Consider the following 111839-nt stretch of genomic DNA (forward strand, 5'->3'; position numbering starts at 1 on the left):
CTCGTTCTTCTCCTTCGCCTCCGCCAGGAGCCGGGCGGCCTCTGCGCGCGCGGTACGGGCGGTCCGTTCCGCGTCCTCGGCCGACGTCGCCCGCAGCCGCGCCACGTCCTCCTCGGCGAGCTTGCGCGCCCGCGCTGCGTCTGCGGTTGCGGTCTCCCGCTCCCGGCTGGCGTCCTCGCGCAGCTGGGCGGCCTCCGACCGTGCCGCACGCAGTTGCTGCTCGGCCCCGGCCACCGCCTCAGCGCGCACCTTCTCCGCCTCCTCGGCCGCGCGGATCCGGGTCTCGGCTGCGGTGCGCTCCGCCGCGGCCAGCAGTTCCGTGCGCTGGCCCTCCGCGTCGGCGAGGACCTGGTCGGCCTGCGCCTGCACCGTGTCGGCCTGCGCGGCCGCTGTGGTGGTGACGTCCTGCGCCTGGTGGCGTGCGGCGGCGAGCAGTTGCTCGGCATCCTCCTCGGCGGCGGCGAGGACCTGGTCGGCCTCGCCGGACGCTGTCGCCGTGACGGTGTCGGCCGCCGTGCGGGCGTCGGCGAGCAGCTGCTTGGCCTTCGCGTCGGCGTCGGCCAGGACCTGGTCGGCGCCGACGGCCGCGGTGGTCGCGGCGTCCGTGCGGACCCGGTCGGCGTCGGCCTGCGCGTCGGCCAGGACGCGGGCCTGCTCGGTGGTGGCCGCCTTGGTGATCGTGGCGGCCACCGAGCGGGCGCCCTCCAGAAGTTCGGCGGCTCTGGCCTCGCTGTCGGCGAGGATGCGCGCGGCGTCGTCGGCGGCCAGGTCCCGGAGGTCGGCCGCGCGGTCGGCGGCGTCGGCCAGGACCGGGGCGGCCTCCTCGAACAGCCGGGGCACGCTGCCCTCGGGGACGGCGGCCGGGGGGGTGGTCGTCTTGGTGCGCCCCGCGCCTCGGGGCTTCGGAGCCGGGGCGGGCTTCCGCCTGCGCCGGGTGGTGGTGTTGGCCACGGGGTGTCCTCTCTTACTCCGGCGCCTCGTGCAAGAGGCCACCGCAGGTCGGCGTCGGTCGGTAGGGTGGTAACCAGGCCCTCCGAAACCCCGGCAGCTCTAATGCCGAGGTCTCGGAGGGCCGCCTGCGTGACAGGCCGTAGGTGGTGTGGGTGGTGGGGACCGGCCTGTCGGCTCGGCCGGGCCCGTGGGAGGGGGTGCGGTCAGAAAACGCGCGGTTCGTAGGCGGTGCGGCCGCTGCCCTCGCGCTCGATCTCGCGGCGCACCTCGTCACGTGCCGCTTCTCGTGTGGGGGCCTCGACCTCTCCAGACGCCGTTCCGACGCGGCGCGTGCCGCTCTTCTCTTCGACGACGGTTGCGTTCCAGTTCCACTTCGCCATGGTGTTTCGACTTTCTTTGTGGGGTTGGGCTGGTCAGTTGGGGTGGTGGGGCCCGGCTGTTGTCGGCGTCAGCGCGGGCCCCGCCGGAGGGTGGTCAGTCGCGGCGCCGGTTGCGTATCCGGATCACCGCTGGTCAGGGGCGGGCGGGCAGCGCGCTGCTGTCCTGCCCGAGTTGCTGGCGCAGCCAGGCGACGGCGGCCGGGGTCATCGCGCCGGTGTCCGGCTCGCTGAGCGGCGCGGTGTCGATGTCGTGCATCGCTTCGGTGGCCGGGAGCAGCCGCATGTAGGCGGGGTCGATCCCGGCGCGGGCCCGGTTGCTGCTCAGCTCGGTCAGGTCGTAGAAGACCTTGCGGGTGTCGGCGTGCCGCCAGGACCGCTCCACCCGGCCGACGAAGGTGTTGCCGGGCTGCCCGAGCCAGAACTTCTCGGCGTCGCGGAACAGGACGATGTCGCCCTGGGTGTAGGTGACCTGCGGGCGGGTGGTGGCCTGCGTCTGGGGCTGGGTCATGTGCTCTCCTCACATCGCGTGCACCGGCCGGGGCCGGCGGGTCCGGACTGCCCGGCTCCCAGTCACCGCCCGTCCCGACCGCCTGGGTTCGGCGATCGATGCGGGCGGATCAGGCAGCCGTCAGGCCAGAGCGGCGACGGGACGGTGCGGGTCGATGACCCGGCCGTCGGGGAGCAGCCCCCCGGTGTCCTCAAACAGCAGTACGGAGTTGCACAACAGGCTCCAGCCCTGCTCCGGATGGGCGGCCACGACATGTGCGGCCTCCCGGTCGGGGCTGTCGGCCGTCGGGCACTTCGGGGTGTGCGTGCACAGCGAGTCCGGCAGCCTGCCGGTGGTCGTCGCGGTGTTGAGCTGGGTCCTGCTACGCATGGGCTCTCCTGCAGGTGAGGAAGCGATCCCGGGATTTCCCGGGGCTGGGAGCGCGAGTGGGCCGGCTGCCCGTCGTGCGGACAGCCGGTCCTGGGGGTGTTGCGGGGCGGGCCGGAAGTCGCGCGCCGCTCCCGCGGGGCGGGAGTCAGGCGGAGCGCTTGCGGGCGGCGCGGCGCTTCATCCGGCGCCGGTCGTCCTCGTCGGTGCCGCCCCACACGCCGTGCTCCTGGCCGCTCTCCAGCGCCCACTGCCGGCAGCGCTCCATGACCGGGCAGCGACGGCACACGGCCTTCGCCTCCTTGATCTGGAGCAGCGCCGGACCGGTGTTGCCGATCGGGAAGAACAACTCGGGGTCTTCGTCCTTGCACGCCGAGCGGGCCCGCCAGTCGGTGTTGACCGGCAGGTCGGCGGAGGATGTGTAGGGCGTGCGTACGATGGAGCGGTTCATCAGGGCCTCCCAGAAGGTCCGTTCGGCAGCCCCGGGGGCGCAATCCCCGGGGCTGTGCGCGTGGTGGCGGCCGGATGGCCGGAGCGGGGGTGATCTCCCGGCGCTCTCCGCCGGCCCCGCCCGGTGAGGGTCGGGACCGACGGGCAATGCCGGGCCGATCAGAGCTCGTTGCGCTCGAGGGCGAAGAAGATGACGTTGGCGCCCTTCAGCGCGGGGTCCTGGTAGGTGACCGCTTCGAGAAGGTCGGCGTAGACATCGGCGCGAGTCTGGCCCGGCTGCGGGGTGCAGCCGTTGGCGAAGGTCGCCAACGCGATGGCTCCGCCGGGGGTCTGCTGCTGGAGGGTGAGAACGAAGTGGTGGGTGCCCTGCTGCATTGCTCTCTCCTTGATTGGGTGGTGCGGGTTGGGGAGGCCGGCGGTTCTTATTGCGGGTGGAGTTGAGGCTTCGCTGCTCTTCGAGATGCTGCTGGTGGGTGGATGTCGGGGACGGCCCCGCCGGCCTCCCACACAGCTCTGGCCGCGCGAGCGGCGGCGGCGAGCGACGCGAGGGCCTGCGGGTGCGCGAGTCCGTAGTGGGTGATGGCCCGTGCTGCGCGCTGCTGAGCGGCGGCGGCACGGGCCCGGCGTATGCCGGAGGGGCTGTTGCTCACGGGCTCCTGCCGGACGGTGAGTTCGACCGGGCGGGCGCAGTGGCCTCGGCCGCGAATGGCGTGCGGCTGGCCTTCTGGCCCGCCAGGCCCGGTCAGTGGCGGTGGTTACTGGCGGCCGGTTCCGTTGCAGGCACCGCAGGCTTCCCGGTGGCTGCCAGTGCCGGTGTAGACGGTCTGGCCCTGGCCGGACCCCTGGCAGCTGCTGCAGCGGGCGGGAGCCGGCGTACTCACTGGGCCACCCCCGATCCGTTGCAGGCGGTGCAGGTCTGCCAGGACTGGCGGGTTACACCTCCGCCGCTGCTGTCGATCACCGTTCCGCCCGCGCCGCTGCAGCGGGAGCATGCCTGGTTCATCGCGATGTTGATGCGGGCGCGCATCTCTGCGACCGTGCGCGGCGCCCGGTGGCCTGCGGGGATGTGGGAATCGGCTTGGCGCACGGCGTGCAGCAGATGAGCGCCGAGGCGGTGGTTCGCGTCCTTGGTCCCGCAGCTGCGGTCGTAACCGCGTGTCGTCGGCGACGGCGCGAGTGTCATGATGTTGCTCATCAGGTCCTCCCATAAGGCCCTGGTACTGACAGCCCCGGAGCTCTGACCTTCCGGGGCTGTCGCCGTTGACTGCCCGGTCGAGCAGCCACGGTCCCGGTAATCCGCGGTGAGTGCGGATGACCGGGACCGTGGTCGTTCGTGGGCGGGCGCAGGTTGGTCAGGCCGCGAGCGGGGTGGGCTCCGTGGTGCGGGGCTGTCGGACGGCGGCGACGACGTAGGCGACCGCGATGCCGACGGGGTCACCGACGCAGTGCGCGACGGCGGTCAGCTCGTGGACGGTGGCGTCGACCGCGGCGACCACCGCGCGGGCGGTCTCCGGCAGGTCCTTGTCGTCGGGTCGGCAGGAGATCCCGAGCATGCCGGCGAGCTGGGCTCCGCGGCGCATGCGGTAGGCGTCAGCGCGGTTAGCCGGGTCGTACAGCATCGGCTGGCCGTACCCCATCGGCAGGCGGTGGCGGTCGATCTGGGACAGGTACTCCTCCGCGCACGTGCGGATCAGGCGGCGCCGCGCAGGGGTGGTGCGGGCGAGCGCAGTGAGCGCGTGCCGGGTCTGCCGGGAATGGCCCGGCGCGGTGGCCGCGGTGGCGGCGCTGGTCGGCTCGCTGACCGCGATGACGTACTCAGGGTGCGGCTTAACCGGCATGCCCTGCGGCCGCAGACCAGCCGGCTCCTCCCGGATGGCACGCTGCTCGCTGAGGAATTCGTCGACCGCCCGGTCGGCAATGCGGATCAGGTCCCGGCCGTCGGGGACGTGGAGCTGGCGGCAGACCTGCAGCCAGACCTCCTGGGTCACGTCATCGGATGCGTCGGTCGAGTCGACGCCGGCCTCGGCGAGGCGGTCAGCGACGTGCGCGGCCACAGCCGCGGAGTAGCGGGCGTGAAGGTCGGCGACCTCGGTGCTCGTCATGGTGGTGCTCCTCTCGGTACCGGCTGGCGGCACGACGGGGGTGGATGAGGGCATGGCGAAGTCGGCGCCGGACGGCGCCTGGTGGGGTCAGTGCGGGCTGGTCAGCCGGAGCCGAATGCGCTCATCGGCGCGGACTGCAGAGAAACAGCCCGGCTACCCGCGTGCAGCAGGTAGCCGGGGCGCCGTCGGTCGTACAACGTGGCTCAGCGCCGGGGGAGCGTGGGGTGGAGCGTGTCGAGCGGAACCGGGGGACTGTCCAACGGGGCGTCACCGGCGGGCCACTGCGCGCGCCGCATATCGGTGTCGCGGACCGCCCGCTCCGTCGACGCCCACCCCATCTCCCGCACCAGCCACAGGGTGCGCCCGTCGCCGTCGTCGTCCACCGACGGCCGCTGCTGGGCGGCGATCTGGCTGACGGCCGGCGCCGGCGCGACCCGCGGCTTGCGCAGCACGGTGGTCAGACGGCGGCTGGCCGTCTCGGCGCCCCCGTCCTCCAAGCGCCTCTGCCACTCGGCGACCTTGACGTCGATGCTGACCAGGCGGTTGCTGCCCTGGCAGCGGACGGCAGTGGCCTTCTGCGCGAGACCGGTGTCGTGCGGGACGAGCTTCGGCTTGTTGGCGTTGATGCCGGTGATCGGCACCCACGTCCTGCAGTCGGGGCAGATCAATGACGCGCAGGCCGGGCGAAGGTCGTACTGGTGGGGCCTGAGGTTCGAGATGACGAGCGCCGGGCGGGGGCTGACGTTCCGGGATCGGGCCCGGCTCCTGCGGTATCGGGCGGTGGTTCCAACGGTGGGGCCAGGCATGCGGACTCCTCATGGGGAGTTGTAGGGATGTGCGCGGTGTGCTGTCCGTCCGTCAGGCCGCTCGGAATGCGGGCGTCCTGACGGACGGACAGCGCATTGCGCTGCGATGTACACGCAGATCGGTCGAGAAGACCCCGGGGGAGTTTGATGGTGCTCTCGACCCCGGCCACCCCGGTGGGGCGGACGACTTACTGCGGTGGTGCGGTTGTGCTGAGGAGGCGGTGGTCCGGCTCCCTCATCCGGCGCCGCCCGCGGGGGCGGATCCGGGTGGGGGAGCCGGGTCCGAAGACCCGGCGGGTGGTGCGGGGAGGTCAGGCCGCGATCGGGAGGGGCTCGGCGGCCGGCGGCGTGATGCGCAGCTGCGCGGCGTAGGGGAGGAGCACGTCGACCAGGCGCTCGCGCACCAGGTCGGTGGCGGTCGGGTCGGTGGCGGTGATGTCCCGGGCGGCGAGCATGCGGTTCTCGCGGGCCTCGATCGCCTCGATGGCGGCGTCGATGCCCAGGCCGTCGAGCTGCTCGTGGGGGAGGGAGCCGGCGGCGTACATCTCCAGCGGGGTCCCGAAGGCGACGTCGAGGTCCAGGCCGGTGAACTCGGGGAGCGGCACCTCGATCGCCTTCAGGAGTTCGAGCGTCTCGGTGTCGAAGTGCTCGGTGGCGAGGCTGGCGACGGGGCGGCGGGTGACGTTCATGGGGTGGAGCTCCCTTCGGTAGGCGTCCGCGCAAAGGCGGGTCATGTGCATCTGGGCAGGCCGAATAAGCGCCGTCTGGCGACCCATCCCTTGCGGGGACTATGCGACCATAAGGCCATTAGCCTTAAGGCCACAAGCCCTATGGTGCACCAAGCTGGCTGAAGCAACAGGGCACTAAGGTTTGAAGCAGGTCTGGACGACCGGAGAGGATGAGCCGTGAGCAGCGACGATGCATGGATAGGCGAAGCGCAGCCGTATCTCGCGCCACGTCAGCCAGGAGAGCGCGACGCCTGGAGCACAGAGGCCGCAGCACGGGGGCGGCGGGGCAGGCAGCGCCTGCTTGCCGTAGAGGAAGTAGACCCACCGGAGTCCGTGCGCGCCTTCCTCGGCGTAGCCACTACTGAAAAGGTCGTGGTCCGGCGTCGCCTGATCTTGCTGGACGGCCAGCCGGTCGAGCTGGCCGACTCGTACTACCCGGCGCACATCGCTCGAGGTACCGGACTCGCCGAAACGGGAAAGATCCCCGGAGGCGCAGTGACACTGCTTGCCAAACTCGGCTTCACCGCCGAGAGCGATCCCCTGGAGGACGTCGCAGCCGCTGCTGCCACCACCAGCGAATGCGAGGCCTTGGGCTTGCCAGCACGCACACCCGTGCTAGTCCTGACGCGATTCACTACGTCCACCCTCGGAACGCCGATGGAGGTCAGCATCATGACCATGACTCGGCACCTCCAGTACCGACAGAGGAAGCAGGCCAGCTGATCCATGGCGAGAACATTCGAGGACAAGCGGTCGGCTCACCAGAAAATCGCGGCTGGACTGCGGCGACAGATCACCAGAGGAGACCTGGCACCCGGGTCGCAGCTGCCATCGACTCCGGCCCTGATGGAGCAGTACGGGGTGGCTGGGACCACCATCCAGAAGGCTCTCCTCACGTTGAAGGAGGAAGAACTCCTGGTCGGACAGCCGGGCAAGGGCGTATTCGTCAAGGGCAGCACTCAGCAGGCCATTTCGCCGGCGGTCTACGTGCCACCCGCCGCTCCCAGGGAGCCGTACCGTTGGATCAGCGAGGCCGAGAAGCGGTCGCAGCGAGGCTCGGCCAAGCTGCTGGAGGTCGCAGCCGTCGTGCCACCACACGAGGTGGCCAAGGCTCTTGGCCTGGAGGAAGGCGGACGCGCCCTCCTGCGCAAACAGGTGCTGCTCCTTGATGATGAGCCCACCGAACTCGCTCGCTCGTACTACCCGCTCGAGCTGGCGGAAGGTACGGCAATGATGGAGCGGCGGAAGATTCGCGGAGGCACTCCCACGCTCCTCAGTGAACTGGGCTACCCGCCGCGGGAGTTCGTGGACGAGGTCTCCTCCGAGATCCCCACCGAGGACGAGGCGGTAGCCCTTGAACTCCCCAAGGACATGCCGGTGATGCTGACCTTCCGCGTCATCTACTCGGACAATGAGCGCCCCATCGAGGTGTCCCTCCTTACGAAGGCAGCGCATCGTTACCGCATGCGATACCGGCTTTCCATCACCTGATCGCTCCTTCCAGGTGCCCCTGGCCATAGGCCGGGGGCACCTTCCCATAGCCCCATCCTTAAGTCATTCCGCCTTAAGGTGGTACGTTGGGTCACCGCGGAGTTCATTCCTCGCCCCCTGCCAACCGTGTCGTTGTTGGGGCAATCACGCCGTTCTACCGCCCGGAAGGGGCATGACGTGCAGGTATCCATCGCATCGGCTCAGGGCGTGGGGAACGCGAACGAGGACAGCGTCTTCGTCAGCCCCACCGGAGTCGTGGTTCTGGACGGCTTGTCCGCACCCTCGGACCTCCCCATGGGGTGCGTCCATGGCACCCCATGGTTCGTTCACCAGCTCGGCACACGCCTGATCAACCTGATCGGCGACAACACGATGGCGCTGCGCGAGACGCTGCGAACCGCCATTGCTGAGGTCAACGACCTGCACCGTGACACCTGCGCGTTGGACCAAGAGGCCGTCCCCGCCTCGACCATCGCGATGATCCGTGAGCGGGACGACGCCCTCGACTACCTGGTGCTCTCCGACAACGTGCTGGTGCTCGACCTCGGAAACGAGGGCATCCAGACCGTCGCCGACAAGCGCGTGGAAGACGTGGCAGGCGAAGAAATGCGCGCCGCCCTCCAAGGCCCGACTGGTACTCCCGAGCACGCAGCGCGGGTCTCCGCACTCGTCACCGCCCAACGTCGTCTCCGCAACCGTCCGGGAGGCTACTGGGTTGCAGCAACCGACCCCGCCGCCACCGATGAAGCGATCACCGGAACCATAGAGCTCGCCAAGGTCCGGCAGGCCGCGCTGCTGACGGACGGAGCAAGCCGCCTCGTCGACAGCTTCGGTGCCCTGACGTGGGGACAGCTCCTCGACTTGCTGCGAACCGAAGGGCCGGCCGCTCTGATCGCCCGTACCCGCGAAGCCGAGCTCTCCGACCCGCTCGGCGAGCAGTGGCCGCGGTTCAAGCAGTCGGACGACGCGACTGCCGCGTACGTGCGCATCGGACAGCCCGTTCCACCTGGCATGTGACACAACAGCTACGCGTGAACGAACAACGAGGCGCGCGAAGGTGCCTCATTCCACCGTGCGGAAAGCCGAGAGTGGTGAATTTCTTTCTCTGAAAAGCCTGGGTGTTCCTCGCCCGAGTCCGCTTGGCAACACTCAAAAGATCTGCTCAGATCATGGGCACTACAAGCCCTACCTGCACGTTTGTACTCAACATCGAGTCGAATAACTCACCGGGGAGGTGCGGCGAACGGATGGGCGAGATGGTCGACCACGTTGGTGTGCTGTCCGGTGCTCGTGTCCTCGCTGGCCGGGGTGAGCGCGTGCAGCGCAGCTTGCAGCGTCGCACTGTCCTTCCTCCATCGCTTCGGGGCGATGAGCTTCAGTCGCGGGGCGTCTTCCGGGGCAAGCACCTGACTCTTGCAGTCAATGACCGGGATGAGCCCCAGGTTGTGTCCGTAGAGCAGCACGGGCTTTCGGGCGACGAGCGAGCGCAGTTCAAGGCGGGCGATGGGGCCGAGAAGATAGACGCGGCTGCCGGGCCGCTTTTGCTTTCCGACGATGATGAGCCCGTCCAGGTCTTCGACGATCGATCCCCAGTCGTACGGGCGGTCGTCGTTGAAGACCTGGCGGTAGTGGAGGATCTCAACTCCGTCGGGGAGAGATTCCGCGATCAGCGCCAGCCAATTGTCCCATTTCGGACCGTTCATCGCCCTGGGGCCGGCGCTGACGAAAATGCGCACCGGGTTGCCAGGGGCTCGGGCGGAGGCGATCCGCTCCATCGCCGTGGCGAAGCGGCGCTGCTGGACCGGGTTGGCGAAGGTCTCCACGTCCAGGGAGTCGGAGTCGGTCGGCGTTGCGTGCATGCTGCTCATCATGCCGGTCCGGATCTCCGAGATTCCTCGAAGGGGCAGGGGATTTTCGGGTTGACGACCCGTCAGGAGCATGCTGTGCAAGGCCGACACGGCATGTGCTGGAGTGTCGTTAGGCGTCGCGTGGGGGGTAGTGTGTCTGCGAATAGGATCAATGCAGACATGGCTAAGCCCCGCGAGGCTGCACTCCGGGGCACGGCCGCAGACCACCATAGGAATGGTCTCGACATGAATGAGGGTACCCGTACCTTCTGCCAGACACACAAGGCACCCGCCCCCGTAGTAGCGATGACCTGCACGTCGCTCCGGGGGCCGGGTGCCTTCTTCATGCTTCCGCGTCGGTCCGGTCGTAGGCACATCTCACCCCTGGTGGGGGTGGAGATGAGATAGGTCCACTGGGCGGTTGCCGCCCTGGCCGCTGGTGTTGGCGCACCGCGCGCGGCCTTCTCCCCATCGGACCGGTTTGGCGACCGGGCCGGGGCCTAGATCGATTCCGGTTGGCGCCGGGTGATCAAGGCAATTTTCAGGTTCTCCCAGAACCAGCCCCACAAGAGGGCCTTTGCCGTACCCACTCGTAGAAAGCGGGGTGCGACCCCATAATGCAGCACAGTGCTGCCTTCTGCCAGCCTGCCCATGCCCGAATGGCATGGATTGGGCATTTTTTGCCGTCGAGTCGGTCGGTTTCCGCCGCCTCCGCCGGCGCCTTCCAGCCGCCCGGCACAGTCGCGCCCCGTGGGCGTCCTCTGTCCCCAGGCACTCCGCCTCAGCGTGGCGCGATGAGCTATTTCGGGATGCCTGTCACATCTGGCTCCCACGCCGTCCCCTCTCTGCATGTGACCCCGTCTCCTGCCCTCTCGGCTCCTCCCGCTCCTGCTCAGCCGGGGGTGTCCGGTTTGGCTGATGGTGTTGCCGGTATGACACGTCAGCAGCACTCATCCCTGCGGGTGGCGCAGTGAGCGTCCTGGCGGCACCGGCCGCCATGTTCCCCCGCCCTCGCGCGGAGTTCGCCAGCGGGGCGTCGCGCCGTCGGCTTCGGTCAGTGCCGGCCTCGGGCGCACCGGGCGACGGTGGCCCGGATGACTCGCTGCGTCTCGGTCGTACGATGCGGCTGCGGCTGCGTGACGCGGTCCAGGCGCTGCTGGCAGATCCGTCGATCGCCGGGTTGAAGGACGCGCCGAAGTTGGCGGCGGTGGTGCTGTACGCGAAGTCGCGGGCGCCGAAGGGCGCGAAGAACGACAACCAGACGTCGATCTGGGTCGCGGAGCTGGGTCGCTGGCTGGGGGTAGGCGAGTCGACTGTCCACCGCAACGTGCTGCCCCCGCTGCGGGGGTCGGACGCCGTGCACACCCAGGTGGTGACGGACGCGAAGGGGCACCCGACCGGGCTGGACTGCCTGGTCATGCCGCTGTGGAACGCCCGCCACGGCTGGGAAGCGGCGCACCCGCTGGCGCTGAACAAAGCGGAGCTGGCGACGCTGCTGCGCCTCCTCGAGGCCCTGTTCGGGCACGGTTGGTCTCCCAAGGACAAGGAGCCGACGCCGCCGGGGCTGCTGGCCGGCCGCAGGGGCAAGGGGGCTGCGACCGACCGGCTCGGGCTGCTGCTGATGGTGCTGAACTCGCGGGCGTCGGGCTGGCTGCAGCTGTGCGGCGGCTCGGTGAAGGTCAAGGAGGGGCGCGGGGCGGCGACGTTGGCGCGGCTGCTGGGCTGCTCGCCGTCCGGGGCGCGGAAGGTCCTGGCCAGGTTGACGGAGGCGGGTGTCGTGGCGCGGCAGCGCAAGGCGACGTCGACGCGGATGAACGGTCGGGGCCGGGTCATGGTGCTGCCGGTGGCCCGCGCCTACGGCCGCACGCTGGCCTGTGTGGAGGCTGTTTCGGGCTCCGAGGCGGTGTTTTCGCAGCGTCCCGATGGTGCAGTCGGAGATCATGCTCCGGTCGGTGCTGCGGGTGCCCTTGGTACGTCTGGGATCTGCGGTGCTGAGGGCGTGGAGGATGCGGCGGATCAGGAGCGTCCCGATGGTGCAGAGCTCCACGCAGACCACGCTTCTGTGGTTACTGCCGTAGTTCCTCCGCAGCTCTCTTGTGGTTTTTCCGGCGAAGGCCGTGGGGGCGAAGGCCGTCGGCCGGACCGCGCGTGCGTGCGCGAGGACGGCGGCCCGCTCCGCGGGGAACAGCAGGAGAAGTCCCCTGTCGTCGAAGGCGTGAAGGCCGGCCGCGGGCCGGTGGCCGGTGCACCGGTGAGGGTCGTGGACGGAGCGGGTCAGGGCAGGCAGCAGCGGGGGAGGGTACCTCTGCCGCCGAAAGATCTGCGGGCCGTCCTGGCTCCGGTGGACCTGGTGTGGGCGCGCCTGGAGCGTCCGGCCGCCCGGAAGTTGGTGGAGGCCGCCGCCCGCAGCGAGCTGGCCCGGGTGGTTGGCCTCGCCGGCCGTACGGATGCGCCGCAGGTCCTCGCCGACCGGGTCTCCCGGCGCCTGGAGGACCAGATGCGGCTGGCCGGGCCGATCAAGGACCCGGTGGGCTGGCTGATCGGCCTGGCCCTGCCCCAGCGTCAGCGATGCGGCGACGTCCGGTGCGACGACCGCGTGCTGCTCGACTCCGGCCAGGACTGCCCACGCTGCGAGGAAAAGCAGGCCGACCGCCGCGATCAACGCCGCGCAGTCGCAGCCGCCGTCGACGCGGCGATGCCGCACGCCTCCGAGACCGAGCGCCGCGCGGCGACCGAACAGCAGCTGCACCAGGACGTGACCGCCCAGGCGTGGATCCGCGAGCACCGGTGGGCACAGATCCGCGAGCAGCAAGCCGCCGCAGCTCAGGCCCGTGTCGAAGCCGCGGCTGCGCAGCCGGCCGACGACGTCCCGGCCGGGCCTACAGCGCCGGTCATCCTGCCCGCGCCGCGTTCGCTCGCCGCCCCTGACCCGGTTGACGGCGACGACCAGGAGCAGGAGCTCGTCCTCGAGGACCTGACCGTCGAGCAGGTCCTGGACTGGCGGGCACGCGCCGCCACCGACCACCAGGTCGTCCTCGACCACATCGAGCGGTACGGCGAGCACTCCGCGCAGCGCCTGTTCACCCGGGCACTCGTCGCGACCGTGCAGCGCCTGTCGGGTCTGGAGCACCTGGACCTCGGCTACACCCCGTGGGGGCAGGCATGAGTGGCGAGGCGACGTCGGCCTGGCCGAGTCGCGTTGCCCTGGAGGCGGCAGCGGCCGCGGGCGGCGTATCGACCGTGGTCGAGCGGGCACCTCGGTACGCTGCTCGCGCTGGAGTTCCTGTGGCGGTTCACCTCCGCTCGCGCGGAGTGGACTCCCGGCCGGAGGTCGGGGTCGACGGCGTCTCCGGTTCACCTCCGCTCGCGCGGAGTGGACCACCTCGCGGGGCTTAACCATGTCTGTGTGGACGGTTCACCTCCGCTCGCGCGGAGTGGCCTCCGGGCCCAGGGAGTTCGAGTGCGACTCCCGCGGTTCACCTCCGCTCGCGCAGAGTGGACCTCGTAACCCTGACGTGGGTGATCGTGATTGGCGGTTCACCTCCGCTCGCGCGGAGTGGACATGGACACCGGCGCCGGGGCGGCAGCCGGGACCGGTTCACCTCCGCTCACGCGGAGTGGACGCCGCGGCCGGTCCGCCCGCGGGGGGGGGGCGCCGACGGTACGCGCGGAGTGGACTACCTCTCCCAGGACGTACAGGGCCCCCAGCTCGGTTCACCTCCGCTTGCGCGGAGCGGTCCCCTCGGGGCCCTTGCCGAAGCGGATGCCGGGCGGTTCACCTCCGCTCGCGCGGAGTGGACCCGATCACGACGTACGAGGGGCACCGCAACGTCGGTTCACCTCCGCTCGCGCGGAGTGGGCGGCCGCTGCCGCGAGCCACGCCGGCAGTCCGTCGGTTCACCTCCGCCTGCGCAGAGTGGACGTCCACCTCGGGCGTCAGCGGCCCCGCCGTCGCGGTTCACCTCCGCTCGTGCAGAGTGGACCGCCGCGGCGGCTTCTTCTTCGCCGGGCGTCCGGTTCACCTCCGCTCGCGCAGAGTGGACTGCTCGGGTGCGACGACAACGACCCGGTGGCCCGGTTCACCTCCGCTCGCGCGGAGTGGACCTGAGGAGGTCCTGCTGGTCGAGGACGGGGATCGGTTCACCTCCGCTCGCGCAGAGTGGACATCGTGCTGCTCCCGAGAGCGTCTGCCGCCTCTGGTTCACCTCCGCTCGCGCGGAGTGGACTCCAGACGCAGCCGCAGGGTGTTGACGACCGACGGTTCACCTCCGCTCGCGCGGAGTGGACATCACCGAGGTGTGCCGGACGCTGACCGACGACGGTTCACCTCCGCTCGCGCGGAGTGGACTCCGTGCCGGGGCACTTCGGTGTCCCCCACACCGGTTCACCTCCGCTCGGGCGGAGTGGACCGTTAGGTCCGCACGAAGCAAGTGTCAAGATACGGTTCACCTCCGCTCGCGCGGAGTGGACTTCACCGCGTCCGGGAAGATCGATGACGCCGACGGTTCACCTCCGCTCGCGCGGAGTGGACCCGCCGCCCTCCGCTGCCGCGCCGCCATACAGCGGTTCACCTCCGCTCGCGCGGAGTGGACGTCGACACCACGCCCTACGGGCTGCGCTTCACCGGTTCACCTCCGCTCGCGCGGAGTGGACGTGACCACCTCGTCCATCGCTTGTAGCACGGACGGTTCACCTCCGATCGAGCGGAGTGGACATCCGCTCCCAAGTACGCGACACCGACGCCGGTTCACCTCCGTATTCGCCGCCCACCACGCAGCTGACTACCTCGGTTCACCTCCGCTTGCGCGGAATGGACTCTTCCTGACCTGCGATTCTAGGAGGACTTTGCATTTTCTTTCTGGGGGTGTGCGCCGCGCGTGGAGCGGCGGCGGGGTGTGTCATGTGGTGGTCCTTGCGGGGGCGATGGTGAGGAGGCCGCAGCCGTACGCCTTGCCGCGGCCGATGCCTTCGGTGATCTTCTGGCGGAGGAGGTCGGGGTCGGTGATAGTGGCGGATCCGTCGAAGCGGGTACGGGCGTGGTGTATGCGCTGCGGGCTGCCTGACTGGTCGGGCTGGCGGGTGGCCTGGGCGGCGTCGAGGGGGCGGGAGTGGAGGGTGAGGGCTTTGAGGCCGGCGGCGTCGGCTTGTCGGGTCCACCATTCGTCGGCGTGGGCGCCGGTGAGGGGGACGACGGCGGGGAGGTTGTACAGGGCACGGGTGGTGGCGCCGGGTTTGCGAACGGGGCTGGCGGCGCAGCGGTAGCGGATGGACAGGCCGGGTTTGAGGGCGTCGAGGAGGGCGTCGAGGGGGCGGCTTTGATGGGTGCCGTAGCCCTCGGGGAGTCGGGTGAGGTCAGGCTGGTGGGTGCTTTGCAGGAGGATGTGCGGCCCGGTGTGAGTGTCGTCGATGCGGAAGAGGACGCCGAAGCGGGCGCGGGGGTCGGGGCCGGCGTCGGAGGGATACAGGGACATCAGGCGGCGGTGCAGGTTCATGGCCGTGTTGCGCCCGGCTAGGTCACGGCGTACCTCGGGGGAGCGGGGGTTGGGGATGATGCGGGTCAGCCAGACGCTCAACGGGAGCTCGCTTCGGGTTGGTTGAGGTAGGTGGTGAGGCTGTTGAGGTGGTCGGTGCCGAGGCCGGTGTGCTGGTCGGCGGGCAGGTGGAGGACACGCCGGTAGAGGGGGCGGGCGCGGTAGGTGCGGTGGCGTGGGTGGAAGCTGAGCGGCTGGTCGTTGACCTCGCCGGCCGGGTGGGCTTCGGCTTCGGTGCCGGGGTCGGCGATGCTGTCGGGTGCAGGCAGGTGGTGGAGGGGCTGGTCGGAGAGGAAGTCGATGCCGCGTGTGCTGCCTTGGGGGCGGGGGGCGGCAATGGGCAGGTGGATGAGGTGGTGCAGGACGTTGTGGAAGCGCCCGAGGAGGAGGGGGCCTTCGGGTGGGCAGGATCGGCGGCCCAGGTAGGGGGGCCAGTGCGGGGCGGCGAGACCCCCGGCGACTCGGTCGAGCAGATCGGTGTCGCCGCCCGGGGTGGTGAGAGCGAGGGTGAAGGCGGCGTCGGCGAGGTAGGTACGGTGGGTCAGGAGGGTGGCGGTGTCGCCGCTGCGTTTCTTGCCCTCGGCGGTGGTGACGGTGGCTTTGGCCGGCAGGCCGCCGCCGACGGTGTGCAGGTCGCGCAGGAGTACGCCGGGCCGATCGGCGCGGATCGTGATCGACAGCCGGACGAGGTCGTCGGGGCTCTCGCTGCGGTGGCGGCCCAGGGCGGCGGCGAGCAGCCCGATGACGCCGGAGCGGGTGGGGAAGCCGGCGGTGTCGCGTTCGTTGAAGTGGCTGCGCTCGCCCCAGGACTGCAGGGGGCCGGCAAGGCGCAGCAGCAGCCCCGGTTGTGTGGTGGTGGTCACTGGTGGACCCTCCTTGCTGCGGGCCTCGTTGAGAGGTTTGTGGTCACTGCTGGACCTCGGTGGTGGGGGTGAGGGCGGCGTCCAGAGCGGTGGTGATCAGGTCGTCGAAGGAGTCGCGGCGCTCGCCGAGGCTGGTGAGGTCCTTGGTTTCCAGGCTGGCCCAGCCGGAGGTGAGGAGGCCGCGGGTGCCCAGCAGGGTGTTGGCGGCGTCGGCGTAGGCGGTGAGCTGGATGCGGGAGTTCTCGGCGAAGCCGCCCTGTGGGCTGGCCTGGACGGGCTTTTCGAAGGCGGCTGCGTACGACAGGGGGCGGTCGGTGCGTACGGAGATGTGGACCAGGTCGGGGATGGTGTGCGGGGCGGTGGAGTTCTTCTTGGCCTGGGGAAGGGAGGTGATGAAGGATGTCAGGAACGCGGCGGTCAGGTCGCGGGCGGCTGTGTTCTGGTCACCGATGTTGGCGATCAGGTCGCGCAGGTCGACGGTGGCGTAGCGGTAGAAGGTGCCGGCGCTGAACTCGGCGTGGCCCATGTGGCCGCTGCCAGTGGCGTCGTCCCACACGGCGGTGACGTCGTCGACGGCGGAGAAGTAGTCGAGTTCGACGTCGGTTTCGTGGGTCGTCAAGGCGTGGGCGACCTGGACGGCTCCGTCCACGCCGGCGTCGTCGATCTCGGCGAGCATCCGTCCGAAGAGGTTGATGACGCCGTTGCGGGACCGGAGCACGGCTTCCACCTCGCGAGCGGGCAGGATGCTCTTGTCGGCGGGCTTTTTGATGTCCTTGGCTTGTTCGAGAGCGTCGCGGTGCTGTTCGGCGAGGTCGGCCAGCTCGGTGACCGCGGCCTGCGGCACGTACACCATCGCGTTGGTCAGCACCTTGTTGGGGACGGTCTGCTTGGCCTCGCCGGGTGCCTTGGCGAGTTCGAACTTGATGCCGCTGGCCGCCGCGGTGTGGCCGCCGGCGCGCTGGGCCAGCTCGGTGGGCCAGCCGCGGTGCTCCAGTTCGCGGGTGACGCGTTCGCCGATGCGGCGGGTGCGCAGCGCGGCCTCGCCGATGTGGTCTTCGAAGACGGTGCGGATGGCGCGCTTCCAGGACTGACTGCTGACGCGGGTGCGCAGGGTGTTGCCGTACTGCACGGTCTTGACGGAGTTGGTGTCGTCCCGGTTGAGGTTGGCGAAGGGGACGGACTGCAGGACGTGGATGTCGATGAAGCGGGCGGGTGCGGACATGAGGGTTCCTCGTTCCTTGGGCGTGTGGAGGTGCGAGATAGGGGCGGTGTGACGGCTGGCTTCTGGGTCACGCGGTGGTGTTGGGGTTCTCTGCTTCGCCTTGGTCGGTGCTCTGTGCGTGCTCGTGCAGGGCCCGGGTGCGCTGGAGGTAGTAGTGCTGCAGCCAGCGTCGGGAGATCTTTCCGGAGTGGGTGGGCCAGGCGATGAGGTCGGACAGCAGCTGGGCCCAGTCGATGGGTACGTCTACCTCGCGCAGGTACCTGACGGCGGCGGGCAGGTGCCGGTGCAGGCCGTTGAGGCTCTGCCGTGTTAGCAGATTCAGCCGGGACTCGGCTGTGGACTCCCTGATCTCCCGCTCTCGACCGGGACTTTCGATCACGGCGAGTGCGAACGCGAGGCCGAGACTTGTGCCGTAGCGAGGTGCGGGTGTCTCCTGCGAAGCCGCGGAATCCGGATCAGCTGCGGGATCCGTTTCCGGGGTGTCCGGGGTGGCGTAGCTGTTGCGGGGCTGTGCGGCGATCATCGCCGCCACCGCGTAGTACGCCCTCTGCTCGGATTCCAGTACCTGTCCGTTTTGGGGCAGCCAGGGAGCGACGAAGCGATGCATGCGGGGCACGTCGTCGAGGTCACGGCGCAGTCCGCTGCGCAGCGCGATACGGGCTCCGGGATCGTCTCTGCACAGTTCCTCGATCCAGCGGGTATAGGCGACAAGTCGACGGCGTCGGGCGGCAGTTCGCTCATCGGCGGCGGTCTGGGTGGTCATCCATGGCCTTTCTTTGGTGAGGGAATCGGTGACGGCGTTGCCGTCATGCGGCCTGTGCGTTTGCCGCTTTCTTGCGTACGCCGCCGAACAGTTCGATGCGGGCGTTGGAGACCGCCTTTGCACCGCGCTGGGTACGGGTGATGGAGGCGGTCACCGTCTCGTACGCGTCGATGGCCAGCCGCAGGAACGCGGCACGGGCCGCGGCCGGGTCGAGACCGGCGCTCGGCTCCTGGTCGGTGCGATCGAGCCGATGGAAGCGGCTCCAGAACTCGGTCTCGGCAGCCGGCCAGTAGCGGGCTGCGGCCTCGGCCGCCCAGGTATCGCCCTTGGCTTTTGCGTCGTCCGTGTACTCGGCCCAGGCGCGCTTGACAGCGCGTTCCAGGCGGCGTCCGTGCAACTCGCCGAGCTGCCGCATTCGCCCCACGGCCGGCGCGGTCGCGTGTGCCTTCTCCTCCACGAAGCCGAGGACGGGGGGTGTAGCGGCATCGACGAACTGCATGTCCTTGGCCTGGCCTTCCTGCTCGAAACCCAGTGCCCGCACCTGCAGCTCTTCGGAGACCTCGCTCGCGTATTCGAATACCTTGGGGCGCCGGGGTTGGGCAGTGCCGGGCGGCTCTTTGAGCAGTAGGGCGTCCAGGTCCCGCCACAGCGCGCGCCGGGAGTCCGCCGGGCGCGGGTAACGGTTGCCCTGCTGACTGACCTGCCAGATCAGGTAGTTGTCGTCGCGGGGGATACGGCCGGCGCGGTACGCCCAGGTGATGTACGCGTCCCGTACCAGCTCCGGGTTCTTCTCGTCCGGGACGAGCAGCAGGGCGTGCTGGGAGCACGCGGTCAGCCGCGAACATGGGCCACTGGGCAGGCGTGGTGCCTCATCCGGGTCGGGCAGTTCCTCCCATTCCCAAGGGCACGGGTCCTCCTCCCGCTGTACGGTCTGCTCTGGCTGGATCAAGCCCGCCAGCAGCGTCTCGAAGAGGGTGTTGCCCTCGGGATGGTAGGAGAGGGCTGTGCGCAGCGGGCCTGCGGTGGTGCTGGCGGTCTTGACCCCGTTCACTTCGCGGGCCGAGCAGCGGCCGGAGGGCCCGTAGTAGTGCCACACCAGCAGGTTCAGCACCGCTTCGGCGGCGGTGGGCAGGTCGGGGCGGGCGTCGCTGCCGTGTCGGAACCAGGCGTGCGTGTTGCCCGCCGGGCGCGTCACGATCAGCTTGTTCACTCCGGCGGTGTTGTTCGCGTCGCACTGCTCGGCTAGCCGGGCATCCTGCATCCACGGGCGGTTGCCTTCGGTGTCGTACAGGAAGAAGCGGTGCCGATAGCGGTCGGTATAGGTGTTGATCCCCTCGCGGGGGAGTTGTCCGGCGTCCAGGATGTCCAGGCGTCGTGCTGCCCAGTCGCCGGGCCTGACCTCGTCCAACCCGGTTACTCGGGCCGTGAGGGCGTACAGGATGCGCAACAGCGCGGAGTGCGCCGGAGGATCTGCGATCGCGAGGGTGGCGATGTCGCCGCTGCGGAGCAGCAGATCCCGCAGTCCGACCCGTTCGGGATGGGCGTGCGGGCCGACTCGGGGCGTGCCGGAGGCCCAACGGACGGGGATCCACGGTTCGTCGAACAAGTTGTAAACGCTGGTCGGCATCGGACTCCTCTTGCCGGGTTGCCAGTCACAATGGGGGCGGGGCCTCCGTAAGCGCGGAGGTGAGCCATAGGCTGCTCATGGAGCGATGTGGATCTCTCCCCCCCCTGCCCGCGCCAGCGGGCTGACGCCGTCCCGGCAGTGGCGCCGGAGAACACCGTGTGCCGGGACGGCTGCTGAGTAAGTTAGATAAGTAGGCAGCCCAAGGGGCTACTACTGCCGAGCTGTCACCCGGATGGATTAACCGGTCTCCAGCCCAACGTTCGAGATCCGGATCGTCCGGGTGCCGTGACGGCAGCTCCACACGGAGCCGGAAGCGTCGCCGTCTGCGGGCTGCATCCGCAGCAGGACCACGTCGCTCAGTACCGGATGCTTGTCCCAACCCGCGGGAGCCGGCTGCCCCTCGGCTCCGCGCAGCCAGCGGCCGGGCACCGGTGCCACGTACGCCATCACCTGCGTCAACACCTCGCGGGTAAGCCCGCGCTGACCACCGACGGGTAGAGGGAACGCGCCGGTCTCATCAAGGGTGAGGGCGCCGTCCGGCTGCTCGTACACGCACAGCACGCGGCCGCTGTCAGCACCCAGCCTCGTGGTCAGGAGCTCCTCAGTAACCCCGGCTTCCCGGCGGCTGAGCTGGTAGAGGTTGCCTGCCACGTCGGCTGGGGCGCAGATGGCGACCATGTCGGCCATGTGTGCCCCGGCTGCCTCGTCCGCCTGCCGTTCGGCATCCATCCGCCGCAGTTCCCGCGCGGCAGCCACGTCGAGCTGGTCGACGAAGTCTTCCGCGTAGACGGCATCGACGAGATCCTGCACGTCCTCCGGCACCGCGATGCCGGTCTTCGTCCGCTCGCGCAGCAGGTGCGCCGTGCGCCGCAGCAGCCCGGCGTCGTACACCGATCCCCAGGTGCGCGGCACGATGGTGGCACCGTTGTCGTCGACTGGTTCCAAGACGACCAGTCGAGGTGCGTCCTCGGGCAGCGCCCACGTCGGGCGTCCGATGGCGCCGCGTGCGTGGCGGCGTCCGCGCCCGGCGCGTTGGAGTAGCTGCGCCAGCGGGGCGAGGTCGGTGACGATCAGATCGAAGTCGAAGTCCAGCGACTGCTCCACCACCTGGGTAGCGACCAGGATGGATGCCGGGCGCGGCCGGGCGATGTCCTGGGGCGAACGGGGTTTGCCGTAGGCCGTCTCGCACTCGGCGGTGATGCGCTGCCGGGCGTTCGCCGGATAGCGCGAGTGCAGCAGCCGCAACCCGCCCCCCTGCTCGCCGAGTTCGGGGAAGGCAGCGCGTAGGTCACGGAACGTCTGCTGGGCTTCGGCCACCGTGGTGCAGCACACCAGCGCGGTCCCGCCGTGCGTGGCGACGGGCTCAAGCGCCTCGCGCAGGGCCCGGCGGCGACCTCCGGCGTGTACGGGGCCGTTGGCAGCAGCCGTCGCGTCCCATACGACTCGCCGCATCTGCACGTCCAGTGTGCGCCTGCGCCCGCTGCCGACCTCCCGAGGTTCGCAGACCTCGCCCGTCGCGGCGTCGGTGAACACCCAGCCCGGGTAGCACGGCCTGACGGCAGACGGTTCGAGGAACCCGGCCCCGCGGCGATAAGCATCCACCAGTGACGATGCCGTGCGGCCGGACAGGGTTGCGGACAGCAGGACCACGGGGGCACCGAACGCGCCGAGCCACTCCAACAGACGGCTCAGCAACTGATGCATCCACGGCCCATATGCATGCGCCTCATCAACCACGAACACTTTGTCGGACAGCCCGAACAACCGCAGCGCGTTGTGGGTAAGCGGCAACACCGCGCTCAGCGCCTGATCGACGGTGCCCGCACTCAGCGGGGCTAGCAGGCCGCGCCGGGACCCACGCAGCCACGACCCGGCCTCGGTCGCGGTGGATGGGTCGGCGCTCACGTCGCCGACCGTCGGCAGAGTCCCGACGGACCGCTCGGCCGCGGTGTATGCGGGACTGAGCCAGGCCATGGAATGCAGCAGCGTCAAGGCCCGCTCACCGGCCAGGGCATACTCTGCGAAGGCCCCCACCCGCGGGTACATGGCGTCGGCAGTGGCCATCGTCGGCAGAGCGAAGAACAGCCCCCGGGCCCCCGCCGCGCGCCCCAGCACCGACGCCGCGTACAGGGCCGCCTCGGTCTTCCCGTCACCCGTCGGCGCCGTGACCAGCAACAGCCCGGGTCCCTTCGCCCTCACCAGCGGTGACAGATGGGCGACCAGGTCGCCCTGAAGGGCGTTCGGCGCGAACGGGAACATGTCCTCGAACCGCTCGGCATCGAACCGCGCACGCCCCAGCTGCGCTCCCGCCACCAGCCCCGGGGCTGCTTTCTGCGTACGCTCCCAGTGCGCGTCGATCTCCTGCGGCGTCGCCTGCCACCCCTCCGGGGGCAGCAGCGGGATGATCACCTCTGTCTGACTGGCCAGCCAATCCGCGACGACCACCAGCCCGCTGACGATCACTGCTAGCTCCGCCGGCAGCCCCCGCTCCGGTACCGCCCACGCGCCGGTGACTCGCTGCAGCTCCTCAAAGTGCACGCGCCTTTGGTCCGCCCAGCCGTTACCGCCGAGCCCCGGCTGATAGGCACTTGCGTGGGCAACGTGCTTGGCTTGCAGAACGACACCGAAACACCCGTGGTGGCCGCCAAGCAGTTGCGCGACCTGGTGACTCACCGCGGACCGCATCGCTCGGTCGTCGCCGGGATACCCTGCCTCGCCGAGCAGGAGCGCCAGCGCCCAGTGGGTGGCCACCTCATGGCGAAACACCCGCTCCCGCTCCGCCCCTGGAGCGAATGCGTAGACCGGGTCGCTCCGCACCGCAGCGAACGCCTCCGGTACCTGCGCCTGGAACGGGGGCGTGACCTTCCCCAGGTCATGCAGCCCTGCCCAGAACGCCAGCACCCGCCGCGCACAGGCCACCCTCATCCCCAGCGCCCGCGCGATCCTCTCGCGCACCTGATCACTGAGCAGGGCATCCCACAGGGCACCGAACACCCCTGCCGTGTCCAGCAAATGGCAGATCACCGGGTACGGGCGCGGCAGGCCACGCTCCTTACCCCATAACCGGGCGTCGACCGGGGGGTGCCCCGGCGGGACGGTCTCACGCTTCATCATGACGCCAACGGATAACACGCCCCACTGACAATGCACCCCCACCTGCGCAAAGTCCACAACGGAGCAAGCGCAAGACCCTAGACTCCTGGCCATGGGGCCTCAGTTGAAGCAATGGATCGCCGATCCATTGCGAGCTCATCCGCGTACCGTAAAGGACTTGCAAAGCGCCTGGAGAGAGCCAGGTCAGCAAGGGTCCTCTCCGTGCGAGCGGAGGTGAACCGCGATCTCGGAGTCCGGTTCCCGTCCGGTGATCGTCCTCTCCGTGCGAGCGGAGGTGAACCGTCAGAAACTAATAACTGGCAAGTCGCTGCGAAGTCCTCTCCGTGCGAGCGGAGGTGAACCGGGGTTGACCGGCCAGCCCGAGCGCGTTCTCAGGTCCTCTCCGTGCGAGCGGAGGTGAACCGGGTCCAGCCGACCCCCTGAAGGACCGCTCCGAGTCCTCTCCGTGCGAGCGGAGGTGAACCGATACCTGGAGTGCTATCCATCCTCAGTTGTCAGTCCTCTCCGTGCGAGCGGAGGTGAACCGGTGGGGGAGGGGGCGTGCCTCATCACTGAAGGGTCCTCTCCGTGCGAGCGGAGGTGAACCGGCACCAGCAAGAGCAGGAGGCTCACGAACCGAGTCCTCTCCGTGCGAGCGGAGGTGAACCGAAGTCGGCCATGGCCAGGCCGAGCCCTTGGGAGTCCTCTCCGTGCGAGCGGAGGTGAACCGATCCCATTGACCCGAGCGCCAGCAGCGTCAGCGTCCTCTCCGTGCGAGCGGAGGTGAACCGACGGTGTAGTGGTCGGTGTACTCGAAGACGCCGTCCTCTCCGTGCGAGCGGAGGTGAACCGATCGAGCGGGCAATCCCGCCATACATGCAGGTGTCCTCTCCGTGCGAGCGGAGGTGAACCGGCGGAGCAGGCGGAGGCGGAGAAGGGGTCCTCTCCGTGCGAGCGGAGGTGAACCGGGCTGGTGTCCGGGGGGATGTTGCGTTGCTGGGTCCTCTCCGTGCGAGCGGAGGTGAACCGCCATTTCACCCCGACCGGTAGGGGTGCCATCTGTCCTCTCCGTGCGAGCGGAGGTGAACCGCGGTCGGGCCAGAGTGCTTCACCTGGCCGGCGGTCCTCTCCGTGCGAGCGGAGGTGAACCGCCGCCCATGCCGGTCCCTTCGTGAAAGAACCAGTCCTCTCCGTGCGAGCGGAGGTGAACCGGAGGACGCCACCAAGGAGGTCGCCCGAGCTGTGTCCTCTCCGTGCGAGCGGAGGTGAACCGCCCAACGATGGATCACGGGCGAGGGTTGGGGCGTCCTCTCCGTGCGAGCGGAGGTGAACCGATCGCGGCCGTGCGGGGCTTGAGCTTCTTGCCGTCCTCTCCGTGCGAGCGGAGGTGAACCGGCTCAGCTCAGGCTCGCCTGCGGCGGGTTGCCGTCCTCTCCGTGCAAGCGGAGGTGAACCGGTGGCCTATGCCCAAGCCCAGGATTCGTCAGCGTCCTCTCCGTGCGAGCGGAGGTGAACCGTCGGCGCCGGTGCGCACGAGATACTCGTAGTCGTCCTCTCCGTGCGAGCGGAGGTGAACCGAACGCCGAAGGCCGAGATCAGAGTGCTGATGCGGTTGGTCACCTGGATATCGTCGATGACGACCTCGGGCGGTGGGAGTGGTCCAAACGAATCGGCCTTGACGAGGCCTGGCACGTCCTCCCCGAGCAGGTTCACCTACTGCAGACCTCCCGCTGGGCCGATGACGCCGAAGGCGCGACGGATCTGGAGGTGCTGCTCGGAATCCTGACCACTGCCGCGGAGCGGCGTCTGTCCCACGAGAGGCAGTCATGAACGAACGCGACGTCCTGCTCAACGAGCTCGCGCAAGGGCTGCGCCCGATGTCCGAGGGCATCGCATGGTTCGACGGCCTCAGCGAGGAAGAGCAGTCCGAGGTGCTGCGGTTCCTGCGCCATCACTGCGTCCAGGCCCGCGCCGTCGCCGCGGACGCACCGGAGAGCATCCGCCGTGCCGGGCTGCGCCCGACGCATACGCCCGCGGTGCTGATCTCTCAAGGCCGGATCGACGAGCAACTGGGAAAGATCGCCGGCCTCGCGCCTCCCGACGAACGCCGCAAAGCGTTCCGGCTGCTGACCGCTGTGCTCACGATTGCCGACGCACGGCGCCGCGAGCGCTTCTGCTCCGGCGGCTGCAGCCACTGGTGGCACGCACTGCCCGCCGCGCCTGAACACCCAGCAGCGCACCCCTGAAGGCCAGCTCCCGGTCGAGCACATTCTGGGGAGCGGCCGCCCCACGCACGAGCCACTCTTTACGGCGCCTCGCGGTGCGCGGTCACCAGATGTGCGTCGGTGGGCCTGCGCTCGGCTTCCCCCAGCAGTTGCTCGACGCTGATCCGCGTGAACCCGGAAGCGGACATCATCTTGGTCCAGACCTGTTTCTGGAGTACCCAGCGGCGCATCGTGACCGCCTTGCCGTCCGGCGTTCTGGCCGGGATATCGGCGTGCTGTACATCGGGCTGAGCGGGCGCACCACCGTGGTAGTGGGCGAGAGTGGAGAACACCAGCCGCCCGCCGGGCCGCAGGGCTGCGGCGGCCGCCGGCAGCAGCTCGCGCGGCTCAGTGAAGTCGACCGCGCCGAAGACGCTGTACAGCACGTCGTAAGTGTTGGCTGCCGCGCGCAGGTGGCTGACCACGTCGGTCTGCTCGATGCGCAGGCGCGGCGCGAGGTGCCCGTACAGATCGGTGGCCATGGCGTGCTGGGCGGGGGAGGCGTCGACGGCATCGATACGGGCGGGCCCGTGGTGCAGGGCCAGGTAAGCGGCGTGCCGGGCTGTTCCGGCGCCAACGTCACCGACGTGCAGCCCCGTCAGATCGCCGAGGACCTCCGGGCCGGGGCCGCTGCCCTGGCTCCAGCCCCAGTGAAAGGTGTCGGGTACAGCCCGGTCGGTAGCGTGCCGGGCACGTCCGTAGTGGTGCCAGAGGTCTGCGGTCGGCGTGGTCACCCGACCCATCCTGGCGGGCACGGCCAGACTGCGGGCCAGATCGGCCAGCCTCACCCCTGACAGTCGAGTTGGTTGTCAGTTCAGAACCGGGCGATCCTCGACTCCCCCGGGCGAGCGGTGTCCGGGGCATGGCTCGGCACCGGGCAGTCTCCTGTGGTGCCGCAGGCTCTGATGGGGGTACTGGTCTCGTCCACGCAGCCATGCAGCTGACCGCAGCGGTCCTGGGCGATGCCCGGTTCTCCATGTCCACCGTCATCGGCATCACCACGGTCCTCGCTGTGCCGTGCTTCGGAGAACTCGCCGGCCGCGGAGCACGCTCCGCTGCCTGACTCTGCCGCCGCATGACCTCGATCGAGAGCACGAAATAGTAAGGCCCGGTGGTTATCCACCGGGCCTTACTGTTGAGTAGCGGGGACAGGATTTGAACCTGCGACCTCTGGGTTATGAGCCCAGCGAGCTACCGAGCTGCTCCACCCCGCGACGGCACACCGAACCCTACGGCACCGACCTGGATCAGCCGAATCGGCTTCCGCCCCGACCCGACGGCTCCGGTGGGGGAGCAGGAGGCGATCGTGAATACGGAGGCACGACGGGAGCCACTGGCCGTCGCGGCAGGCCACACTGGTAGTACGTGATGGAGGTGAAGGGATGAGCGTTGCCAGCTTTACGCACCACGGCCCCTGGAGCGTCGAGGACGTCCTGGCCCTGCCCGAAGACCGGACCGTCCGCTACGAGCTGCTGGGGGAATCGCTCGTGATGTCCCCCGCCCCCGGCCTGCGCCATCAGCGCGCAAGCTTCCGGCTCCACGTCGCCCTGGACGCGGCCGCCCAGGCTGCCGGCGCCCCGGTCGAAGTGCTGGAGGCCATCAACGTGATCTTGCCGTCTGGGCTGGTCGTGCCGGACATCGTCGTCGCCGACGCCGGCGCGACCGCCGAGGACGGCGTCAGCATCGACGCCGAGGCAGTGCAACTGGTCATCGAGCTCGTCTCGCCCGGCAACAAGACCATGGACCGCAAGCTCAAGCCGCTGCTGTACGCGGAGGCCGCAGTCCCGTACTACTGGCGCCTAGAGTTCGACCCGGCCCCGCGCCTGATCACCTGCGAGCTGGACGCCGGCCGGTACGTCGAAACGGCAACCGCTCTGCCGGGCACTGTGACCCGCATCGAGAAGCCGTTCCCCTTCGATATCGACCCGGCCGGGCTGGCCCAGCCTCAGCATAGAAGGTGAGCCCTCACCCTCGGGCACCAGTACCGCGCCGGCCGCCAGGAGTTGCAGCCGGCACCGTTTCCAGTGGAAACGGGCCCAGACCGACGGCGCGGCAGCGATGGACCACCGCGGCCGCGCGGCCTGAGGACAACGTCGACGCCACGGTTGCTGCGCCGACACCGGTCGTGTTGCCGCGCCCTGCCGGGCCGCCATCGCTCCCGAGCCAGAGCCGAAGTTCGATGACACCGACGAGGACCAGCCCTCATGGTCAGGCCGGGCATGGTCCATCATCTCGGTAGCCCAGGCGTGGACGCCCTCCCACGGTGTTCTGCATACGCGTGTCGCCAACTGTCCGGAGGCGTTGTGCCGGTCGCGGAATGGACGCAGCTGCTCAAAGAGCTCACAGGTGCTGTCGAGGACCGCAATCGTGTTCTGATGAGCGCAAGGAGAGTCGACGCCCACATCAGCGAACTCACCGCCCAGGCCCTCAGCTCGGGGGCACCAGGAGAGGAAGTCGCGCGGGTCCTGGCGCGCATAGAGCCCCTGCTTGCCCAGGGCCGGCCCCGCGCATACGCGCAGGACGCTGCGATGCCGTCGACGTGGCCGGTGCCGGTACCGAAGCAGACCGCGGGCCGGGAGTTGGCGCCGCCGACGCAACAGCCGGTCACCGGCGATCACGGCAGGGGGGACGTGCCGCTTTACACGCTCCGCGAGGCGTGGGAGGAGAAACTTCTCCCCTGGACAGCTCGCACCGCCCGCACGTACATGCGCCAGAGGTCGCCCAAACGAGGAGTGCCCGTCCCACAAGGCGTACACACCGAAGGGGCCGTCCGATACACCGAGGCCGAGCTGCGGTCCTGGCTTACGGCCTGGCGGGCAACAGCTGGGCCATCCAGTGCCTGCCGCTCCACCGAAGCCGCCGGGAGGTGACCCCTGGGACACGAGAGCACCGTCGCTCCGGGCAAACGGCGTCATGGTGTCTGGAGGTCTCGCGTTGGTGGTGTGATTGTTGGGGGTTGGGTGGTCGGCGTGGTTGTGGTGGTGTTCCGGGTGGTGAATTGCTGTCCCTCATAGGGGACAGCAATCCCCTATGAGGGACAGCAGTCCAGTTCGTGGGGTACCCAGTGCGCGGCCGCGGCATCACGGCGGCTCTGTTGCGGCGCACACTCCACGACAGGGCTGGTTGTTCAGGCAAGTCAGGTCCCCGGGAAGTGTCGGGCAACTCCTACTGACCAGCTCAGCCGGTCAGCTCAAGGAAGTCCTTCACCACGGGGACACCGCGGCGGCGCACCAGGGCGCTGCGCAGTTCGGTGAGAGCGCTGTTGCCGCGCGCGGAGCTGACGCCGCCCATCAAGTCCACGGCGTGCCGTGCGGTCTCGACTGTGCCGTCCAGGTCGTCCAAGGCGAGGTAGGCGGACGCCTTCCGGATCAGGTAAATGGCGGCTCCGCGCGGCTCCTTCTCGGCGTCGTACGGGTCGGCGTGCGTGGCCGCGGCGGTGAAGTGCTCCAGAGCGCGGGCCGGATCGTGCAGGCTCAGGGCGGCCAACAGGTCGAAGTCATCGGACAGGCCAGAAACCCTGCGCGAGCGGCACTCGACGGCACCGATCCGCAGCCAAAGACACGCCGGGCATGGAAAGCTGATCCGGGCCAGGGCGGCCGCCTTGGCCAACACCCCTGCCGTCTGGCGGGTTTCTGGATAACGGGCATGCCGCCCACGCGGTCGCGTCATGATCCCCATCGCGCCGACGCGGCAGCAGGAGAGACAGGAATGTTCGAAACGGGGGAGGCGTGACGATGCGAGACCAGCTCCTCGGGGACCGTTACCGGTTGGTGCGGCAGCTCGGCGAGGGCGGGATGGGGCAAGTCTGGGAGGCGCAGGACGAGACGCTGGGCCGGCACGTCGCGGTCAAGGTGATCTCCCTACTCGCCGGTGGCGGAAGCCGCGGCGACGAGGCACGCGCCAGGTTCCTGCGCGAGGCACGGATCACCGCCCAGCTACAGCACCCCAACATCGTGACCATCCACGACCTCGGCGAGACCGGCGCGGGAATCGAACGGGTCCCGTTCCTGGTGATGGAGCTGGTCCGAGGCGAGGGCCTGGACGCGATGCTGCGCCGAGGTGTCGTCACCCTGGCGGACGCGGCCCGATGGGGCGCGCTGGTAGCTGACGCGCTTGCCGTGGCGCACGCAGCCGGAATCATGCACCGGGACATCAAGCCGTCCAACATCCTCATCACGCCGTCCGGCACCGTGAAGGTCCTCGACTTCGGCATCGCGAGGGCAGCCGACCCCTACGCGACCGCCGACCGCCTCACCCAGACCGGCTTCATCGTGGGCACACCCCCCTACATGGCGCCCGAACAAGCACGCGGCTTCCCCGAACCGCGCAGCGACCTGTACGCCCTCGGCTGCCTCCTCTTCGAGCTGATCACAGGCCAACTCCCCTTCCAGGCCCCCGACACCGTCGGCTACCTGACGGCACACCTCACCCAAGAGCCGCCCACACCCAGCTCGGTATCCACCGGCGTCCCCTCCGCATGGGACGACCTCGTGCTCAGGCTGCTGGAAAAGGACCCCGACCAGCGGTACCCGAACGCCACCGACCTCTCCCAGGCGCTGCGACTACTCGACCGAGTCACCGAGCCCGCGCCACCAGCAGGAGGGGCCACCCACCCCCCTCCATGACAGCGACGACCCCGCTCCCGCCTGCGGCCCCCACCCGCAGAGCAAGTAGCCTCCCCCCACGGCCGGATACCGCATCGACGCACACCCCAGCAGGCCGTGGCCGCGCGACACGGTTCATCCTCCCGATATGCCTATGGTTGCTCACCCTCGCCTCGCTGGCCGGCCCACGGCAGATCGGGATTCCGGTCGCCCTGGCGGTCATCTGGGGGTTCACGGCAGTACTCACACCGCACTCCACAAGCCTGACGCGCGGGACGGGGTACGTGGCCGTGGCGGCCATCGCTGTGCAGCTCGTAGGGTTTGTGACCCATTTCTGGGATGATCTTCTTTTGGGCCTCTCAATATGGTGGCCCTTCCTCACGCTGATCGTCCTGACCATCCCGTCGTACTTCTACCGCGAGATCAAGACCCGGCGAGCGGCAAGTTCGACCTCGACACCCAGAATGGCTCGGCGGCGCCTCACCCGTCTGCGCACGGTCCCGGCTGGCCGAGACATCGGCGAGATCGAGACTGAGCCCGTTCCGCCACCCGCGCTGACTCGTAAGCTCAGCACTGGCCAGCCAGAGGCTGAAGATGCAGCCCAGAGCACGGACGCCGAGCCGCCGAAGTCTCCAGCGTCCGCACCCCGATGGACCCAAAGCAGAGGCGTTCAGCTCCTCATGGCCCTGTCGATGACCCTTGTACTGGCGGCGACGGCCGTCATCTACTACTCCTCTGCGGCCCGCCACCGCGACACCTCCAGCCCGCCCCCGAGTGCCAGCGCCACCCCGGCCGCCCAGTACCTGCGGATGCCTAACCTCTGCGGATACGTGCAGAACAACGAGATGCGGGGCCGCGCCGAACTGCAGCCCGGGAGTGATGAACCAGGGCTAGACGGTCGCAACGACAGTAGGCATGCGAACTGCGGGTGGGGCAGCGCCCCCAGCGTGAAGGAGAACAGGTCCAAGGTGGTCATCACTGCGACGCTGTACGGGACCGTAGCAGGCGCAAAGGACGCCATGGCCGCCATCACACTCGGCCGCAGCACCATCGACGTCGCCCTCACGACCAGCAAGGTGGACGATACGGAGAACATTCCGGAAGAAGCGAAGAAGACTGTCCAGGACGAAGACGCCACGAACGGAGACCGGTACAACAGCACCACGGTCTACTTTCGACGCAACAACGTGGTCGTCGAGGTCTGGTACGTGGAGTCCAAGGTCCAGATGAACGACACGAACAACAAGGACGAGGTCACCGGACGCGCACTCACCTGGGGCAGATCTCTGGACAACTTCCTCAGGGACGAACCGGAGAACCACGAGCAGCCGATCTGGGGCTGAATCACCCGTCGGCCCCCTTTACGGCGCGCGGGAACCCGGCAAGGCGTTTCATAGATGGACGCGAACGTGGCGCCCACCCCGGAGATCCGTGGTGGGCGCCACAGCCGTCCCATCATGCTGCCCAGTGGCTAAGGATGGCCAGCTGCTGGAAGGGTTGCCAGAGGTCCGTCAGCGGGTGAGCTGCTCCAGGGCGGCCAGGGCTCGGGGGGCGTCGGCGTGGGGGACGAAGAGGTGGTCGTGGTGGAAGCCGGCGACCACGTTGCAGCTGAGCCCGGCCTGGGCCAGGGCTTCGGCGAAGACAGCTGTGAGGCCGACCGCTTCGAGCGAGGAGTGCACGCGCAGGGTGATCCAGCTGGCGACGTAGTCGTAGGTCAGGCCAGCCTGGTCGGCGTCCTGCCTGTCCAGGACGAGGGTCAGTCCCTCCTCCTCGGCGCGGAGTGGACGGGGGCGGTGTGGGGTGGGGAGTGGGGGGCTCCGGTTCACCTCCGCTCGAGCGGAGGTGAACCGGCGGCTGGTGGTGGATCGCGACCGCTGCCAATGTCCTCTCCGTGCGAGCGGAGGTGAACCGGTGAAGGAGATGGCGTCGTTGCCGATCTCGATGTCCTCTCCGTGCGAGCGGAGGTGAACCGAGCGCTCCGGCCGGGCCCGTGGTGAACGCCGCGTCCTCTCCGTGCGAGCGGAGGTGAACCGCGTGCAGAGCAATGCTTAGGACTTGTGGATCAGTCCCGGGGCGGGACGCAGAAGGCGTACCTTCCCGATGATCCCGTGATGTCCGAGTAGGCCCGCGTTCGCAGCGCGGGTCGGGAAGGCACGCCCGTGCTCAGCGTAGTGACCGACGACGGCTCCACCCAGTCCGGCTCCCTGATCGACGAGATCGTGCGCGAGGGTGCCCGCCGGATGCTTGCCGCCGCACTGGAGGCGGAAGTCAACCAGTACATAGCCGAGTTGGCCGCCGAGACAGATCAGGTCGGCCATCGCCTGGTTGTCCGCAACGGCCACCACCGGCCCCGGACCGTGGCTACCGCGGCCGGCCCGGTCGAGGTGCGGGCTCCGCGGGTGAACGACCGTCGCATCGACGACGCGACCGGCGAGCGCAAGCGGTTCTCCTCGAAGATCATGGCGCCCTGGTGCCGCAAGTCGCCGAAGATCTCCGAGGTGCTGCCGCTGCTCTACCTGCACGGCCTGTCGTCCGGAGACTTCGTGCCCGCGCTGGAGCAGTTCCTCGGCGGCACGGCCGGCCTGTCGCCCGCGACGGTGACCCGGTTGGCAAAGCAGTGGCAGGACGACCACGCGGCCTTCCAGCAGCGGGACCTGTCGCAGACCGACTTCGTCTACGTGTGGGCCGACGGCGTGCACCCGAAGGTTCGGCTCGGCCAGGCCCACTCGTGTGTCCTGGTCCTGCTCGGCGTCCGCCTGGACGGCACCAAGGAACTGATCGCCCTCGCGGAGGGGCTGCGGGAGTCCACCGAGTCCTGGGCCGACCTGCTCCGGGACTGCCGCCGCCGCGGCATGCGCGATCCCGAGCTGGTCATCGGCGACGGCGCGATGGGCCTGTGGAAGGCCCTGGTCGAGGTGTTCCCGGCCTCCCGCCACCAGCGCTGCTGGGTTCATAAAGCCCGGAATGTCACGAACTGCCTGCCGAAGTCCGCACAGTCGGGCGCGACGAAGGCGATGCAGGAGATCTACAACGCCGAGGACCGCGCCCACGCGGAGAAGGCGATCGAGGAGTTCTCCCGCACCTACGGCACCAAGTGGCCCAAGGCCGTCGCGAAGATCACCGACGATGCGGAGGAACTGCTGGCGTTCTACGACTTTCCGGCCGGGCACTGGGTCCACCTGCGGACCACCAACCCCATCGATTCGACGTTCTCCACGGTCAAGCTCCGCACAAAGGTCACCCGCGGGGCCGGCGGCCCGGCCGCCGCCCTGGCGATGGTATTCAAGCTCGTCGAGTCCGCTCAGGACCGCTGGCGGGCGATCACCGGAGCCTCCCTCGTCGCCCTGGTCCGGTCCGGCGCCAGGTTCAAGAACGGCGTCCTGGTCGAGCGCGAGGAGGCCGCGTAGTCAGCGGTCGGCCGGTCAGCTGGCGAAACCACCGTTGCTCTTCAGCAGTTGCCCGTTGATCCACTGCCCTTGCGGTGAGCACAGGAAGTCCACCAGGTCAGCGGTGTCCTGCGGGCTGCCCAGACGTCCCAGCGGTGTCTGGCGCAGTACGTGGTCGCGGATGTCGTCGGACATCCAGCCGGTGTCGATCGGGCCGGGGTTGATCACGTTGGCAGTGATCCCGAGGTGAGCGAGTTCGTGGGCAGCGGCCAGGGTGATGCGGTCGAGTGCGCCCTTGCTCGCCCCGTAGGGCAGGTTGTCGACGGTGTGGTCGCTCGTGAGGGCGATCACGCGTCCGGTTCCCTGGGTTCCTTGGAAGCGTCGGCCGAACTCACGAATCAGCAGCCAGGAGGCACGCGCATTGACCGCGAAGTGGCGGTCGAAGCTCTCCAGGGTGGTGTCGAGCAGGCCGGAGTCCACCGACTCGCAGTGACACATCACCAACGCGGAGACGTTGCCGAGGCGGCCCTGAGCTTGGTCAAAGACTCGCCCTGGGGCATCAGGATCGTCGAGGTCCGCCTCGATCGCCACCGTGTCGGCGCCCCGCTCTTCCAGGGCCTTGGCGATGGTGTCCGCGGCGTCAGTCTCGACGCCCCAGGCCATGCGCGCGTCGTACGGCGTCCAGTACGTGAAGGCGACATTCCAGCCCGCTTCGGCCAGTCGGCGGGCGATCCCCGCACCGATCCCGATGGACCGGCTGACGCCGGTCACCAACGCGACCGGCCTGGCGGCGTCGAACAGCGGCTTCTCATCAGCAGTCGTCACGAAACGCAATCGTTCGGCCTCCTACAGGGGAACGGCAACCCGATTCTCCTTCAGCTCATCCACAAGTCTTGACGATTGCTCCTTCCCTCCCCCCCATCCACTCCAGCGCGGTCTCCCGATCGGTGGTTGACGGAACGACCTGCAACGGCGGCCCCAACGTCTCCAGAACCTCGACGAGCCGATCCCACTGCGCTCGCAGGGGAGAGGACAACGCCCGCTGTTGAACGTCCCTGTTCCCTACCAGCTGATGCCGGGGACGATCGCTATCAGCGTCCGGACTCAAGACGGCCCGGTCCGACTTTCTGCCGATCGCCGCGCGTCGGCTCTTACTCGTCGTTGGCCGCATTCTTGTCGCGCAGGGGCCGCAGGCCGCCGGGCAGGTCGGGGAGCTGGAGGAGTACCGGCCGAGCATGTTGACGTGGTGGCGGACGAACGGGGAGAGGCGGGCGATGCCCTCGTCTCGGACGTCGAAGCCGTCGGCGCGCAGCTGGGTGAGGGCGGCGTTCATGTACCGCGTGTTGAACAGGACCAAGGCGGTGAGGACGAGGCCGAGGGCGCCGACCAGGTCTTCCATCGGGCCCCTCGTCGTGCGCGGACAGGCGCCGCGCGGCGCAGAACGCCAGCGCCCCACAAGCCTGCGGAAATTCGCTGGTCAGCGAGGGGTGTGCGGCTAACGGTCCGTGCTATGCAGCCCAGCGGAAGGAGCCTTGCGCGGCTAAGGCAGCCATGGTTTACGGCCCGGCGGCCGGTTAGCCATAGCAGTGCCCCGGAGCTGATTCAAGCGGTCGCGAAAAAACGTCCCGAGACAGCACCCTGACGCTGCTTCACGGGCAGCGTTCCATAAATACGCAGGTCAGAGGCCAGCCACGAGCAGGGCAGCGAGGCGAGTATGGAGGTGCATCGAGGGTGCTGCCGAAATTCGCGAGAACTCGAGTCGGCACCCCGCACAGTGCAATCTCCTCCCGTGTCCGGGGGCGCCACCGGACACGACCAGCGGACTTGCGGGGCTAATCCCACGCCGGTCCAAGGTCTGCGCAACTGTCCATCCGATCAGACGAAACGAGAACACCGTGACCGTCAACACTCATGACCACCTGGGTGCTCACCGGCCCTCCCGGACTCCGGCGGCGTCGTCGGCCCGCGGCCACCGAGCATGGATCTGGGCCCGACGACTCCTGTGGCCGGTCTGCATCACCGGCGGCGTGGCCATCGGCCTGACCGGCCACGAGGCCCTGGGCGTTGCCGTGATTGCGGCCGCGCCGGCCAGCGCCAGTCTGGCCACCTGGAGGTCGTACAAGCGCCGCTAAGGCGTGCCACCGCCTCGCCCGGGCACCAGCCGGGCGGGGCGCCCAATACGTCGGGCCTGCCCGCACCGGTGAGCCACGCCGAGGGTTTCACCGTCGCCTCGGGCCCATCGACCACTGGACGGCGCCGGCGGCTGGACGATGACCTGTAGCCTCTGGTCCTGCCCCTCGCCAGCGGACGGCCGGCACCTCTCCTCGACCGCGGGCTTGCTGCTGAACTGCCCCCACTGTCAGGCAGGGAAAGGGTGTGATTCTTCAGCGTCCGCCAGCTCCGAGGACTCGCCGAGGTTTTGGTGTCGGTGGTTGCGCTCCCAGCACGTCCTGGACCCGTAGTTCGTCGAGATCCGGGAGGTTGATTCCGGGCAGGGAGTTGAGTAGGTCAGCCTCGGCGGCGCGGATCCGCGCCGCCGCCTGGGGGCCGGCGCCGAGGGCGCGGCGGGCGGTCTTCACGGTGGTCATCGTACGGTCGGGGCAGAAGAGAAGGGGCCAGACTCGGAGTCCGCGGCTGCTGCGGAGCTGGAACGCCTGTGCCGTGCGATGGGCCTAACGCCTCTTGGCCAGCCTTCGATGGTTCTGAGCGGTGGTCGGTGGCTTGCCCGTGCCGCAGCCCGTCCTGACCTCCTGCAGGAACACGAGCCAGCCTGAACTGCAGGCAGAGCCGGAACAGGCTGATCTCAGACAGCGGACCTCGCTCATTGGCCAGATCGCGCGGCATGACGTCCAGATCACCTGAGGTGCCATCGCATAGGGTGACGAACTGGCAACGGCGAGGGCTCCATGGCGTGCCCTCACGTACCAGAAGGACGAGAACAACGGGGAATCGGGGGAATGATGTCGACCACGAACGTCGACCCAGCCGCGCTGCGTGCGGCCGCTGGACAAAGCGAAGAGATGCAAGCCGGCGTCGGAACTGCCCTGGGCGGTTTGAGCGCGCACCACCAGGCCGTGCCGGGACAGACGGAGGGCCTTGACATGGTTGGGGAGCTGCTGAAAACCCATCAGTCCTGGCATGACCGACTTGAGGATGTCAAAAAAGAATGCGGTGAGGTCGCACGATCACTAAGGGCCTCTGCGGGCAACTACGAGCACAACGACGAGCAGACCGCTAAGTCGTTTGCCCTCCCGGCGACGCAGAGTACTGCCCGCCATGCCACCCCTTTTGGATGATGCCCGGTGACTCTGACTGTCCGTGACCTCGAAAACCTTCGCTTCTCCGCACTCGAAAGCGCCAAGCAAGAATGGGGACAGCTGACCCATCGCCTCGGAGGCTACAAAGATCGAGTGGACGCCCATATGCGCCTTCCGCTGAAGCGCGGCTGGTCCGGGGAAGCAGCCGATGCGGCACAGAAGCGTATAAGCAGGCTCGGCGACAATTTCCAGTTCAGTAGCCAGGAATGCGCGCTGATCGAGACCACCCTGGACGGGGCCATCACCGAACTTCGGGCGCAGCAGCAGGCTCTTCATCAGGCGTTGGACGAAGCCACTCAGAAGGGATACAAGGTCGCCCCGACTGGTGAGGTCATATACGCCAACGAGGGCGACATACCCACTGGAGACCCTGACGCCGGGACACCAGCCAAAGAGCAGGAGCGGCGTGCCCTTGAGGGGAGCATATTTTCGGTCCTGCGCAACGCGACAGAGGTAGACGCCCGCTACTGCATCGCTCTGGCACGGCTCCGTGTCGGTCGCGGACTTACCGTGGACCCCCTGGAGTCGCAAAGGGATGCCGGGGATGTTTCAAAAATTGCGGGAACCGCCGTCGGCCTCGAATCAGCTCCCACAAAGGGCACGGATCCGAAGAAAGTTCGGGACTGGTGGAGCGGTCTGAGCGAGGAGGAAAAGGAAGAACAGCTGGCACTAAATCCGAGCCTCATTGGAAATCTCGATGGAATCCTGGCCAAGACTCGCGACAGGGCGAACCAGGTCAACCTCGACCGGTTGATCTCCATGTACCCACCAGGCGCCACCATGTCACCAACAGCGCAGCGGCAGCTGGAAGGTTTCGTAGCGATCAAGATGCGTTTGGAGAGGGATACCGGGAAGGTGCCGGAACCTCTGTTGCTCGGAATCAGCCCGGAAGGGCAGGGGCGCGCAATCCTCTCATATGGCGACCCTGACACGGCAGACAATGTCGCCGCCTACGTGCCCGGACTCAATACGCAACTCAGGGATGTTGGAGGCGACGATGGTGACCGGGCATTGAATGTCTGGGATTCGGCCCAGACAGCTGACGGTGCGCACCATAAAACAGCGTCTATCGTGTGGCTTGGCTACGACGCTCCGCAGATGAACACGGATCGACTTTCGGAGACTGACCTTTCGATCGCCGGCAGGGAGCGTGGCCAGCAGGGCGGCGCGGCGTTCGGAAAGTTCCTGGATGGCATCCAGACCACGCATCAAGGTGAACGGCCACACGTGACAGCCATCGGACACAGTTACGGGTCGTTCACAGTGGGGCAGGCCGCCCAACGCGAGGGGGGAATTCCCGCGGACGACATCATCTTGGTCGGCAGCCCTGGAACCGGAGCCCAAAAGGCCGACCAGCTTGGTGTGGGTGCAGACCACGTGTGGGTGGGTGCAGCAGAAAGCGATCCAGTCACCCATGCACCTTCCGACCTGGAACTCATCCCTGGTGGCGCCATTGCACATCTCAGGGATCCCCATGAACTGCACTTCGGACAGGACCCAGCCAGCACAGAGTTCGGTGGAAATCGGTTCTCCGTGGATCCGGGGGTTCCCTGGAACTCGCATTCCAGTTACTTCGATGACGGCGATGGACCTGAGGGTGAATCACTGAAAAACATGGGGCGGATTGTGACTGGGCATCCAGGGAACGTCTCCTTCCAGGAGCAACGATGAACATGATGCGCCGGCAAACATTCTCCCTCGCATGCGGCGCTATGGTGCTTGCATCAGGCTGCCTTAGTGGCTGTTCAGGCTTGAGAGGGGACACTCCCGAGCCAAGCATCAACGTGAAGCAGGCCGTCAAGCAGGTCGACTCCCTTCTGGACGGCACCTTCAAGGCGATAAATCCCCCGCTCAAATGGCGGGATGGGCCAGCCCACATGTCGGAAATCAAGAATTCGTTCACGAATACGGCGACTGGCGAAGTGCGCGTTTATCGACACCGCTATGTACGCACAGAGCTCTCCAAGGCCAGGCTAACTAAGCTGCTCACGGTCATCATCGAGCACTGGAAGAAGGAGGGGTTCAATATTAGCTCTGCTAATTCCCGAGAACCTTCAATTTCCGGTAAGTCATCAGACGGCCACGCTGTCGGTGTCTCTGTGGGCGGCTTCGGCGATGTCGAAATTTCTGCCTACATTGGCGCCCTATCTGACGGGTCCAGCAGTGACATCGATGGAGAGGAAGGCGACAAATTCCCCAAGGCTCCCAACGGTGGCCCGGACTACACCCCGGACCTGCGTGATCCCTACTGGTCCACGTAACGCCCGCACTGAGACACCGCGAGCGTGATGACGCCCCAAAGCCGTAGCGCCCTGGCCGATGCTCAGTGCAACCGGCGGCGAGTGCGTCGCCGAGCACGACGCCTTCGCGCGTGCCAGTTGCCTGCCGCCTGGACCAGCAGGGTAATAGCCAGTGTGCCCCCAACCACAGCCAGAGCCCAGGGCCAGCCGGCGAGGAAGCCTGTTGCGAGTACGCAGCCGAGCACGAACAGGACCACCAGCCCAATGGGGACCGGCATCGACCTCGTCTGGACGCCGCCCGCGCTGATGGCGTGATCGCCCCCGGCGACGACGACGTTGGCGTTGCCGACAATGTGGAAGCGTGCGTTGAGGGCGTGAACGCGAGCGGTTGCAGGACAGCAGCCGAGCTGCTCGGCGATCTCGTTGAAGCTCCACTCCTCGATGTAGCGCAAGTAGGCGACTTCCTGCCGGCGCTGCTGCGGCATCAGCTGGATGAGTTCCGTGACTACCCGTGCTGCAACAAGATCCTCGGTACTGGCCGACGGAGCGATGGTGCTCCAGTTGACGATCCCCTGCTCGGCATGGTCCGCCGGATCCCCGTCGGCCCGAAGCACGGCCGCAGAGACGCACCGGGCGAGCCGGCGCCGGGCCACGGTGTAGAGCCAGGCGCGAGGGACCCTGATGCTGTCCCAGACGCGGAGGGCCTGCTCGAAGGTGTCCTGGACGAGCGCCTCGACATCGACGTCCTGCTCGGACAGCCGCCAAGCGGTTGCCCGCTGGCGAACCGACAGAACCAAAGGACGGTAGTACAGCTCGTAGGCCGCCTCGAACGGCATCGTCGCCGTGGCGCCGCACTCGACACAGCAGTCCCCCTCGTTCACTGCGCGCCGCCGGCGGGCTTGTTGCCCTGAACCCGCGCGGCGGCCTCTGCCCTGGCCAGTTGGGCGCGGGCACGCAGCAGCAGGCTTTGGGCGAGGGCGTCGGCGACCTTCAGCACCGCGGGCGCGGTGCTGAGCAGCATCAGGGTCATGGGGTCCATCATGGCGGCGTACCTTCCAGCGCGTCCCGCCATCAGCGGATCCCGAGCGGGGCACTTCGGCGGCTACCAGTTGGTGGCGCGCGGAGCCCGGTGCGTTTACTGCCCAATCCAAGATCTTTTGCGGCGGCCTCCCCCTCACCCGGATCTGCCGTCTGACCGCCGAACATCTCACCCAGCGCGGAAAGAACGCCTACCTGCTCACCGGCAGGCACCACGCCCTGTTGCCACCGGCGATCGCCGCCCTTCTGCAGCAGCTGGCTGACACCCCGCACACCCGTGCTCAACTCGTCCATGCCCACCGCGGCACAGGCTGGCTCTTCCCAGGTCTGGCCCCCGGCCAGCCGATCGACGCCGAGGCCATCACCTCAGAGCTCCGGGCCTTCGGTATCACCCCCCGTTCTGCCCGCAACGCGGCCCTGGCCGCGCAAGCCCAGGACCTGCCAGCCCAGGTCCTCGCCGACCTCTTGGGCCTGCACACCAACACCGCCGTTCGCTGGGCGAATTATGCAAAGACCTCGTGGGCCGACTACCTCGCCGCCCGCTCCGTGTAGAAGCGGGCCGGCCTGCACAAGGACACCTTGGGCTACCTTGCGGCACGCTCCGACAGCCTGTGACCGACCGGCACCCCCTCGCAAGCCGGACAGTTTCTGGTCGTGCACAGTTGGCGGTCTGCCAGAAGGTCTCGATCCCGGTAGCGGGACCAGGGTGACCAGCGTGAACTCAGCCGTTTCCATGTGTGACTGAATCCATGCGGAGTGTGATCCGCGGCTCTTCGATGACCCTCCAGCCGGGGTGCCAGTACCTGACCTTCCTGGGGGCATGGGGGCGGGGCAGCTCCGGACCTCCTTGCTACGGCCGTGTTCGCGACGAAAGCCCAACGGCTGGCGACCACTTGCTGGAAAATACTTGTCGGGTTGGAAAGTTCTTGTCAGTATGACGGGCGTCGGAAACATGAACGACGAGGGGGAATCGACATGGGGGAGTACGCCTCAAGCGATGCGGCTGCCACGCTGGCTCGCGCAGAGGAGCTGGGTTCCGTGGTCCGCAGAGGCACACGGTAGTTTGCCTGGTATCAGGTCGTGTTCGGCTGTGGTGCCGGACTGCAGTTGCTCATCGTCGGTCTGCTGAAACCGCCGTACGCGGCGTCGTTCAGTGGTGTGGTCTTCGGTGCCGTCATGGCGGGATTGGGGGTGTACGCGGGCCGACAGCCCGTCGTCCGACGGGGGTTCGGAAAGCGGATCGCCATCACAGTCGGCGCCTGGGCGCTGCTCTATGCGGCGGTGCTGGTGCCCGGCTTCATCTGTTTCCAGGGTGCCGCTGCCTGGTGGATGCCAGGTGCAGTGGCGGTCGCTCTGCCCGGCCTGATCGGCGGATACCTGGAGGCCCGACGATGACGGACCCGCACGACGCGATCACGGCACCGCCGGACGCCGACGCGGCGACCGGAGCCGCCGCACGCACCGGAAGCCACCCGCGCCACGGGCTGGACGAGGTCATCCACGCCCCGGTGCGCTTCTCCATCGTGGCGACCCTGGCAGCCGCCGAGAAAGCCGAGTTCGCGTTCGTACGCGATACGGTCGAGGTGAGCGACTCGGTCCTGTCGCGGCAGGTCGCCACCCTGGAGAAGGCCGGCTATGTCGCGGTCACCAAGGGGTACGTCGGCAAGCGTCCGCGCACCTGGCTCGCCCTCACGGCAGATGGCCGGGCCGTGTTCGCCGACCACTGCCGCGCCCTGCGCGCCATAGCGGGCGGTGCCGACGGCTGACGCCGGTTGGGAGCCTCGCCATCGTGGCGACCGTTTCCTACGCCCCCAACCCGGTGGACCTATTCGGTCACGGCACTAGCCATCGATCAAAGTGACCGTCTCTGCGAGCGGGGCCCGGTCGATGCGGTCGTGACACACGGCCGGGGCCTCGAACCCGATGGACACGCCGCAGAACAGGATCAGTCTCGGCGGGGGCAACACGGCCTGGGCGACGGTCCGGCAGTACACCGACCACGCCATCTGAGGGCAGCTGTGCAGCCCCTCGGCACGCAGCAGCAGCATGACGGTCTGAAGGTACATGCCGAGGTCGGCCCATTGGGCCGGTCCCATGTCGCGGTCGATGTAGCAGAACAAGGCCGCGGGCGCACCGAAGCAGTCCCAGTTCGCGGCAACGGCCGCCTCACGCGACCGCCGGTCCTCACGTGAGATTCCGAGCGCGGCATAGCGCTGCTCTGCGGCGGCGGATCGGCGCTCGCGGTACGGAGACTTCAGCTCGGGCGGGTACATCTGGTACTCCCGCTCGTCCCCGGGGTCGCCTGCGGCCACCCGCTCGGCGGTGCGTTTCTTCAGCTCCGCCAGCGGCGCGCCAGTGAGCACGTAGACGTGCCAGGGTTGGAGGTTCGCCCCGGACGGTGATCGGGCTGCGGCGGACAAGACACGTTCCAGCGTTGCCCGGGAGATCGGCTCCCCGCTGAACCGGCGCACCGCCCGCCGGCTCGCAACCGCTTCGTAGACGTCCAAGACAAGCTCCCTGCATATCGACTCCGGCCCCGCCAGCCACCTGGTGTCGGGACCCTCTACGGTGGTGACGGTCGGCGACGGGGAGAGGTGACAGGTGAGCGCGCACGACGGCCTCGCAGAGGGCTTCGAGACGCACCGCAGCCGACTGCGCGCGGTCGCCCAGCGCATGCTCGGCTCGCACAGCGAGGCGGAGGACGCCGTCCAGGAAGCCTGGCTGCGGCTGGCTCGGACGGAAGCCGACGCCGTGCACAACCTGGGCGGATGGCTCACGACCACGGTCTCCCGCATCTGCCTCGACATGCTGCGGGCCCGCGTATCACGGCGGGAGGACCCAGCTGGCCATCCGGTGCCCGATGAGGTCCCAGATCCCGCTGCGGGTGGTCACCCGGAACAGGAGGCAGTGCTGGCCGACTCGGTGGGCCGCGCCCTTCTGGTCGTGCTGGACCGGCTGGGCCCCGCCGAGCGTGTCGCGTTCGTGCTGCACGACATCTTCGCCGTGCCGTTCGACGAGATCGCCCCCATCGTGGACCGTTCCCTCGCCGCTGCGAAGCAGCTCGCGAGCCGGGCCCGGCGCAAGGTCCGGGGCGCCCCCGCCGTCCCCGGCGCGGAGCTCGCCCGGCAGCGGCTCGTGATCGAGGCGTTCCTGGCGGCGGCGCGAGCGGGCGACATCGAAGCGGTCCTCGCGGTGCTGGCGCCCGACGCCGTACGACGTGCGGACCGCGCGGCCCTTCCAGAGGGCAGGCCGGTCGAGGTGCGCGGTGCGCGGGCCGTGGCGGAGGAGATCGTCGTCTTCGGACGGAACGCGCACGTCGCGGAGCCGGTACTCATCGGCGGCGCCGTGGGGATCGCGGTTGCGCCGTACGGACGACTGCAGCTCGCCCTTACCGTCACGATCGCCTGCGAGAGGATCACCGGGTACGAACTCATCGCCGACCCGAACCGACTTCAGCAACTTGATCTGGCCCTCCTCGACGAAGCCATCACCCTCGGCGGCTAACCAACCGCCGAGTGGCATAGCGAGCAGGTGTCGGCAAACGATTGACGACAGGCGCAGCGCGCATCCAATGAACCCCGACAGAGTTCCACCACTCGGCGAACACCGGCTCGGGTCCCGGCTCCCACCAGGCGCCGGGGAACAGCACTGGTGGCAGGGCAGTCCACAGCTGCCAGGTCGAAGGATTCCCGGTATCGGGTCGGCCTCGCCGGCGTCGCGCTAAACCAGGCCCGCGGCGAGGACGGCACCCGCAAGACGAAGCGGCGTACCCGCACCGCGGCCGCGCGCCGCGACGGGCGCGAGCTGAGCCCGGCAGGTCCCCATACGGGAAGGGACCTTCTGCGTTGCCCGGCCGGAGGAGGTCTCAGACCGGGTATTCGTTGGGGAGCTGCATGCCGGGGTGGCCGTTGACCAGGTTCGGCTTCAGGTGCACACGGCATGGTCGCCGGCGGCCCGCATCCTGGCGGTCGCCTCCTTGCTCGTCGCCCCAGCCCGGCCGCCGTCGGCCTGGTGGAGCTCGCGCCCGCCGCCCCGGGCCGGTCTGCCGGCCGAGGCTGCCCGTCGGTCCGCCCTCGGGCCGAGCTCGTCTCGCGATGGTGGTGTTCCGGGTGGTGTTCCGGGTGGTGAATTGCTGTCCCTCATAGGGGACAGCAATCCCCTATGAGGGACAGCAGTCCAGTTCGTGGGGTACCCAGTGCGCGGCCGCGGCATCACGGCGGCTCTGTTGCGGCGCACACTCCACGACAGGGCTGGTTGTTCAGGCAAGTCAGGTCCCCGGGAAGTGTCGGGCAACTCCTTCTGACCAGCTCAGCCGGTCAGCTCAAGGAAGTCCTTCACCACGGGGACACCGCGGCGGCGCACCAGGGCGCTGCGCAGTTCGGTGAGAGCGCTGTTGCCGCGCGCGGAGCTGACGCCGCCCATCAAGTCCACGGCGTGCCGTGCGGTCTCGACTGTGCCGTCCAGGTCGTCCAAGGCGAGGTAGGCGGACGCCTTCCGGATCAGGTAAATGGCGGCTCCGCGCGGCTCCTTCTCGGCGTCGTACGGGTCGGCGTGCGTGGCGGCGGCGGTGAAGTGCTCCAGGGCGCGGGCCGGATCGTGCAGGCTCAGGGCGGCCGACGCGGCGGCCTGGTGGATCTCGCCGGTGTTGACCCAGTACATCGTCGGCAGGTCGGCAGTTGCGGGGAAGCCGTTGTCGTACACGGCCAGGGCGTCGTCGATCGCCCGGTATGCGGCGGCCGGTTCGCCTGCGAGGGAGTGCGCGCGGGCCCGTCGGATGTGGAGCATGGTCAAGGCTCGCGGGGAGGTGATGCGGTCGCGGTGCACCAGCGCGCCGTTGAGTAGGTCGAGTGCGCTGCGGGGGTCGGGGGTGGTGCTGCCGTAGCGGACGTTCGCCCAGAAGGCGGCGACGATCGCGCCGGTGGTGTGGTCTCCGGAGCTGGCGGCGGCCCGCAACGCGGCACACAGGTGCTTCTCGGCCGCGGCGACGTCGCCGGTGTCGTAGGCGCACCAGCCCGCCAGGCGGGAGGCTTCGGCAGCACTGGCGTACAGGCGTCGGCCGGTGGCTTCGGCGTAGGAGTTGTTGCGCAAGAACCGGTTGATGAGCCGCACTTCGGCGCGGGCAGCGTCGTAGACGTAGTCGGCGCCCAGGTCGTCGTCCAGGTGGCGAAGCTCGTCCAGCCGGATGTCGAACCTGTCGGCGACGTTCTTGCCGATCTTGCGGCCGGTGACGGCGTTGGAGGGGGCGGCGATGGCCCATTGGGCGATAGCCGCAGCGACGGTGCCGCCTCCAGCAGTGAGAAAGCCACGTCGGTCCACGGTGGGCCCTCCGGCGTCGTCGAGTGCGGTAATCGTTCCCTCCGGGGTCCACGGCAACTCCCATACGGCACTGTGATCCCGAATGCCGAGAAGCAACCAGTGCGGCCACGTCCGTGTTCGTACCTCGGAGGCCGGGATCTCCAGCACGGCGGCCATGGCGAGCTGCGTGTGCTCGGTGGGAACCTGCGGACGTACGAGCCGGGTCCAGCGGCTCACCTTCTCCTTGCGGCAGCCGAGGCCGCCGTAGCCCAGGGACCTGTGCTTGGCGGACACGCGCCGTAAGTAGTCCTCGCTGGTCCAACCCTTCAGTGCCAGCACCTGGTTGAGCGGGTGCCGGTCCGCTAACGCGCCCTCGACCACGCCTGTCCCCCTTCCCGGAACCGCACACGGGTGTTCAGTGTGGCGGGGGAGCGGTTCGGCCACAGCCTGTTCCCGCCGGAAGGCAACCAGCGCAACCAGAGGCAACGGCAGGCAACCAGATGAACCTTCCCGGCGGCGGGCGCGGCCGCTGTCATAGGACCGCCAGCGCCGCCAGTCCGGAGGCGCACGTCACGGAGGTTCTGCGATGCAGCAGTCCCAGATCCCGGCGAAGTCCACGCGGAAGTCCAAGGCCGCGCCGAAGGTGACCGCTCAGGCGGTCACCACCCTGCAGGGCCGGGTGGCCAAGGTGGTCGGCTCCGGCACGCTCGACAGCGCGCCGTTCACCTACCACCACTGATCCCGGTTCCTGGGAGGCGTGGCCGCCGCTGCATGCCACGGCGGCCACGCCTCCGCCGTATCCGCATCACCTGGAGGAGCACATGACCGACCACTCGCTCACGTTGACGTTCCTGGGGCATCAGACCTGGCTGGTGGAAGGGGACGGGCACCGGGTTCTGGTCGACCCGGTCCTCGGCCCCGGCTTCGGGCTCTCGCCCGCGCTGGAATTTCGCATCTGGCCGCCCCGCACGATCGAGACTGCCCGCATGCCGCAGCTGGACGCCATCGTGCTCACCCACGAGCACCTGGACCACTTCCATCTGCCGACCCTGGCGACTCTGCCGAAGTCGCTGCCCGTCTACACCGGGCCGCTGCTACCCGCGCCTGTAGCCGAGGCGATCGAGTCGCTCGGCTTCACCGTGCACCGGATCGACCACACCGGCGCCATCCAGCTCGGCGAGCTGACCATGCGGCTCTACCCGGCCGGCGCCCGGACCCTGTTCTGGGAGGACCGCGTCGTCCAGCCCGTCGCGCGGGTCGGCGACGGCCCAGCGGTGGCCATCGGCGTGGACGCCGATCTCTCCGACGCCTACAGGACCGCCGTCGCCGAGGGGCGCGAGCCCATGCCGCGCATGGCGATCGTCTCCAATAACTCCCAGATCGCGCCGCCCGGGACGCCCGGCTCCGACACCAACCTGCTGCCCGGCTCCGGCGACGTCCGCGGGCGTAAGAGCGGGCTGCGGGTGCTGGGCGAGCTGCTGCTCGACTACCTAGAACCCCTGCCCGGCGTCGAACACGTGGCGCTGTGCGGCAACGGCTTCCTGCCGGCCCGCTCCCCCCACGGCCCCTACCTGTACGCCGACCATCCCGCGATGGCCCAGGCCGCCAATACCCTGCAGCACCTGTTCACCGTCCACGGCCCCCGCCCCGGCGACCAGCTCACCGTCCCCGCCGACGGCCCGGTCACCAGCGAACGGGTGGACTGGGTCCACATCGACGAACGGTTCGAGGCCGAGCAGCTCGCCGTGCACGCGGCGTTCCTGGCCGAGCCGGAGCCCGTGCCGTTGGCGCCGATCGCCCCGCCGATCACCGACGGCGGCAGCGCCCTGGCCGAGCTGGACGAGGAGTTGCCGCGCCTCGGGCGGGAGCTGGTGCCCACCAGCGCCGGGCAACTGGCCGCCAGCATCCCCGAGTACCTTGACGACACGCCGCTGGGCCCGCACCGCATCCTGCTGGTGCTGCGCGACATGCCGGCCGGCGGGGAGCGGCATTACGCGTGGGACCTGACCACCGCGGCGTTCGCCCTCGTCGACCCGGTTCCCCTGGACGAGGCGCTGGCCCGCTATCCGTTCGGGGCGGTGCTGTTCTTCCAGGACCTCATCGGCATCCTGCGCGGACAGGTCCAGATCTGGGACGTGGCCGGATCCTCCATGCAGTGCTGGAACATCGGCCGGCCCCTCGACTCGTTGGTGTATGCGCTGTTCGCCATCTACGGCGAGCACCAGCGCCCCGAACTGGCCGCCCGCTCCTACGCCTACGCCCTCGGCCACCTCGCCGGCGGCCGGCGAGCGGGCTGAGCGATGCTTCCCGCCACGGCGGCCGAGGCCCTGCACGGACTGATCCGCGTCCGTCCGTACGGCTGGCTCGCCTCCCCGCTGCCGACCAACCCGGCCGCCGCGGCGGAACGCCTGCACGAGCTCCGCGACCAGGACCATGCCGACCACCCGGCCGCCGGCGGGCCGTTGGCGGTGCTGGCGGCCCGCGCCACCGCGGCCGTCGCCGCTCTCGGCACGCCGCCCACCGCGGTGCTCAAACTGCACGCCGACGTCGGCGCGTACAACGCCGAGCTCCTCGCCTACGCCTTGGTCGGCCACTGTCCGGTCCTGCCTCGCTTGCTCGGTGCCGCCGACGCCTCCCGCTCCCTGCTCCTGGAGCACCTGCCCGACCCGTTCGACTGGGCGCCGGCCGACGCACCCGCCGCCCTCGTCGACGCCGTCGCCGCCGTCCACGCCGCACCGGCCCACCTCGATGTCGCGGACGCGCTGGCACCCTTCCGCCTGGGCCGGCTCACCGCGGCCCCCGCCCCGGCCTGGATCGGCGACCCGGACGCCTGGCACACCGCCCTTACCCTGTGCTCCCGCGCCCACGGGCCCATGCACATTCCCGTCGGACACCTCGACCTCAAGCCCGAGCATGTCCGTCACCGCGGCGGCGACAGCGCGGTGTGCCTGATCGACATCGAGACCCTGCGCCCGGACGTCACCGGGCTGATCGACCTGATCACCCTGCCCGCCGTACTCCGCCAGGCCGGGCGCCCGATGGCGGGCCCCGTCGTCCGGGAGTTGTACCGTGCAGCCACCGCACGGCACGGCGCCACCTGGACCACCACCGACCTGCGCGCTGCCCTAATCGCGTACCAGCGGGCCACCGGCCTCGCTACGCTCTCCGGGCTGGCCGACTGACGGCCGCCCCGCCGCGACTCCCCGTGAGGACCCTTCGGCCATGGAACCCGCCGCTCCCGCAGCCGACCTTGCCGCCGCTGCCGCCCACGCCGTCGGCATCGAGGACCAGCCCAAGCACCTCACCGGCCGCAAGGGCGCCGACACGTGGCGGGCTGGCACCTGGACCATCAAGACCGCGGTGCCCGGCGCCCGCGGCCACCTCGCGCACGAGCACGCTGCCTACGAACTGCTCCACCGCCAGGGCCGTCACCCCGGCCCCCGCGGCGCGGCGGGTCCCCAGGGCCGGTGGATGGCCGTGCCCTGGGTCGACGGCCGCCCCCTGTGGGACACCTTCGCCCCGGCACGCGAGGGCACTGCCACCGCGGAGCAGCGCACGCAGATGCGGGACGCCGCCCGAGCCGCGCTCACTGCGCTCCAGGAGTTCCACACGGCCGGCTGGATTCACGGCGACATGCAGACCGAGAACGCCGTCGTCCTCCCGGGTGGCACGGTCGAGTTCATCGACTACGACAACGCCCACCACCCCGACCTCCCCCTCACCATCCCCTACCGCGGCGGCCTGGTCCACGTCATCGCCCCCGAGATCGCCGCCCAGCTCATGGCCACCGGCAACGACCAGCACGTCACCCTCACCCCGGAGGCCGAGCTGTACGCCCTGGGCGCCGCCCTTTACTGGGCATGGACCGGTGTCCGCATCACCGACTACCGCGGCGACCCCGCTGCTCCGCATGTCGAACTGTTCGCGGACATCGCCGACGGCCGCCGTCGAAACCTCACCGAGGACCGGCCGTGGACCGACCCGGAACTTGAAGCCCTCATCCTCGGCGCCACCCGCCCTGCCCCCGCTTCCCGCAGCTACAACAGCGCGCCCGAGCCCCGGCAGTAGCGGCGAACTGTCCACCAGGAGCAGAGCGTGCTGACCCAGCCGCTGCCCCGCGGACGGGCGGGCACAGAGCCGTCGTCCGACGGCACGTGCCGGGATGTTCGGACGAAGGGCACAGCACGCATCGATTCGGCGATCAGACTCAGCCCGCATCGAGTCGAGATCGCCAGGGCCGGCCACAGCGTCCGAGAGGCTCGATAGAGCCGACGGAAGGTGGGGGCCGAACTGGGGCCCGCTCGGCCTTCGGGCCTACGGCGAGCAGTGGCGGTGCTTGGCCTGCTCCCCGGGGTGGGCGGATCCGCGCGGCGCACCGGGAGATACGTCCACGGTGGCCGCGCGTATGCCGCTATGCGGTGGCGTCCTGCGCGGCGATCTCGTCGTCGAGGTAGATCACCGCGCCCGGAGGTTTTCGCTGACCAATACACACAGTAAGCGGAATTGGAGCATTTGCCGCATCTTGAACTTGGCGCAGGGTGGCGAACCATGGCGCTTTTCCGGACGGCTCCGGAATGGCGCATGCCGCTGTGGCAAATGCCATAAGAATGGTCGTCATAACGGAGCGTCGCTGTAGGCGTCGACTGCAGTCGGTCCTGCGGTCAGGCGTGTCTCCGTCAGCGGCCCGGCGGATCACACCGCCTGCGAGCCGCCCTTCTGTTCGCCGAGTGCAAAGGAGCACGGCGCACACAGGGCCGTCTGGGCATGTGCGCTGAACTGCAGTTATGCGTGATTTCTTGGTTCAGCTGTGGCCCGGCTACGTGGCCGGCGTGCTCGCCCCGGTCACGGTCTCTGCCTTCACCCGCCTCGCCAAGGCGTGGCGGGCCTCGCGCTCCCGGCGCCCGCAAGATGCGGAGCCGCAAGTCCCCGTTGACGACGGCGAATGACGACCACCGGTCGCCGAATTTCCAACCAGGAGACCCCTATGCCTGAATCTGTGAATGTCGTCTTCCAGACGACAAAAAATGTCGTCCGACAGACGACAGTGAATAGGCCAGAAGCAGAAACAAATCGCTATTACGCCTGGCAGCACTTACTCACGCCGCAACCGCCCAGAGACGATGAATGGGTGGGCGAACTCGCCGCCCCAGTTAACCGGCTGGCTCCCAGCGGCTCGTTGGGCGAAGTCGCGGCCAAGTACGACCAGCTCCTCCAGCTCATCGAGCTCGACGCCACCGCCGACATCGAGGAGACCGACCTCCTCGCCGCACTGCTGGTGATCCGGACCCTGCGCGACAAACTGCAACTGGACGAAGGCCGCATGCTCGGCGCCGCCCGACGCAAGAAAGTCACCTGGGCCCGTCTGGCCACAGCCCTGGAGGTCCGCAACCGTCAATCCGCCGAACGCCGCTACCTCCAGCTTCGCGCCGACATGGACGAGGCCCGCGGCGTGCCTATGGTCCAAAGCGAACGGGTGGAATTCATCCGCGCTCAACGCGACCGTCGCCTCGAACGACGCTGGGCGTGGGAGCACAGCCAGGAAATCGTCGCCCTCTCCCGCCGCCTGGCTGCCGTGCCTGATCTGCAACGCCGGGCCGACCGCGCCCAGCGCGCTGCTTTGCGCGCCGACCAGGCGGCCCGGGCGGCCCGCGGCAGGGCTGGCTCCCCCTCGCCTGCCCGTGGTCCGATGCCGTGGCCGAAGCTGCTGCTGGAGAACCTCGCCGTCCACGACAAGGCTGCCGAAACGGAGCTGACGGCGGTGCAGCACACCGATGTGATCCATGCACTGTTCGGTCTCATCGGCAACGCCTGCCGCCCGAACTCCATCTCTCTGCCTGACTACGAGGACCTGGTCCACGACATCCGCCGGCTCTACCGCAGCGCCGGCGATGCAGCACCACGTGCCCCATACGAGTACCTGCCTACCAGATCGCGGCCAGTCCAGGACGTCGACCGCGACAACGAACCCGAGATTGTCGTTGCGCCGTCTCGTGAGTAGGCCCCGCCAGCACCCACCGATCAGGTCCACGACAACGGGCGCGCGCCCACGACCAGGAGCACACCACGTCGGCCAGTCGCGGGCACCCGATGCGGTGGGAAGATGTGCCAGTGACCACCGTCCCGTCCCTGCCGCCCCGCGACCGCCCTCTCGGGCGCGGCGTCAGCACCCTCATTCCGCAAACCGGATCCAGTGCTACGCCCGCCGCAGAACAAGCCGCGGCCGCGCTGGCCGCGCTGGAAACCGTGCCGGTCCAGGCCGGACTCCTTCAGGCCGCCGTGTTGTTGCTGGAAGAACGGGCCCGCATCAGCGAGGACGACGCCGAACGCGCGGCCGCCCGGAGCACGGCGGCACTGCTGCGCCGAACGCTCGACGATCGACGCGATGGCCGCACGGTGCCCTCGTCGTAGGCATCTTCACACCGTCAGAGGCCGGATGCCCGTTCAGCTACCGGCCCGTGGCCCGATCCGTGACGTACCAACTCCCCGTCCCCGCCTCGAAGTCGGCCGAAGATCGGTAGCCTTGGGACACGACCATGGAGGTATGCGATGAATGCTCGCTCCGGCCTGCTCGCCCGGATCACAGCCTTCCTTCTGCACGGACGCCGCGTCCGCCTCGACCACCCTGGCGCGCACCGTGCTGCCAGCCCGGACCAGCACGCTGGTCTTGCCATGCACTACCGCCCCTCGTCCCCCTCGGCAGGCGGGTCCGGCAGCTCGGGCTCCCTGTCCTGACGACAAGCCGAACAGGGCACCTCGACGGAGAGCAGTGACCGTGGCAAGCCCGGACGGGCCGCGCAGGCCGCAGTCGACCAGCGCCGACCAACCTGCCGAGGCATTGGGCCCCCAGGGCAACCCGCGCGACCTCGGGGCGGAGGCGTTTGCTGCCGTCGCCGAGGCCGCCGAGCGGGGCGAACTGCTCGACACCGGACGGTTCGCCGAGCTGCTGGTCCGAGTCGGCCGGCTTGACGGTCCGGCGCTGCTGTTCGACGCCTGGTTCGGCGAAGCGATCAACACCCGCACCCTGGCCGCGCATATCGGCTGGGTGTGGAGCATGGCCGAGTACCCGGACGCTGCCCTGGACCGCCCGGCGTGGCGTGAGCTCTTCGCGAAGGCGGGCTTCACCGTCGATGGCCGGCGCCCCGAACTCGCCCCGAACTCGCTCCGAGCCGCGGCTGGAAGTCCTCCCGGGGCCCACCCGGTAACCCAGCCGTCACGCCGTCCTCACCGCGCGCGGTCCCACACCGTGGTCACGCCTCTGCGGTTCACCCGAGGTTTGGGCGCAGCCGCCGAACCCTTGCCGGGGCGTGCCGACGTCGACCTCCACCGACATCCCCTGCCGCAGCACCTGGTACTGGGTGCCATCCCGCAGCCACTCCACCCCACCCACCGCCTCCTCGGACTCCCGCAGGGCCTGCGCCAGGAGTTGGGACAGCGACACCTCCAGCACGGTCGACACATGCCGATGCCCCCGAAGTCGACGACGACACGCTGGGGCGCTTCACGGACCCAGTGAAGCCCACGGCGATCCCGTCGGATGCGGTCGTGTGCCACTGGTGGAGTGTCGGTATTCGAGAGTTGCAGTATTCGCCCGCGGGGCGAGCAGCTCCGCACCCGGCCCGGTCACGTCAGCGGTGACAAGGCGTACAGCTCTCGCCCAACAGACGCTGTCCGCGAAGACGCCGGATGTCTGCCAGAGGGCACGCTGAACCTGCTGGCGTTCAACAACGTCGACCGGCTGACCATCGCCCCACGGAAGACCGTGCTGTTCGTCGCCGGCACTCAAGGCCAGGCACATTTCAGCCTGCAGAGCCGAGACAGGAGAACTCCGTCGTCGCTAGCAAGCTCGTGCGTCGTGCTTCTCGCGGTTGGCGAGGACTTGGTCCATGTGGGTCTGCGCCCACTGACGGAGCCCGCGCGTCAGGTGGTGGAGTGAGAGGCCGAGGTCAGTGAGCTCGTAGGTAACGGTGACGGGGACCGTCGGCGTCACAGTGCGGGTGAGCAAGCCGTCGCGTTCGAGGGCTCGTAGGGTCTGAGTCAGCATCTTCTGGCTGACGCCGGCCAGTAGCCGGGCGAGCTCCGAGTAGCGCATCGCCTTTGGGGCGTACGACGCGCCGGACTGTTCGGACGCGTCACCGCCCAGCGCGCAAAGGATCAGGACGACCCACTTGTCCGAGATCCTGTCGAGAAGCTGACGGCTGGGGCATATCGCTAGAAACGCGTTGTACTCCGCCTTGGCCTGCGCCTTCTTGTCGGCCTTCATCGTCGTCACTGAGGTCGTCTCTCACTCTCTGGGGTGGTTACGCACTTCATAGTGCCTACTTCCCGTAGGGAAGTAACTCCCCAACACTGATGCAGGGGGTCGGAGACACCACCCCTGGCAAGAAGCGAAAGGCACTGTGATGAACACGCCCTCCACATCATCTCTTCCGGGCGGATTCTGGACGCTGGGTGACTCGACCGTTACCCGGTTCGGATACGGCGCGATGCAGCTCGCCGGCCCGTGGGTCATGGGTCCGCCCGCCGACCACGACGGCGCCCTGGCCGTCCTGCGCGAGGCAGTCAGTCTCGGGATCACCCACATCGACACCAGCGACGCCTACGGACCACGCATCACGAATGAGCTGATCCACGAAGCACTGCACCCGTACCCGGAGTCGCTGTTCATCGCCACCAAAGTGGGCGCGACCCGCGACGCGCAGGGCGGCTGGCCCACGGCCCGGCGCCCCGAGGACCTGCGCAAGCAGGTCCACGAGAACCTCGAATCCCTCGGCGTCGAGGCTCTCGACCTGGTCAACATGCGCATGGGAGATGCTCAGGGCCCCCAGCCCGGCTCGATCACCGAAGCATTCGAGACGCTTGTCGACCTCCAACGAGAGGGCCTGATCCAACACCTCGGCGTCAGCAATGTCACGCCGGAGCAGGTCGCCGAGGCACGCGGTATCGCCCCGATCGTGTGCGTGCAAAACATGTACAACCTCGCCCACCGCCATGACGACGATCTCGTAGACCGCCTCGCCGCCGATGGCATCGCCTATGTGCCGTTCTTCCCCTTGGGAGGCTTCACGCCGCTACAGTCCGAGGCCCTCTCGAAGGTCGCGAGTCGGCTGGGGACGACGCCGATGTCGGTCGCGCTGGCTTGGCTGATGCAACGCTCGCCGAACATCCTGCTCATCCCCGGTACGTCGTCCACCGCCCACCTGCGCGAAAACATCGCAGGCGCCGGGCTCTCCCTTTCCGACGAGAATCTGGCCGAACTGGATAGCATCGGCCACTGAGTAACACAGGTCACTGACCGGGACCAGGCAGTTCCTTCCACTCGGACTATTGGGCAGACCATAGGATTATGATCACATCGCGGATGCTGCGTTTCCGCAGGTGATCGCGGCAACGATCCGATGATCTAAACGAAACGGCCGACCCCTGCGGTGCGGCCCGTCGCACTGCCAAGTAGTCGGACCAGTTCCCGCCGGCGAGGGTGGCCCAGCGTTCGGCTGTCTTGGGGTGGATGCCGAGCAGGTCGGCGATGACCATGGGCGGCAGGTCTACTACCTGGATCACCGCGGACCACGGCAAGCCGCAGCGAGTGACCGGCGGGCGTGGGCGAAACAGCCGGCGCGCACCCGCCGGAGATTATGGGGCGGTCGAGGTTGCGTCCGCCGCCGTGACGCCTGCTGACGCCTGATCCGGGACCGCGGCCGCGGCCGGAGCGGGGATCGAAAGGGCCCGGGCGGCGCTGGCGACGACCACGGTGGGAGGAAGAGCCCCCAGGACCGCCAGCACTGTCAGGGGCTGCCACACGGACAACCGAATCGAGGGCGCCCTCGGGGCGGTGCGACGGCCGCTCACCGTGCCGCCTTCGGGTGCGTCTCCGGCATGATCGGTGCAGAGGTCACTTAACCTCACCGCCCGCAGCCAGCGGAGCCCACGAGTAACGCACCTCGACGCCTTGGTCCTGCAGCCATCGGATCTCGCGATGCCGCATCTCGTGCGAGGCATCCGGAGAGATCGCCGCCGGCCACCTGACGATGACCGTGCCGACCTTGCCCTCCGCCACCAGTTCGCGGACCCGCATCCAGCCGTCGCGATGGCACGGATCGGGCTCCCCAAACGCGTCCGAAACCACCTCGACGAGGCGGAGCTTGCGCATGGTGGCGAACTCGCGGCCTTCCTCTTCGGCGCGCCGGGCGGCGAGGGTGGGGGTCAGACGGCCCCGTTCCGCGCACACGTACAGCACGGCAGCACTGCTGTCAGGGCGAGCAGCGATGGCGGTTGTCTCCGGGGTGTCCGGCGTCGTGGTCATGGTGTGGCCTCTTCGTCGTCTGGGTGCCCGGTCCGCCCTCGGGGGTGAGGGGGACCGGGCCGTCAACGGTCGTCCGGGGGCGATCACCGAACGGCCGGTAAACACTCAACCCCGCTGCGCCACACCGGGTAAGGGAGCAGTGTGGAGGCAGGGTTGAACTGGTTGAACGCACCCGGGGGTCATCGATGGCACGTCGGCCACGCACACCGAATACAGCGCTTGCGGCCTTGATGCAGGCGGGAGGAATTGGAAACGCCCAGCTCGCCCGCCGGGTGAATGCCGCCGGCGCCGAGTTTGAGCTCTGGCTGCACTACGACAAGACCAGCGTGTCTCACTGGCTCGCAGGATCCGTCCCGAAGCCCGAGGCGCGGCCCGCCATCACCGAGGCGCTCTCCCGGACGCTCGGACGACCCGTAACGTGCGCGGAAATCGGCTGGCCGACCGTGGCAGAACCGGCCGCAGAAGGCGACGTCGTGACGGGAGTCGTCGACCTGAGTCGCACAGACATGGATCCCTCGCGCCGGGGCGTGTTGAAGACCGGCATGTACGCCGCAGCGCTGGCCGTCCCGCGGTTCGAAGACGTCAAGGGCCGGCTGGAGGCGACGGCGGCCGGGCGGACAGTGCACATCGGCCGGTCCGACGTCGAGACAGTGCGCACCATGACCGACAAGGTCGCCGACATCCTCGACCAAGTCGGGGCCGGGCATGCCCGGCCGATGGCCGCCGCCTTCCTGGTGAACACCGCCGGCCCCTACCTGCGCGCGAGCGGCACCGAAGAGGTCACCCGCGCCATGCGGGCCACCGTCGCGGACTTCGTGTACCTCACCGGCTGGATGGCCATGTACGAGAACCAACACGGCTTGGGCCAGGCGTATTACCTGCGCGCGCTCGAACTCGCCGGTGCCGCCGAGGACCACGTCACCTACTGCCGCACCCTGCGCGGCATGAGTCTGCAAGCAACCCATCTTGGCCACGGCACCAAGGGCCTGGAACTCGCCGACGCCGCCGCCGCGGCCGCGCCCTCCGCAGGCCCACGCCTGATCGCGTTCCTGCGCGGTCAGCAGGCCACCGCGGCGGCCATGACCGGCGACCGGCACACCGCCCTGACCTGGCTACGCCAGACCGAGACCGCACTGTCGCGCGCGGACAACCGGCGCGACGCCGTGGGCGGCTACGACCAGGCCGCCTACTTCTTCCACGAAGCACACGTGCGCTGGCACTTGGGCGACAAGGCCGGCTCCATCACCTCCCTGCACCGCTCGAACACGGCCCGTTCACCGCTGGAGCGGCAGGGCCGCCTGCACTGCCTCGGCGTGATCGCCGAGCGCCAGTTCCGCATGCGGCACGTTGAGGCCGCATGCCAGACCTGGAACACCTTCCTCGACGAGCACGTGACGATCTCCTCCGCCCGCGGTGACGAACACCTGCAGACAATGCTGAAGGCGCTCCCCGCCTACCGCCGTGTCGCCGGAGTGCGGGAGCTGGAGGAACGCGCCCGGCATGTCGCCGCCCGCAAAACAGCCTGACCCGCCTCGGCTGCCACACAAGTCTCTCCGTCACCACGACCTCAACGCGGGCTTGCGGCAGCCCAGCCGTCGATTGCCCGGCCGCTCGTGGGCCGGGTGCCGGAGTCACTGAGTGCGCAGGACCGTGTCGGGCCGGCAGACCGGGCAGGGCACCCCGACGGCTGGGTCGGCCAGCATCTCCAGGGCTTCGAGGTCGGTCAGCAGGCGCTCGGCGTTCTCGGCTTGGGCGCAGTCGGTCCGGTGCACGAAGAAGTCCGACCACGCGGGCTGGGGTGCCGGGGCCAGTCGCCAGCGCTGCCGTTCCTCGGGTGGTGGGGCGTGGATCGCGCGGTAGTCCTCACCCTCGATCGGCTGGATGATCGGGTGCGGAGCCGACCCTTCGAAGAGATGGACGGCCGGGGAGGGGCCATAGCGCCGGTCGTCAACCCGCGTCGGGAGCTCCAGGGTGTAGTCGTACCAGAAGCGGCCTCTTCGGTCCGGCCGACACCGCGTCACCTGTACCTGGACCCGTTGGCCGTCAGGGAGGTGGAGCTCGGCCCGGGGGTAGACGTGGCCTTCTTCATCCATGGCTACGCAGGGTCCGGGTCTCCGGCGGTGACGTGCTTGAGTGCGGACCGGGCCGCTGGTGCGTCGTCGCAGGTGGACCAGAAGTCGTGGGTGACCACGCGTTCGCTCAAGTGCAGCACGCGGGCGCGGAGCTCGGCGACCTGCTGCTGCTCGGCGTCGCTCCAGCCGGGGGAGTCCGGCCGGTGGCTCGCGTAGTAGCCGCCGCCGGTCTCCTTGGCGCGGGTCCAGCCGGGCATCGCCTCCACCGACCACGTCAGGGTCGCGTACAGCTCTGCGAGGTCGGTCTTCGCCTGCGTCAATTCAGCGTGTGCGCTGAGTAGCGCAGGAGGGAATTCGAAACTCACTCGAACAGCATACGAGTTCGCTGCGCTCGGCCGAGCGGACCGCGCGGTGGCGGCGATCGCTGGGGCAAGACGACGGTGGGCAGCCCTAGTGTGGCCGGCGATGTCGGCCACCCTGTGGGCATGATCCGGCGCCGATCCGCCCGCGTGCCGTCACTTGCCGATCTTGCTCATCAATCGGTCGATAGATCAGCAGCGGCACTTCCTGCTCTGCCCCGCCACCGGGCGAGGTCGTGCTGGGTGAGGAGGGTGTCAGGATGATCGGGGCCCAGCACACGTATCCGGTCGGCCAGCAGTTCCTCGAACGCCGCAACTGCACCGGCCACATCCCCACCTTCCCCTCGCCACAGGGCGAGGCTGTGCCGGGAGACGAGGGTGTGCGGGTGGTCCGGGCCCAGCACGCGCGTCTGGTCGGCCAGCAGGCCCTCGAACGCCGCGACCGCACCGGCCACATCCCCCGCTCTGCCCCGGACGTGGGCGAGGTCGTGCTGGGTGACGAGGGTGTCAGGATGATCGGGGCCCAGCACACGTATCCGGTCGGCCAGCAGTTCCTCGAACGCCGCGGCCGCACCGGCCACGTCCCCCGCCGCCCCCCGCCACAGGGCGAGGTTGTGCCGGATGATGAGGGTGTGTGGGTGGTCCGGGCCCAGCACGCGCGTTTCGTCGGCCAGCAGTTCCTCGAACGCTGCGATCGCACCGGCCACGTCCCCCGCCGCCCCCCGCCGCCGGGCGAGGTTGTGCCGGGTGATGAGGGTGTGTGGGTGGTCCGGGCCCAGCACCCGCGTCTGGTCGGCCAGCAGCTCGGCTAGTGCTGCGGCCGCACCGGCCGCATCCCCCGCTTCCCCTCGCCACCGGGCAAGGTTGCTGCGGGTGGTGAGGGTGTCAAGGTGCTCCGGCCCCAGGCGGTCGCGGGTGGTGATGGCCATGTGCTCGAAGTGGTCGCGAGCGGTGGTGACCTGGCCGCTCTCACCGAGGCTGATGCCGATACGGAAGAGCACCGCGTGGGAGGCGGGCCGGTACAAGGCGTCTTCGGCGGTGCGGATAAGGGCAGTCGTGTTGGCACGCAAGGCCTGGGCAAGGACGGTGTCGCGTTCGATGGCGGGCCAGGCAGCAGTGAGGGCGTCGGCAGCGGTGAGGGCGACCTGGTCGTGCTGGTCGGGGGTGAGGGTGTCACGGGTGGCACGTTGGATGAGCTGGTGAACACGGACGGCCTGATGGGGGGCGGTGAGGGTGTGATCGATGAGGCTGAGCCGGTGCAGGGCGCGCAGGGCCTGCACGGCGTCCCAGGCGGAAACCGGCTCTAGCTCACCGGCGGGGCCTGGACTGGTTCGGCTGCGGTGCTGGGTGAGGTGGGTGAGAGCGGGCGTACTGGTCAGGACGGTCTGGGGGATGCCGTTGGGGTCGAGTAGGGCTGTCAGGTGGAGCATGGGTCGGGCCAGGCCGGCGGGGCGGAGGGTATTGGCGCGGTCGATGGACAGGGACCAAGCGGCGGCGAGGGGAAGGGCCTGTTCGTCGGGGAGCTGATCAGGGGTGGTGTCGGCGAGTGCGGTGGCACGGTCGGCCAGCAGAGTGCGGTAGGCAGCCACATCGTCGCCGGAGTCGATGAGGTAGGCGGAGCCCTGGGAAAGAGCCAGGGGTAGATGGCCGAGGTCGCAGGCGAGGGCGGTGAGCTGGTCCGCGGGCTCGTGGCGCCCGTGGGCGGCCAGGGACACGGTGAGGTAGGCGAGGGCTTCGGCCTTGGTGAACTGGCCGATCTCGACGCGACGGCGGCCTTCTCCGGTCAGGGCGGCGTCGCGGCGGCGGGTGGTGACCAAAGTCCGGCCGTTTGGGCTGGCAGGCGGCCACAGGCCGTTAAGGTCGCTGGGGTCGGCGACGTCGTCCAGGACGATCAGCCACCGGCACGGTCTTGCCCCTGCCTTTGGGGTCAGCCAGGCCAGAAAGATCCGCGCGGCCTGCTCGGGATCGTCGGGGTCGGCCAGGCACAGTTCGGCGCCGGACTGTGCATAGCTGGTCACCACCGCCGAGCGGGTGCTCGCGGTGGCCCAGACCAATACATCCAGGTTGCCGTCTTGCCAGGTGGTGCGGGCGTAGTCGGCGGCGAGCTGGGTTTTGCCCACCCCGCCCATGCCGGTCAGGACCTGGCCCAGCACGGCAGTGCCGCCGCCGTCAACCGCCGCCCGCAGCCGTTGTGCCTCGGCGCGGTGCTGGAAGGACTGCGCCCGGGAGGGGATCACACCGACCTGGTGCGGCCAGGCGGCCGGTGTGCCCGGCGCGGCCTGCTGTACGAGGGTGACGCTGTCGATCGCCAGGTACCCGGTGTTGGCCAGGCCGCCCTTGCTGGCGGTGGCGGCTCCTGTATGACTCACGTGTACCGGGCTGGCGGGCCCTCGGAGCGGTCCGGTGTAGCCGGATACCGCCGTGGCACCGTCGCGGGCGGTGGCATCACCGGTCTCCGTGGCGGCTACCGACGGCCCGCGCTTTGTGTTTGCGGCCTCGGGCCGGGCGCTGGGGTCTGCGTCCGGGTCGGGGCGGCGATTGGGCCATCTCACCATCGGACAGAAACCCTCCCGCATGCTTGTGACCGCTCCGGCCCGGTCAGCTGAAGTCGATACCCGTATTTGCGCTGCTGTCAGGCCCGTCCGCAGTGGCGTCCCCGGTTCGCTCTGCCTGGACGGGCCCGCTCCCGGCATCTTGCGGGTGTCGCACGCCAGTGGACGCCTGGCCCCCACCGGTGGCCTTGGCCTTCCCGGTATCGACCACCGCAACCCCGGGCTGTGGGTTGGCCGAGGACTGCATCAGCGCCCAAACCAGGGCGGCAATACCGGTGGCCCCCTGAACTGAGGCGGCAACCAGCTGGCCGGTATCCGGGTTGTCCAGCAGCCAGAAGAACGGCGTCGACACGGTCAACACGGCCGCGACCACCATGACCGTGATCTTCCTGCTTCGCGACACACTCACTCGCCCCCTCCCCGCAGCCGACGAACGTGCGCCCTCAGCAGCATTGGATGAAATGCACTGATAGCACAGGACGCCTCCGCACAACCACCAGTTCTCCGCACGCTGTTGGTACTCGCCGTCCCGCCGCCACCCGGCACAGGTGGCCTCGCCCTCGTGGACCAAGCCACACCAGCCGACCAGGCTCTGCTGTCCTGCCTGGTGGCCGCGGGGGACCCGAACATCGCTTCGTCCTATCGTGAGGTCGCCGGCGCACTCGGGCTGGAGTCACCCGAGGATCCCAGCGTCCTGCGCGACGTCGTCGACGCAGACGTTCAGCAGGCCCACCACTACTGGCGCTACCGGTAGCACCACGGCTGAGATGCCCAACCGCGTACGTCAGGCCTGGGAAGGCGCCACTTCAAGGCGCCGCTCGCCCGTACGACGTGGTGCGATCACGTCGGAGTAGTGGTGGTCGAACGTCAGAATGAGAGGTCGGCGCAGGCGCCGCGGTCACTGGCCCATCCCCTGCAGGTATTCGTGAACGCGCTCGGACAGGTCGGCCGGGCCATCGAACAACGCAGGCCGATCGGGAACGTCCGGATCATCCGCAAGCGAAGTGCCCGGGACCGCTACTTGCCCAGCAGCCCACTGCATCACTCCAGCCGGGGGAGTCCGGCCGGTGGCTCTCGTAGTAGCCGCCGCCGGTCTCCTTGGCACGGGACCAGCCCTGTAGTTCCTCCACCGACCACGGCAAGGCCGCGTACAGCTCCGCGAGGTCGGCCTTCGCCTGGACCAGCTCAGTCTGCACGCTCAGCAGCTCGGAAGGAAAATCGAAACTCACTCGAACGGGATACGGGCTCGATGCCCGTCCCCAGCACTTCCGCGCCGGCGGTCACCGGCGGGTTGCAGGGCCCTAGTCGTCGAAGTGATCGTCGTTGTGCAGACGGGTGTTGAGGTCGGTGACCCACTCCAGAGCCCAGCTGCGCAACATCGCAATCTGATCGTCGGAAAGGCCGTAGTCGGCGAAGTCCTGGTCATCCCACCACTCGGCGCCGGCGAGGCGGTCACGCAGGTCGTGGAGGCTGAACTCGAAGCGGGCATGGCGGCGGCCGAGGCTTTCAAGGTCGGCGGTGGTGCGATGCCGGGTAGCAGCGTGGACGTCGATGAGGTCGCGGACCGCGCCGCGGTCCGCGAGCGCGCGGACCTTCGTCCCGATCACGTCGTCCAGCGAGAGCACCGGACCGTACTCGGTGACCGTGGGCGGGGCCCAGAACGCCTCCTTGAGGACGTCGACCTCGCACTCCTCGCCCGTGGTGGGATCGGTGGCGATGAGCCGACCCGACAGCGGGCCGGACTCGATGAGCCGGACGCCCCAGCCACGCCCGGCCAGGCCGTCGCCGACCGTGTGGATGATCTCGTCGATGGGAGCCGGGTTCTCGGTGGCCACGTCCAGGTCTTGGGAGAGCCGGTCCACCAAGCCGTGTGCTTGCACGGCGTACCCGCCGGTGATCACCAGCGGGTAGGGGGTGCCGATCGCGAGGACGTCGGCCAGGAGCCGGCGGTGCAGATCTGTCAGGTTCACGCGGCTGTCGCAGCCCTCATCGAGGTGAGTTCGGGGAAGGCTGCTTCCCACACGTCCCTGATCGGGCGGCTGATCAGCGTGCGCAGCACCGGCCACTGCGCGAGGAGCAGATCCCGGTTCAGGAAGTCGATCAGGTCCTGGCGCTGTCCTTCGGCCAGGACGGTGCGGTACAGGCTCATCCGGGAACGCGGCTGCTCCAGGCCGTAGGAGCGGCGGCCCGACCAGACCACGTGCAGCGGTAGGTCGACCGTGCCGTGGGCGGGACCGGCCAGGTCGTCCAGTCGAGCGGGCAAGCGTCCTGCGTACTGCGTACACAGCAGCTCGAACGCGTTCGGCACCGGAAACGAGGGAGACTGCACGGCCATGCCCCCAGTATTGCGTGTCGGCGTCTGCTTCGTGCGCCAGGTGCGGGGAGAGGGTGCGACTGACTCGATCGCTCCGGGACAGGGCGCACTTCCGCGGGTCGCTGGGAGGGGCTGCGCTGCGGGAGACGGCTGCATGAACGGCGTCCGGTCAGGCCGCATCGTGGCCCACCCAGCCTGGCATCGCGGCGCGGCGGTCAGGGCGGCCCGAGCGAGGTGGAGGCGCCTGGTCGGCATGGTTTTGGGTGACGGTCTGGAACCGGGACAAAACCGTCCAGTATTTTTTGCCTCTCGCGCCAAAAGCGCTGTCTGAATTACCTGATCCGCAGAACGTTATGACTGTGGCCTTGAGTTTTACTGTCAAGTAATTTTGTGCTCGGCGTGTTGGCCGCAGGGAGAGGTTCTCGCCAGTCCTCGAAAATCGCTCGAATGAAAGTTCTTCGCGCTGATACAAATGTCGGTGTCAGATCTTCGCGAGAAACGGGGAAGCGATGAATCGAAAACTCGCCGCACTCGGCGTTGCCCTGCCGGCACTGCTGATCTTATCCGCCGCTCCCGCGAGCTCCGCACCTCTGCCTTGGGACGGAAGTGTCGGACTGCCCACGGGTGAGCAGAAATCCATGATTCAGCAGGACATTGGGGTGCTTCTACCGGGCAGACAACCCGGGGCACCTCACGACCGGAAGCAAGACCGTGTGGGCTTCCGTGGAGATCGCCCGATGCACGCCCAAGCCGCCGGACAAGTGCCACCTCACGGTGAGCATCGCGAATCCCGTGTACGACATCGCCCACAAGGACGGGGGCTGGACCAAGTGCGGGAAGAAGACGCTGACCGTGGGCTACAAGTGCGCTGACCTCATCAGCAAGCGGCAGTTCGTGACCGTGGGAACTCTCGCCATGGTCTACAAGGGCCGCACCCAGTCCGACGCGTTCTCGAGCGCGAAGGTGACGCTGTACTGCCGCTGATCCCTCGGCAGCAAGCGTTCGCACGGTGTGGCCGGCCTGTGGGCCGGCCACACCGCCATCAACTCCACGATTGAAGTTTGCGTTCCGCTTCCGCGATTTCTCTATCACTGGACAGAAGACGGAAGCGGTTACCCTCCGGATCGGCCATCCCGAACCAGCCGACCTTCAGGGAAGAGTTAATCACCCATTTTTCCTCTTCGATGATGGCGCCGAGTTCAACCAGCCTATCCGCCTCTTCCAAAAGTGAATGCGACGCAGTCAGGTGCATCAGTGGGGTTTCATTATTCTCATCCCCTGTCACGCGCCTGGTGCGTTCAACGATATAAAGCAAGGATTGCTCATCTTCCCCAAAGGGGATTGTCACGCCTTCTACGCCGGGGCCGATCGTCGAGCAAAGAGCCGCGCTCCAAAATCCCCCCAGGCTCACCGGATCATCCGATTCCAGCACCACGGCCCTTAAAGCCACACTCACGAAACCCTCCGCCCCTCGCAGCCGTCGCCCACACGCACGTGTTGCGACCCTACTTCGGAGAGCGGGTTCGCCTGCGCTTTTCAGGCAGGGCAAGCCGGCAGCATCAAGGCTTGGCGTGCGCCGCCCGTACGCTCGCCTCAAGTGCCGCCATCAGATCCACCGGCGCCGGGGTCTCCGGCGGCTGCACCAGCTCCCTCTGGTCCGCCTTCGCCGCCACGAGCTGCTCCAGGGCGTGTGCGTACTCGTCGTGCAGCTCGCGCCCTTCGACACCGGTCAGCTCCCTGATCAAGACCTCGGCGAGTTCGAGCTCCCGATCGGTGACCGGCGCGGCCGGGGCAAGGTCGCCAGGCTCACGCAGCTCGTCCTGCCACAGCAGCGTCTGGACGATCAGCACGCCGTTGCGGGGCCTGAGCACGGCAAGCCTCCGCAGTCCTCGCCCGCACCCTCGGCATCGACATCACCGTCGCCGTGAAATGGCAGCGTGCCGCCGCCTGAGACTGGGGTGCCTAGGCGGCCGAGATCAGCCGCCGGAACTCGACTGACCCGTGCACCGATGTCAGACCTCGCTGACATGCTCCTTCCATGGCCCACGCAAGCATGCCCGACCTCGCCCAGATCACCGACGCCCACGCAGTTACCCCCGAACTCCGACGCCAGCTGATCGACTGCTGGATCGCGGTCACCAACTCGGGCGGTGCCGCCGGGTTCCCGTTCCCGCCGGTCCGGGACGACGAGGTCGCGCCGGTTACGGACAAGCTCCTCGGCCGTCTCCACCCGCAACACAGCCGCCTCGTCACCGCCAGATTCGACGATGTTCTTGCCGGATGGGTTGTCCTCAACCGCGATCCCTACCGGCTTGTCGGGCACTGGGGCACGGTCAACCACCTTCAGACCCACCCCGAATTCCGCGGGCGCGGTGTCGGCTCTGCCCTCATGATCGATCTGCGAAGGATTGCCCGCGATGAACTTGAGCTCGAACAGCTCCATCTCGCGGCCCGGGGAGATGAGGGGCTGGAGGACTTCTACGGCCGGCTCGGATGGCGTGAGGTCGGCCGCTGGCCCGGGGCCCTCCGCCTCGCGCCCGCCGACACCCGAGACGAGGTCCTGATGCTCCTCGATCCCCTCTGATCGCGGAGGCATTCCGGGAGTTCCAATACCCGACTCCACCATTACGGGTCTCTCTGGAACGCAAGCGCAAGGCCGTCAAGACCCTGAGCCTGATGGTCGCCGACCGACACGGGACCGCGACACCCTGCTCGCCGACTGCCTACGAACAGCGCTCAGTGGGCGTTCCGTTCGGCGGTTGCACCGAACCCACCAACGTCAAGGCCGGCGGACACGCATGCCCGATCCGCTTCCAATGCTCAGGCTGCGGCTTCTACCGTCCCGACCCGTCCTACCTGCCCGCGATCGAGGACCACGCCAACAGCCTGCGAGCTGACCGCGAGAAGGCTCGGGCGATGGACGCAGCGAGCTTCGTCATCGACAACCTCACCGCTCAGATCAACTCCTACGAAGAAGTCGCGGCGACGATGCGCGAACGGATGGCAGCCCTGCCCAAGGACGATAGGGCCGAGTTGGAGGAGGCCGCCGCGGTCCTTCGCCGGGTCCGGGCCGGCGGCGACCACAAGCTCCTCCCTCTGACCGCCGTCTCCAAGAACGGAGCATGAGATGGCTACCCGAACCCCCGCTGACGTCCTCGCCGAATCCCGACGCCAGACCAGCCTCCTCAAACGCCAACGCGTGCTCGACACCGTCCGGCGCATGCTGGACGACGGCGAGCCGATCTCCTTCGCCGCCCTCGCCCGCGCTGCGAAGGTGTCGACCTGGCTCGTCTATGCCGAGGGCGTCCGCGAGCACGTCCAGGCGGCCATCCAGCGACAGGAACAGGCTCCCGTCACCAAAGCTGCCCAAGGCCGCCGGGCAAGCCCCGCCAGCCTCCACACCGACTTGGCCATGGCCCGCGAGGAGATCAAAGAACTCCGCGTGGAACGCGATCAGCTCCGAGCCGCTATGCGGCAGCACCTCGGACATCAGCTCGACCAGATCAGCAACCGGAAACTGACCGAGCGGATCACCGAACTCACGGAAGCCAACCGGAACCTCGAACACGACCTGGCTCAGCTCCGGCCACTCACCGATCACGTCCAGGAGCTTGAGCGGGACCTGGCCGCGGCTCGCACGAGCCTGCGTCAGATGATCCGGGACGGCAATCAGCACCAGCCAACCTGAGTGGGTGCCTTCGAACCCGCAATGGGCGATCCCGAGACGCTGCTTGATCAATTGGGTGTCACCCCACACAGCAGACGAATCCGGTTGCGGCGGGATCGGTGAGCCCAGTGAGGTATCTCCATGAAAGGCACAACGGAGCAGGCACAACGGGCGAGGGCAGGAAGACACCATATGGTCACGACGCAACCGGCTCCATGGCGCAAGTTGGCGGTGCTCGTGGCTCTGATGCTGGCCGCCTTCACCTTCAACACTGCGGAGAACCTGCCGGTCGGCCTTCTGGAGCTCATGTCCGAAAGCCTGCGGGTGTCCGTGTCAGCGGTCGGTCTTTTAGTCACCTGTTATGGAGTGACGGTGGCCGTCGCGTCCTTGCCGCTCGCCCACGTCATGCGGGCCGTGCCCCGACGCCATGTGCTCACGGGACTACTGACCGCGCTGGTCGTGTCCAGCCTGGTTGCGGCGCTGGCTACCTCCTACTGGCTGCTCCTCATGGCGCGGCTGCTGACCGCGCTCGCCCAGGCGCTGTTCTGGGCCGTGATGGGACCGGTCGCAGTCGGTCTGTTCGCGCCCGAGGTCCGTGGGCGTGTGATCGGGGCGCTGTCCGTCGCCGGTTCGCTCGCCCTCGTGCTCGGTGTTCCCGCCGGAACCTGGCTGGGCCAGCAGAGCGGCTGGCCGGCGCCCGTCGCTCTGGTGGCGGCCCTGGGGCTCGTCTCTCTGGTGACCATCGCCGTTCTGCTGCCGACCTCACGTCCGGAAGAAGGGCCCGCCGCCTACGGAACCAGTCCCGACGCCCGCCGGTTCGGGACCGTACTGGCGGCCGGGATCCTGTCCGCTACCGGGGCGTTCGCCGGATACACCTACATCGTGAAGTTCCTGGGCGACGTGAGCGGGTTTCCTCCGAGGACAGTCAGCGCCCTGTTCGTGGCCTTCGGCGTGGCGTGTCTGGCCGGGGTGAGCATCACCGGGGCGTTACTGGACCGCTTTCCGCAGGCCGCGCTGACCGCTGCCGTCGCCACGCAGGCCGTGGGCATGCTCGGCCTGTACGCGGCCGGCAGCGATCCGATGGCAGCGGTGGCGTTCCTGGTGCTGATGGGCGGTGCACTCGGGCCGGTGTTCATGACCACCCAGAACGCGATGCTGCATTGCGCACCGGGCCGCACGGATATCGCACTCGCGGCCAACTCCGGTTCCTACAACGCCGGTATCGCGGCGGGCGCCACGCTCGGGGGACTGATCCTGCCGCTCGCCGACGTGCGGGGCACCTTCCTCGCCGGCGGGCTGCTGACCGTCGGGGCCTGCGCAGTACTGCTCGGCGGGCGGCTGCTCTCTAAGGGACCTCTTCACGCTCCTGCGGCCACCTCTCGGTTGACCGCATGCGTTGACGAGACTGACCTTACGTCCCATAGCCAGTCACACTCATCTGACCTGGGCAGATAGACGCGAGATCTAGATAAGCAGCGCGACCATCCCGAACTGGATCAGCCCGGCCCACGTCGCTCTCACTCCTCCAGCCTCGACCGCTCCAGGACACGCCGCACCTCCACGGGCCGCTGAGCCGAACGGGGGAGATGTGGCGCGGACGAGCGCGACATCGTGGAGCGCCTGATGACCGCTGAGTTTCATGATCTGACAGGAGCGCCCCGCCGTGGCCGAGGACCCCATCGCACAGAACGAGGTTGCTGCTCATACCCGCCGCGTCGAGCAGGGGCAGGAGACGGCAGCCCGTGAATTCGGGATCGTCAAGTCCGACCTGACCGCCGTGCGGCGCTATCCCGGTGGTAGCCCCGCTGCATTGCTGTTGGGCCCCGAATCCCGGTGGATCCGGGCTCGCCTGTCTCAGTACCGACGAGCAGGCCGGTCCCAGCTGCGGTCACCTCTGTGCACGGAGCTGCTCACGCCGGGTGGTGACGAGGTGGTGCCAGCGGTCGCGGGTGACGTCTTCGCCGTCCAGCCATCGTGCCTGCGAGCCGTTGGGGAGGGGGAGGCCGGCCATGAAGTGGGCGATGTCGCTGTAGTAGGCGTAGTCGCCGCCCGTGGTGACCTGTCGCATCCGCTCAAGTCCGGTGGCCAGTTGCTCGGTGTCGCCGAGGACGGCGTGGTGGAAGCAGAGGGCGAGTTCGAGGGTGGTCTGCAGGGCGACAACGCCGGCTACCTCGACCTCGGTGCGCAGGGTGCGGGCGCGGTCATCGACGTTGGGTGTGCCGGCGTCGCGGATGAGGGTGGCGATCTGCGTGGTGAGGGTGGTGGCGCGTAGGTCCAGGCCGTCGAGGAGCTGCTGGGCGAGGGCGATTTCTTCGTCGGCCCGGGTGGGGTCGGCGAACGCGGCGACCAGCGCCAAGTGGGCCTGGGAGGTGGCGCGTTCGCCGGCGACGCCATGTTCCTCGGCCTCGGCGCGTGCTGCCGTGTAGGAGGCGAGGGCCTGGTCGATCGCGCCGTGGGGCCACCACAGGTCGCCCATGACGCGGTGGTGCCGGCCTTTCCAGCCCAGGGTGCAGGCGGCGTCGTGGGCGGTGGGGAAGTCGCCGGCGATGCGGGCGAGGTGGGCCAGGCCGCGGCGGGCGGCCGGGGCGAGGCGGCCGTCGCCGTCGGCGACGTGCTGCATGCCCCGTCGGGAGGCGTCGGCCTGGCCGAGGTCGCGGTGGGCCTTGGCCAGGTAGTACGTGGCCATGTCCGTCAGGTCGTCGGGCAGCAGACGAGTCTGCAGGACGGCGGTGAGGCGGTCAGCGGTGCGTTGTCGGTGTTCGTGCTGGCGCCGGGCGAGCGTGCTCAGCAGCTCCACCAGGGCCTGTGCGGCAGTACGCACTTCAGCGTCGGGGGCATCGTCGCGAGCGGGCGGTGCCAGGGGCTCCCAGACCGAGTCGCCGACATAGGCCCAGGCCGCCTCGGCGAGCCAGCCGAGGTCCAGCTGGAAGTCGCGGGCCAGGGCCAGTCCTTGGCGCAGGCAGCCGGCGAGCAGGAGCCGGCCCGGCGCGGTGTGGGTGCGCCACTGCTCGCCCAGCGCGGCCAGGGCCCGCTCCGCGGCGCGGCGCCAGTCCTGGGCGGACCAGCGGTCGTCGGTGCGGTCATCAGCGGCGCGGATGGTGGAGCGGATCAGCGCGTGCAGGTGGTAGGGCCACAGCCCGAAGGGGTTCTCCTCGACCAGCGGTCGCTCGGTCAGCCGTAGGGCAGGGGCGTCGTGGGTGAGGCCGGCGGCGCGGGCGGCGAGCGGGATGTCGAAGGCGTCGAGAAGGCTGACGGCACGCAGCACGTGGCGTTCCTCAGGGGTGAGGTCGGCGACGGTGCGGGCGATCAGGGCCGGGAAGTCGTGCGCGAAGTCGTCGGGGTCAGGGGTGCGGCCGCTGCGGCGGATCTCCAGGAACCGCATGGCGGCCAGGTCCAGGTAAAGGGGAAGGCCGTGGGAGCGGGCGGTGATGACCTCGCGAAGTTCGGTGGCGATCAGGGCCTGGCCGTCGCGGGAAAGACGGCGGACGAGGTAGTCGTCGCAGTCCTCGGGGGAGAAGTCGCCGATCAGGATCTGCCGGCCCCGCCTCGGGCCGCCGGCAGCCGCGGGGTCGAGCGCGCTGTGGCTGACGTCGGCCAGCCCCGGCCACGCGGCGGGTCCGGTGTAGTCGAGCTGGCCCTGCAGGGCCGGGTCGGCCCACTGCAGGCGGCTGCGGCCGGTGATGATGAAGAACGCTTCCGGCATCAGCCACACGACGCGCTGCAGGAGCCGCTCCATGTCCCGGTGCGTCCGGTCCCCGATCTCCTCGAACGCATCGAGCAGGAGCACCGGCACCACGCGGTGCTTCGCCGGCAACTGCGCGAGCTCCCAGGCCAGCAGGTGCGGGTAGTACGACAGGGCCTCGACGTCGGGTTCGGCCTCCAGCAGGTCGGCCAGACGGGAGCAGCCGGCCAGGGCCCGGACGGTCTGGCGGCGCTCGCGCAGCGCCCGCACCAGCGATCCGGTGATCTGGCTGACCGTCGCGCCCACCATGCCGGGCAGTTCCAGGGCGCTGACGACGTCGCCGACGGCGGCCTGGAGGTGTTCGGGGAGGGCTTGGGCGAACCGGCCGGTCAGCCCGGTGCGCCGCAGGTACTCCTCCAGCGGCTCGCCGGGGTGGTTGTGGTCCCAGTACCGGCGCAGGGCGAGGTCGAAGGCCGGCAACGGCCGGCCGACGGCGCCGGCGAGGGCGAGCCGGACGGTGAGCAGGACGCGCTCGAAGTCGGCCCCGGCCGCGCGGGAGAGGTCGATGCGGATGGGGACGAGCTTGGTGTTGCCGGGCCAGGCCGGTGCGCCCCACTGGGCCGGTCGTTGCTCGGCCGAGGCCAGGGCGGCCTCGATCTTGCGGGAAAGGGTGGTCTTGCCGATGCCGCCGATCCCGTGGAAGCACAGCACGTGGGTGCGGGGCGCTTCGAGGTCCTCGACGTCGACGGCCGGTCCGGCCAGGTGCCCGCCGAGCGCGCTGGCGACCGCGGCCCACTGCTGCTGCCGGTTGGTGAACGCCTCCGCCGTCGTCAGGCCCCGGTCGTTCGTCGAGAACAGCGCCCGCAGATCCCGTCCCGTCACATCAACCCCCGCTAGATGATCACCCGGCCCCAACCTACGCTCCCCGTCGCGGCCTTGGAAAAGCATCCCCGGACGGGCGAAGGATCCACAGCGGAGGTTCGCGCCTTTCCGTGGCGCTGGCCGGTGCGCGGTGTCGTGCCGGCGGGTGCGGCCGATGGACAATGGCGAGCTCCCTTTCAAGATCAAAAAGGAGGGTGGTCGCCATGTCCGACCCCGACATCCCAGACTTCTCCGCCCTGGCCGGCGAGGGCGGCGGCCAGGAGCAGTTGGCGCTGGATGCCATCCGAGCCGTGGTGGGCTGGTACACCACCCAAATCGTCGCCGAGCACCGGGCTGCGGTGCCTGACCAGGAGCGGATGGAGGAGCTGAAGGCCGCCCGGCAGGCAGCCCTGGCCGACCAGGCGCAGCTGGCGACCGCCGATGAAGAGGAGGCCGCCCGCGTCGCGGCCGCCTACGCGGCCCGGCTCAAGGAACTCACCAAGCCGTAGTCCCAGCCTCGGCGGGGAACCGGCAGTGGCCACAGCGGCGGGTGCGGCCGGTCGATCCGGGCCGGCTGCAGCCCGGCGGGCATCAGCGGCCGGGCGGCCTGCCAGAGGAGGCCCTGCAGCAGAGACTGAAGCCGTATGCACAGCGACTCATGAACTTGAGTCGCTGATGTGAGTCGCTACAAGAAACCGCAGGTGAGAGCACCAAACACCAGCAGAAAGCGACTGAAGCGACTGAAGGTTCGTGTCTATGACACGCACGCGCATGCGGGAATGTCTTCATAATCCGCAATCCCAGTCGCTTCAGTCGCTATGTAGTCGACAGATGGCCTCTGACCTGCGCTTTTCTTCAGTACTGAAGGCCAGCGACTGAAGGAGAAGGGTCGCTGAGCTTCAGTACTGACACCGCCTCAACCCTCCGGGGCACCGCCTGCCGGCGGCTTCAGTCGCTGACCCCCACGCCGGCCGCCCTGCTGGGTCACTGCTCCCGACCTCTGCGTCGAACCTCGGCGACTGAAGCGACTCAACCTCCCGAAGTGTTCAACCGACCGCCACCGCATCTCCGCCGACTTCTGAACGACGGTCGCTTCAGTCGCTATCGCGACCGCGCCACGCCGACAGCTTGTGGGACATGTGTGACAGTCATTCGCTAGGGTGTGCTTCGCTATATTCCGAGCTTCAGTCGCTTCAGTCGCTCGCCGCAGGGCTGCACGCCTCTGACCTGCACCTTTTCGTCAGCGACCGAAGCGACTAACCGTCCCGCAGTACTGAAGGCCACCATCTCCTCGACCATGCCACCTCCGGACCCGCGCACCATCGCACATTGGTGCGCGCAAGCAAGCTGGCCGGTCCACCCCCTCGCCCCAGGACGCAAGACCCCGGCCGGCAACTGCCAGACGTGCGCCGCCTCCGGACACCGGCACACCGACTGCGCCTGCATCAGCAACGGTCGTTGGTGCCATGGCTTCCATGCCGCCACGACCGACCCCACGCTCATCGACACCTGGTGGTCGAACCACCCCGCACCCGGCGTCGGAGTCTCCTGCGGCCCCGCGGGCCTGATCGTCATCGACATCGACGCCCACCACGCCCCGGTCCCCACCCGCGACCGCCTCTGGCCCGGCGTCGCCGTCAACGACTCCGTCGACCTGACAGGGCTACAGAACGGCTTCCACACCTTGGCCGTCCTCGCCGCCCTCCGCAGCGCCCCCGACCCAGCACACGACGAGAACACCCTCCGTGTGCGCACACCCTCTGGCGGACTGCACCTGTGGTACCAAGCCGGCGCCGGACGGCAATGGCTGTGCTCCAGCGGCTCCAGCACCGGCCGTGCCCTGGCCTGGCAGGTCGACGTGCGCAGCACGGGCGGCTACATCGTCGCCCCCGGGACCACCACGACCGCGGGCACCTACACACCGCTCGGAGAATGCCGTACGCCGGCACCGCTCCCGCAATGGCTCGCCGATGAACTCACCCGCACCGGCCATCTCGACGAACCCGTGAGTGATCCTTTCCCCGCTCCCCGCAAGCCCCCCTCCCGGGCACGCCAAGCTGTCATCGACGCCGGTGGTGGCCGGGACTCGGCTGCCCGCACCCTGGAGACCGTCCTTGCCGAGGTCGCTTCTTGCAGCACCGCCCCGGCCGGCACCGGCTTCGCCGACAAGCTCAACCGCGCCGCCTACACCGCCGGTGGTCTGGCCGCGGCGGGCCTCATCGACCAACACGCCGCGCAGGAAGCCCTGCTCGCCACCGCGGCCTACGCCCGCCCTGGCCAACACCAGCGCGCCCTGAGCATCATCCGCAGCGGCATGACCGCTGGAGCCCGACAGCCTCTCTTCCCCGGAGGTCGCCCGTGAACGCCGGTGCCTTCGACCCGGTCGCGGTCGCCCGCGCCATCCTCGCGCAGTCCGCCACTAGCCTGCCCACCCAGCCCACCGCCGCTCCCGCACCGGCGACCAAGGACAACGCCCGGACCCCGTTCCAGACCACGGACGCAGGATTGCTGCCGGACTCGCTGACCGACCGGGGCATGGCCAAGACCTTCGCCCACCTCTACGCAGGTGACTACCGGCACGTCAATGGCCTGGGCTGGTACAAGTGGGCCGACTACCGCTGGGAACCCGACGAACACGACACCGTCGTGTGGGCCGCCGGCGACATGGCCGAGAACCTCGCCACCACCGACCCCACCGGCAGCTACACCGACAGTGAACTGCGTCGTGAACGCCGACGCGCGATGTCTACCTCCGGCATCAAGTCCATGCTGATGCAGGCCAAATCAGCCCACGGCATGCTCCTCGACGCCTCCCGCCTCGACGCCGACCCCTACGTCCTGTGCACCCCCGGTGGCATCGTCGACCTGCGCACCGGCCACCTCCACGCCCCCGACCCCCATCGCGACTTCCACTCCCGCGCCACCTCCACCGCCCCCCGCAACATGCCCACCCCGCGCTGGGACCGGTTCCTGACCGACACCTTCGGCAACGACGCCGAAGGCCGCGAGATGATCCAGTACCTGCACCTGCTCCTCGGGTACTCCATCACCGGCGACGTCGGCGCCCAAGTCCTCGCCTTCCTCTACGGCCTGGGCAAAAACGGTAAAAGCGTCCTACTGGACGTCATCGTCAAGCTGCTCGGCGACTACGCCGACGCCGCCCCACCCGGCTTCCTCATGGCCAAGCAGTTCGAAGGCCACCCCACCGACCTCGCCGAACTCCACGGCCGCCGCGTCATCGTCTGCTCCGAACTCAAAGCCGGCGACCGCTTCGACGAATCCCGAGTCAAACTCCTCACCGGCGGCGACATCATCAAAGCCCGCCGCATGCGACAGGACTTCTTCTCCTTCGTCCCCACCCACAAGCTCTTCCTCCTGGGCAACCACCGCCCCGAAGTCGGCACCGGCGGATTCGCGTTCTGGCGACGCATCCGCCTGGTCCCCTTCGAACGCGTCGTCCCCGACGCCCGCAAGGTCGACAACCTCGCCGACATCCTCGTCACTGAAGAAGGCTCCGGCATCCTGGCCTGGCTCATCGACGGCGCCGCCCGCTACCTCGCCGGCGAGAAGGATCTGACCGGACCCGAACGGGTACGCCTGGCCACAACGGCCTACGCGGAAACCGAGGACCACATGGGACGCTTCCTGACCGAGACCTGCAAGATCGACACCGGACTCCGGGCCGAGCAAAAGCACCTCTACCTCGCCTACACCCGCTGGTGCGAAGGCGAAGGAGCCACCCCCGTCTCCTCCCGCGCCTTCGCCGGCCGCGTCCGCGAGACCCTGGGTATGAGCTCACCCAAGGAGATGGCCACCTCCAACTCCAAGAAGTACTACCCAGGCATCGGACTCATCGCCGACATCAACGAGGAGAACGCGTGAGCGCCCTGATCGACCCCAAGGACCTCACGCACGAAACCGACCTCGTGTGGCTTGAGGACATCACCCACCTCGACTACGTCCGCCAAAGCCTCGACCGCGTCGCCAGCCGCCGCCGCCACCCCCCCTACCACCGCGACGGCCGCCTCGTCGGCTACGCCACCCTGGGCACCACCGCCAAAGCCTCCCGCGCCTCCGGCACCTTCCTACGCCGCGTCTTCTGGCTCGCCCCCCACGACCGCGACCAACAACCCGACGGCCTCTACGCCACCGCCGCACCCTCCGAAGCCGTCGACCCCCGCACCCTCCAACCCCGCGTCAAGGGATACAAAACCGAACGCTCCGAAGGCGGACCCGCCTCCGACGCCATGCGCGAAATGGGCATAACGCTCCCCAAGGTGTAGACGCTGCCCAAGGCGGCGCCCACCTTGTCGACCGGAAGCCTCAGGCTCGCAACAACAATTCCACGGGCCGAGGCAGAGGCGTACCCGCTGCCGGCAACGCATTCCGCGCGGTCAGGCGTGCGGTGACAGGCCGTCGTCCACGGAGACGTTCTGGGCTTCCAGCGTGAAGCTGGAGTTCCTGGCCTGTTCGAGGATCAGGGCGGCGAAGTCCTCCTCGACGTGCCCCGCGCCAATGGCACCCGCGACGAGCTGAGCTGTGGCGGCGGCGAGCGGCATCGGAACCTCCAACTCCCGGGCGGCAGACAGCCCCAGGTCGAAGTCCTTGCGCAGCAGCGGCATGGTGAACGTCGGCGTGAAGTCCAGGTTGACCAGCGCAGGCGACTTGTAGCGGGTGTAGAGCGAGCCCATCACAGAGTCGTTGAGGAATTCCAGGAAGGCGGAACGGCTGACACCGCCCTTCTCCGCAAGCACGGTGATCTCGGCGAGCGACTGGGTGACGACACCGAGGAACACGTTGTGCGCGATCTTGACGAGACGGGCGACCTCGCCCTCGCCGACGTAGCTCACCCCACGCCCCAGCAAGGCGAGCAACGGCTCGACTTGGTCGAACGCCTCGCGCGAGCCGGAGACCGCAATGGTCAACTTGCCCGCGGCGATCACCTTCGGGTTCCCACTCACCGGGGCGGCCAGGAAGTCGGCCCCACGCTTGGCAGCTTCCTTCCGCATCAGCGCGGACATCTGCGTGGACACCGTGGAGCTGTCGACCAGCACCCCCGGTGCGGCATCGGGCGAGGTCAGCACACCATCCGGCCCCGTGGTGACCGCCTCCAGGTCGGGCGAGGCGGAGACCATGGTGAAGACAACGTCCCGGTCGGCCAGACCGGCCGGCCGGTCGACAACGACGGCTCCCCGTTCAGCCAGCGGTTCGGCCTTGGCACGGGTCCTGTTGTAGACGGCTACGTCGTGCCCCGCGTCCAGCAGCCGGGCGGCGAGTTGGAAGCCCATACGGCCGGTACCGATCCAGCCAATGCGCGGGCGGTCCTGGGCGACATACGGCATTTCTCTACCTCGATCCTGGAAGACGGCTCGACCCGTGCAGCCCCGCAGTTCCACCGGCCGGCCCGTGGCATACGACCGACCACGTACAGCTCGCGACGGCCGCTGCATCAGGTTGCACGACAATCCGGTCCTGCCTGAAGCAGCGAGGTCGAAACCCGCCGAACCACACCCGCGCACGCGAGCACATGTGAGTCTGCGTTCACGCACGCTCGCTCGGCTTGCGGCGCACCTGTCGGCCCACCAGGGGGGACGGGGTGTCTCGCAGGGGTGCCTCGCCTTTCCTCAGCTTGCGGCGGGGCACACCCGCAGCGGCCGTCCGTCGCTCCAGGCACAGCCCTTCCCGCGACGGAGCCGACCTGGGCGAAGGCCTCGACGGCATATCGACCGCTGCCAAATACACGTCTTCTCACTGGCTAATATTTCGCTAGAACCTGCCTAAAACGAGGTAAGCTTGGAGCATGAGTGAGGGTCAGCTGGACAGTGTCGAGGCGTTGCTGGAAGAGGCGCGGCTGATGGCGTGGATGCCGTCTCCCGTCGAGCGGCTGCGCCTGCGGGAGGCGGCGGGGCTGTCGCGGGCCCAGGTCGCGGCCGCCGTCGGTGTGGGTCGGCAGACCGTCGCCAACTGGGAGTCGGGCGAGACGGACCCGCAGCCGCCCGGGCGCGGGAAGTACCTGAAGCTGCTGAAGGGTCTCGCGGAGATCCACCCCGCCTCCAGCCCCGAGGCCGCTGGACCGCACACCCCCGACGAACCGCCCACCCCGCAGCCACTGCCTTCCGCCAGGGAACTGCCGCCGACCGCGTTCCGCCCCGACGGCCTGGTGGCGCAAGGCGACCCCGAACCGTGCATCCGCTGCGGCGTGGTGACCCCGTTCAAGGCCACCGACGGCCGCTCCCTGCACCCCGGCGCGATGTGCCAGCCCCTCGCTGACACGCCCCGGGCCGCCACCCCTGTGGTCGCCCAGGTTCCGGCACTGGCCGCACCTGTACAGCCGTCCCCGACCCCGGCGCGGGTCCCGTCGCGACCGCAGCGCCGGGCCCAGTCCTCCGCCCGCGCCCAGGCCGAGACCAACACCTTGATCACCGGTGCCGTGCACGAGGAGTTGGAGCGTGCCGAGGGCGATGCGGACGTCGCGCTGCAGGCGTTGGTCAAGCGGGCGATCCCGGATGTGATGCGGCTGTTCGAGGAGACCCGGGCGACCGCGCGGTACCAGTACACGGCGTATCCGTCGCTGCCGGACATCTTGCACAAGCCGTCGAAGCGGGAGCCGGACCAGATCTGGGAGGCCCGCCCCAACTTCCACCACCCCCACTACTCCCTCAAGGCGGCCGGGGATGTGCAGGTCACGGCCCTGGACGCCAATGCCGCCTACCTCAGCGCACTGAAGTGCTGGCTGCCCATCGGCAAGTTGGAGCACCACGCGGGCAGCGACGGCGTGGATGCGAAACGTTCCGGCGTCCACCTCATCACCCCCGCACCGTGGAACCACCCGCACCTGCCCGACCCGCTCGGGGACCGTGAGGAACCCGGCGCCCTGTGGATCACCGACGCGACGTTGCGCCTGCTGCTGCGCCTGTCGGGTCCGAAGTACGGCCTGATCGAGGCGCCGACGGTGCACGAGTCGTGGACGTCGGGTGCGACGGAGAACTTCCTGGACGCCCTGCGCAAGGTCCTGGCCGCCGCTCGGGAGACGGCCCTGGCCGAGGACGACTCGATCGCCGAGGGGTACGTGAAGGCGATGTACTCGAAGTTCATCTCGACGATGGGGGAGTCGATCCACAACCGCGAGATCCAGCGGCCGGACTGGATGCACATCATCCACAGTCAGGCGTACGCGAACCTGTGGGGCAAGGCGTACAAGGCCCACCAGGCCGGTCTGGAGGTCATCGCGATGATGGGTACCGACGAACTCCACGTCGTTGGTGACTGGCGGCAGGTCTTCACCGAGGGCCGCGGCCTGACCCAGATGAAGGTCAAGCACAGTGACGCGAAAGCCTCCGGTGAGTACACCGTAGGCCGGGTGGCCCGGTAATGGCTCTGGATTCGCGGTGGCGCAGGATCGGCCACTACGGCGCCCGGGCCCTGCCCGGCTGGGTCTGCACTGCCGAAGGCATCGACCGGATGGTCACCGGCATCGAATCCCCGGTCACCTCCGAACGCGGGCTGTCCGCCCGCCTGCGCTACCTGACCGCCTCCGACGTGGGCTACGAAGCCATGGACCGCGCTGGCATCCACGTCCGCCCCCGCACCCTCATGGCGTGGTTGGCCGAGGAACGCATGCCCAGTAAGGCGAACCTCGCGCGCCTGGATGTGGCGTACTGGGACCTACGGCGTCGCAACGTGGTCGCCGACCTCAAGCGCCGCCTCGCCAACCGCGGCCGTGGCACCCGCGTCGAGATCGACCCCGCCGATCAGTCGCAGGTGGACCCCCGCCACCGCCGGGATGTGGAGACGCGTTCCATCAACGTTCGCGGTCTGATCTGGGACCGGGCCGTCGACGCGTGGATCACGCACGACGCCCGTGAACTCGAAGCGATCTGGGACGAGATCATCCAAGGCGGCCTGGGCACCGACTGGGACGCCTACACCTACGTCTCCTCCGTCGGCTGGGCCGCCTGACCACGTGTGGGATCTCAGCTTCCGTGTCCCAATCTCACGGCCGATGTCCTACCGGTGGCCATTCCTGAGACTCCGCAGGTCAGCGGCCCTGTTCTGTCGCATTGAAGCTGTCGGATTGTCGACGATCAAGTTTTTCCCCAGGTTGGGCGGTTTGAGCGTCATGTAATTCCCCATCCCGAATTCTCCTAATTGGCCATGGGTAGCGCGGAGGTCGGGATCGAGGGGCCTGGTCGTCGCGGAGCTGCTCATGTTCCTCGTTCCGTGGTTCGGATGGCCGATGGGCAGCCCGGATGGCGAGGAGAACGTTCGTCGTGGTCGACATCACCGAGATCTACGTCCACTGGTACGCAGGTCGCTCGAAGAGCGAGCTGGCCGCGTCGCTGGGGGTGGACCGCAAGACCGTCAGGAAGTACCTGGCCCCGGCGGAAGCGGCCGGGATCAGCCCGGGCGGGCCGCCGATGAGTGAGGCGGACTGGTCGAAGCTGATCAAGGAGTGGTTCCCCGGCCTCATCGACAGACGGCTCAGGCAGGTGACCTGGCCGGACATCGACCAGCACCGCGACTACATCAAGAGCCTGCTCGGGACGGTGACCGTCTCGACGATCCACCAGCGGCTGCGTGACGAGCACAAGCTGCAGGTGTCGATCTCCTCGTTCCGTCGCTGGGTGCATGCGACGCTGCCGGACGAGGTGGCGAAGTCGCAGGTCACCGTGTTGCGTGACGAGATCGAGCCCGGTTCGGAGGCTCAGATCGACTATGGCTTCCTCGGGCAGTGGATCGATCCGCGGTCCGGGAAGCGCCATCGGGTCTGGGCGTTCGTGATGGTGCTGCCGTGTTCGCGGCATATGTTCGTCCGGCCGGCGCTGCACCTGGACCAGCATGCATGGACGGAAGCGCACGTCGCGGCCTTCCGATACTTCGGCGGTGTCCCTCGTCGGCTCGTTCCGGACAACCTGAAGACCGGCGTCGACAAGCCCGACCTCTACGACCCGAAGATCAACAAGGCGTATGCGGAACTGGCCACTCACTACGGCGCGTTGGTCGATCCGGCCCGGGCGGCGAAGCCGAAAGACAAGCCGCGGGTCGAACGGCCGATGCCCTATGTCCGCGACTCGTTCTGGCGAGGGCGGGAGTTCACCTCGATCGAGCACATGCAGGCCGAGGCCGTGGCCTGGAGCCAGCAGGTCGCCGGGCGACGGAAGTGCCGGCCACTGGGCGGGGCCGCCCCGATGGCCGTGTTCGACGCGTTGGAGGCGGCTGAGCTGCTGCCTCTGCCGCCGACTCCGTTTGTGCTGGCCCGCTGGTCGACGGCCACGGTCGGCCCGGACATCCACATCAAGGTCGGCCGCACCCTCTACTCGGTGCCGTGGAAGCTGATCGGCCGAAAGGTCGACGTCCGCTCGACCGCCACGATGGTCCAGGTCTTCCACGACGGTTCCCTGGTCAAGACCCACACCGCTCTTGACCAGGGAAAACGCACCGACAAGAGCGATTATCCGCCAGAGAAGATCGCCTTCCAGATGCGGACGCCGGTCTGGTGCCGCAGCCAGGCGTCCGAGATCGGTGACGCCTGCCGCGAGGTCGTCGACCAGCTGCTGGAGGTCAACGTCCTCTATCGGCTCCGCGCTGCCCAGGGGGTGCTCGGGTTGCGAAAGAAGTACGGCGACACACGGCTGGAGGCTGCCTGCGCGAGGGCCATCGCGGTCGGCGACCCGTCCTACCGCACCATCAAGGGCATCCTCATCGCCGGCACCGAGGCCGATCCTGAGCCCGAGACCAGCGGAGACGCGGGGGCCGCGGCATTCCTCCACGGTCCCGCCCGGCTCTTCGCCACCGTCGCGACCCCCGACACGACGGATGACGACCACGACGACCAGGTTCACGACGAAGCCGAGGTGGAAGCCCGATGACTGTGATGGATGCCGCCCTGCGGGAGTCGCTCAAGGCTCTGCGACTGTCCGGCATGCTGGAAACCCTGGACGCCCGCCTGGCCCAGGCCCATGGCGGCGAGCTCGGCCACCTCGACTTCCTCCAGGTCCTCTGCCAGGACGAGATCACCCGTCGCGAGACCGTCGCGTTCCAACGGCGCTTGCAGCGGGCGAAGTTCGAGCAGCAGGTCACCCTGGAGGAGTTCGACTTCACCGCCTCCTCGAAACTGCCCGCCGCCCAGATCCGCGACCTAGGAGCCCTGCGCTGGCTCCATGCCGGCGAGTCGGTCATCCTCTTCGGCCCCGTCGGCGTCGGGAAGACCCACATCGCCCAGGCTCTCGGCCACCTCGCCGTCCGCCAGGGCGCCCATGTGCGCTTCGCCAAGACCAGCCGCGTCCTCGCCGACCTCGCCGGCGGCCACGCGGACCGCACCTGGGAGAAACGCGTCCGCGAACTCGTTCGCCCCGACGTCCTCATCCTCGACGACTTCGCCATGCGTCAGCTGTCCGCAGCCCAGGCCGACGACCTCTACGAGCTTGTCTCCGAGCGGCAGGGACGCTCGCTGATCATCACCAGCAACAGGGCGCCCAGCGACTGGTATCCCCTCTTCCCCAACCCCGTCGTCGCCGAGTCCCTCCTGGACCGGCTCATCAACACCAGCCACCAGGTGATCATGAACGGGCCCAGCTACCGCCCGAACAAGCGGCCCAGGAACCCCACCGACAAGACTAAGTAGGAAGAACCGGTGGACGTCGTCGGGATACTTGGCAGTAGAGGCGGTCGCTGGCGGTCCTTCATCCGGACGCGGCGTTTCGGCAATCAGTTTGGATGGCTGTGCCTAAAAGCGCTCCGCAGTGAACGCGCGTTTGCCGGCCGCGGCCCCCATCGGGGCCGGTGGGGCGCCGGTGGAGTAGGGACCCTACGTCGGTGCGGCGTATCGCGGTTGCCCACGAAATCCGGTGGAGTCTCAGCGGCCGGAAGTGGTTGGGTCCTGCTCAATGCTTCGCTGACACGGCCCGGCACAGTGCGAGGCACAAGGTCCGAATCGCAGGCGCGGTCTAGCCCGCGTGTCGTCGAGTGATGGAGGTATCGCGGTGGCTGGTTATGGGGCGCTCTCCGACGTATACGAGTGGCTGATCGGGGACGACAGGCTGACCCCCGCCAACGCAGCCGCGGTCTACTACAGCGATGTCGTGGGCTCTCTGCCGCCCAACGCGCGCGTCCTCGACTGCGCGTGTGGAACCGGCCAGCTCGCCGTCGGTCTCGCGAGTCTTGGCCTTGACGTGGTCGCCGCAGACGCCAGTGATGGGATGGTTCGCCGGACCGAGAAGGTCGCCGACGAGCAGGGTGTCTCGCTTCGAGCCCTCCGCGCGAGTTGGGACGAGCTGCCCGACCACCTGGAGGACTCCACGTTCGATCTGGTGTTCTGCGTCGGCAATTCGCTCGGGCACGCCGAAGGCGCAGCCGGGCGCCTGACCGCACTGGAAGCAATGTCGCGGCTGCTGAATCCGGGTGGACGCCTTGTGCTCCACTCACGCAACTGGGAGCTCGTGCGATCCGCCGGCTCACGGGTAGACGTCCGCGATCGACTCATCCGCCGCAACGACCGCGATGCGGTCGTCAGCTACTACTGGCAGATCGAGCAGCGCTGGGAGCAGGAACACTTCCTTGAGATCGTGGTCGCCCAGATCGAGCCGGATGGGGCAGTGCGAGCCTGCTCGGAGCGGTTGTCCATCTGGCCCTACCGGTACGAGGACCTCGTGGCGCAGTTGCGCAGTGTCGGGCTCACGGTGCAGTCCACCACCTTCGACCCCGAGAGCGATGGATACCTGGTGGTCGCCAGCCGCGACCAGGCGCGAGGCACGTCTGAGCCTGCGCGCTGATCCGCCTTTCGCCGTTGTCGCTGCCGACCTGCCGACAGACGAAGCAGAGGCCGCCTCCTTGATCGGCAACGGCTCAGACAAGATCGTCGGTGGCTCGAAGAAGTACGTACTGGGGCGCTTCAATGACCTGCGCGAGTTCTACCGGGGTGCATCCCAACGGCAGCTTCTCGTCGTGCTCTGGTGGGACTGACACGAACCGCCTCATCGTCGGCTCGCGTCAGCAGCTGGGGAATTACGTGAACTTCCGCATGAGGAATTACGTGAGCGTTCACACGGATTCCCACTCGTTCTCGTTCGTGCTGGCGGATTCTCATTGCGGTACACGCAAAAATCGCGACAGGGGGTGTGTCGTGGTTCGTCGGTATCTTGGCTTCGCGGCGATCGGACAGCCCGATCGGCCATGTCACGAAGGAGCGTCAAGTGGGGTCTCAGGTCAATCCGTGCATCACGTTCAACGGCAACGCGCGGCAGGCGATGGAGTTTTACCGGGAGGTCTTCGGTGGCGAGTTGGAGTTGGGAACTGTGGCGGACTTCGGCTCACCGGACTCGCCCAACGCCGACAAGGTCATGCACTCTCGTTTGGACACTCCCGCCGGCTATACGCTGATGGCATGGGACTATCCCGATGACAGGCCCGGCCACCCGCCCTATCGGCCAGGCAACAATGTCGCGGTCTTCCTCGACGGCGACGACCGGGGGCTTCGCGACTACTTCGAGAAGCTGTCCGTCGGTGGCACCGTCACGCTGCCTCTGGAAAAGCAGGTGTGGGGCGACGAGGCGGGCTCGCTGGTTGACCAGTTCGGGATCAGCTGGATGTTCAACATCACCGCCCAGCACCGCTGATCGGCGACCGAGTCTCCTATCCTAGTAGGACTCGGGATTCGCCCGGATCTACACCACCCTCGGAACCCAGGACCCTCTCTACCGACGGTTCTGTCTCTATCGCGAACGAGACTTCCGCGAAAGCCACATCGTTTGAGAAAACCGGACTCCTGTGATCTCAAACGATCTGGCACCCCAGCAGGTCAGAGGCTCGCCACCTGACAGGCTCACTGCGACAGGACAGGCCCAGCCCGGGACGCGATCCCCGAGGATTCGGACACGGCCGTGAGACTGGGCAGCCGGACACGGCGTGAGACAGCGCGTGAACCCGCAGGTCACGGCGGCGCTCCCGGACACGAGCGGCGAGACCCTACACACGCCGACCAGGCCCGCCACGTTCCTGCCCAAGGCCGTTGTCAGTGGGGAGTGCCATGGTGGCCGGGTGATTACCCAAAAGCTGGCCATGCGGTTCTTGGTCGATGAGACCACCAACTGCTCGATCCCGCTGGCTCCACAGCGATTCCGTGTTCAGCGCTTCAGCGAACACGACTTCGTCCACTTCGGGCACGTGCGGGTGCGCGCCTACAAGCACGCCAACCGGTGGAGGTTTCACGAACCGGATGTTCGCAAGGCCGGGCGCACGATCGCCGCGCTGCCGTGGGACCCCGACGACCTTGTCGACCCCCGGCTCGGCGACCACGTCCAGCCGGAGACAGCTTCAGCATTCACCGGTTGGCGGCACTCGATCCGTCGCACAATCCAAGGCGCGGCCTATGCAGCCGGCGTCCTTCGCCGTGATCCCCAACTCCCGGTACAGGCCCTCCAGGACGCCCTGCGCGGTGCTGCTGGTGCTCTGTCTCTGCTCGACGGTCATGTCTCGGCTCTCCCAGAGGACGACGGTCCGCGTCCGGCGCGGTAGCCGCCCCCTTGCGGCGGCCTCCACCACAACAGCCGATCCGCTTGCCCACCGTCCAATATCAGTTCACCGCATCACTGATATCCCCGGCCATATGAGACCAGGCGACGCCCCGGAAACATCCCCCGTCGTATCGATCCGTCGCCCGACGAATATGGGACCGTGCAGCTGCCCTCCGGGTTATCCGGCCACCGGAACGAGGCAGCGCGGTACCGAGTGAGGCAAGCTGAAGATGGCCTGGGCAGACCTCCCGCGGTGGCATGACCAGTGGGATGCGGATGATCATCTCGCCTGTTGAACTCTGCCATCGGGAATGGCACCCGGAACCGACGCAACGAGGCAGGACGCCATGACATTGGTCTTCATCCGCCACACTGACGCCGAACGCTACGAACTACGCCCCCGAGGCGCAGCAACCGTCCACGTGCTCCGCGGCGTCCCCGACGGCCGTCTCCTCCCGCAGGGGTACAAGCTGCGCTTCACCCTCGCCGCCAACCCTGCCGGTACCTCGCCACTGGCAGTGATCGCCCGCAAGAACGGCGGTCACCTGGCCGTGCTCACGCCGGATCACGAGCACTTGGCCGAACTACGCCTGCCACCACGGAAGAAGCGGTGGCGTCCCACATACGAGATCCACCTATCGGACGGCATCGTGCTGCGTGGACGGGAAGGGACAGCGCCATCGCTGCTCCTGTGCCTGGTGCTGCTGCCGTTCACCCTGCTGTACATGGTTGCCCTGGCACTCACTGACTCCCCCGCCGGCACCACCACTGCCCCCCTGCGGACGGCCTGGAAGCAACCGGGCAAACCCGTCAGCCGGGCGGCCCTGACCGAGTCCGCACGTGGCCGGTTCCGGGTTGGCGGCGAAGGGCTCGACTACCGGGTCGCCTACGCACAGGCGGTGGCGAAGTACTGGGAGCGCTGACGGGTGCGTCCGGGGGCAAGTGGGAGGGCTGCTATTCGACGAGGGTTTGGGTGCCGATGACGGCGAGGAGTTCGAGGCGTTCGGCGTCCTGGCTGCCGGGCTCGGCCGTGTAGATCATGATGCGCAGGTCGCTGCCCGCGACGCTGAGCACGTCGCAATCCAGCGTCACGGCACCCACCTGGGGGTGGTCGATGGTCTTGCGGGAGGCTTCGTGCCGGCCTACGGCTCCGGAGTCCCACAGCTCAGCGAACCGGTCACTGTTCGCGCGCAGTTCTGCGATCAGGTGCCGCAGCGGCTGGTCCGCCGGGTAACGGCGCGCTGCCGCGCGCGGGTCGGCGACGACTGCGGTCTCCAACGCGCATCGGGACTGAGACGTGTGGCGGACGCGGCCGCCCGAGCTGAGGAAGGCGCGCCAGGCGCCGTTGCGCTCCCGCCCGTGCCGCTCGCCCATCAGCGCGGTGTACAGGGGGTTGGTCAGCAGCAGCGTCCACGAAGCGTCGGAGACCGCGACGGGCGTCCCGGTCAGCCTGTCCAGCATCCGGTGCACGCTCGGCGTGATGTACGCGGGCACTGTGCCCTGCCCCGGCGGTACGAGCCCGGCGGCATGGAACAAGTACTCCCGCTCGCCTGCGGACAGGCGCAGAGCCCGCCCGAGGGCCTCGACGACCTGCTCCGACGGGTTGGTCGCCCGACCCTGCTCCAGGCGGGTCACGTAATCGACCGAGATCCCCGCCAGCAGGGCCAGCTCCTCACGGCGCAGCCCGGCAGCGCGCCGATGACCACCCACGGGCAGTCCCGCGGCCGCCGGGGAGACCCGGTCGCGCCAGCGCCGTACCGTGCGCCCGAACTCCGTGCTCGCCATGCCACCACTGTGCACCAGCCGCACACGGTCTTCCTGGTACCGACTGTCCCAGGAAGACAGGACTCCTGGCTGCCACAACGTCGCCTGGCGGACGGTGCGCAAGGCCCTGGACTCGGCCTGGCCGGAGCCGCGCAATCCGCTGCCGCCGCGGCCGTCGGGGCTGGATCCGTACAAGGTGGTGATCGACGGGATCCTGAGGGCGGACCTGGACGCGCCGCGCAAGCAGCGGCACACGGTCACCCGGATCTTTCACCGGCCGGTCGAGGAACACGGCGCGAACGTGTCGTATCCGATGGTCAGGCGGTATGTCGCCGACCGGAAGCCGCAGATCGGGCTCTCACAACATCTGCTCAATCTGCCGCGTCATCGGCACCAGCCCGGATGCCTCATGGAAAGACCGGGCTGGTGTGTTGAAGCACCACACGTTCGTGATCAGCCGTCGGAGCCAGTCACCAGCAGGTCGGCGGTGGCGTGGGTGAACTCCAGGAACTGCTGGCCGACTCGGACCGCGGCCGGTGTGCCCGCACCGGTTGTGCCCGTGTCCGGGGTGTTGCTGCCTGCGCGCAGGGCGAGGAAGACCGCGACGACGCCGGTGCTGAAGGCTGCGGCGAGTGCGGCGGAGCGCAGGCTCCGGTTGAGGCCAGGGGGAGCGTGGACATGGGTCCACCGTGCCCGGTGTTTGATGAGATGAAGACGAGGGGGCCTGGCCGCGGGAAGTGGGCCTGGCCTGACCGGGCCGTGTCAGCCGCCCGTGTGCTGGGGCAGGAGCAGCTCGGCCAGTAGGCCGCCGCCATGTGCCGGGGAGAGCTGGGCGGTGCCGCCGTGGAGTTCGGCGACCCAGCGGACGATGGCAAGGCCCGTGCCGGTCCCGGTGCTCGCGGCTCCGGTGACGTGGCGTTCGAATACGCGTGTGCGGTCTTTGGACGGTACGCCGGGGCCGTGGTCTCGCACCGCCACCCGGCCGGTGGTGACGGTCACCTCGACCGGAGTGCCGCCGCCGTGCCGCAGTGCGTTCTCCACGAGGTTGCGGACCGCTTGGGCGAGGAGTTCGGGGTCGCCGCCTACGATGGCGGCCTCGGTGGTGACCGTGACGCCGGTGCGGTCCGGCAGTTCCTCAACGGTCTGTTCGACCAGCTGGTCGAGCCGCAGCGGGGTGAGTTCGACATCCTGGGTACCGGCCTCGACCCGGGCCCGGGCCAGCAGCCCGGTGACCAGCCGGCCCAGCCGGTCGATGAGCCGGACCGCCTCGTCCAGGGCGATGGGGGCGCGGGCGGGCGAGGTCCTGCCGCTTTCGACCGCCAGGCGCAGGGTGGCCAGCGGCGTGCGCAGTTCGTGGGCGGCCTCGGCGAGGAACTGCTCTTGTTGTTCGAGTCCGCGTAGCGCGGGGCGCATCGCCCGTCCGGACAGGAGGTGTCCCACTGCGGCGGCGGCCAGCACCAGGGCCGTGCAGCCCACGGCCAGCCAGCGAATCAGCCGGTTGTGGGCGGTCCGGCTCTGGGCGGGGTCGGCGCCGACCAGCACGGCTGCGCCGATGGTGTCGTCGTCCCAGACGGGGGCGGCGGCCCACTGGATTTCTCGGCCGTCGACCTCGGCACCGACCAGAACGGTCTCCTGGTCGTGTCGGACCTGCTGCCAGATCTCGTCGAGCGCTTCCCGGTCGGGCAGAGCGGTCGGGGAGGTGCGTGCGGAGCGGATCCGCAGCGGGGAGTGTCCGGATGCTTGCAGGACGCCGAGCCGTTCGGCGCTGCGGGCCAGGTCGTCGTCTCGCAGCGCCTGCAGGTGCAGGGTGCCGCCGTCGTAGTACACGGTGCGGGCGAGGCCGTCGGCCCGGTGGCTGACGTCGTTGTCGAGATCGTTCGTCCGGGAGCGGCCGTCGGTGCGAACGGCCAGGACGGCGAGGACCAGCAGGCAGGCGGCGGTGGTCGCGGCGAAGAGCAGGGTCATCGCCCACCGGACGCGGTGCAGGCGCGCGAGGGCGGGAGGGGGCGGCATCACACGTCCGCGGCCGGGTCGGCGATCCGGTACCCGGCGCCGCGCACGGTGGAGATGAGTTCGGGCGGGCCCAGTTTGCGGCGCAGTTGGCCTATGAGGACGTCGACCACGTTGGAGAGTGGTTCGTTCTGCTCGTCCCAGCAGCGTTCGATGAGTTCGGTGCGGGTGACCACCTCGCCCGCGCGCAGCATCAGGACCTCCAGGACCGCGAACTCCTTCGCGGTGAGGGTGAGCAGGACACCGTCTCGTCGTACCCGGCGCCGTGGCAGGTCGAGCTCCAGGCTGCCGACGCGCAGCTCGGGCAGCCGCGCGGGCTGACCGCGGCGGCACAGGGTGCGGACCCGGGCGCCGAGCTCGGCAAGGGCGAAGGGCTTGACGAGGTAGTCGTCGGCGCCGTGCTCGAAGCCGGCCACCCGGTCGCTGACCGCGTCCAGGGCGGTGAGCAGGAGGACGGGGAGGGGGGAGCCGGCCTTGCGCTGGGCGGCGAGGAGGGTGAGCGCGTCCCCGTCGGGCAGGGTGCGATCCGCGACCAGGCAGTCGTAGGTGTTGACCGCGAGCTTGAAGTCGGCGTCGGCGAGATCGGTGGCGAAGTCGACGGCGAAGCCTGCCTCACGCAGACCGCTGGTGATCACAGCGCCGAGTTCGGGATCGTCCTCAAGGACAAGTACACGCATGACGGCGGAGCCTACTGGCTCGAAAAGACCACGAACGCGGGGGCAGCGGCGATGGCGGTGTCATGCGCGACTGTCGGCACCGCTCGTGGCGTCGCCCTGCCGTGAGCCAGGGCGTATGCGGATGGGCCGGAGCGGCGAGGCTTCCTCACGATCTCCTCATGAACCCGCTGGCAATGTGCGGGCATGGCAAAAATACGTACCGGCGTCATCGGCGTCACTGCCGGGGGCTTGGCAGCCACCACCCTGGCTGTCTACTGCATCCAGTCCGCTCCGGGGGCGGACGCCCTGGTGGCGGGGCCACCGCATGCCGTGGTGCGCGTCGACCAGGTCGGCTACGCGCCCGGCGAGGCCAAGCAGGCGTACCTTATGTCCGTCGAACCCGTCTCGGACGCGTCCTTCCAGGTGCGCGACGCCGATGGCAACGAGGTACTGAGCGGCAGGGTCGGGGCCTCCACCGGAGGGTGGAACAACACCTACAAGGCCGTTCAGACGCTGGACCTGTCCCGTCTGACCGAACCCGGCGACTACCGGGTGGAGGTCTCCGGCCCGGTCACCGCGGAATCCCCGACGTTCCACATCGCACCCGCCGGCGAACTGTTCGGCAAACTCATCCAGGACAACGTCCGCTTCTTCCAGGCCCAGCGCGACGGAGCCGACGTCGTCCCCACCGCACTGCAGCGCAAGCCCTCCCACCTGGCGGACCGCCAGGCCACCGTCTACGACACCCCCGCCTACGACGCGGACGAGAGGGTCCTGACCGCACCCCTCAAGCCGGTCGGCGGTCCGATCGACGTCTCCGGCGGCTGGAACGACGCCGGAGACTTTCTCAAGTTCACCCACACCGCCTCCTACTCCACCGCCAGTCTCCTGTTCGCGCAGCGGACCACACCCGCCGGCGGCAAGGAGCTGGCCACCGAGGCGCGCCACGGACTGGACTGGCTCGACAAGATGTGGGACGACGAGTCCCGCACCCTCTACGTCCAGGTCGGCCTCGGCAAGGGCGACACGGATGACGGCAGCGGCAAGATCCGCTCCGATCACGACGACTGGCGCCTGCCCGAGGCCGACGACGCCCTGGAGGTCGAGCCCGGCGACCCGAACTACCTGATCAAGCACCGGCCGGTCTTCCGCGCAGCACCCCCCGGACAACCGATCAGCCCCAACCTCGCCGGGCGCGTCGCCGCCACCTTCGCCCTGGCCGCTCAGCTCGATGCGGCCGACAACCCCGAGCGGGCGCACCAGGAACTGGAGAAGGCCGCCCACATCTACGCCCTCGCCGACACCACCCCCGGCGACCAGCTGGTCACCGCCTTCCCGCACGGCTTCTACCCGGAGGCGTCCTGGCAGGACGACATGGAATTCGGCGCCACCGAGATGGCCCTCGCGGGGAAGGCCCTCGACGACAGCCGAACCGCCGACTGGACCGGGCAGGCCGGCCACTGGGCCAAGCAGTACCTGGCCTCGGACACCCTGGGCACCCTCGGGCTCGGCGATGTCAGCGCACTGGCGCACGCCGACCTCGCCGAACTCCTCGACGCCGACGCCCCGGGGACCGAGGTGACCCGCGGCCAGCTCGCCGACGATCTCAAGCGGCAGCTCGACGACGGCAGTTCCCGTGCGGCCCGCGACCCCTTCCGGGCCGGAGCCGTCTACACCGACTTCGACTCCGTGCCCCATGCCTTCGGCCTGGCCGCCACCGCCCAGCTGTATCACCGTGTGACCGGGGACTCCCACTACGACGCCTTCGCCACCCAGCAGCGCAACTGGACCCTGGGCGCCAACGCATGGGGCTCCTCCTTCGTCATCGGTGCCGGGACCACCTTCCCGCACTGCCCCGAACACCAGCCGGCCAACCTCGCCGGCGCTCTCGACGGCGACGGCGACATCCTCCGCGGTGGCGTCGTCAACGGCCCCAACGCGGCAGAAAAGCTCAAGGACCTCAACTCCTTCCCCACCATGCGAAAGTGCCCGACCGCACAGGGCAATCCCTTCGCCGCCTTCGACGGCCACGGCGGCGGCTTCATGGACCACGTGGGCGCCTGGCAGACGGTCGAATCGGCCGACGACTTCACCGCCACAGCCCTGCTCTCCTTCACCCTCTCCGCCGCCCCACAGAGCGCCGAGACCGACCCCAGCTGACGTCACAACGGCACACAAGGGCACCACTCCGCTCATCACGGCATCGCCGCTGACAGCGGGTCTGCCGGTCGGCCGAGTCGTCCCTTCGTTGGCGGCCCGCCCCACGCAAAGCACGTCGCGATGGCCACCCCGGACCGCGGGGACGGCCATCGCGCCGTCGGATGGTGTCCCGACGGCGCAGCCTGCGCACGGTCAGCCCCTGGCCTCGGCAAGCCGGCCCACCTCCCAGGTTGCAGAAGTGGTCATGGACGCTTGGTGGAGGATCGCGTTCACGATCCCCCGCATCTCGTACTCGCTCTCGTGCCCGCTGACCGAAGGGTGCTCCGCCTTCCCTGCGGTGATGGCCGACCGGATCAACTCCCAGGCAGCATCCGACAGGACACTCGGGTAAGCAGGACGTCCCCCAGCACGCCGCAGCGGCAGTGCACCGCAGGCCCGGAACCGGACAACCTGCCTCCAAGCACTACGAGAACCGCCCACGACTCGCAGAACACCCGCTGAGGGTCCCGTCGTCAACGCTTGGTGGTGCGGCACGCGAACGAGTGGAATAGGGCTCACGTCTCTGTGCCCTGGGCAGGGGCGGCATGACACTGCCATATGCGTTCACCCTTGCCGCAGTCAGATGCCGCCCTTGAGCCAAGCGCAGTGACGGCTCCCGGCCTTGCCGACGACGGGGCGACCCGCTCTATCGGAATGGTGGCCCCTTCGCGTTCCGCTGGCGATGTGACAGAAGCTGCCGGCGAAGCAACTGTCCGAAGGGAGTTGCCCAGGGAAGTCAGGTCTCGGACACCCCCTTCTGGGGCGACGTACATCGCACCACTGGACGCGCGGGCCGTCCTACACGCCTGCACGGCACCCGGTCATGTGAATCCCCCTCGTTCGTCGAACTACGGCGCTCGGGCCCCCATGACTGACACCACCGCCTCACCAACGGTGGCCGCGGAACCCGCATCGAGATCGGTCCCGCCGACCAGTCGCAGGTCGACCCCCGCCACCGTCGCGACGCGCAGACGCGTTCCATCAACATCCGCGCCTGATCTGGGACCGGGCCGTCGACGCCTGGATCGCCCATGACGCCCGAGAACTCGAAGAGATCTGGGACGAGACCATCCAGGCGGCCTCGGCGCCGACTGGGACACCTACACCTACACCTACACCTACGTCTACTGCGTCTGCTGGGCCGCCTAACCACGTGTGCAGGGCCGACTGGACTCCGACCTAGCGGAGGGCGACGCGGAGAGACAGACCTGGCTGGCCGAAACCTACACGGACGGCACCGTCCGCTACCGCAACGAAGCCACCCATCTCTGTCTGCTGGCCCCCGATGCCGACCGCGGCATCGTCCGCCTCGCCTCCTGCGACGACATCGCGGCTGAGCGCTGGAAGGTGGTGAAGCCCTGAGTCCTTGAAGCGCACCGGGCCGCCCGGTTTGCCGGAGGGGCTGTTCGCGGACTGCTCGGAGAAGCTGGCGGGCGCGGGCGATCAAGATGTACCCCTCGGACCTGCGGGACGCGGCCGAGGACGTGCGGACCACGCTGCTGGCCGCGCTGTGCGCGTCCTGTCAGGCCGAGATCACAGATGCCCTGGTGGAACTGCTGGTCGCACTGGTCCACAAGATCAACGCCCGTGCCGAGCGGAGGGTGGAACGGCAGCTGACGGCGGAGCTGAAGACGGTGAGAGGCAAGGAGGGCATCCTCTTCCGCCTCGCTGGTGCGGCGGTGGGCCGGCCGGAGGGGACCGTACGCGTGGTGAGAAGACGCTGCGCGACCTGGCCGCGGAGGCGAAGGCGAACGAGAAGGTGTTCAAGGCTTGCGGCGCTCGGTTGAGGGGAAGCGCACCTCATCCGCCGCTGGGCGGTTGCCGGTTGGCGTAGTAGTAGAGGGCAAGGTCGTCCGGGTGGTGGACGCGTTCCTCGGCGCCGCCGATCTCCTTGAGGATGAGGTGGGTCTTGTCGAGCGGATGCTGGGTGATGAGCCAGGGATTGTTGTCGCTCTCCTGCCAGACCCTGGCCCACACCTCGTCTCCGACGCGGACTTCGCCGCCGTCCTTTGTGCGGAATTGCGATGCCATGGACCGTACATACCCGCATTCCACGCACCCGGACCGCCGGGCGGGGACCAGTCCGCGGTCGGGGTTCGTCAGGCGCGCGTCCTCCTCGCTATTGCTCTCCCCATCGCGCTTCAGCTCGCCCAGCCGGGCGTGCAGCTGCTGGCCGCGGTGCGGCGGGCGTCCTCGAAGGCGGACGAGCCGGGATGACAGGTGGCGTCCAGGCCGGCGGAGACGGCATCGGTGCGGCGGGGGTGGACGTCGATCTGCGCGAAGTCCCAGCCCAGCTCCCGCACCAGCTCCATGGTGGGGCGGGTATCGCCAGCGACCCGGCCCAGGGCCGCCCACGCCTTCACGTCGCCCGACCAGCGCTCGTGGGCGGCCTGTTTCATGGTGCCGGCGGCGTTGGCGATCTGCTCCTAGGTGGTGCCGCGCTCCCGCTCCGCGGTCACCGCGCGCCCCACCAGCTCCCGGGCCCTGTGCCTTACATCGAGCGCCTGGCGGAGCAGGTCCCCGGGCCGGGCGTCGGAATCCGTGGCCATGGCGTCATGGGCCCTGCGTGCGAGGAGATAGGCGGTCCGGGCGAGGGCGACGCGGGATTCGTCGCGGGGCGCCACCGCGGCCACCGGCTCGTGCCGACAACGGCTACCAGGGTTCGGCTTCGCTGCCTTCGAAGTTGGCGAGAAGCCGTTGTCCTCCATGATCCTGTTCATAGGATCAGCCTCATGGATGAGCAGAACAGCAGTGGTGATGGACGAAACCGCGGCACGGCCGGACGTGTCGTGCTGGCTGCGATCTGTGCGTTGCTGGTCATGGGACTGCTCTGGGGGGTTGGGTGGAAGCTGGGGTGGTGGAACCCCGGTTTCGGCATGCTGTCGGCGAAGTTAGCGGCCGCAGCGGCCGTTGGACTTGTTTCCCTGGTCGCCTGGGTTGCAAAGCGGCGCTGAGTCGCACTGCCAGCAGGTGGTTCGCCATCTGAATTCAGCCCTCGTCGAGACGGGTCAGCCGTGCGATCCCTGCCCCGCCCTCTGCCCTGAGTGGCTTGGCGGCTTGAAGCGGGCCAGCTGGGTATGGGTGCGCTTGGCCCAGGGCCGCACTGGGACGAAGCGTTGAGCTTCCCCCGTTGTGCGGGGGTTGCTGATCAGTTGGTCAGCGCGAGTTGACGGGCTTCAGGTTCGCTTGCTCGGCCGTCGGTTTCTCGGCGTAGTGCTTCTGCTCGAACTTGATGGGGCTGAGGAAGCCAAGCCGTTCCCCTGGACACGCCGGGGATTATGGAAGCCATCGATGTACTCGAAGAGCGCCAGGTTCGCCTCGGACTGGGTGGTGAAGGTGCGGCCGTACACGCATGCGGTCTTGATCAGCATCCACAGGTTCTCCGCCAGGGCGTCTTTGCACGAGTTCCCGACTGGTCCCGTGGATACCTCAATTCGTCTACATCGCTGGCAAGTTGTGAGCTTGGCCAACGTGTGTTGGAAGCCTGGTCCGCGTGATGGACGAGCGTTCCGGGATCGACCTCGCGGCTGGCCAGCGCGTACTCCAGCTTGGTGAGGACCCGGTTGGCGCCGGCGCCGGCGGAGGTCTCCCAGGCCACCAGCCAGCGGAAGAACGCGTCCCGGATGGCGGAGAGTCAATGGCCCCTCACCGCTGGGGATCATGGTGCTCGGTGGCCCACAACCGGTTCGGTGCGGGCGCGGTGAAGTTGCGGTTGGCCAGACCCGGAGCAGTGCGGCCCTGAGGCCGCGGCGGGTGAACCCCTTGCGGCGGAGACTGAGGCTCGCGGGCTGGGCCGCTCATCAGCGGCTTGACGCGCTTGCGATCCACCGCCTGGCTCGCGCGTTTGAGGAGGGTGTGCACGCGCGGCGAGCCGCAGATACCTCTGGATTTGTGGTGGATCTGCCGGACCTGCTCGGTCAGCTCCGCGTCGCGGCGGCGCCGCTTGCACGGCTCCTTCGCGCTCTGGCGCCACCGAGGGGTACATGTGCGTGACTACACGCCTGAGCGTGAACGGCGCGTTGCGCTCGCGGACTTCCTCAAGCGCTACGGCCACGAGCGGCTGCACGCCACTTTCGGAGGCCGATCGCCGGTCAGCTGGACCCCTGGCAGCGACTACCCCGCGTCTCCTTCTACCAGTCGCAGTGACTGCTCAAGACGCTCCCACGGCACCTCACCGAGGACTTTGTGGAACCAACGTCTGGCGGCGGCATGTACCGACATCGGCTACTGAAGTTGTACTTTCAGGCCAATGCGGCGTGATCACGATGTAATGAAACGAAGTTTCGGGCCAGCTTGATCAAGCAAGCGCAAGCAGGACTCTCACTCGCTGACGCGAATCCATCGCCAGATTGCGAGATGCATCGGTTGGATTCACCCAAGGCCTTCAACTTCGCAGAGTAGTACAAGCAGGCAGTTCGCGAATGGGAGCATTTCCCTCCGGTTTCGCGAGTTTCTGCCCGCCGAGAGACGTCTCCGACACGCATGATTTCCGGACACCTCGGATTAGTCTGTTCTCTTCTTATCTTCTAGACGCGCCTTGTGAGGGCATGGAAGTATTCACGGTGCATTGCAAAGCCCTTCCAAATTGGAGGGCTGCAGGGGGTAAACGGGGGAGAGCTGCATGCGTTACGGGGATTCGATCTGTTGCCTTGCGCAAATCCCCTAGCAGGTTAATGGTGGAGTGATGCGCGGTGGCTTCTAGCCGCACTCTCGCCTTTCCTATCCGGCTAATTTTTCATGCGCCGGGATCGTGATGGACGAAAGCATCCTGCTCATGTGCTGTGCTTGCATCCTCAGATTCGTTTACCCGTCATGCCGCCATTCGCGCCCGCGATTGGCGTACCACCTGCCAGTTGTCGAAGCAGGTATTTAAAGGAAAGGGAAGAGTATGAAGAAGATAGCCGCTGGGGTCGCTGTGGCCCTTGCGAGTGCTGCCTTGGTCGTGACGACGCAGGGTTCGGCGCAGGCTGCCGAGGCGAAGGCGCCGGCCGTTTCTTCGGCCGCCGCGACGACGCAGGGGCCGGACAACGCGCCGCAGGTCATCGGTGGCCTTGGAAAGCTGGCGGGCAAGGTCGGAAATGCATTGACCGGCGCGGCGCAGAAGGCGTACGTGCACGGAAAGGCTGCGGCTCAGCTGGCCGGGAACGCGGCCGGGGAACTGGCTAGCAACGTCACTGACGCCTTCGGCGTCGCTCCGGCTTCGTCCGTTCCGAACGGTTCCTCCGTCGAGATGGTCTTCGACAAGTGAAGGAACACACTATAACCAGGAGGGTGGCGCTGCTCGTCGGCGCTGCCCTCCTGGGCCTTCATTTCTGCGCAGCCAGCATCTCGCAGATGCCGCTGACCCCGATCAAACTCCGTGTCATGGGCTCCGTGAACGACTACTTGGAGCCATATCAGGCGCAGAACTGGAAGCTCTTCGCCCCGAACCCGCTATCCGAGAACCGAGGTATCTTCGCCCGAGGTAGATGTGCGAATGGCGAGGTCACCGGCTTCTACGATGTGACGAGCAGATATATCGACGCGGCCCAGAGCAGCAGGTTCTTCCCATCCCGCATGTCACGACTTGTGACGGGCAACGTTCTACAGCTAAGTGGTGGCGATCCGGTGCTTGATGAGCTCAGAGAGCAGCAGAAGGCATTGCATAAGCGGCCACTACCGGAAACTCCGCTTGAGAAGAAGAATCGCAGGGAAGCCGTCGCTTTCCTCTCCAGGTACTCGCTCACTCAAATGCCCAAGGTGTGTGGCGGGAGCCCGGACAAAGTGCAGGTTCGTGTCTACGTAGAGAAGTTGCCGCCGTGGTCCAAACGGAACGATCCGAAGGCTCGCGGTAAAACGGACCTACAGGATATGGACTGGGTGAAAGTGGGGTCGCAGTGAAAAAGATAACCCGCTTCTTGGATATGGTCGGCACCCAGCATTTCAGTGTCCTCGGCGTCAGTGGAACACGAGCCTTGCTCGGCTTCGTTGGATTTATGTACTACGCGAGCCAGTACGGCGACCGTTCCTACCTTTTCGGTCCCGATGGTGTTCTTCCATGGCGAACTTTCATCTCCCAACTGCACGACAACGGGACCTTCAGCCTCTACGCCTTCAGTAATTCCGAAGCATGGTTCCAGGCCATCTTTCATCTGGGAATGCTGACCGCTTTGGCAGTGACCTGCGGTGTCGGTGGAAGGCTGGTGCTGGCCCTCCACTGGGTGTTCCTGTGGTCGATCTACCAGCGTCAGCCGATCCTTCTGGACGGTGGTGACAACCTAGCCTACGTAGTGATTCCCATGCTGCTGCTCACTCGCTGCTACGGGCGTCTTTCATTTTCCACGGGAATTGCACACAAAGTTTCGCGGCGTGTGCCCAGCATCGTGAAATCGCTTTCGCATCCCCTGCACAACCTCGGCATGCTAGCCATCGCCATCCAGATCTGTTTGGTATACATGGTGAGTGGCTTGTACAAGGTGCAAGGCAAAGTGTGGCAGGAAGGAACGGCCCTCTTCTACGTCCTTCGACTGTCCGAATTCAAACTGCCTGGAGTCTCCGAACTCATCTACCAGAATGAATTTCTGGTATTTCTGGGAACGTACTCCACAACGATCTTTCTGGTGTACTTCCCGCTGGGCATTCTTGTTCCACGACTGCGCCCGTGGGCTGCGATCGCCTCCATCAGCTTCCACCTGGCCATTGGCATCTTCATGGGGCTCACGAGCTTCGCACTAACCATGATGGCGTGCGATCTCATCTTCCTGAGCGGGGCGCTCGAAACATTAGCTCAACGGGGCAGCCCGTTTATCCGCCGTCTGCGATCTGCGGGCTCCCTCAAGCGGCAATCCGACGCCGCACCTGTCGCAACGCCGCCGGTCAGTACGGCGCCAACTCAGCCCCGCCCTGCGGCTGTCTCCTCCGATGGGTGAGCCGACAGCTATTCCGATCGGACCGCGGACGATTGCTTCTCCGCGGCCATGTATGCCGATCGGACAGACCGCAAGGAAGGTCCCGTGACTTCACCGATCATCCGCTCCGAACCGCTGCTCGTCTTCGATGGAGACTGCGGGTTTTGTCAGAACGTCATCAACCGCATTTCTTCCCCGGGGCGCCCATCAATGGAAGCGGTGCCCTGGCAGTCTCTTCCATCAGAGACCACACGGCACCACACCGAGCGGCTCGACCGTGAGGTCCTCCTACTGCGTGACGGCCACGTCCTGGCCGGTGGCGCTGACGCTCTGGCCGTCTACCTGCGTCACTCCCCGCGCCGCCGGTACCGGATAGCCGGCGCGGTGATCACCTTCCCTGGAGTGATCCGGTGTGCTCATGCTGTCTACCGATGGGTGGCTCGAAATCGCCACCGAATGCCCGGCGGAACGCATGCATGCCGCCTGTCACCACCACAGCCATGAGATGGCTGCTATCACCTCTCGACAGATGAGAACAGACAGGAGCAAGGATGTCGGTGCCCACCTGTGTTCTGGGCGGCAGAGGGGTCCAGAACCACGTATCGCGTGGACACTCCCTCAACCACTTCGTCGAATTGGGATCGCTCTCCAAAGTGGTCACCGGCACGATCCTGACTCAGCTCGCAACCGTGGGAGTACTCAATCTCGATGACCCCCTCGAAGCCCGCCTCGCCGACGTCCCAGAGAACACGGGGGTTACTCTGCGGAACCTTGCTGAACATACCTCTGGGCTGCCTCGCCTGCCTCCTCACGCCCATGGCTCCACTGCCGATCCCTACGTTTCCTTCACTGAGACAGCTTTGCGTGAAGTGCTGAGGAACTGGCACGCGACAGCAACCGGTCCCGTGGGCAAGGAGGAGTACTCCAACCTCGGATATGCCGTCCTCGGTCATGTGCTCACCACAGCAACTGGCCGCCCCTTTCAGCAGCTGACGGACGATTACGTGCTCGCCCCACTGGGCCTACCACCAGGTGCTGTGACTGCTTTGCCACCACCTGAACGACGACTCGTAGCCCACGGCTTCCTCGGCCAGCCCCGTCCCCACTGGACGCTGACGGGACCAATCCTGCCAGCCGGCGGATTATGGGCTACCCCAGGCACTGCAGCCCGCCTGGTGGTCGGTCTCGCGGTGGACCGTGTGCTCGGTGAACCTGCTCCCACATGGGTCCGCAGCGGATCAGCTCTCTGGCACAACGGCGCAACACGAACTGCATCCGCGTTCGCCGCCGCCCACGAAGACGGCCGCTGGATCTTCCTGCACCGTCTCCACAGAAACCACCGCCGCACCACTCGCCTCGCTCTGCAGAAGCTCAAGACGTGAAGGATGGCCCGCTCGGCGACGACCAGCTCAAAGTCTCGTAGCTCGTAAAAGGGTTGCTATGCCCGACGGCGAACCCATCTGCTGCTGATCAGTCCGAACTCGGTGCCCGTACGGCCACCGACTCACTCACAGAGTGCCAGGTTCTCCCATGTCTTGGACAGACCATGGCGCCGATTCACAAAGGAATGAGTCATCAAAAACAAAAAGAAGTGTGTGACTGTGGGGATTGCCACGGTTGGTGCCGCATTCGTCGTAGCCACTCAGGGCATCGCGCAGGCGGCGCCCACTCTGCAGGTTACTGCGTTGAAGGTGCCTAGGCAGATCGCGATCGCCGCCGGCGGAGAAGTTGCCTCTCGCGCACTCCGGACGGACTGGAATCCTCCAGCCGGCTACGTCCTTGAGCGGGCGTTCATGGGTGACGACGCCAGCTGCAGAAGGGAGGGGGACCGAGGCGTAACTGAAGGTACGTGGCGTCAGTATGTCTGCCACGGGAAGATGGTGAAGGTTGCCGATGCTTGGGTTCTCCACCAGTACCTGTACGTCAAAAAGTAGGTAGCGACGGGTTCTGCTTACAGTCTCGGAAATCTGATGGCGCGCAGCCTGGAGCAAGGCCACAGCCGCACACGGACCACGCCAGCCACGAGCTGACCGGCCAGGTGCGCGTGCGGCATCAGCGACGGGCAGCACGCCCACGACGGTGAGCGACCTCGCCAGCCGGCTCCTGGCTCACTTGTCAGCAGGATGGGCGTCGGCCAACGCCGCTCGCAGCGTTCCCTCCACCTCCCGCTGCACCGCATCGCTCGGCGGCCTGCCCCGCCGGCTCGACGAGCCGGCGGGCCTGTCCCACCAGGGCGGCGACCACCTCGCGCTGCTGGGCCGACAGCTCCCGGAGCCGCTGCCGGTCCAGCTCCTTGTGCGCCTGGTGCAGGGCTACGCCGGGTCGGAGGAGACGCGGTCTGGCCATGAACCGCCGAACCCGTATATGCATTGCCCTGGCCTCGACGTTCCCCACTCTCCTCACCCTTCCGGTCATCTGTCTCCTGGCTGCGGTCGGCGCGGTGCCGTGGGACCTTCTCGTTGCCCTGCCGGTTGCACTCGTCGTGCATGCCGCCATCACTTTCTTCCGCCTGAATCCGACGCTGTCGGAGGCCGGTTCGGGCCGCCCGAACACCATGTGAAGGCACAGGGGGTCACAGCGACTGCGGTATCAAGGTGAGGTGGACGGTCGCTTCGTAGCGGATGGCGAGCTTGTCATATCTGGTGGCCACGGCCTGGGCTTGCTTGAGCAGCCCGATCCGGCATTCGATCTTGTGTCTGCGCTTGTAGTGGTCGCGGTCGAAGCCGGGCGGCCTGCTGCCCGCTGAGCCCCGGCGGAGCCGGTGTCCGGCCTGGTCGCGCTTCTCCGGGATCGTGTGCGGGATCCGCCGGCGGCGGAGGTAGCCGCGGCTCATGCGTGACGAGTAAGCCTGGTCGGCGCTCACATGCGTCGGCCGGGTGCGCGGGCGTCCACCGCCGGTCCGGGCAATGCGGATCTGTCCCATAAGCGTGGTGAACTGCGGCGCATCTCCGCGCTGTCCTCCGGTGACCGTGACGGCTAGGACGTGCCCGGAGGTGTCCGCCGCCAGGTGATGCTTGGTGGTCAGGCCGCCGCGCGAGCGGCCGAGCGCGTGGTCGTCCAGCTCGGCCGCCAGCCCGTCAGTTCGTGTCTGGCCCGGATCAAGAGCCCCTTTTTGTGGGCTCCGGCGGCATGCTGGTGTGCCCGGCACACGGGCGTCCAGCATGACGGTCCGGGGCCGGTTGAACAAACCGGCCCCGGACCGTTCCGTCTGGGGTGGCCGGTCAGCTGCCGGCCTGCGGGCCGAGGATGCCGCTGTCCCGGAAGCGGACCAAGTCGTCGTCCAGGCCGGCGGCGAAGCGCATCGGCGTCAGGTCGACGTCGGCGTCGACCGCGCGCACGTGAAGTTGGGGCTCCCGGGCCGTGTCCGCGGCGGTGGCGGCGTGCTGTTGAGGGCCGTGGCCGAGGGGCCGGCAACGTGCGGTGCTCATGAGCGTGATCGTACGACCGTCCCCGACGCCCCACCCCACCGCCGTGAAAACCCCGGCTTCGAGGCACTTGCGCGGCTAACCCCGCTCTGCTCGAAGGTGCTGCCACCAGCCGCCGCTAGCACCCTCGCCTGAGCCGGTCCACTCCTCGCGAATAAAGCCAGCCCGAGCCCGCCCGCGTCAAGCAAGCTGACGCCGCTCGACTTGCGCAACGGTCGCCGTCGTTCTCGGCATCCCGACTACCCGTCCCCAGCCCGACCGACCGATCAACTTCCCGTAATCGTCAGCGTGATCAACAATCCGAGATCACGCCTGTGAGAGGACCTCCGCTCGCAGACGCTCGTAGTCGGCACCAGCGGACGGCTCGCCGTCGAAGTAGTCTTCCCAGTAGCCTGAGCGCTGCCATTCCTTTGGCGCCAGCGTCACCTGGCCGTCCTCCAGCCCTGCAACCCAACAGTCCGGCAGCTGGCCGCTGACGACCGTGAACATGGCGGCATCCCACAGCCCAGGAGAGTCTCGCTCCACCAAGACGTCGGGGCGCTCGGGGATCCGGATCAGCACCCGGCTTGCGGTCGTGATGACCTCCAGGACCGGATACTCCACGCCGACCCGGATCCCTGGGTGATCATTCACCACCTCTCCGCTCGTCGGGCTGATGATCTGGATACATCGGACGATCATGCGGGCACCCTACGTGGGCTCAAGCGGGCTCCGCCCTTCGGCTCGACTCAGTGCAGCGAACCACGGTGCGGTACGGCGGCCTGTTCCTGGAGAGCCTGCTCGCGGAACGTGGCCGGTGGCCGAGTACCTGGCCGTGGCCGCGTCCCGGCCGCCGGCAGGAGACCGGTCAAGTCACGCCGCGGCGACGCAGCACTCCTCGGATTCGCCGTCGAAGTGGCCCCGAAGAATCCGGGCACCACAACAATGCCCGCCCGTCAGTCTGACAGCGGACCACCCGCTCCTGCGCCGGCGCCGCTCGGGCCCGTCACCGCGCGGCATGCTGTGCAACCCTCTACCGTCGAACCACGCCCGGCCTGAACTGGACGGACGGGAACAGGCTGCGGCGCACTGCCCTCGCACGTCGGTGTGCCCCAGCCACCCGTCACCAGCCCCCTCGCGCGCCGGAGTCGAGTGACGCTCGGAGGGGGGCTTGTTGGTGTGTGGGGTGCTGGCTGGCCTGGGGTGTTGCTGGTTTGCTGAGAGGCAGAATTGGCGGCTCGGGCGGGTGGGTCGGGGTATGTGAGCTGGGGTTATGTGTTCCGTGCTGAGAGCAGCAGGGTTCGTTGTAGGTAGTTCTAGTGTGTAATGGCCCGGTTGCTGTTTGCGCTGGTCAGGGCTGCTTGTTGTCTGATGGGTGGGTTTAGCGGTCTCGGGTGCGGGGGCGGTGTTGGGTTTCGGCGGCGCTGGCCTGCCTCGCGCTGCGCTGCGTCCTGCCCGCCCCACGGCCGGTCAACCGTCCTTCACGCTGTCCTGTTCGCTGACCAGGCGCTGTTCGACCTGCTGACGCTGGTGTGGCGCATCGGTGTCGACGACGACGCCGGCGGTCTGCCGGCCGTCCTGGACCACCTGCGCGGACTCGTCGCGCTCTCACCCGCCCTGCCGGCTCGCCGCCCGCGCCCGGCCCGGACGCCGCCGCGCCCGCGCCCGAGGTCGACGATGGCGACGACGACTCGGCCGCTGGTTGGGAACTCGACCCGGTTGGGGGCTTGTTGGGCTCGGACCGCCCGGTGCGCGCGCTGGGGTGTCTGTCGGAGTACGCCGCCTGGGGCTGGCACAGGCCGGCGCCGCCACTTGCCGCCAGGTCGAGATCCCCGAGGAGATCCGCCTGGTGCTGCTCGTCTCGGACGGGGTCTCCGAACAGGTGGACCAGGAGATGGCGGAGGAACTGTGCCGCGCACCAGGATGATCCGCGGGCGCTGGCGGACGCATTGGTCGTCGCTGCCGACGAGGACACGGACGGCTACCGCGACGACGCAACCGTCCTCGTACTCCTACGCCGCACCAGCTGACGCTCCGGCACGCCCAGCCCAACCGGCCGCCGCGCGACACCGCGCCGCGTTCGCCCCGGGCAAGACGAGTGCGGCGGGAGCTGGTCTCGCCGCGCGCCCTCCGATTGGCCATACGAAGGACTGACGCGGGATGCGCGGCGTGCGTGGTTGAGGGGTTCTCGGCATGAAAGTGCCGGGAACCCCTCACGTTGCGAGGACGGTGGGGGACACTAGGGGCGCTACTCAGTTGGGAGAGCCGGATGTCTGACCTGGTGACCGTATCCGCCGAAATAGCCCCTTATCTCGCCCTGGCGGCGAACGGCCTGGGCACCTCCATCCTCATCGCGGCCCAGGACCGGATGGCCGAACGCACCGTGAGCGCCGGTGAGGGCTTCTTCCGCCGCCTGCTGCACCGCCTCCACGACGCCGACCTCAGCGATGGCACCACCGAGCTCCGCCTCGACACCGACCGCGCGGACGCTCTCGACGCCCTGCTGGCCGCCCTCGACGACCACGACCGCCAGCTGCTCGCCGGCGCCCTCACCGCCTGGCTGGACTCCCCCGCGGGCGACCGCGATGCCGCCGGCTTCCGCGACCACGTCGCCCGGCTCGCCGCCTCCACCGGCCCGCGGACCGTCCACCACCACGTCACCGCCACCGGCGACCACTCCCTCGCCGCCGGGGAGATCCACGGCACCATCAACGTGGGAGGCACCCCCCGCCCCCGGGACGGCCACACCCCACCCGGCCCGGATTTCGGCGGCGCCGGCGAAGCAGACGAATGGTGAGACAAAGAGCCTCCCTGACAAGCCACAGGAGGCACCGGCCTCATGGGTGACATCGCCAAGAGCGTCCTTGGCGGCGCCTGGACGCTGATCGTCGGCTGGATCCTGCCCACGGCCCTGAACATCACCGTCTTCTGGATCACCCTCGCGCCCAGCCTGCGCCACACCACCCCCCTGGCCCGGCTCTGGCCGACTACCGGCGCCGGTACCACGCTGCTACTGCTCTGTGCCTCCCTCTTCCTCGGGCTGGTCCTCAACGCCCTCCAGACACCCCTGTACCGGATCCTGGAGGGCTACAGCCTCTGGCCCTCCCGGGCATACGCATGGGGCTGCCGGCGCCAGCGCGCCACCAAGCGGCTGCTCGCAGACCGCATTGCGCTGCTGCAGCTGGAACGGCGCGCCCGCATCACAGACCCCTTGCCGCCCGCCGACGCCGAAGAACTCGCCCGGCTCCGTGCCGACCCGCGCACCGCCCGTACAGCCCACCGGGATCTCCGGCGTACCGCGGCTCAACGCGCCCTACTCGGCGAACGGTTGAACCGCTATCCGATCGACGACGACCAGATAGCCCCGACGCTCCTCGGCAACGCCATCCGCCGCCTGGAGGAGTACGGCTACGACCGCTTCCGACTCGACAGCCAGGTGCTGTGGAACGAGCTGACCGGCACCGCACCGGAGCAGATCCGCAGGCAGGCCGAACTGTCCCGCACCAACGCCGACTTCTTCGTCGCCCTGCTCTACGGGCACGCTGCCCTGGCCGTCTTGTCACTGAGCGCGCTTGCCTGCGCCGACGGCGAGCCGGTCACGCTGCTGGGCACCGCGGCCGCGCTCGTCCTGCTCCTGCCGCTGTGGTACCGGTGCGCGGTGAACGCCACCGACGAGTGGGCCTTCGCCGTACGCGCGCTGGTCAACATCGGCCGCAAACCGCTGGCCGAGGCGCTGGGCGTGGTACTGCCGCACCGGCTGGCGGACGAGCGGCGTATGTGGCGGCTGCTCTCTACCCTGCACCGCCGCCCTTACCACGAGAGGGCCGCGGCCCTTGACGAGTACCGCATTGCCCCGTCTGGCACGGACGAGCCCGCAGACGGCGACTCGTAAGGGTTCCCCACCACATCCTTCGGAGAGGTCAGCGACCTGCTGATCCGCTGAAGCACCGTGGGCAGTTCTCGTGGCCAGGTGGCGACGTGGTGGCCAGCACGACGAGTCGCCAAGGCCCGATGCCCCCATGGGCCCTACCACTTCTGACGGACAGTCGAGCCGATCGCTCGCGACTACCGAGTGTGATCCACACGGCGCTGGCCGAGGACGCCATGGCTTTCACCGCGGCGAGCGGCGCCGAGATCGAACGGACTACGCCGCGCCGCAGCGCGCAGATAGCTGCCTGCCTTCCAGGCGGTCCGGGACATTCGTGCCCCCCCGCCGCCGCTCGACCCGCCGGCGGACCCCGTGCTCGCCGAGCTGCGCCGGTGCCCTGAGTCTTGCTTCATCGTTGAAGGGGTGTTCACGTCCCCCGCGAACACAGTGCGGCCTCCGATCCGGTGACTCTGGACGTGGCCGCACTGCTGCGTACGAAAGGCGATTGCTCAGTCGCCGGGTTCGCGCCGCACGACGACGCCCTGGCGCCCCGGCGGATGTCGGTCACCCCCCGGGGCCCTCGCCGAGCACGAGAAGGCCCGCGCGTATCCGGAGGCCATCGAGCAGGCGAGCCGGACGACCATGCCCTCGGACGGTCCGCGGCGGACTGACCACCAAGATCCACCTTGCCGCAGACGGCCACTGCCGCCCGCTGGCCTTCGTCATCACGCCTGGCCAGGCCAGGGCAGGCGGGCACCGGGCGCCGGGTGGCAGAGGGCGAAGGGGGTGCCGGGTCCGAGCTGGTCGTTGGGGGTGGGGCGGCCGACAGTCGCCTCGTGGATTCGACGGGCATGACCATTGTCGCTTCCGGGTGTGTATCCCCGCGCTTACAATGTGCCGTCTATATCGGGCGGTGTCGGATCTCGGGGCGGGCTGAGAATTTGGCGACGGAGACTGTACCTGGCACGGTCATCGCCGACCGGTATGAATTAGTCCAGCGGCTGGGCCGCGGAGGCATGGGTGAGGTGTGGCAGGCCCGGGACCTGAGCCTGAACGTCGATGTGGCCGTCAAGTCCATCCGGATGAAGGCGCAGGACGCCACCGAGCCGCGGCGCTCCGTCCTCGCGTACGCCCGCAAGGAGGCGCAGCACGCCGCCGCGCTGCGCGACCATCCGAACATCGTCGCCGTCCATGACGTGGTGGAGCACGAGGGGCTGCCGTGGACGGTGATGCGGCTCGTGCGGGGACGGTCGGTTGCCGAGCTGCTTGCCGCCGAACCCGACGGACTCGCCGTCGAGTTGATAGAGAACGTCGCCCGGGGCGTGCTCGCCGCACTCGCGGCGGCGCACGAGGCCGGCATCGCCCATCGGGACATCAAGCCGGCGAACATCATGGTCACCGAGGGCGGCGACGTTCTCGTCACGGACTTCGGCATCGCCAAGCACCAGGCCGACACCAGGGTCACCACTACGGGGGCGATCGTCGGCACGGCCGCGTATGTCGCCCCGGAGCGGCTGAAAGGCGTGGAGAGCCCGGCGGGGGACCTGTGGTCATTGGGCGTGACCCTATATCACGCGGCCACCGGCGTCTCCCCGTTCGACCGGAACACGATCTTGTCGACGATCCATGCCGTCACCCACGAGGAGCCCGCCGAGCCGGAGCCCGCCGGCCGTCTGGCCCCGGTCATCATGGCGTTGCTGGACAAGGACCCGGAGGCGCGGCCCGGTATCGATGCCGTGCTGCGCATGCTGGACGGCGCGCCGGCGCCCGGGAGGACGAAGCTGCTGCCAACGACGGAGACCGGTCCGCGGCCCCCCTGGCTCCGGCCGGTGCTGTCGTTGGTCGGCGTCGCGGCAGCCGGACTGCTGGCTTTCGCCATCGCCTCGCAGTTCCGCGGGCAGGACCACCCGTCCGAGAAGGCAGCACCGTCGACGGCGAGTACGGCGGACACCAGGGCCTCGTTGCCCACGCCCTCCCCGACTCCCACCCCCTCGGCCTCCAGAAGCCTCACCCCGGGACCGGATGCGAGTGCGTGCACCGCCGCGGTGAACACCGCCGGCAACGCCCTGCAGCTCTCGGGTATCGCGCTGAGCGATACCAACCGTTCGAAGGCCGACAGGGCGCATGACGGCAGCGCGGCCCTGCGCGACGGGGCCGATCAGATCTCGGAACTGGCCGACCACGCAACGGTGCCGGCGGTCAAGGCGAAGCTGCGGAACCTGGCTGGTGATCTGCGCACCCAGGCCGCCGGACTCGACGCCCAGCTCCCCGGAATCGAGGACGGCCGCCTCGTCAACACCAAGGCCACCGATCTCGCGATGAAGCAGACGAGGAAGGACGCGGGGGATTTGAAGGGCCTCTGCTGGAAGTGAGGCGTTCGCGGTCCGTGGGCCCGCCGTCCATGTCGTTGATCTCGTAGGCACGCAGGTAGGGGTGGAAATGACGCAGCAGAAGAAGCTCGGACTGATCGCTACTGGTGTGGCCGCCGCGGTGGCGATCGGCGTGGGGGTGGCCATAGGGCTCAGCGGCGGGGACGAGAAGGGGAACGGCGACGGCGGGAGGCCGGCCTCGAAGGGGCCTGCCTACTGCACGGGCGGCGCCGGGAGCTGGGATGGGCGTACGGGCATGTGCGGTATCAACCATGTGGCCGGGTGCCAGCACTCGAAGCAGATGGCGGAGCTCAACATCAAGCTGGTCAAGGAGAACCCCATCGGGTCCTCCGGGTATGGCGGCGACACTCCCGTGGTTCCGTTGCTGAAGCAGCTGAAGACGCTGACCGACAAGGAGCTGGATCAGCCGCACATCCCCGCACCGATCAAGTCCGCCCTGCGGCAGGAAGCCGCCGACCTGGAGAAGGAGATGGACCTCTACCAGTCGAAGGGGGACTGGGTGAAGGTCGACCAGGACCGCACCCTGAAACACAGCACGAACATGGCCTGCATGGACTTTGTGGCCGACCAGGCGGGCAAGCCCCGTAGCTGAGTGACCGGTTGACCCGGGTAGCGGCGTCGATGATGCCATCTCCACCCGGGTCTTCGGTGGTTCTCAGGCGGCTCCTTCGGCCCCCTCCCGTACACCGTTACTCGCACAATCACCGACCGCCTGCCGTATTCCGGTGTCGGCCGGTCAGACCTTCAGGATCAGCGTTTCCACCTGTTCGAGCGTTGTCACGCTGGCCTGCGCGGAGGCCCGTACCTTCGCCAGCTTTTCCATCCACTCGATCCGCTGCTCGGCCGGGAGCGGTTCCTCCCCGAGTTGGACGCGCAGGCGGTGCGCCTCCTCGAAGTCCGTCATCAGGGTGTGGGCGGCGTCCACCGCCTTCAGGTAGCTCCCTTCGACGAGCTCGACCCGTGCCGGCAGCTCCCGGCGGAGCGTGGCCAACTGGTCGCGCGGGTCGGCAGCCGCCTCGCCGTGCGTGGTGGTCACGGCACCAGCATCCGCCGTGTTCCCGGCGCCCGCAGGCGCATTGGCAGGGCTTTCCGGCACCGGGATACCGAGGTGCCCGGGGAACAGCTCGTCGAACCACTCCTTGTCGGCGACGTAGCGGGTGGGCCGGCCCTCGGCATCCGGAGCGATCACCATCCCCGCGGTGATCGCTGTCCGGTCCGCTTCGGCCCAGTGCTGCTCGCCGTAGCAGATCAGGGGCGTGCCGTCGTCCGGCTCGGGCGGCCGCGGCGCGTCCGGGTGCTCCAGCACAGTCTTCGCGAACGCGAGGAGAAGGGCCCGGCTGACGCCCGGCGCGCCCGCCGTGTACGCCAGCGTCAGGGCGGCGAGGGCGCTCTTGGGGGTGCGACGCACGCCCTTGCGCCCGGCGCCCGCCTCGCTGCCCTGGCCGGGGGTGATGAACGGCTGCGGAGCGTGGATCAGCGCTGGCGCCATCCGCTGGACCAGGGCGGCCCAGGCGGCCGCGTCACCGGCCTCCGCCCCGAGGAGCAGCTGCGCGAGCGGCCTCGGATCCTGTCCGGCTCCTTCCCTGGTCTCCGTGGTGCCGAAGAGACCGAGGGCGGAGAGGATGTTGCCCCGGTGCACGAACAGCTGCGCGACGGCGGCGGACCACAGACGCGTACGCGCCTCGGCCGTCTTCGCCCGGATCTGGCTCCACGCCGGCTCCTGCAGCGCCCCCCTGACGACCGGCCACAACCGCCCGGTGTCGCGGACGGTGCGCCCGTTCGTCTTCTGCGGAGTCTCGGGCGGGATCCCGGGAAACACCAGCGCGGTGATGGCGCGCACCGCGACGTCGCGCAGCACGACCGGGGAGACGTCGGCGCCCGCGGGCACGAGCGGCTCCAGCGGATCGAGCGGCCCGTTGACCGTCAGCGCGTCGCGCACCCCCGTCAGATCGAGGAGGTCCGCGGCGCGCGCGTCGGGGAACGCCTCGGCGAGCGCGTCCGCGAGGAGAGACTCCCTGGCGTAGGCGTCGACGAGCGTTGCGAACAGGGCGATCAGCCGCGCGTCCTCGTCGTAGGGCTGGATGCCGCGCAGGTGGTCGTTGACGTTCAGGGCCCGCAGGACGTGTTCCAGGGCCTCGGGCTTAGTGCAGCCGATCACGATCTCCGCGGACACCGTGGCGATCTTCGCAGCTCTGAGCGATGGGTCGGTCGCCTCCGTTTCCGGCTTCGCGCCGTCCCTGTTGAGCCGGGCGGAGAGCCGGTTCAGGATCTCCCGCAAGCTCAGCAGCAGCGGCTCGGGGCCGTCCTTCTTGTCCTTCGGCATGGGCACGAGGGACTGGGGCATGCCCGTGACCAGGTGCTCCGGACGCACCTGGAAGACATTGAGGCGGGCCAGCGCACGGTTGTTCCCGGTCACGGCGGCCAGCCGCCACAGCTTCGACACCGTGCCGTCGGAGTCGGTGATCTGCCACTGCTGCAGGACGTTCATTCCCTTGGAGAGCTGGCCCGCGTCCGCGAGGGACTCGGCCAGGTCGTACCCGCGGGTCTTCCCGGCGCGCTCCAGGTTGTCGGCGGCGTACCGCTGCATATGGACGGCCACCGCGTAGGGCTGCTCGGCCAGGGAGAGCGCCGCCTTCGGCTGCCTGTCCTCCTGCACGGCGTGGACGACCGGGCGCGGCCGCCGGTGGCCGAGAGCGGAGAGGAGAGCGTGCTTCTCGCTTTCGAGCTCGTGCACGCGGCGGACGGCGTCCTGGTGCTTCTGCGTGGCCGCAGCCAGCGCCTGCGGCGCGTACGTGTCGTCCCCCGACGCCCGGCGCAGGGCCTCCCGCTCCTTCTCGGCGGACTTCGCGCTCTTCGTGGCGTCCTGGAGCGCCAGCTCGGCGGCGACGAGGTCCTTGACGCGCTGGCTGGCCTCCAGCGCGGGCGACGACCAGCAGACGGCGGTCCGGTCGTTGAGGTCCCACGGGACCACCGCGGCGCCGTGGACATCGCAGGTCAGCAGGAGCACCTGCTCATCGCCGGCCTGCACGAGCCGGTAGGCGTTGGGCTTGAGGACCCTCCTGCCGCGCAGGGTGGCGATCAGGGCTTTGATCTCGGTGTCCGGGAGCGCTGCGGCCAGACCCTCGAGGATCGCCTGTCGCGGAGGCGGCACGACCCCGTGGTCCGCGCAGGTATTCTCGATCGCGTCCGCGAGGCGATCGCCCCAGAGGGCGTTGCCGATCTGCGGGTAGATGCCATCGGACCGTTTCACGGCCATGGTGTCGTCCTTCCACCCGGGCGTCCCGGGCGAGCACAGAAGCTCCCGACCATCGGGAGCGTGTCACGCGCCCGAGTGCCGAAGCCTCGTGCTGGCAAGGAATCGGGCCGACACCCGTAGGGTGTGCGGCGGTTCCTCGCCCCGTACGATCCATCTGCCAGCGTCCGAAGAACGATCAGTCCCAACAGCCTCGGTGGCGCCTGGACCTCTCGTAGCTTGCTCCTGCTCCGCCGACGGCGGCATGAGGCGGACGCCGGTGATGAGCCACCGACGTGCATCACGGAATCTGCCACTGCTGTTGACGCAGCGGCGAGCCGAAGCGGAGGAGTTCACCGGATCAGGTGAACGAGCAGCCCAACCAGGCTGTGCAAAGCCCGGGTTGAGGTATTCGCGCGTCGGCGGTGCGGTGGTGCGGCGGTGTGTGCCATGGTGCCTGGTTCTGGTCCGGGAGCGGCCTGCCGGGCTCTAATAAGACGACACCCGGCGCGATGTAGGGGAGTGCGGGTTCTTCTCTTATTTGGGGTGGGTGTGGTGGGGTGCAGCTCTTTGAGTTGGTGTGCCTGCCTGAGTCTGAGATTGATCTTGTTGTGAGTGGTTTCGGTGGTGGGTTGGGTGTGAGCTGGGGCTGTGCTGGTGGTGTATCCCGTGGTGGCTCTGAGCTGCGGGGCCTTGGTGTGTTTGAGATTCCTTGGTGTTGTTGAGAACCCTTATGGGGCGGTTCATGTTGGGAGGTTTCCTGGGGAGCGTCCTGCGCGGGGTTGCCGACGGTCAGGACGTCATTGTCGCCCTGGTTTGACCACAGCACGGTTGACGGTCACGGTGCAGGTGATCGTCTCACCCCGGCGTGTTCTGGGAGGCGCTCACCGGTTCGGTGAGTGGTGTAGTGGTCTGCATGGACGGTCAATGCCGCCGGCTTGACCATGGCCGGTGGGGTCGGTAGCAGGTGGGGACTCCTTCGGGTGGGCTTTTGGGGAACTTGGTCCGCCGGTTCGGTGTGCCGTTTTACGGTCGTCAGGACGTGGCCTGTCCGACTGCTTTGAGGAGCGTAGTAATGGGGCGTGAGAAGCCTGGTAAGCCGCGGCGGCCGCGGTCGGTGGAGGAACATGCACATCGTGGGTGGAGTCTCGACGACATGCCGCAGCCTGGTGGTTGGCAGGCGGACAGCAAGTTGTTCGAGGATCTGACTGGTGCAGCCTTTGAAGGCTGCATGTCTTG

116 protein-coding genes, 1 tRNA gene, 3 pseudogenes and 3 CRISPR repeat arrays (2 of these 123 only partly in view) are annotated in these 111839 nt (G+C 68.5%); of the genes and pseudogenes, 65 read left to right on the forward strand and 55 right to left on the reverse strand.

Annotation, left to right across the window (positions count from 1 at the left end):
- From CG747_RS32575 to CG747_RS32620, 11 genes are all read right to left on the reverse strand, one after another.
- Positions 1-951, reverse strand: partial view of a hypothetical protein gene (locus tag CG747_RS32575; protein WP_100605460.1) — the 5' portion only. The gene continues 1527 nt to the left of window position 1, outside the view; only the first 951 of its 2478 coding nucleotides appear in the window; its start codon is at positions 949-951; the stop codon falls past the left edge of the window.
- A 203-nt stretch (positions 952-1154) separates the two neighbouring features.
- Complete coding sequence (locus CG747_RS48300) at positions 1155-1331, reverse strand: hypothetical protein (protein WP_180985791.1); 177 nt, start codon at positions 1329-1331, stop codon at positions 1155-1157.
- Between the two features lie 133 nt (positions 1332-1464).
- The gene (locus tag CG747_RS32580; RefSeq protein WP_100605461.1) at positions 1465-1839 is read right to left on the reverse strand and encodes a hypothetical protein; all 375 of its coding nucleotides are present in this window, start codon (positions 1837-1839) and stop codon (positions 1465-1467) included.
- 120 nt (positions 1840-1959) lie between these two features.
- Positions 1960-2151, reverse strand: a complete 192-nt coding sequence (locus tag CG747_RS32585; protein WP_308303822.1) for a DUF5999 family protein — start codon at positions 2149-2151, stop codon at positions 1960-1962.
- A 202-nt stretch (positions 2152-2353) separates the two neighbouring features.
- Complete coding sequence (locus tag CG747_RS32590) at positions 2354-2656, reverse strand: WhiB family transcriptional regulator (RefSeq protein WP_100605463.1); 303 nt, start codon at positions 2654-2656, stop codon at positions 2354-2356.
- A gap of 158 nt (positions 2657-2814) precedes the next feature.
- Positions 2815-3030: a hypothetical protein gene (locus tag CG747_RS32595; RefSeq protein ID WP_100605464.1), complete on the reverse strand. Its 216-nt coding sequence runs from the start codon at positions 3028-3030 to the stop codon at positions 2815-2817.
- 47 nt (positions 3031-3077) lie between these two features.
- The gene (locus tag CG747_RS32600) at positions 3078-3305 is read right to left on the reverse strand and encodes a hypothetical protein (RefSeq protein ID WP_100605465.1); all 228 of its coding nucleotides are present in this window, start codon (positions 3303-3305) and stop codon (positions 3078-3080) included.
- 227 nt (positions 3306-3532) lie between these two features.
- Positions 3533-3850 (reverse strand): hypothetical protein, encoded by a 318-nt coding sequence (locus tag CG747_RS32605; protein ID WP_100605466.1) that lies wholly within the window; start codon positions 3848-3850, stop codon positions 3533-3535.
- 157 nt (positions 3851-4007) lie between these two features.
- A complete protein-coding gene (locus CG747_RS32610; protein WP_100605467.1) occupies positions 4008-4757 on the reverse strand; it encodes a hypothetical protein in 750 nt (249 codons plus the stop codon).
- 203 nt (positions 4758-4960) lie between these two features.
- Positions 4961-5398, reverse strand: a complete 438-nt coding sequence (locus CG747_RS32615) for a hypothetical protein (RefSeq protein WP_257980899.1) — start codon at positions 5396-5398, stop codon at positions 4961-4963.
- A 476-nt stretch (positions 5399-5874) separates the two neighbouring features.
- A complete protein-coding gene (locus tag CG747_RS32620; protein ID WP_100605469.1) occupies positions 5875-6252 on the reverse strand; it encodes a hypothetical protein in 378 nt (125 codons plus the stop codon).
- Between the two features lie 216 nt (positions 6253-6468).
- Here CG747_RS32620 and CG747_RS32625 point away from each other — a divergent pair, with 216 nt between their 5' ends.
- The 3 genes from CG747_RS32625 to CG747_RS32635 all read left to right on the forward strand — a co-directional run bounded on the left by CG747_RS32625 (position 6469) and on the right by CG747_RS32635 (position 8799).
- The gene (locus tag CG747_RS32625) at positions 6469-7014 is read left to right on the forward strand and encodes a UTRA domain-containing protein (RefSeq protein WP_100605470.1); all 546 of its coding nucleotides are present in this window, start codon (positions 6469-6471) and stop codon (positions 7012-7014) included.
- A gap of 3 nt (positions 7015-7017) precedes the next feature.
- On the forward strand, positions 7018-7782 hold the full coding sequence (locus CG747_RS32630) for a GntR family transcriptional regulator (protein WP_100605471.1): 765 nt from the start codon (positions 7018-7020) through the stop codon (positions 7780-7782).
- Between the two features lie 177 nt (positions 7783-7959).
- Positions 7960-8799, forward strand: coding sequence for an integrase (locus CG747_RS32635; RefSeq protein ID WP_146022178.1), 840 nt, complete (start codon positions 7960-7962; stop codon positions 8797-8799).
- Between the two features lie 206 nt (positions 8800-9005).
- On the opposite strand, the gene CG747_RS32640 is transcribed toward CG747_RS32635, so the two are convergent.
- On the reverse strand, positions 9006-9722 hold the full coding sequence (locus CG747_RS32640) for a hypothetical protein (RefSeq protein WP_257980911.1): 717 nt from the start codon (positions 9720-9722) through the stop codon (positions 9006-9008).
- 1027 nt (positions 9723-10749) lie between these two features.
- Between CG747_RS32640 and CG747_RS32645 the strand changes: the two genes are divergently transcribed.
- On the forward strand, positions 10750-12795 hold the full coding sequence (locus CG747_RS32645; RefSeq protein WP_100605474.1) for a hypothetical protein: 2046 nt from the start codon (positions 10750-10752) through the stop codon (positions 12793-12795).
- A 123-nt stretch (positions 12796-12918) separates the two neighbouring features.
- Positions 12919-14343: a CRISPR direct-repeat array (repeat unit 29 nt; unit sequence CGGTTCACCTCCGCTCGCGCGGAGTGGAC).
- A 184-nt stretch (positions 14344-14527) separates the two neighbouring features.
- On the opposite strand, the gene cas6e is transcribed toward CG747_RS32645, so the two are convergent.
- The 6 genes from cas6e to CG747_RS32675 all read right to left on the reverse strand — a co-directional run bounded on the left by cas6e (position 14528) and on the right by CG747_RS32675 (position 22749).
- Complete coding sequence (gene cas6e / locus CG747_RS32650) at positions 14528-15202, reverse strand: type I-E CRISPR-associated protein Cas6/Cse3/CasE (protein WP_100605475.1); 675 nt, start codon at positions 15200-15202, stop codon at positions 14528-14530.
- Entirely contained in the window at positions 15199-16023 is an 825-nt protein-coding gene (gene cas5e, locus CG747_RS32655; protein ID WP_100605476.1) for a type I-E CRISPR-associated protein Cas5/CasD, read from the reverse strand. The genes cas6e and cas5e overlap by 4 nt, the downstream gene beginning before the upstream one ends.
- 43 nt (positions 16024-16066) lie before the next feature.
- Positions 16067-17245: a type I-E CRISPR-associated protein Cas7/Cse4/CasC gene (gene cas7e, locus CG747_RS32660; protein ID WP_100605477.1), complete on the reverse strand. Its 1179-nt coding sequence runs from the start codon at positions 17243-17245 to the stop codon at positions 16067-16069.
- 67 nt (positions 17246-17312) lie between these two features.
- Positions 17313-18008: a type I-E CRISPR-associated protein Cse2/CasB gene (gene casB, locus CG747_RS32665; protein ID WP_100605478.1), complete on the reverse strand. Its 696-nt coding sequence runs from the start codon at positions 18006-18008 to the stop codon at positions 17313-17315.
- A gap of 43 nt (positions 18009-18051) precedes the next feature.
- A complete protein-coding gene (gene casA, locus CG747_RS32670) occupies positions 18052-19635 on the reverse strand; it encodes a type I-E CRISPR-associated protein Cse1/CasA (protein ID WP_100605479.1) in 1584 nt (527 codons plus the stop codon).
- 237 nt (positions 19636-19872) lie between these two features.
- Positions 19873-22749, reverse strand: a complete 2877-nt coding sequence (locus CG747_RS32675; RefSeq protein ID WP_100605560.1) for a CRISPR-associated endonuclease Cas3'' — start codon at positions 22747-22749, stop codon at positions 19873-19875.
- A gap of 192 nt (positions 22750-22941) precedes the next feature.
- Positions 22942-24306: direct repeats of the CRISPR family, unit length 29 nt; unit sequence GTCCTCTCCGTGCGAGCGGAGGTGAACCG.
- Positions 24307-24554: 248 nt separating this feature from the next.
- Here CG747_RS32675 and CG747_RS32680 point away from each other — a divergent pair.
- Positions 24555-24974, forward strand: a complete 420-nt coding sequence (locus tag CG747_RS32680; protein ID WP_100605480.1) for a DUF5958 family protein — start codon at positions 24555-24557, stop codon at positions 24972-24974.
- Between the two features lie 59 nt (positions 24975-25033).
- Here CG747_RS32680 and CG747_RS32685 read toward each other — a convergent pair whose 3' ends face one another.
- Positions 25034-25726, reverse strand: a complete 693-nt coding sequence (locus tag CG747_RS32685) for a class I SAM-dependent methyltransferase (RefSeq protein ID WP_100605481.1) — start codon at positions 25724-25726, stop codon at positions 25034-25036.
- Positions 25727-25926: 200 nt separating this feature from the next.
- Here CG747_RS32685 and CG747_RS49945 point away from each other — a divergent pair, with 200 nt between their 5' ends.
- Positions 25927-26055, forward strand: coding sequence for a hypothetical protein (locus CG747_RS49945; RefSeq protein WP_257980900.1), 129 nt, complete (start codon positions 25927-25929; stop codon positions 26053-26055).
- Between the two features lie 77 nt (positions 26056-26132).
- On the opposite strand, the gene CG747_RS32690 is transcribed toward CG747_RS49945, so the two are convergent.
- Positions 26133-26206: transfer RNA gene (locus CG747_RS32690), tRNA-Met, on the reverse strand.
- 168 nt (positions 26207-26374) lie between these two features.
- Here CG747_RS32690 and CG747_RS32695 point away from each other — a divergent pair.
- Positions 26375-26953, forward strand: coding sequence for a Uma2 family endonuclease (locus tag CG747_RS32695; protein ID WP_100605482.1), 579 nt, complete (start codon positions 26375-26377; stop codon positions 26951-26953).
- A gap of 1216 nt (positions 26954-28169) precedes the next feature.
- Here CG747_RS32695 and CG747_RS47500 read toward each other — a convergent pair.
- The gene (locus CG747_RS47500) at positions 28170-28661 is read right to left on the reverse strand and encodes a hypothetical protein (RefSeq protein ID WP_146022179.1); all 492 of its coding nucleotides are present in this window, start codon (positions 28659-28661) and stop codon (positions 28170-28172) included.
- A 65-nt stretch (positions 28662-28726) separates the two neighbouring features.
- On the opposite strand from CG747_RS47500, the gene CG747_RS32710 reads away from it, so the two are divergent.
- Positions 28727-29617, forward strand: a complete 891-nt coding sequence (locus tag CG747_RS32710) for a serine/threonine-protein kinase (protein WP_257980901.1) — start codon at positions 28727-28729, stop codon at positions 29615-29617.
- A 137-nt stretch (positions 29618-29754) separates the two neighbouring features.
- Entirely contained in the window at positions 29755-30939 is a 1185-nt protein-coding gene (locus CG747_RS47505) for a hypothetical protein (protein WP_146022180.1), read from the forward strand.
- A gap of 168 nt (positions 30940-31107) precedes the next feature.
- On the opposite strand, the gene CG747_RS51075 is transcribed toward CG747_RS47505, so the two are convergent.
- Positions 31108-31275: an ACT domain-containing protein gene (locus tag CG747_RS51075; protein WP_374701851.1), complete on the reverse strand. Its 168-nt coding sequence runs from the start codon at positions 31273-31275 to the stop codon at positions 31108-31110.
- Between the two features lie 142 nt (positions 31276-31417).
- Positions 31418-31631: a CRISPR direct-repeat array (repeat unit 29 nt; unit sequence GTCCTCTCCGTGCGAGCGGAGGTGAACCG).
- Between the two features lie 124 nt (positions 31632-31755).
- Between CG747_RS51075 and CG747_RS32730 the strand changes: the two genes are divergently transcribed.
- On the forward strand, positions 31756-33003 hold the full coding sequence (locus CG747_RS32730) for an IS256 family transposase (protein ID WP_100605487.1): 1248 nt from the start codon (positions 31756-31758) through the stop codon (positions 33001-33003).
- Between the two features lie 15 nt (positions 33004-33018).
- On the opposite strand, the gene CG747_RS32735 is transcribed toward CG747_RS32730, so the two are convergent.
- Positions 33019-33807 (reverse strand): SDR family oxidoreductase, encoded by a 789-nt coding sequence (locus tag CG747_RS32735; RefSeq protein WP_100605488.1) that lies wholly within the window; start codon positions 33805-33807, stop codon positions 33019-33021.
- A gap of 326 nt (positions 33808-34133) precedes the next feature.
- Positions 34134-34381 (reverse strand): annotated as a pseudogene (locus CG747_RS32740) (Tn3 family transposase); the annotation flags it as partial.
- A 496-nt stretch (positions 34382-34877) separates the two neighbouring features.
- Between CG747_RS32740 and CG747_RS32745 the strand changes: the two are divergent.
- Positions 34878-35114, forward strand: coding sequence for a hypothetical protein (locus CG747_RS32745; protein ID WP_100605489.1), 237 nt, complete (start codon positions 34878-34880; stop codon positions 35112-35114).
- 252 nt (positions 35115-35366) lie between these two features.
- Here CG747_RS32745 and CG747_RS47510 read toward each other — a convergent pair whose 3' ends face one another.
- Complete coding sequence (locus CG747_RS47510; RefSeq protein ID WP_146022181.1) at positions 35367-35561, reverse strand: hypothetical protein; 195 nt, start codon at positions 35559-35561, stop codon at positions 35367-35369.
- Between the two features lie 378 nt (positions 35562-35939).
- Between CG747_RS47510 and CG747_RS46955 the strand changes: the two genes are divergently transcribed.
- From CG747_RS46955 to CG747_RS47515, 3 genes are read left to right on the forward strand one after another with little or no spacing between them, the layout of a single operon-like run.
- Entirely contained in the window at positions 35940-36278 is a 339-nt protein-coding gene (locus tag CG747_RS46955; RefSeq protein ID WP_180985792.1) for a type VII secretion target, read from the forward strand.
- A 6-nt stretch (positions 36279-36284) separates the two neighbouring features.
- Complete coding sequence (locus CG747_RS32750; RefSeq protein ID WP_146022182.1) at positions 36285-37970, forward strand: alpha/beta hydrolase; 1686 nt, start codon at positions 36285-36287, stop codon at positions 37968-37970.
- Complete coding sequence (locus CG747_RS47515; RefSeq protein WP_146022183.1) at positions 37967-38560, forward strand: hypothetical protein; 594 nt, start codon at positions 37967-37969, stop codon at positions 38558-38560. Before CG747_RS32750 ends, CG747_RS47515 begins: the two co-directional genes overlap by 4 nt.
- Positions 38561-38622: 62 nt before the next feature.
- On the opposite strand, the gene CG747_RS32755 is transcribed toward CG747_RS47515, so the two are convergent.
- Positions 38623-39420 (reverse strand): RNA polymerase sigma factor, encoded by a 798-nt coding sequence (locus CG747_RS32755; protein WP_257980902.1) that lies wholly within the window; start codon positions 39418-39420, stop codon positions 38623-38625.
- Entirely contained in the window at positions 39417-39581 is a 165-nt protein-coding gene (locus CG747_RS48305; protein ID WP_180985793.1) for a hypothetical protein, read from the reverse strand. Before CG747_RS48305 ends, CG747_RS32755 begins: the two co-directional genes overlap by 4 nt.
- Positions 39582-39799: 218 nt before the next feature.
- Here CG747_RS48305 and CG747_RS32760 point away from each other — a divergent pair, with 218 nt between their 5' ends.
- The 3 genes from CG747_RS32760 to CG747_RS32770 all read left to right on the forward strand — a co-directional run bounded on the left by CG747_RS32760 (position 39800) and on the right by CG747_RS32770 (position 41343).
- Entirely contained in the window at positions 39800-40129 is a 330-nt protein-coding gene (locus tag CG747_RS32760) for a hypothetical protein (RefSeq protein ID WP_100605491.1), read from the forward strand.
- 528 nt (positions 40130-40657) lie between these two features.
- On the forward strand, positions 40658-40972 hold the full coding sequence (locus CG747_RS32765) for a hypothetical protein (protein WP_257980903.1): 315 nt from the start codon (positions 40658-40660) through the stop codon (positions 40970-40972).
- The gene (locus tag CG747_RS32770; protein ID WP_257980904.1) at positions 40969-41343 is read left to right on the forward strand and encodes a transcriptional regulator; all 375 of its coding nucleotides are present in this window, start codon (positions 40969-40971) and stop codon (positions 41341-41343) included. The genes CG747_RS32765 and CG747_RS32770 overlap by 4 nt, the downstream gene beginning before the upstream one ends.
- Before the next feature lie 75 nt (positions 41344-41418).
- Here the strand turns inward: CG747_RS32770 and CG747_RS32775 are convergent, their stop codons facing one another.
- A complete protein-coding gene (locus CG747_RS32775) occupies positions 41419-42084 on the reverse strand; it encodes a nitroreductase (protein ID WP_219621552.1) in 666 nt (221 codons plus the stop codon).
- Positions 42085-42178: 94 nt separating this feature from the next.
- Here CG747_RS32775 and CG747_RS32780 point away from each other — a divergent pair, with 94 nt between their 5' ends.
- Positions 42179-43081: a sigma-70 family RNA polymerase sigma factor gene (locus CG747_RS32780; RefSeq protein WP_100605492.1), complete on the forward strand. Its 903-nt coding sequence runs from the start codon at positions 42179-42181 to the stop codon at positions 43079-43081.
- An 804-nt stretch (positions 43082-43885) separates the two neighbouring features.
- Here the strand turns inward: CG747_RS32780 and CG747_RS32790 are convergent.
- Positions 43886-45253 carry a transcriptional regulator gene (locus tag CG747_RS32790; protein WP_257980905.1) on the reverse strand — a complete coding sequence of 456 codons (1368 nt, stop codon included), beginning with the start codon at positions 45251-45253 and terminating at the stop codon, positions 43886-43888.
- A gap of 205 nt (positions 45254-45458) precedes the next feature.
- Between CG747_RS32790 and CG747_RS48310 the strand changes: the two genes are divergently transcribed.
- The 4 genes from CG747_RS48310 (at position 45459) to CG747_RS48320 (ending at position 48940) form a co-directional block, all read left to right on the forward strand.
- On the forward strand, positions 45459-45611 hold the full coding sequence (locus CG747_RS48310) for a hypothetical protein (protein WP_180985794.1): 153 nt from the start codon (positions 45459-45461) through the stop codon (positions 45609-45611).
- 82 nt (positions 45612-45693) lie between these two features.
- Positions 45694-47169 carry an MBL fold metallo-hydrolase gene (locus CG747_RS32795; RefSeq protein ID WP_100605494.1) on the forward strand — a complete coding sequence of 492 codons (1476 nt, stop codon included), beginning with the start codon at positions 45694-45696 and terminating at the stop codon, positions 47167-47169.
- A gap of 3 nt (positions 47170-47172) precedes the next feature.
- Positions 47173-48054 (forward strand): hypothetical protein, encoded by an 882-nt coding sequence (locus CG747_RS48315; RefSeq protein ID WP_100605495.1) that lies wholly within the window; start codon positions 47173-47175, stop codon positions 48052-48054.
- Between the two features lie 40 nt (positions 48055-48094).
- On the forward strand, positions 48095-48940 hold the full coding sequence (locus CG747_RS48320; protein ID WP_180985795.1) for a hypothetical protein: 846 nt from the start codon (positions 48095-48097) through the stop codon (positions 48938-48940).
- 343 nt (positions 48941-49283) lie between these two features.
- On the opposite strand, the gene CG747_RS47520 is transcribed toward CG747_RS48320, so the two are convergent.
- Positions 49284-49490: a hypothetical protein gene (locus CG747_RS47520; RefSeq protein ID WP_146022184.1), complete on the reverse strand. Its 207-nt coding sequence runs from the start codon at positions 49488-49490 to the stop codon at positions 49284-49286.
- Between the two features lie 166 nt (positions 49491-49656).
- On the opposite strand from CG747_RS47520, the gene CG747_RS48325 reads away from it, so the two are divergent.
- The 4 genes from CG747_RS48325 to CG747_RS32820 all read left to right on the forward strand — a co-directional run bounded on the left by CG747_RS48325 (position 49657) and on the right by CG747_RS32820 (position 52385).
- On the forward strand, positions 49657-49818 hold the full coding sequence (locus CG747_RS48325) for a hypothetical protein (RefSeq protein ID WP_180985796.1): 162 nt from the start codon (positions 49657-49659) through the stop codon (positions 49816-49818).
- Between the two features lie 38 nt (positions 49819-49856).
- Positions 49857-50870, forward strand: coding sequence for a hypothetical protein (locus CG747_RS32810; protein ID WP_146022185.1), 1014 nt, complete (start codon positions 49857-49859; stop codon positions 50868-50870).
- A gap of 110 nt (positions 50871-50980) precedes the next feature.
- Positions 50981-51280, forward strand: a complete 300-nt coding sequence (locus CG747_RS32815; protein ID WP_100605498.1) for a hypothetical protein — start codon at positions 50981-50983, stop codon at positions 51278-51280.
- Positions 51281-51644: 364 nt separating this feature from the next.
- Positions 51645-52385 (forward strand): hypothetical protein, encoded by a 741-nt coding sequence (locus CG747_RS32820; protein WP_146022186.1) that lies wholly within the window; start codon positions 51645-51647, stop codon positions 52383-52385.
- Between the two features lie 321 nt (positions 52386-52706).
- Here CG747_RS32820 and CG747_RS32825 read toward each other — a convergent pair whose 3' ends face one another.
- Positions 52707-53132 carry a helix-turn-helix domain-containing protein gene (locus CG747_RS32825; protein ID WP_100605565.1) on the reverse strand — a complete coding sequence of 142 codons (426 nt, stop codon included), beginning with the start codon at positions 53130-53132 and terminating at the stop codon, positions 52707-52709.
- Between the two features lie 139 nt (positions 53133-53271).
- On the opposite strand from CG747_RS32825, the gene CG747_RS32830 reads away from it, so the two are divergent.
- Positions 53272-54147, forward strand: coding sequence for an aldo/keto reductase family oxidoreductase (locus CG747_RS32830; RefSeq protein WP_100605500.1), 876 nt, complete (start codon positions 53272-53274; stop codon positions 54145-54147).
- Positions 54148-54761: 614 nt separating this feature from the next.
- On the opposite strand, the gene CG747_RS32835 is transcribed toward CG747_RS32830, so the two are convergent.
- Positions 54762-55172: a hypothetical protein gene (locus tag CG747_RS32835; protein WP_100605501.1), complete on the reverse strand. Its 411-nt coding sequence runs from the start codon at positions 55170-55172 to the stop codon at positions 54762-54764.
- A 185-nt stretch (positions 55173-55357) separates the two neighbouring features.
- Here CG747_RS32835 and CG747_RS32840 point away from each other — a divergent pair, with 185 nt between their 5' ends.
- Positions 55358-56698, forward strand: coding sequence for a hypothetical protein (locus tag CG747_RS32840; protein WP_100605502.1), 1341 nt, complete (start codon positions 55358-55360; stop codon positions 56696-56698).
- 105 nt (positions 56699-56803) lie between these two features.
- On the opposite strand, the gene CG747_RS32845 is transcribed toward CG747_RS32840, so the two are convergent.
- The 4 genes from CG747_RS32845 to CG747_RS32860 all read right to left on the reverse strand — a co-directional run bounded on the left by CG747_RS32845 (position 56804) and on the right by CG747_RS32860 (position 60564).
- A complete protein-coding gene (locus CG747_RS32845) occupies positions 56804-57265 on the reverse strand; it encodes a DUF6233 domain-containing protein (protein ID WP_100605503.1) in 462 nt (153 codons plus the stop codon).
- Between the two features lie 2 nt (positions 57266-57267).
- Positions 57268-57564 (reverse strand): hypothetical protein, encoded by a 297-nt coding sequence (locus tag CG747_RS32850; protein WP_257980906.1) that lies wholly within the window; start codon positions 57562-57564, stop codon positions 57268-57270.
- Positions 57565-57779: 215 nt separating this feature from the next.
- Positions 57780-59972: an FxSxx-COOH system tetratricopeptide repeat protein gene (gene fxsT / locus CG747_RS32855; RefSeq protein ID WP_308303820.1), complete on the reverse strand. Its 2193-nt coding sequence runs from the start codon at positions 59970-59972 to the stop codon at positions 57780-57782.
- 229 nt (positions 59973-60201) lie between these two features.
- Positions 60202-60564, reverse strand: coding sequence for a hypothetical protein (locus CG747_RS32860; RefSeq protein ID WP_308303821.1), 363 nt, complete (start codon positions 60562-60564; stop codon positions 60202-60204).
- 153 nt (positions 60565-60717) lie between these two features.
- Between CG747_RS32860 and CG747_RS32865 the strand changes: the two genes are divergently transcribed.
- A complete protein-coding gene (locus CG747_RS32865) occupies positions 60718-60909 on the forward strand; it encodes a hypothetical protein (protein ID WP_100605504.1) in 192 nt (63 codons plus the stop codon).
- Between the two features lie 235 nt (positions 60910-61144).
- On the opposite strand, the gene CG747_RS32870 is transcribed toward CG747_RS32865, so the two are convergent.
- The 3 genes from CG747_RS32870 to CG747_RS32880 form a co-directional block, all read right to left on the reverse strand.
- Positions 61145-61351, reverse strand: a complete 207-nt coding sequence (locus CG747_RS32870) for a hypothetical protein (RefSeq protein ID WP_146022187.1) — start codon at positions 61349-61351, stop codon at positions 61145-61147.
- A gap of 105 nt (positions 61352-61456) precedes the next feature.
- Positions 61457-62125 (reverse strand): nucleotidyl transferase AbiEii/AbiGii toxin family protein, encoded by a 669-nt coding sequence (locus CG747_RS32875; RefSeq protein WP_100605506.1) that lies wholly within the window; start codon positions 62123-62125, stop codon positions 61457-61459.
- Entirely contained in the window at positions 62122-62490 is a 369-nt protein-coding gene (locus CG747_RS32880; RefSeq protein ID WP_100605507.1) for a hypothetical protein, read from the reverse strand. The genes CG747_RS32875 and CG747_RS32880 overlap by 4 nt, the downstream gene beginning before the upstream one ends.
- Before the next feature lie 702 nt (positions 62491-63192).
- Here CG747_RS32880 and CG747_RS32885 point away from each other — a divergent pair.
- A complete protein-coding gene (locus CG747_RS32885) occupies positions 63193-63453 on the forward strand; it encodes a hypothetical protein (protein ID WP_146022188.1) in 261 nt (86 codons plus the stop codon).
- A 58-nt stretch (positions 63454-63511) separates the two neighbouring features.
- Here the strand turns inward: CG747_RS32885 and CG747_RS47525 are convergent, their stop codons facing one another.
- On the reverse strand, positions 63512-63925 hold the full coding sequence (locus tag CG747_RS47525) for a VOC family protein (protein ID WP_146022189.1): 414 nt from the start codon (positions 63923-63925) through the stop codon (positions 63512-63514).
- A 103-nt stretch (positions 63926-64028) separates the two neighbouring features.
- On the reverse strand, positions 64029-64340 hold the full coding sequence (locus tag CG747_RS32890; protein ID WP_100605509.1) for a hypothetical protein: 312 nt from the start codon (positions 64338-64340) through the stop codon (positions 64029-64031).
- A gap of 182 nt (positions 64341-64522) precedes the next feature.
- Between CG747_RS32890 and CG747_RS32895 the strand changes: the two genes are divergently transcribed.
- The 4 genes from CG747_RS32895 to CG747_RS32910 all read left to right on the forward strand — a co-directional run bounded on the left by CG747_RS32895 (position 64523) and on the right by CG747_RS32910 (position 67591).
- A complete protein-coding gene (locus tag CG747_RS32895) occupies positions 64523-65053 on the forward strand; it encodes a GNAT family N-acetyltransferase (RefSeq protein ID WP_219621554.1) in 531 nt (176 codons plus the stop codon).
- A gap of 92 nt (positions 65054-65145) precedes the next feature.
- Positions 65146-65595, forward strand: coding sequence for a hypothetical protein (locus CG747_RS32900; RefSeq protein ID WP_257980907.1), 450 nt, complete (start codon positions 65146-65148; stop codon positions 65593-65595).
- A gap of 1 nt (position 65596) precedes the next feature.
- The gene (locus tag CG747_RS32905) at positions 65597-66157 is read left to right on the forward strand and encodes a DUF6262 family protein (RefSeq protein WP_219621555.1); all 561 of its coding nucleotides are present in this window, start codon (positions 65597-65599) and stop codon (positions 66155-66157) included.
- Between the two features lie 171 nt (positions 66158-66328).
- On the forward strand, positions 66329-67591 hold the full coding sequence (locus CG747_RS32910; protein WP_180985798.1) for an MFS transporter: 1263 nt from the start codon (positions 66329-66331) through the stop codon (positions 67589-67591).
- 433 nt (positions 67592-68024) lie between these two features.
- On the opposite strand, the gene CG747_RS32915 is transcribed toward CG747_RS32910, so the two are convergent.
- Entirely contained in the window at positions 68025-70700 is a 2676-nt protein-coding gene (locus CG747_RS32915) for an ATP/GTP-binding protein (RefSeq protein WP_100605511.1), read from the reverse strand.
- Positions 70701-70903: 203 nt separating this feature from the next.
- Here CG747_RS32915 and CG747_RS32920 point away from each other — a divergent pair, with 203 nt between their 5' ends.
- The 4 genes from CG747_RS32920 (at position 70904) to CG747_RS48330 (ending at position 74962) form a co-directional block, all read left to right on the forward strand.
- Positions 70904-71188: a hypothetical protein gene (locus tag CG747_RS32920; protein WP_100605512.1), complete on the forward strand. Its 285-nt coding sequence runs from the start codon at positions 70904-70906 to the stop codon at positions 71186-71188.
- Between the two features lie 788 nt (positions 71189-71976).
- On the forward strand, positions 71977-73041 hold the full coding sequence (locus tag CG747_RS32925) for a bifunctional DNA primase/polymerase (protein WP_100605513.1): 1065 nt from the start codon (positions 71977-71979) through the stop codon (positions 73039-73041).
- Positions 73038-74561, forward strand: a complete 1524-nt coding sequence (locus tag CG747_RS32930; protein ID WP_100605514.1) for a phage/plasmid primase, P4 family — start codon at positions 73038-73040, stop codon at positions 74559-74561. The genes CG747_RS32925 and CG747_RS32930 overlap by 4 nt, the downstream gene beginning before the upstream one ends.
- Positions 74558-74962 carry a DUF6009 family protein gene (locus CG747_RS48330; protein WP_180985799.1) on the forward strand — a complete coding sequence of 135 codons (405 nt, stop codon included), beginning with the start codon at positions 74558-74560 and terminating at the stop codon, positions 74960-74962. Before CG747_RS32930 ends, CG747_RS48330 begins: the two co-directional genes overlap by 4 nt.
- Before the next feature lie 111 nt (positions 74963-75073).
- Here CG747_RS48330 and CG747_RS32940 read toward each other — a convergent pair whose 3' ends face one another.
- Positions 75074-76021, reverse strand: coding sequence for an NAD(P)-dependent oxidoreductase (locus CG747_RS32940; RefSeq protein WP_100605515.1), 948 nt, complete (start codon positions 76019-76021; stop codon positions 75074-75076).
- A gap of 458 nt (positions 76022-76479) precedes the next feature.
- On the opposite strand from CG747_RS32940, the gene CG747_RS32945 reads away from it, so the two are divergent.
- From CG747_RS32945 to CG747_RS32990, 9 genes are all read left to right on the forward strand, one after another.
- Positions 76480-78051, forward strand: a complete 1572-nt coding sequence (locus CG747_RS32945) for a helix-turn-helix transcriptional regulator (RefSeq protein WP_100605516.1) — start codon at positions 76480-76482, stop codon at positions 78049-78051.
- Positions 78051-78638, forward strand: coding sequence for a transcriptional regulator (locus tag CG747_RS32950; protein WP_100605517.1), 588 nt, complete (start codon positions 78051-78053; stop codon positions 78636-78638). Before CG747_RS32945 ends, CG747_RS32950 begins: the two co-directional genes overlap by 1 nt.
- A 311-nt stretch (positions 78639-78949) precedes the next feature.
- Positions 78950-80548 carry an IS21 family transposase gene (istA, locus tag CG747_RS32955; protein WP_100605518.1) on the forward strand — a complete coding sequence of 533 codons (1599 nt, stop codon included), beginning with the start codon at positions 78950-78952 and terminating at the stop codon, positions 80546-80548.
- A complete protein-coding gene (gene istB / locus CG747_RS32960; protein WP_093796906.1) occupies positions 80545-81303 on the forward strand; it encodes an IS21-like element helper ATPase IstB in 759 nt (252 codons plus the stop codon). The genes istA and istB overlap by 4 nt, the downstream gene beginning before the upstream one ends.
- Positions 81304-81661: 358 nt before the next feature.
- Positions 81662-82450: a class I SAM-dependent methyltransferase gene (locus CG747_RS32970; protein WP_100605520.1), complete on the forward strand. Its 789-nt coding sequence runs from the start codon at positions 81662-81664 to the stop codon at positions 82448-82450.
- Positions 82451-82508: 58 nt separating this feature from the next.
- The gene (locus CG747_RS49950; RefSeq protein ID WP_257980908.1) at positions 82509-82640 is read left to right on the forward strand and encodes a hypothetical protein; all 132 of its coding nucleotides are present in this window, start codon (positions 82509-82511) and stop codon (positions 82638-82640) included.
- Between the two features lie 230 nt (positions 82641-82870).
- A complete protein-coding gene (locus tag CG747_RS32980; RefSeq protein WP_100605521.1) occupies positions 82871-83293 on the forward strand; it encodes a VOC family protein in 423 nt (140 codons plus the stop codon).
- Between the two features lie 301 nt (positions 83294-83594).
- The gene (locus CG747_RS32985; protein ID WP_100605522.1) at positions 83595-84191 is read left to right on the forward strand and encodes a hypothetical protein; all 597 of its coding nucleotides are present in this window, start codon (positions 83595-83597) and stop codon (positions 84189-84191) included.
- A gap of 346 nt (positions 84192-84537) precedes the next feature.
- Positions 84538-85113, forward strand: a complete 576-nt coding sequence (locus CG747_RS32990) for a hypothetical protein (protein WP_100605523.1) — start codon at positions 84538-84540, stop codon at positions 85111-85113.
- A gap of 31 nt (positions 85114-85144) precedes the next feature.
- On the opposite strand, the gene CG747_RS32995 is transcribed toward CG747_RS32990, so the two are convergent.
- The 3 genes from CG747_RS32995 to CG747_RS33010 all read right to left on the reverse strand — a co-directional run bounded on the left by CG747_RS32995 (position 85145) and on the right by CG747_RS33010 (position 88641).
- Positions 85145-85975, reverse strand: coding sequence for a helix-turn-helix transcriptional regulator (locus tag CG747_RS32995; protein WP_100605524.1), 831 nt, complete (start codon positions 85973-85975; stop codon positions 85145-85147).
- Between the two features lie 741 nt (positions 85976-86716).
- Positions 86717-87967 (reverse strand): HAMP domain-containing sensor histidine kinase, encoded by a 1251-nt coding sequence (locus CG747_RS33005; protein WP_100605525.1) that lies wholly within the window; start codon positions 87965-87967, stop codon positions 86717-86719.
- Positions 87967-88641 carry a response regulator transcription factor gene (locus CG747_RS33010; protein ID WP_100605526.1) on the reverse strand — a complete coding sequence of 225 codons (675 nt, stop codon included), beginning with the start codon at positions 88639-88641 and terminating at the stop codon, positions 87967-87969. The genes CG747_RS33005 and CG747_RS33010 overlap by 1 nt, the downstream gene beginning before the upstream one ends.
- A 183-nt stretch (positions 88642-88824) precedes the next feature.
- Here CG747_RS33010 and CG747_RS33015 point away from each other — a divergent pair, with 183 nt between their 5' ends.
- From CG747_RS33015 to CG747_RS33035, 3 genes are all read left to right on the forward strand, one after another.
- Positions 88825-90780, forward strand: coding sequence for a glycoside hydrolase family 9 protein (locus CG747_RS33015; protein ID WP_100605527.1), 1956 nt, complete (start codon positions 88825-88827; stop codon positions 90778-90780).
- A gap of 1194 nt (positions 90781-91974) precedes the next feature.
- Positions 91975-92181 carry a hypothetical protein gene (locus CG747_RS33030; protein WP_100605528.1) on the forward strand — a complete coding sequence of 69 codons (207 nt, stop codon included), beginning with the start codon at positions 91975-91977 and terminating at the stop codon, positions 92179-92181.
- Positions 92182-92267: 86 nt separating this feature from the next.
- Positions 92268-92606, forward strand: a complete 339-nt coding sequence (locus CG747_RS33035; protein ID WP_180985800.1) for a hypothetical protein — start codon at positions 92268-92270, stop codon at positions 92604-92606.
- 13 nt (positions 92607-92619) lie between these two features.
- Here the strand turns inward: CG747_RS33035 and CG747_RS33040 are convergent, their stop codons facing one another.
- From CG747_RS33040 to CG747_RS33050, 3 genes are all read right to left on the reverse strand, one after another.
- Positions 92620-92850 carry a hypothetical protein gene (locus CG747_RS33040; protein ID WP_100605529.1) on the reverse strand — a complete coding sequence of 77 codons (231 nt, stop codon included), beginning with the start codon at positions 92848-92850 and terminating at the stop codon, positions 92620-92622.
- Positions 92851-92960: 110 nt separating this feature from the next.
- Positions 92961-93218, reverse strand: a complete 258-nt coding sequence (locus tag CG747_RS33045) for a hypothetical protein (RefSeq protein WP_100605530.1) — start codon at positions 93216-93218, stop codon at positions 92961-92963.
- Between the two features lie 27 nt (positions 93219-93245).
- Positions 93246-93539: a hypothetical protein gene (locus CG747_RS33050; RefSeq protein WP_146022190.1), complete on the reverse strand. Its 294-nt coding sequence runs from the start codon at positions 93537-93539 to the stop codon at positions 93246-93248.
- A 12-nt stretch (positions 93540-93551) separates the two neighbouring features.
- Between CG747_RS33050 and CG747_RS47530 the strand changes: the two genes are divergently transcribed.
- Positions 93552-93773: a hypothetical protein gene (locus CG747_RS47530; protein ID WP_146022191.1), complete on the forward strand. Its 222-nt coding sequence runs from the start codon at positions 93552-93554 to the stop codon at positions 93771-93773.
- A gap of 222 nt (positions 93774-93995) precedes the next feature.
- Here the strand turns inward: CG747_RS47530 and CG747_RS51080 are convergent, their stop codons facing one another.
- Positions 93996-94481, reverse strand: coding sequence for an IS3 family transposase (locus CG747_RS51080; RefSeq protein WP_100605532.1), 486 nt, complete (start codon positions 94479-94481; stop codon positions 93996-93998).
- Positions 94465-94740 (reverse strand): IS3 family transposase, encoded by a 276-nt coding sequence (locus CG747_RS51085; protein ID WP_100605533.1) that lies wholly within the window; start codon positions 94738-94740, stop codon positions 94465-94467. The genes CG747_RS51080 and CG747_RS51085 overlap by 17 nt, the downstream gene beginning before the upstream one ends.
- Positions 94741-95707: 967 nt before the next feature.
- Between CG747_RS51085 and CG747_RS33065 the strand changes: the two genes are divergently transcribed.
- From CG747_RS33065 to CG747_RS33095, 7 genes are all read left to right on the forward strand, one after another.
- Entirely contained in the window at positions 95708-96067 is a 360-nt protein-coding gene (locus tag CG747_RS33065) for a hypothetical protein (RefSeq protein WP_100605534.1), read from the forward strand.
- A gap of 23 nt (positions 96068-96090) precedes the next feature.
- Complete coding sequence (locus tag CG747_RS33070) at positions 96091-96699, forward strand: DUF5819 family protein (protein WP_100605535.1); 609 nt, start codon at positions 96091-96093, stop codon at positions 96697-96699.
- Positions 96696-97727: an HTTM domain-containing protein gene (locus CG747_RS33075; RefSeq protein ID WP_257980909.1), complete on the forward strand. Its 1032-nt coding sequence runs from the start codon at positions 96696-96698 to the stop codon at positions 97725-97727. Before CG747_RS33070 ends, CG747_RS33075 begins: the two co-directional genes overlap by 4 nt.
- Positions 97728-97775: 48 nt before the next feature.
- Positions 97776-98210 (forward strand): thiol-disulfide oxidoreductase DCC family protein, encoded by a 435-nt coding sequence (locus CG747_RS33080; RefSeq protein WP_100605536.1) that lies wholly within the window; start codon positions 97776-97778, stop codon positions 98208-98210.
- Positions 98211-98257: 47 nt separating this feature from the next.
- A complete protein-coding gene (locus CG747_RS33085) occupies positions 98258-99088 on the forward strand; it encodes a serine hydrolase domain-containing protein (protein WP_100605537.1) in 831 nt (276 codons plus the stop codon).
- Positions 99089-99301: 213 nt separating this feature from the next.
- A complete protein-coding gene (locus CG747_RS33090) occupies positions 99302-99640 on the forward strand; it encodes a hypothetical protein (protein ID WP_146022192.1) in 339 nt (112 codons plus the stop codon).
- A 410-nt stretch (positions 99641-100050) separates the two neighbouring features.
- A complete protein-coding gene (locus CG747_RS33095) occupies positions 100051-100266 on the forward strand; it encodes a hypothetical protein (protein WP_100605539.1) in 216 nt (71 codons plus the stop codon).
- A 12-nt stretch (positions 100267-100278) separates the two neighbouring features.
- On the opposite strand, the pseudogene CG747_RS33100 reads toward CG747_RS33095, so the two are convergent.
- From CG747_RS33100 to CG747_RS33110, 3 genes and pseudogenes are all read right to left on the reverse strand, one after another.
- Positions 100279-100856 (reverse strand): annotated as a pseudogene (locus CG747_RS33100) (IS5 family transposase); the annotation flags it as partial.
- A gap of 71 nt (positions 100857-100927) precedes the next feature.
- On the reverse strand, positions 100928-101134 hold the full coding sequence (locus CG747_RS33105; RefSeq protein WP_100605541.1) for a hypothetical protein: 207 nt from the start codon (positions 101132-101134) through the stop codon (positions 100928-100930).
- Between the two features lie 303 nt (positions 101135-101437).
- Positions 101438-101812: a hypothetical protein gene (locus CG747_RS33110; protein WP_100605542.1), complete on the reverse strand. Its 375-nt coding sequence runs from the start codon at positions 101810-101812 to the stop codon at positions 101438-101440.
- Between the two features lie 1060 nt (positions 101813-102872).
- Between CG747_RS33110 and CG747_RS48340 the strand changes: the two genes are divergently transcribed.
- The 6 genes and pseudogenes from CG747_RS48340 (at position 102873) to CG747_RS33145 (ending at position 107960) form a co-directional block, all read left to right on the forward strand.
- Positions 102873-103037 (forward strand): hypothetical protein, encoded by a 165-nt coding sequence (locus tag CG747_RS48340; protein WP_180985802.1) that lies wholly within the window; start codon positions 102873-102875, stop codon positions 103035-103037.
- 342 nt (positions 103038-103379) lie between these two features.
- Positions 103380-103907 (forward strand): hypothetical protein, encoded by a 528-nt coding sequence (locus CG747_RS33120; protein WP_100605543.1) that lies wholly within the window; start codon positions 103380-103382, stop codon positions 103905-103907.
- 42 nt (positions 103908-103949) lie between these two features.
- On the forward strand, positions 103950-105002 hold the full coding sequence (locus CG747_RS33125; protein ID WP_100605544.1) for a hypothetical protein: 1053 nt from the start codon (positions 103950-103952) through the stop codon (positions 105000-105002).
- A gap of 634 nt (positions 105003-105636) precedes the next feature.
- Positions 105637-105720: pseudogene (locus tag CG747_RS33135) on the forward strand (IS5/IS1182 family transposase); the annotation flags it as partial.
- Positions 105721-105814: 94 nt separating this feature from the next.
- Positions 105815-107350, forward strand: a complete 1536-nt coding sequence (locus CG747_RS33140) for a serine/threonine-protein kinase (RefSeq protein WP_257980910.1) — start codon at positions 105815-105817, stop codon at positions 107348-107350.
- 67 nt (positions 107351-107417) lie between these two features.
- Positions 107418-107960, forward strand: a complete 543-nt coding sequence (locus tag CG747_RS33145) for a hypothetical protein (RefSeq protein ID WP_100605547.1) — start codon at positions 107418-107420, stop codon at positions 107958-107960.
- A gap of 144 nt (positions 107961-108104) precedes the next feature.
- Here the strand turns inward: CG747_RS33145 and CG747_RS33150 are convergent, their stop codons facing one another.
- Positions 108105-110624, reverse strand: a complete 2520-nt coding sequence (locus CG747_RS33150) for a hypothetical protein (RefSeq protein ID WP_100605548.1) — start codon at positions 110622-110624, stop codon at positions 108105-108107.
- Between the two features lie 1132 nt (positions 110625-111756).
- On the opposite strand from CG747_RS33150, the gene CG747_RS33155 reads away from it, so the two are divergent.
- A protein-coding gene (locus tag CG747_RS33155) for a hypothetical protein (RefSeq protein WP_100605549.1) crosses the window boundary here: on the forward strand, positions 111757-111839 show its 5' end (the start). It continues 292 nt past the right edge of the window; the window shows 83 of its 375 coding nt (coding positions 1-83); it begins with the start codon at positions 111757-111759; its stop codon lies beyond the right edge, outside the window.

The sequence above is a fragment of the Streptomyces sp. CB02959 genome (assembly GCF_002803155.1).
Classification (GTDB): Bacteria; Actinomycetota; Actinomycetes; order Streptomycetales; family Streptomycetaceae; genus Streptomyces.

Excerpts from the sequence above, each read along its gene's own strand:
- istB (WP_093796906.1), top strand. The coding sequence starts at position 80,545 with ATGACTGTGATGGATGCCGCCCTGCGGGAGTCGCTCAAGGCTCTGCGA.
- CG747_RS32645 (WP_100605474.1), top strand. The coding sequence starts at position 10,750 with ATGCGGCTGCGGCTGCGTGACGCGGTCCAGGCGCTGCTGGCAGATCCG.
- CG747_RS32680 (WP_100605480.1), top strand. The coding sequence starts at position 24,555 with ATGAACGAACGCGACGTCCTGCTCAACGAGCTCGCGCAAGGGCTGCGC.
- CG747_RS32610 (WP_100605467.1), bottom strand. The coding sequence starts at position 4,757 with ATGACGAGCACCGAGGTCGCCGACCTTCACGCCCGCTACTCCGCGGCT.
- CG747_RS32590 (WP_100605463.1), bottom strand. The coding sequence starts at position 2,656 with ATGAACCGCTCCATCGTACGCACGCCCTACACATCCTCCGCCGACCTG.
- CG747_RS49945 (WP_257980900.1), top strand. The coding sequence starts at position 25,927 with ATGCAGCTGACCGCAGCGGTCCTGGGCGATGCCCGGTTCTCCATGTCC.
- CG747_RS33010 (WP_100605526.1), bottom strand. The coding sequence starts at position 88,641 with ATGCGTGTACTTGTCCTTGAGGACGATCCCGAACTCGGCGCTGTGATC.
- CG747_RS32630 (WP_100605471.1), top strand. The coding sequence starts at position 7,018 with ATGGCGAGAACATTCGAGGACAAGCGGTCGGCTCACCAGAAAATCGCG.
- CG747_RS32595 (WP_100605464.1), bottom strand. The coding sequence starts at position 3,030 with ATGCAGCAGGGCACCCACCACTTCGTTCTCACCCTCCAGCAGCAGACC.
- CG747_RS32710 (WP_257980901.1), top strand. The coding sequence starts at position 28,727 with ATGCGAGACCAGCTCCTCGGGGACCGTTACCGGTTGGTGCGGCAGCTC.
- CG747_RS47500 (WP_146022179.1), bottom strand. The coding sequence starts at position 28,661 with ATGACGCGACCGCGTGGGCGGCATGCCCGTTATCCAGAAACCCGCCAG.
- CG747_RS47530 (WP_146022191.1), top strand. The coding sequence starts at position 93,552 with ATGGATGAGCAGAACAGCAGTGGTGATGGACGAAACCGCGGCACGGCC.
- CG747_RS32925 (WP_100605513.1), top strand. The coding sequence starts at position 71,977 with ATGCCACCTCCGGACCCGCGCACCATCGCACATTGGTGCGCGCAAGCA.
- CG747_RS32920 (WP_100605512.1), top strand. The coding sequence starts at position 70,904 with ATGTCCGACCCCGACATCCCAGACTTCTCCGCCCTGGCCGGCGAGGGC.
- CG747_RS32950 (WP_100605517.1), top strand. The coding sequence starts at position 78,051 with ATGGCTCTGGATTCGCGGTGGCGCAGGATCGGCCACTACGGCGCCCGG.
- CG747_RS33005 (WP_100605525.1), bottom strand. The coding sequence starts at position 87,967 with ATGCCGCCCCCTCCCGCCCTCGCGCGCCTGCACCGCGTCCGGTGGGCG.
- casB (WP_100605478.1), bottom strand. The coding sequence starts at position 18,008 with ATGACCACCCAGACCGCCGCCGATGAGCGAACTGCCGCCCGACGCCGT.
- CG747_RS33040 (WP_100605529.1), bottom strand. The coding sequence starts at position 92,850 with ATGGCATCGCAATTCCGCACAAAGGACGGCGGCGAAGTCCGCGTCGGA.
- CG747_RS33150 (WP_100605548.1), bottom strand. The coding sequence starts at position 110,624 with ATGGCCGTGAAACGGTCCGATGGCATCTACCCGCAGATCGGCAACGCC.
- CG747_RS32995 (WP_100605524.1), bottom strand. The coding sequence starts at position 85,975 with ATGGCGAGCACGGAGTTCGGGCGCACGGTACGGCGCTGGCGCGACCGG.
- CG747_RS32835 (WP_100605501.1), bottom strand. The coding sequence starts at position 55,172 with ATGACCACGACGCCGGACACCCCGGAGACAACCGCCATCGCTGCTCGC.
- CG747_RS33065 (WP_100605534.1), top strand. The coding sequence starts at position 95,708 with ATGAAGAAGATAGCCGCTGGGGTCGCTGTGGCCCTTGCGAGTGCTGCC.
- CG747_RS48325 (WP_180985796.1), top strand. The coding sequence starts at position 49,657 with ATGCGTGATTTCTTGGTTCAGCTGTGGCCCGGCTACGTGGCCGGCGTG.
- CG747_RS51080 (WP_100605532.1), bottom strand. The coding sequence starts at position 94,481 with ATGATCCCCAGCGGTGAGGGGCCATTGACTCTCCGCCATCCGGGACGC.
- CG747_RS32770 (WP_257980904.1), top strand. The coding sequence starts at position 40,969 with ATGACGGACCCGCACGACGCGATCACGGCACCGCCGGACGCCGACGCG.
- CG747_RS48305 (WP_180985793.1), bottom strand. The coding sequence starts at position 39,581 with ATGATGGACCCCATGACCCTGATGCTGCTCAGCACCGCGCCCGCGGTG.
- CG747_RS32605 (WP_100605466.1), bottom strand. The coding sequence starts at position 3,850 with ATGAGCAACATCATGACACTCGCGCCGTCGCCGACGACACGCGGTTAC.
- CG747_RS33085 (WP_100605537.1), top strand. The coding sequence starts at position 98,258 with ATGTCGGTGCCCACCTGTGTTCTGGGCGGCAGAGGGGTCCAGAACCAC.
- CG747_RS32640 (WP_257980911.1), bottom strand. The coding sequence starts at position 9,722 with ATGCTCCTGACGGGTCGTCAACCCGAAAATCCCCTGCCCCTTCGAGGA.
- CG747_RS33125 (WP_100605544.1), top strand. The coding sequence starts at position 103,950 with ATGGGTGACATCGCCAAGAGCGTCCTTGGCGGCGCCTGGACGCTGATC.
- CG747_RS48320 (WP_180985795.1), top strand. The coding sequence starts at position 48,095 with ATGGAACCCGCCGCTCCCGCAGCCGACCTTGCCGCCGCTGCCGCCCAC.
- CG747_RS32675 (WP_100605560.1), bottom strand. The coding sequence starts at position 22,749 with ATGATGAAGCGTGAGACCGTCCCGCCGGGGCACCCCCCGGTCGACGCC.
- CG747_RS32910 (WP_180985798.1), top strand. The coding sequence starts at position 66,329 with ATGGTCACGACGCAACCGGCTCCATGGCGCAAGTTGGCGGTGCTCGTG.
- CG747_RS48315 (WP_100605495.1), top strand. The coding sequence starts at position 47,173 with ATGCTTCCCGCCACGGCGGCCGAGGCCCTGCACGGACTGATCCGCGTC.
- CG747_RS46955 (WP_180985792.1), top strand. The coding sequence starts at position 35,940 with ATGATGTCGACCACGAACGTCGACCCAGCCGCGCTGCGTGCGGCCGCT.
- casA (WP_100605479.1), bottom strand. The coding sequence starts at position 19,635 with ATGCCGACCAGCGTTTACAACTTGTTCGACGAACCGTGGATCCCCGTC.
- CG747_RS33035 (WP_180985800.1), top strand. The coding sequence starts at position 92,268 with ATGTACCCCTCGGACCTGCGGGACGCGGCCGAGGACGTGCGGACCACG.
- CG747_RS32840 (WP_100605502.1), top strand. The coding sequence starts at position 55,358 with ATGGCACGTCGGCCACGCACACCGAATACAGCGCTTGCGGCCTTGATG.
- CG747_RS32905 (WP_219621555.1), top strand. The coding sequence starts at position 65,597 with ATGGCTACCCGAACCCCCGCTGACGTCCTCGCCGAATCCCGACGCCAG.
- CG747_RS32810 (WP_146022185.1), top strand. The coding sequence starts at position 49,857 with ATGCCTGAATCTGTGAATGTCGTCTTCCAGACGACAAAAAATGTCGTC.
- CG747_RS32990 (WP_100605523.1), top strand. The coding sequence starts at position 84,538 with ATGACATTGGTCTTCATCCGCCACACTGACGCCGAACGCTACGAACTA.
- CG747_RS33145 (WP_100605547.1), top strand. The coding sequence starts at position 107,418 with ATGACGCAGCAGAAGAAGCTCGGACTGATCGCTACTGGTGTGGCCGCC.
- CG747_RS33080 (WP_100605536.1), top strand. The coding sequence starts at position 97,776 with ATGTATGCCGATCGGACAGACCGCAAGGAAGGTCCCGTGACTTCACCG.
- CG747_RS33105 (WP_100605541.1), bottom strand. The coding sequence starts at position 101,134 with ATGAGCACCGCACGTTGCCGGCCCCTCGGCCACGGCCCTCAACAGCAC.
- CG747_RS33120 (WP_100605543.1), top strand. The coding sequence starts at position 103,380 with ATGTCTGACCTGGTGACCGTATCCGCCGAAATAGCCCCTTATCTCGCC.
- CG747_RS32895 (WP_219621554.1), top strand. The coding sequence starts at position 64,523 with ATGCCCGACCTCGCCCAGATCACCGACGCCCACGCAGTTACCCCCGAA.
- CG747_RS32880 (WP_100605507.1), bottom strand. The coding sequence starts at position 62,490 with ATGGCCGTGCAGTCTCCCTCGTTTCCGGTGCCGAACGCGTTCGAGCTG.
- CG747_RS32900 (WP_257980907.1), top strand. The coding sequence starts at position 65,146 with ATGGTCGCCGACCGACACGGGACCGCGACACCCTGCTCGCCGACTGCC.
- CG747_RS33095 (WP_100605539.1), top strand. The coding sequence starts at position 100,051 with ATGAACCGCCGAACCCGTATATGCATTGCCCTGGCCTCGACGTTCCCC.
- CG747_RS47515 (WP_146022183.1), top strand. The coding sequence starts at position 37,967 with ATGAACATGATGCGCCGGCAAACATTCTCCCTCGCATGCGGCGCTATG.
- CG747_RS32825 (WP_100605565.1), bottom strand. The coding sequence starts at position 53,132 with ATGAAGGCCGACAAGAAGGCGCAGGCCAAGGCGGAGTACAACGCGTTT.
- CG747_RS32945 (WP_100605516.1), top strand. The coding sequence starts at position 76,480 with ATGAGTGAGGGTCAGCTGGACAGTGTCGAGGCGTTGCTGGAAGAGGCG.
- CG747_RS32830 (WP_100605500.1), top strand. The coding sequence starts at position 53,272 with ATGAACACGCCCTCCACATCATCTCTTCCGGGCGGATTCTGGACGCTG.
- cas7e (WP_100605477.1), bottom strand. The coding sequence starts at position 17,245 with ATGTCCGCACCCGCCCGCTTCATCGACATCCACGTCCTGCAGTCCGTC.
- CG747_RS32695 (WP_100605482.1), top strand. The coding sequence starts at position 26,375 with ATGAGCGTTGCCAGCTTTACGCACCACGGCCCCTGGAGCGTCGAGGAC.
- CG747_RS48310 (WP_180985794.1), top strand. The coding sequence starts at position 45,459 with ATGCAGCAGTCCCAGATCCCGGCGAAGTCCACGCGGAAGTCCAAGGCC.
- CG747_RS33045 (WP_100605530.1), bottom strand. The coding sequence starts at position 93,218 with ATGAAACAGGCCGCCCACGAGCGCTGGTCGGGCGACGTGAAGGCGTGG.
- CG747_RS32620 (WP_100605469.1), bottom strand. The coding sequence starts at position 6,252 with ATGAACGTCACCCGCCGCCCCGTCGCCAGCCTCGCCACCGAGCACTTC.
- CG747_RS32845 (WP_100605503.1), bottom strand. The coding sequence starts at position 57,265 with ATGGATGAAGAAGGCCACGTCTACCCCCGGGCCGAGCTCCACCTCCCT.
- CG747_RS47520 (WP_146022184.1), bottom strand. The coding sequence starts at position 49,490 with ATGACGACCATTCTTATGGCATTTGCCACAGCGGCATGCGCCATTCCG.
- CG747_RS33015 (WP_100605527.1), top strand. The coding sequence starts at position 88,825 with ATGGCAAAAATACGTACCGGCGTCATCGGCGTCACTGCCGGGGGCTTG.
- CG747_RS32940 (WP_100605515.1), bottom strand. The coding sequence starts at position 76,021 with ATGCCGTATGTCGCCCAGGACCGCCCGCGCATTGGCTGGATCGGTACC.
- CG747_RS32795 (WP_100605494.1), top strand. The coding sequence starts at position 45,694 with ATGACCGACCACTCGCTCACGTTGACGTTCCTGGGGCATCAGACCTGG.
- CG747_RS33110 (WP_100605542.1), bottom strand. The coding sequence starts at position 101,812 with ATGATCGTCCGATGTATCCAGATCATCAGCCCGACGAGCGGAGAGGTG.
- CG747_RS32580 (WP_100605461.1), bottom strand. The coding sequence starts at position 1,839 with ATGACCCAGCCCCAGACGCAGGCCACCACCCGCCCGCAGGTCACCTAC.
- CG747_RS33050 (WP_146022190.1), bottom strand. The coding sequence starts at position 93,539 with ATGAACAGGATCATGGAGGACAACGGCTTCTCGCCAACTTCGAAGGCA.
- CG747_RS48300 (WP_180985791.1), bottom strand. The coding sequence starts at position 1,331 with ATGGCGAAGTGGAACTGGAACGCAACCGTCGTCGAAGAGAAGAGCGGC.